The organism is Sphingopyxis terrae subsp. terrae NBRC 15098, from assembly GCF_001598815.1.
In the GTDB taxonomy this organism is placed as follows: Bacteria; Pseudomonadota; Alphaproteobacteria; order Sphingomonadales; family Sphingomonadaceae; genus Sphingopyxis; species Sphingopyxis terrae.
Genome location: NZ_BCZQ01000014.1, coordinates 1 through 114,348, shown reverse-complemented (window position 1 = coordinate 114,348; position 114,348 = coordinate 1). Strand labels below are relative to the sequence as shown.

General features: G+C 65.4%; 100 protein-coding genes, 2 tRNA genes and 1 pseudogene (1 of these 103 only partly in view). 35 read left to right on the top strand and 68 right to left on the bottom strand.

The window, feature by feature from the left end; genetic code table 11:
- Window positions 1-599, bottom strand: partial view of a GGDEF domain-containing phosphodiesterase gene (locus tag STE01S_RS09230; protein WP_062767220.1) — the 5' portion only. The gene continues 598 nt to the left of window position 1, outside the view; the window shows 599 of its 1,197 coding nt (coding positions 1-599); its start codon is at window positions 597-599; its stop codon lies beyond the left edge, outside the window.
- A gap of 60 nt (window positions 600-659) precedes the next feature.
- On the opposite strand from STE01S_RS09230, the gene moaA reads away from it, so the two are divergent.
- The 4 genes from moaA to STE01S_RS09210 all read left to right on the top strand — a co-directional run bounded on the left by moaA (window position 660) and on the right by STE01S_RS09210 (window position 3,128).
- Window positions 660-1,667: a GTP 3',8-cyclase MoaA gene (gene moaA, locus STE01S_RS09225; protein ID WP_062767218.1), complete on the top strand. Its 1,008-nt coding sequence runs from the start codon at window positions 660-662 to the stop codon at window positions 1,665-1,667.
- Window positions 1,668-1,688: 21 nt separating this feature from the next.
- Window positions 1,689-2,459 (top strand): NAD kinase, encoded by a 771-nt coding sequence (locus STE01S_RS09220; RefSeq protein ID WP_062767216.1) that lies wholly within the window; start codon window positions 1,689-1,691, stop codon window positions 2,457-2,459.
- A 60-nt stretch (window positions 2,460-2,519) separates the two neighbouring features.
- On the top strand, window positions 2,520-2,966 hold the full coding sequence (locus STE01S_RS09215) for a surface-adhesin E family protein (RefSeq protein ID WP_003039572.1): 447 nt from the start codon (window positions 2,520-2,522) through the stop codon (window positions 2,964-2,966).
- Between the two features lie 87 nt (window positions 2,967-3,053).
- Window positions 3,054-3,128, top strand: a tRNA-Asn gene (locus STE01S_RS09210).
- Window positions 3,129-3,433: 305 nt separating this feature from the next.
- Here the strand turns inward: STE01S_RS09210 and STE01S_RS20000 are convergent.
- The 4 genes from STE01S_RS20000 to STE01S_RS09190 all read right to left on the bottom strand — a co-directional run bounded on the left by STE01S_RS20000 (window position 3,434) and on the right by STE01S_RS09190 (window position 20,308).
- Window positions 3,434-17,068 (bottom strand): autotransporter-associated beta strand repeat-containing protein, encoded by a 13,635-nt coding sequence (locus STE01S_RS20000; protein WP_062767214.1) that lies wholly within the window; start codon window positions 17,066-17,068, stop codon window positions 3,434-3,436.
- Between the two features lie 480 nt (window positions 17,069-17,548).
- The gene (gene dmpG / locus STE01S_RS09200) at window positions 17,549-18,571 is read right to left on the bottom strand and encodes a 4-hydroxy-2-oxovalerate aldolase (RefSeq protein ID WP_062767212.1); all 1,023 of its coding nucleotides are present in this window, start codon (window positions 18,569-18,571) and stop codon (window positions 17,549-17,551) included.
- Entirely contained in the window at window positions 18,568-19,524 is a 957-nt protein-coding gene (locus STE01S_RS09195) for an acetaldehyde dehydrogenase (acetylating) (RefSeq protein WP_062767210.1), read from the bottom strand. Before STE01S_RS09195 ends, dmpG begins: the two co-directional genes overlap by 4 nt.
- 4 nt (window positions 19,525-19,528) lie before the next feature.
- Window positions 19,529-20,308 carry a 2-keto-4-pentenoate hydratase gene (locus STE01S_RS09190; protein WP_062767320.1) on the bottom strand — a complete coding sequence of 260 codons (780 nt, stop codon included), beginning with the start codon at window positions 20,306-20,308 and terminating at the stop codon, window positions 19,529-19,531.
- A gap of 97 nt (window positions 20,309-20,405) precedes the next feature.
- Here STE01S_RS09190 and STE01S_RS09185 point away from each other — a divergent pair, with 97 nt between their 5' ends.
- From STE01S_RS09185 to STE01S_RS20365, 3 genes are all read left to right on the top strand, one after another.
- On the top strand, window positions 20,406-21,194 hold the full coding sequence (locus STE01S_RS09185) for an IclR family transcriptional regulator (RefSeq protein ID WP_255265920.1): 789 nt from the start codon (window positions 20,406-20,408) through the stop codon (window positions 21,192-21,194).
- Between the two features lie 173 nt (window positions 21,195-21,367).
- Entirely contained in the window at window positions 21,368-22,123 is a 756-nt protein-coding gene (locus STE01S_RS09180; RefSeq protein ID WP_062767206.1) for an SDR family NAD(P)-dependent oxidoreductase, read from the top strand.
- 196 nt (window positions 22,124-22,319) lie between these two features.
- Window positions 22,320-22,823, top strand: a complete 504-nt coding sequence (locus tag STE01S_RS20365; RefSeq protein ID WP_162928246.1) for a hypothetical protein — start codon at window positions 22,320-22,322, stop codon at window positions 22,821-22,823.
- Here STE01S_RS20365 and STE01S_RS09170 read toward each other — a convergent pair.
- From STE01S_RS09170 to STE01S_RS09160, 3 genes are all read right to left on the bottom strand, one after another.
- Window positions 22,799-24,421: a flavin-containing monooxygenase gene (locus STE01S_RS09170; protein WP_062767202.1), complete on the bottom strand. Its 1,623-nt coding sequence runs from the start codon at window positions 24,419-24,421 to the stop codon at window positions 22,799-22,801. The genes STE01S_RS20365 and STE01S_RS09170 overlap by 25 nt on opposite strands.
- Window positions 24,422-24,512: 91 nt before the next feature.
- The gene (locus STE01S_RS09165) at window positions 24,513-26,108 is read right to left on the bottom strand and encodes an AMP-binding protein (protein WP_062767200.1); all 1,596 of its coding nucleotides are present in this window, start codon (window positions 26,106-26,108) and stop codon (window positions 24,513-24,515) included.
- Window positions 26,109-26,122: 14 nt separating this feature from the next.
- On the bottom strand, window positions 26,123-26,887 hold the full coding sequence (locus STE01S_RS09160) for an enoyl-CoA hydratase/isomerase family protein (RefSeq protein ID WP_062767198.1): 765 nt from the start codon (window positions 26,885-26,887) through the stop codon (window positions 26,123-26,125).
- Between the two features lie 292 nt (window positions 26,888-27,179).
- Here STE01S_RS09160 and STE01S_RS09155 point away from each other — a divergent pair, with 292 nt between their 5' ends.
- Window positions 27,180-29,357: a TonB-dependent receptor gene (locus tag STE01S_RS09155; RefSeq protein ID WP_062767196.1), complete on the top strand. Its 2,178-nt coding sequence runs from the start codon at window positions 27,180-27,182 to the stop codon at window positions 29,355-29,357.
- Between the two features lie 59 nt (window positions 29,358-29,416).
- Window positions 29,417-30,178, top strand: coding sequence for an SDR family NAD(P)-dependent oxidoreductase (locus STE01S_RS09150; RefSeq protein ID WP_062767194.1), 762 nt, complete (start codon window positions 29,417-29,419; stop codon window positions 30,176-30,178).
- Between the two features lie 4 nt (window positions 30,179-30,182).
- On the opposite strand, the gene STE01S_RS09145 is transcribed toward STE01S_RS09150, so the two are convergent.
- From STE01S_RS09145 to STE01S_RS09135, 3 genes are all read right to left on the bottom strand, one after another.
- A complete protein-coding gene (locus STE01S_RS09145) occupies window positions 30,183-31,052 on the bottom strand; it encodes an SMP-30/gluconolactonase/LRE family protein (RefSeq protein WP_062767192.1) in 870 nt (289 codons plus the stop codon).
- A gap of 94 nt (window positions 31,053-31,146) precedes the next feature.
- On the bottom strand, window positions 31,147-31,950 hold the full coding sequence (locus STE01S_RS09140) for an IclR family transcriptional regulator (protein ID WP_062767191.1): 804 nt from the start codon (window positions 31,948-31,950) through the stop codon (window positions 31,147-31,149).
- Window positions 31,951-32,110: 160 nt separating this feature from the next.
- Entirely contained in the window at window positions 32,111-32,995 is an 885-nt protein-coding gene (locus tag STE01S_RS09135) for an alpha/beta fold hydrolase (protein WP_062767189.1), read from the bottom strand.
- 186 nt (window positions 32,996-33,181) lie between these two features.
- Here STE01S_RS09135 and STE01S_RS09130 point away from each other — a divergent pair, with 186 nt between their 5' ends.
- The gene (locus STE01S_RS09130) at window positions 33,182-34,513 is read left to right on the top strand and encodes a spinster family MFS transporter (protein ID WP_062767188.1); all 1,332 of its coding nucleotides are present in this window, start codon (window positions 33,182-33,184) and stop codon (window positions 34,511-34,513) included.
- A 20-nt stretch (window positions 34,514-34,533) separates the two neighbouring features.
- Here STE01S_RS09130 and STE01S_RS09125 read toward each other — a convergent pair whose 3' ends face one another.
- Window positions 34,534-35,646 carry an acyl-CoA dehydrogenase family protein gene (locus STE01S_RS09125; protein WP_062767186.1) on the bottom strand — a complete coding sequence of 371 codons (1,113 nt, stop codon included), beginning with the start codon at window positions 35,644-35,646 and terminating at the stop codon, window positions 34,534-34,536.
- A gap of 12 nt (window positions 35,647-35,658) precedes the next feature.
- On the bottom strand, window positions 35,659-36,840 hold the full coding sequence (locus STE01S_RS09120; RefSeq protein WP_062767184.1) for an acyl-CoA dehydrogenase family protein: 1,182 nt from the start codon (window positions 36,838-36,840) through the stop codon (window positions 35,659-35,661).
- A gap of 182 nt (window positions 36,841-37,022) precedes the next feature.
- Between STE01S_RS09120 and STE01S_RS09115 the strand changes: the two genes are divergently transcribed.
- Entirely contained in the window at window positions 37,023-38,675 is a 1,653-nt protein-coding gene (locus STE01S_RS09115) for a long-chain fatty acid--CoA ligase (protein WP_062767182.1), read from the top strand.
- Here the strand turns inward: STE01S_RS09115 and STE01S_RS09110 are convergent.
- The 4 genes from STE01S_RS09110 to STE01S_RS09100 form a co-directional block, all read right to left on the bottom strand.
- Window positions 38,668-39,135, bottom strand: a complete 468-nt coding sequence (locus tag STE01S_RS09110) for a DUF3237 domain-containing protein (RefSeq protein ID WP_082813281.1) — start codon at window positions 39,133-39,135, stop codon at window positions 38,668-38,670. The two genes, STE01S_RS09115 and STE01S_RS09110, sit on opposite strands and share 8 nt — an antisense overlap.
- Window positions 39,136-39,143: 8 nt before the next feature.
- Complete coding sequence (locus STE01S_RS09105) at window positions 39,144-39,668, bottom strand: nuclear transport factor 2 family protein (protein WP_062767178.1); 525 nt, start codon at window positions 39,666-39,668, stop codon at window positions 39,144-39,146.
- A gap of 13 nt (window positions 39,669-39,681) precedes the next feature.
- Entirely contained in the window at window positions 39,682-39,852 is a 171-nt protein-coding gene (locus tag STE01S_RS20360; RefSeq protein WP_162928245.1) for a hypothetical protein, read from the bottom strand.
- Between the two features lie 386 nt (window positions 39,853-40,238).
- Window positions 40,239-41,234 carry a helix-turn-helix domain-containing protein gene (locus tag STE01S_RS09100; protein WP_218016980.1) on the bottom strand — a complete coding sequence of 332 codons (996 nt, stop codon included), beginning with the start codon at window positions 41,232-41,234 and terminating at the stop codon, window positions 40,239-40,241.
- Between the two features lie 160 nt (window positions 41,235-41,394).
- On the opposite strand from STE01S_RS09100, the gene STE01S_RS09095 reads away from it, so the two are divergent.
- From STE01S_RS09095 to STE01S_RS09080, 4 genes are read left to right on the top strand one after another with little or no spacing between them, the layout of a single operon-like run.
- Complete coding sequence (locus STE01S_RS09095; RefSeq protein ID WP_003039576.1) at window positions 41,395-41,592, top strand: hypothetical protein; 198 nt, start codon at window positions 41,395-41,397, stop codon at window positions 41,590-41,592.
- A 12-nt stretch (window positions 41,593-41,604) separates the two neighbouring features.
- Window positions 41,605-42,024 carry a DUF6326 family protein gene (locus tag STE01S_RS09090; RefSeq protein ID WP_003039578.1) on the top strand — a complete coding sequence of 140 codons (420 nt, stop codon included), beginning with the start codon at window positions 41,605-41,607 and terminating at the stop codon, window positions 42,022-42,024.
- Window positions 42,021-42,692 carry a DUF4386 domain-containing protein gene (locus STE01S_RS09085; RefSeq protein WP_003039580.1) on the top strand — a complete coding sequence of 224 codons (672 nt, stop codon included), beginning with the start codon at window positions 42,021-42,023 and terminating at the stop codon, window positions 42,690-42,692. Before STE01S_RS09090 ends, STE01S_RS09085 begins: the two co-directional genes overlap by 4 nt.
- 42 nt (window positions 42,693-42,734) lie before the next feature.
- Window positions 42,735-43,187 (top strand): response regulator transcription factor, encoded by a 453-nt coding sequence (locus STE01S_RS09080; RefSeq protein WP_003039582.1) that lies wholly within the window; start codon window positions 42,735-42,737, stop codon window positions 43,185-43,187.
- On the opposite strand, the gene STE01S_RS09075 is transcribed toward STE01S_RS09080, so the two are convergent.
- The 4 genes from STE01S_RS09075 to STE01S_RS09060 form a co-directional block, all read right to left on the bottom strand.
- The gene (locus tag STE01S_RS09075; RefSeq protein WP_003039584.1) at window positions 43,170-43,604 is read right to left on the bottom strand and encodes a hypothetical protein; all 435 of its coding nucleotides are present in this window, start codon (window positions 43,602-43,604) and stop codon (window positions 43,170-43,172) included. The genes STE01S_RS09080 and STE01S_RS09075 overlap by 18 nt on opposite strands.
- 167 nt (window positions 43,605-43,771) lie before the next feature.
- A complete protein-coding gene (locus STE01S_RS09070) occupies window positions 43,772-44,677 on the bottom strand; it encodes an alpha/beta fold hydrolase (RefSeq protein ID WP_062767174.1) in 906 nt (301 codons plus the stop codon).
- 171 nt (window positions 44,678-44,848) lie between these two features.
- A complete protein-coding gene (locus tag STE01S_RS09065) occupies window positions 44,849-46,198 on the bottom strand; it encodes a hypothetical protein (RefSeq protein WP_062767172.1) in 1,350 nt (449 codons plus the stop codon).
- A 177-nt stretch (window positions 46,199-46,375) separates the two neighbouring features.
- A complete protein-coding gene (locus tag STE01S_RS09060; protein WP_062767171.1) occupies window positions 46,376-49,096 on the bottom strand; it encodes a protein kinase domain-containing protein in 2,721 nt (906 codons plus the stop codon).
- A gap of 175 nt (window positions 49,097-49,271) precedes the next feature.
- Here STE01S_RS09060 and STE01S_RS09055 point away from each other — a divergent pair, with 175 nt between their 5' ends.
- The 5 genes from STE01S_RS09055 to STE01S_RS09035 are packed head-to-tail and all read left to right on the top strand — an operon-like array spanning window position 49,272 to window position 52,950.
- Complete coding sequence (locus tag STE01S_RS09055; protein ID WP_062767169.1) at window positions 49,272-50,024, top strand: hypothetical protein; 753 nt, start codon at window positions 49,272-49,274, stop codon at window positions 50,022-50,024.
- Window positions 50,025-50,028: 4 nt separating this feature from the next.
- The gene (locus tag STE01S_RS09050; protein WP_062767167.1) at window positions 50,029-50,946 is read left to right on the top strand and encodes a hypothetical protein; all 918 of its coding nucleotides are present in this window, start codon (window positions 50,029-50,031) and stop codon (window positions 50,944-50,946) included.
- Window positions 50,946-51,677: a hypothetical protein gene (locus tag STE01S_RS09045; protein WP_062767165.1), complete on the top strand. Its 732-nt coding sequence runs from the start codon at window positions 50,946-50,948 to the stop codon at window positions 51,675-51,677. The genes STE01S_RS09050 and STE01S_RS09045 overlap by 1 nt, the downstream gene beginning before the upstream one ends.
- Window positions 51,674-52,186: a hypothetical protein gene (locus STE01S_RS09040; protein ID WP_058811934.1), complete on the top strand. Its 513-nt coding sequence runs from the start codon at window positions 51,674-51,676 to the stop codon at window positions 52,184-52,186. The genes STE01S_RS09045 and STE01S_RS09040 overlap by 4 nt, the downstream gene beginning before the upstream one ends.
- A 5-nt stretch (window positions 52,187-52,191) precedes the next feature.
- The gene (locus STE01S_RS09035; RefSeq protein WP_162928243.1) at window positions 52,192-52,950 is read left to right on the top strand and encodes a thioredoxin domain-containing protein; all 759 of its coding nucleotides are present in this window, start codon (window positions 52,192-52,194) and stop codon (window positions 52,948-52,950) included.
- Window positions 52,951-53,022: 72 nt separating this feature from the next.
- On the opposite strand, the gene STE01S_RS09030 is transcribed toward STE01S_RS09035, so the two are convergent.
- Window positions 53,023-54,735, bottom strand: coding sequence for a YadA-like family protein (locus STE01S_RS09030; protein ID WP_062767161.1), 1,713 nt, complete (start codon window positions 54,733-54,735; stop codon window positions 53,023-53,025).
- A 245-nt stretch (window positions 54,736-54,980) separates the two neighbouring features.
- Between STE01S_RS09030 and STE01S_RS09020 the strand changes: the two genes are divergently transcribed.
- The gene (locus STE01S_RS09020) at window positions 54,981-55,547 is read left to right on the top strand and encodes an ECF-type sigma factor (RefSeq protein ID WP_003039603.1); all 567 of its coding nucleotides are present in this window, start codon (window positions 54,981-54,983) and stop codon (window positions 55,545-55,547) included.
- Here the strand turns inward: STE01S_RS09020 and STE01S_RS09015 are convergent.
- The 4 genes from STE01S_RS09015 to STE01S_RS09000 form a co-directional block, all read right to left on the bottom strand.
- Window positions 55,544-57,976 carry a serine/threonine-protein kinase gene (locus STE01S_RS09015; protein ID WP_062767157.1) on the bottom strand — a complete coding sequence of 811 codons (2,433 nt, stop codon included), beginning with the start codon at window positions 57,974-57,976 and terminating at the stop codon, window positions 55,544-55,546. The two genes, STE01S_RS09020 and STE01S_RS09015, sit on opposite strands and share 4 nt — an antisense overlap.
- Before the next feature lie 63 nt (window positions 57,977-58,039).
- The gene (locus STE01S_RS09010; protein WP_062767155.1) at window positions 58,040-58,606 is read right to left on the bottom strand and encodes a hypothetical protein; all 567 of its coding nucleotides are present in this window, start codon (window positions 58,604-58,606) and stop codon (window positions 58,040-58,042) included.
- Between the two features lie 29 nt (window positions 58,607-58,635).
- A complete protein-coding gene (locus STE01S_RS09005; protein WP_062767154.1) occupies window positions 58,636-59,490 on the bottom strand; it encodes a hypothetical protein in 855 nt (284 codons plus the stop codon).
- Entirely contained in the window at window positions 59,487-60,794 is a 1,308-nt protein-coding gene (locus STE01S_RS09000; protein ID WP_162928242.1) for a hypothetical protein, read from the bottom strand. Before STE01S_RS09000 ends, STE01S_RS09005 begins: the two co-directional genes overlap by 4 nt.
- 300 nt (window positions 60,795-61,094) lie before the next feature.
- On the opposite strand from STE01S_RS09000, the gene STE01S_RS08995 reads away from it, so the two are divergent.
- On the top strand, window positions 61,095-61,694 hold the full coding sequence (locus STE01S_RS08995) for a mechanosensitive ion channel domain-containing protein (protein WP_062767152.1): 600 nt from the start codon (window positions 61,095-61,097) through the stop codon (window positions 61,692-61,694).
- Here the strand turns inward: STE01S_RS08995 and STE01S_RS08990 are convergent.
- From STE01S_RS08990 to STE01S_RS08935, 12 genes are all read right to left on the bottom strand, one after another.
- Window positions 61,691-62,710 (bottom strand): sugar kinase, encoded by a 1,020-nt coding sequence (locus STE01S_RS08990; RefSeq protein ID WP_062767150.1) that lies wholly within the window; start codon window positions 62,708-62,710, stop codon window positions 61,691-61,693. The genes STE01S_RS08995 and STE01S_RS08990 overlap by 4 nt on opposite strands.
- Complete coding sequence (locus STE01S_RS08985) at window positions 62,710-63,492, bottom strand: hypothetical protein (RefSeq protein ID WP_062767148.1); 783 nt, start codon at window positions 63,490-63,492, stop codon at window positions 62,710-62,712. Before STE01S_RS08985 ends, STE01S_RS08990 begins: the two co-directional genes overlap by 1 nt.
- Before the next feature lie 19 nt (window positions 63,493-63,511).
- Window positions 63,512-64,258: a FadR/GntR family transcriptional regulator gene (locus STE01S_RS08980; protein ID WP_062767146.1), complete on the bottom strand. Its 747-nt coding sequence runs from the start codon at window positions 64,256-64,258 to the stop codon at window positions 63,512-63,514.
- 82 nt (window positions 64,259-64,340) lie between these two features.
- Window positions 64,341-65,207, bottom strand: coding sequence for an alpha/beta hydrolase (locus tag STE01S_RS08975; protein ID WP_162928241.1), 867 nt, complete (start codon window positions 65,205-65,207; stop codon window positions 64,341-64,343).
- A gap of 37 nt (window positions 65,208-65,244) precedes the next feature.
- Window positions 65,245-68,103, bottom strand: a complete 2,859-nt coding sequence (locus tag STE01S_RS08970) for a TonB-dependent receptor (protein WP_082813277.1) — start codon at window positions 68,101-68,103, stop codon at window positions 65,245-65,247.
- Between the two features lie 126 nt (window positions 68,104-68,229).
- A complete protein-coding gene (locus STE01S_RS08965; protein WP_062767142.1) occupies window positions 68,230-69,069 on the bottom strand; it encodes a rhamnogalacturonan acetylesterase in 840 nt (279 codons plus the stop codon).
- A gap of 30 nt (window positions 69,070-69,099) precedes the next feature.
- Window positions 69,100-69,852: an SDR family NAD(P)-dependent oxidoreductase gene (locus tag STE01S_RS08960; RefSeq protein WP_062767140.1), complete on the bottom strand. Its 753-nt coding sequence runs from the start codon at window positions 69,850-69,852 to the stop codon at window positions 69,100-69,102.
- 13 nt (window positions 69,853-69,865) lie between these two features.
- A complete protein-coding gene (locus STE01S_RS08955) occupies window positions 69,866-71,140 on the bottom strand; it encodes an MFS transporter (protein ID WP_120694169.1) in 1,275 nt (424 codons plus the stop codon).
- Window positions 71,137-73,311, bottom strand: a complete 2,175-nt coding sequence (locus STE01S_RS08950; RefSeq protein ID WP_082813276.1) for a heparinase II/III domain-containing protein — start codon at window positions 73,309-73,311, stop codon at window positions 71,137-71,139. Before STE01S_RS08950 ends, STE01S_RS08955 begins: the two co-directional genes overlap by 4 nt.
- On the bottom strand, window positions 73,308-75,521 hold the full coding sequence (locus STE01S_RS08945) for a polysaccharide lyase 6 family protein (protein ID WP_120694168.1): 2,214 nt from the start codon (window positions 75,519-75,521) through the stop codon (window positions 73,308-73,310). Before STE01S_RS08945 ends, STE01S_RS08950 begins: the two co-directional genes overlap by 4 nt.
- Before the next feature lie 44 nt (window positions 75,522-75,565).
- Complete coding sequence (locus STE01S_RS08940; protein WP_062767312.1) at window positions 75,566-78,601, bottom strand: TonB-dependent receptor; 3,036 nt, start codon at window positions 78,599-78,601, stop codon at window positions 75,566-75,568.
- 311 nt (window positions 78,602-78,912) lie between these two features.
- Window positions 78,913-79,818 carry a LysR substrate-binding domain-containing protein gene (locus tag STE01S_RS08935; protein WP_062767135.1) on the bottom strand — a complete coding sequence of 302 codons (906 nt, stop codon included), beginning with the start codon at window positions 79,816-79,818 and terminating at the stop codon, window positions 78,913-78,915.
- Between the two features lie 88 nt (window positions 79,819-79,906).
- Here STE01S_RS08935 and STE01S_RS08930 point away from each other — a divergent pair, with 88 nt between their 5' ends.
- The 5 genes and pseudogenes from STE01S_RS08930 (at window position 79,907) to STE01S_RS08910 (ending at window position 86,303) form a co-directional block, all read left to right on the top strand.
- Window positions 79,907-80,941 (top strand): aldo/keto reductase, encoded by a 1,035-nt coding sequence (locus STE01S_RS08930; RefSeq protein WP_062767132.1) that lies wholly within the window; start codon window positions 79,907-79,909, stop codon window positions 80,939-80,941.
- Window positions 80,942-80,956: 15 nt separating this feature from the next.
- Window positions 80,957-82,124: pseudogene (locus tag STE01S_RS08925) on the top strand (MFS transporter).
- Between the two features lie 179 nt (window positions 82,125-82,303).
- Window positions 82,304-84,373 carry a TonB-dependent siderophore receptor gene (locus STE01S_RS08920; RefSeq protein ID WP_062767310.1) on the top strand — a complete coding sequence of 690 codons (2,070 nt, stop codon included), beginning with the start codon at window positions 82,304-82,306 and terminating at the stop codon, window positions 84,371-84,373.
- Complete coding sequence (locus STE01S_RS08915) at window positions 84,370-84,951, top strand: hypothetical protein (protein ID WP_162928240.1); 582 nt, start codon at window positions 84,370-84,372, stop codon at window positions 84,949-84,951. Before STE01S_RS08920 ends, STE01S_RS08915 begins: the two co-directional genes overlap by 4 nt.
- Window positions 84,948-86,303 carry a PepSY-associated TM helix domain-containing protein gene (locus tag STE01S_RS08910; protein WP_062767126.1) on the top strand — a complete coding sequence of 452 codons (1,356 nt, stop codon included), beginning with the start codon at window positions 84,948-84,950 and terminating at the stop codon, window positions 86,301-86,303. Before STE01S_RS08915 ends, STE01S_RS08910 begins: the two co-directional genes overlap by 4 nt.
- Window positions 86,304-86,366: 63 nt before the next feature.
- Here the strand turns inward: STE01S_RS08910 and STE01S_RS08905 are convergent.
- From STE01S_RS08905 to STE01S_RS08890, 4 genes are all read right to left on the bottom strand, one after another.
- Window positions 86,367-86,443: transfer RNA gene (locus STE01S_RS08905), tRNA-Arg, on the bottom strand.
- Between the two features lie 48 nt (window positions 86,444-86,491).
- On the bottom strand, window positions 86,492-86,959 hold the full coding sequence (locus STE01S_RS08900) for a DUF1178 family protein (RefSeq protein ID WP_062767124.1): 468 nt from the start codon (window positions 86,957-86,959) through the stop codon (window positions 86,492-86,494).
- A gap of 3 nt (window positions 86,960-86,962) precedes the next feature.
- Window positions 86,963-87,223 (bottom strand): glutaredoxin 3, encoded by a 261-nt coding sequence (gene grxC, locus STE01S_RS08895; RefSeq protein WP_062767121.1) that lies wholly within the window; start codon window positions 87,221-87,223, stop codon window positions 86,963-86,965.
- Window positions 87,224-87,241: 18 nt separating this feature from the next.
- The gene (locus STE01S_RS08890; RefSeq protein WP_255265919.1) at window positions 87,242-88,096 is read right to left on the bottom strand and encodes a ComF family protein; all 855 of its coding nucleotides are present in this window, start codon (window positions 88,094-88,096) and stop codon (window positions 87,242-87,244) included.
- Window positions 88,097-88,139: 43 nt separating this feature from the next.
- Here STE01S_RS08890 and STE01S_RS08885 point away from each other — a divergent pair, with 43 nt between their 5' ends.
- Window positions 88,140-88,988, top strand: coding sequence for a methyltransferase domain-containing protein (locus STE01S_RS08885; RefSeq protein ID WP_058812401.1), 849 nt, complete (start codon window positions 88,140-88,142; stop codon window positions 88,986-88,988).
- A 76-nt stretch (window positions 88,989-89,064) separates the two neighbouring features.
- On the opposite strand, the gene STE01S_RS08880 is transcribed toward STE01S_RS08885, so the two are convergent.
- From STE01S_RS08880 to STE01S_RS08830, 11 genes are read right to left on the bottom strand one after another with little or no spacing between them, the layout of a single operon-like run.
- The gene (locus STE01S_RS08880; RefSeq protein ID WP_062767118.1) at window positions 89,065-89,589 is read right to left on the bottom strand and encodes a 3-hydroxyanthranilate 3,4-dioxygenase; all 525 of its coding nucleotides are present in this window, start codon (window positions 89,587-89,589) and stop codon (window positions 89,065-89,067) included.
- A 4-nt stretch (window positions 89,590-89,593) separates the two neighbouring features.
- Entirely contained in the window at window positions 89,594-90,025 is a 432-nt protein-coding gene (locus STE01S_RS08875) for a RidA family protein (protein WP_062767115.1), read from the bottom strand.
- Entirely contained in the window at window positions 90,022-90,801 is a 780-nt protein-coding gene (locus STE01S_RS08870) for a 2-keto-4-pentenoate hydratase (protein WP_062767113.1), read from the bottom strand. Before STE01S_RS08870 ends, STE01S_RS08875 begins: the two co-directional genes overlap by 4 nt.
- A gap of 9 nt (window positions 90,802-90,810) precedes the next feature.
- Window positions 90,811-92,283, bottom strand: a complete 1,473-nt coding sequence (locus tag STE01S_RS08865; protein ID WP_062767110.1) for a 2-hydroxymuconic semialdehyde dehydrogenase — start codon at window positions 92,281-92,283, stop codon at window positions 90,811-90,813.
- On the bottom strand, window positions 92,280-93,107 hold the full coding sequence (locus STE01S_RS08860; RefSeq protein ID WP_062767107.1) for an alpha/beta fold hydrolase: 828 nt from the start codon (window positions 93,105-93,107) through the stop codon (window positions 92,280-92,282). The genes STE01S_RS08865 and STE01S_RS08860 overlap by 4 nt, the downstream gene beginning before the upstream one ends.
- On the bottom strand, window positions 93,107-93,856 hold the full coding sequence (locus STE01S_RS08855; RefSeq protein WP_062767306.1) for an ABC transporter ATP-binding protein: 750 nt from the start codon (window positions 93,854-93,856) through the stop codon (window positions 93,107-93,109). Before STE01S_RS08855 ends, STE01S_RS08860 begins: the two co-directional genes overlap by 1 nt.
- The gene (locus STE01S_RS08850; protein WP_003052674.1) at window positions 93,853-94,605 is read right to left on the bottom strand and encodes an ABC transporter permease; all 753 of its coding nucleotides are present in this window, start codon (window positions 94,603-94,605) and stop codon (window positions 93,853-93,855) included. Before STE01S_RS08850 ends, STE01S_RS08855 begins: the two co-directional genes overlap by 4 nt.
- A complete protein-coding gene (locus tag STE01S_RS08845; protein WP_062767104.1) occupies window positions 94,602-95,159 on the bottom strand; it encodes a VOC family protein in 558 nt (185 codons plus the stop codon). The genes STE01S_RS08850 and STE01S_RS08845 overlap by 4 nt, the downstream gene beginning before the upstream one ends.
- Entirely contained in the window at window positions 95,156-96,208 is a 1,053-nt protein-coding gene (locus STE01S_RS08840) for an ABC transporter substrate-binding protein (protein ID WP_062767101.1), read from the bottom strand. The genes STE01S_RS08845 and STE01S_RS08840 overlap by 4 nt, the downstream gene beginning before the upstream one ends.
- Window positions 96,205-97,227 carry a fumarylacetoacetate hydrolase family protein gene (locus tag STE01S_RS08835; RefSeq protein WP_082813274.1) on the bottom strand — a complete coding sequence of 341 codons (1,023 nt, stop codon included), beginning with the start codon at window positions 97,225-97,227 and terminating at the stop codon, window positions 96,205-96,207. Before STE01S_RS08835 ends, STE01S_RS08840 begins: the two co-directional genes overlap by 4 nt.
- A 7-nt stretch (window positions 97,228-97,234) precedes the next feature.
- Window positions 97,235-98,062, bottom strand: coding sequence for a sulfite exporter TauE/SafE family protein (locus STE01S_RS08830; RefSeq protein WP_062767098.1), 828 nt, complete (start codon window positions 98,060-98,062; stop codon window positions 97,235-97,237).
- Window positions 98,063-98,246: 184 nt separating this feature from the next.
- On the opposite strand from STE01S_RS08830, the gene STE01S_RS08825 reads away from it, so the two are divergent.
- Both STE01S_RS08825 and STE01S_RS08820 read left to right on the top strand, forming a co-directional pair.
- Window positions 98,247-99,050 (top strand): aspartate dehydrogenase, encoded by an 804-nt coding sequence (locus STE01S_RS08825; protein ID WP_062767095.1) that lies wholly within the window; start codon window positions 98,247-98,249, stop codon window positions 99,048-99,050.
- 13 nt (window positions 99,051-99,063) lie between these two features.
- Window positions 99,064-99,501, top strand: coding sequence for a VOC family protein (locus STE01S_RS08820; RefSeq protein WP_058812414.1), 438 nt, complete (start codon window positions 99,064-99,066; stop codon window positions 99,499-99,501).
- Between the two features lie 52 nt (window positions 99,502-99,553).
- Here the strand turns inward: STE01S_RS08820 and STE01S_RS08815 are convergent, their stop codons facing one another.
- From STE01S_RS08815 to STE01S_RS08775, 9 genes are read right to left on the bottom strand one after another with little or no spacing between them, the layout of a single operon-like run.
- Window positions 99,554-99,865 (bottom strand): YdeI/OmpD-associated family protein, encoded by a 312-nt coding sequence (locus STE01S_RS08815; protein WP_003052655.1) that lies wholly within the window; start codon window positions 99,863-99,865, stop codon window positions 99,554-99,556.
- Between the two features lie 32 nt (window positions 99,866-99,897).
- Window positions 99,898-100,608 (bottom strand): head GIN domain-containing protein, encoded by a 711-nt coding sequence (locus STE01S_RS08810; protein WP_062767092.1) that lies wholly within the window; start codon window positions 100,606-100,608, stop codon window positions 99,898-99,900.
- 43 nt (window positions 100,609-100,651) lie between these two features.
- Window positions 100,652-101,410, bottom strand: a complete 759-nt coding sequence (locus STE01S_RS08805; protein WP_255265918.1) for a head GIN domain-containing protein — start codon at window positions 101,408-101,410, stop codon at window positions 100,652-100,654.
- 58 nt (window positions 101,411-101,468) lie between these two features.
- Complete coding sequence (locus STE01S_RS08800; protein ID WP_062767086.1) at window positions 101,469-102,119, bottom strand: NrsF family protein; 651 nt, start codon at window positions 102,117-102,119, stop codon at window positions 101,469-101,471.
- Window position 102,120: 1 nt separating this feature from the next.
- Window positions 102,121-102,642: a sigma-70 family RNA polymerase sigma factor gene (locus tag STE01S_RS08795; protein ID WP_003052645.1), complete on the bottom strand. Its 522-nt coding sequence runs from the start codon at window positions 102,640-102,642 to the stop codon at window positions 102,121-102,123.
- Window positions 102,639-103,097, bottom strand: coding sequence for a DoxX family protein (locus STE01S_RS08790; RefSeq protein ID WP_062767083.1), 459 nt, complete (start codon window positions 103,095-103,097; stop codon window positions 102,639-102,641). The genes STE01S_RS08795 and STE01S_RS08790 overlap by 4 nt, the downstream gene beginning before the upstream one ends.
- A gap of 1 nt (window position 103,098) precedes the next feature.
- Window positions 103,099-103,815: an HvfC/BufC N-terminal domain-containing protein gene (locus STE01S_RS08785; RefSeq protein WP_062767080.1), complete on the bottom strand. Its 717-nt coding sequence runs from the start codon at window positions 103,813-103,815 to the stop codon at window positions 103,099-103,101.
- On the bottom strand, window positions 103,808-104,683 hold the full coding sequence (bufB, locus tag STE01S_RS08780) for an MNIO family bufferin maturase (RefSeq protein WP_255265917.1): 876 nt from the start codon (window positions 104,681-104,683) through the stop codon (window positions 103,808-103,810). Before bufB ends, STE01S_RS08785 begins: the two co-directional genes overlap by 8 nt.
- A 9-nt stretch (window positions 104,684-104,692) precedes the next feature.
- On the bottom strand, window positions 104,693-104,989 hold the full coding sequence (locus STE01S_RS08775) for a BufA1 family periplasmic bufferin-type metallophore (RefSeq protein WP_062767077.1): 297 nt from the start codon (window positions 104,987-104,989) through the stop codon (window positions 104,693-104,695).
- Window positions 104,990-105,139: 150 nt separating this feature from the next.
- Here STE01S_RS08775 and STE01S_RS08770 point away from each other — a divergent pair, with 150 nt between their 5' ends.
- The 5 genes from STE01S_RS08770 (at window position 105,140) to STE01S_RS08750 (ending at window position 109,995) form a co-directional block, all read left to right on the top strand.
- Complete coding sequence (locus STE01S_RS08770) at window positions 105,140-105,616, top strand: GreA/GreB family elongation factor (protein WP_040590862.1); 477 nt, start codon at window positions 105,140-105,142, stop codon at window positions 105,614-105,616.
- A complete protein-coding gene (locus tag STE01S_RS08765; protein WP_003052619.1) occupies window positions 105,613-105,792 on the top strand; it encodes a hypothetical protein in 180 nt (59 codons plus the stop codon). Before STE01S_RS08770 ends, STE01S_RS08765 begins: the two co-directional genes overlap by 4 nt.
- A 10-nt stretch (window positions 105,793-105,802) precedes the next feature.
- Window positions 105,803-106,975 (top strand): BaiN/RdsA family NAD(P)/FAD-dependent oxidoreductase, encoded by a 1,173-nt coding sequence (locus STE01S_RS08760; RefSeq protein ID WP_062767074.1) that lies wholly within the window; start codon window positions 105,803-105,805, stop codon window positions 106,973-106,975.
- A 148-nt stretch (window positions 106,976-107,123) separates the two neighbouring features.
- Window positions 107,124-108,953, top strand: coding sequence for a DEAD/DEAH box helicase (locus STE01S_RS08755; protein WP_062767071.1), 1,830 nt, complete (start codon window positions 107,124-107,126; stop codon window positions 108,951-108,953).
- 64 nt (window positions 108,954-109,017) lie between these two features.
- Window positions 109,018-109,995, top strand: coding sequence for a quinone oxidoreductase family protein (locus tag STE01S_RS08750; RefSeq protein WP_062767065.1), 978 nt, complete (start codon window positions 109,018-109,020; stop codon window positions 109,993-109,995).
- Between the two features lie 31 nt (window positions 109,996-110,026).
- Here STE01S_RS08750 and fghA read toward each other — a convergent pair whose 3' ends face one another.
- From fghA to STE01S_RS08720, 6 genes are read right to left on the bottom strand one after another with little or no spacing between them, the layout of a single operon-like run.
- The gene (gene fghA, locus STE01S_RS08745; protein WP_062767062.1) at window positions 110,027-110,875 is read right to left on the bottom strand and encodes an S-formylglutathione hydrolase; all 849 of its coding nucleotides are present in this window, start codon (window positions 110,873-110,875) and stop codon (window positions 110,027-110,029) included.
- Complete coding sequence (locus STE01S_RS08740) at window positions 110,872-111,375, bottom strand: prolyl-tRNA synthetase associated domain-containing protein (RefSeq protein ID WP_062767059.1); 504 nt, start codon at window positions 111,373-111,375, stop codon at window positions 110,872-110,874. The genes fghA and STE01S_RS08740 overlap by 4 nt, the downstream gene beginning before the upstream one ends.
- A gap of 14 nt (window positions 111,376-111,389) precedes the next feature.
- A complete protein-coding gene (locus STE01S_RS08735; protein ID WP_003052600.1) occupies window positions 111,390-111,770 on the bottom strand; it encodes a VOC family protein in 381 nt (126 codons plus the stop codon).
- Window positions 111,771-111,825: 55 nt separating this feature from the next.
- Window positions 111,826-112,698 carry a formyltetrahydrofolate deformylase gene (gene purU / locus STE01S_RS08730; RefSeq protein WP_062767056.1) on the bottom strand — a complete coding sequence of 291 codons (873 nt, stop codon included), beginning with the start codon at window positions 112,696-112,698 and terminating at the stop codon, window positions 111,826-111,828.
- A 1-nt stretch (window position 112,699) separates the two neighbouring features.
- Window positions 112,700-113,086 (bottom strand): VOC family protein, encoded by a 387-nt coding sequence (locus STE01S_RS08725; protein ID WP_062767053.1) that lies wholly within the window; start codon window positions 113,084-113,086, stop codon window positions 112,700-112,702.
- A gap of 13 nt (window positions 113,087-113,099) precedes the next feature.
- Window positions 113,100-114,212 carry an S-(hydroxymethyl)glutathione dehydrogenase/class III alcohol dehydrogenase gene (locus tag STE01S_RS08720; RefSeq protein ID WP_062767051.1) on the bottom strand — a complete coding sequence of 371 codons (1,113 nt, stop codon included), beginning with the start codon at window positions 114,210-114,212 and terminating at the stop codon, window positions 113,100-113,102.
- Window positions 114,213-114,348 lie beyond the last annotated feature (136 nt).

The following is a 114,348-nucleotide window of genomic DNA, read 5'->3' as shown; positions in this document are numbered from 1 at the left end:
GGTCCGGCGCCGAGCAGGCCGAGTTCGGGATGTTGCCAGCGCAGCAGCGCCTCGACCCCGATCATCGCTTCCGTCGCCACCTCATATTGTGGCTGATAGAAAATCGCGACCTCGTCATTGGCGAGCGCCGATTTGACCATCACGCCGTCGCGCGCCGACGCGGGGCGTGCAAGCTGGTCGGCCGCGGCGCGAAGCTGCTCCTCGACGGGTTCGTCGCGCGTGATCAGCGCCGTGACGATGCGAATCGCAAGCCGGCCATTCGGATCGCCGACCATCGGTTCGGCCAGCGCGACATGCAAAGCCCGCTCCTGCGCGCGCAGCGCTCCGAGCGATAAGGGCACCGCAGGCACGATCAGGAAGCGCGGCCCCTCGAGCCGGCCGACGAACGAGCCATGACCGAATTCGTCAGCGGCAAAGGTTTCGAGCCGGCGCGCGACTTCGTCGAGCAGCGCGTTTCCGGTCTCGGTACCGGCGCTATGGTTGATTCGGGCGAGCTGGTCGACCTGGACCAGAATGACGCCCGCATCGGCGCCGTGCCGACCGTGGAGATTTTCAAGGTGCCGAACGCTTTGTGCGTTCGTGTCAACTGTGCGATTCATTGGCGCCCCCTAGCAGGCTTTGCTTGCCAATCTCTTCCCTTTTGCACCATCATTCAGGCGATGGCCGCAAATTCCGCCCCGCCTGTCGCTCCACTCACCGACGGTCACGGTCGGCGCATCACCTATTTGCGCCTGTCCGTTACCGATCGCTGCGACCTCAGATGTCGGTATTGTATGGCCGAGGAGATGCAGTTTCTGCCTCGATCCGCGGTCCTCAGTATAGAAGAAATGGGCGCACTTGCCGAACGCTTTGTTGCGCGCGGCGTCCGCCGTATCCGCCTCACCGGCGGCGAACCGCTTGTACGGCGCGGAATCGATCTGCTCGCGGCGCAACTGGGCGCGCTCATCGGCCGCGGGCTCGACGAACTGACGCTGACCACCAACGGCATGCGGCTGGCCGACCATGCTTCGATGCTTGTCGAAGCAGGGATTCGCCGCGTCAACGTCAGCCTCGACACGCTCGACCCCGACGCCTTTCGCCACATTACGCGCGTCGGCGAACTCGCTACGGCGCTGCGCGGCATCGCCGCAGCCCGGGCCGCCGGGTTGGCGGTGAAGATCAACATGGTCGCCTTGGCGGGGCTCAACGAAGATCAGCTTTTTCCGATGCTCGACTGGTGCGCGGCGAACGGCTGCGATCTGACGCTCATCGAGACCATGCCGCTGGGCGAGGTCGCCGATGACCGCAGCGATCATTATATTCCGCTCCACCATTTCATCGCGCCGCTACGCGCCGATCGCGCGATCTTTCCGGTCGATCGCTACACCGGCGGCCCGGCGCGCTATTTCGGGATCGAGGACAGCCCGGTCACACTCGGCCTCATCACCCCGCTCAGCGATAATTTCTGCACCAGTTGCAACCGCATCCGCCTGACGGTCGAGGGGCGCATCTATATGTGCCTCGGCCAGGACGACCATGTCGACCTGCGCGCCGCGCTGCGTGAAGGGGGCGATGTCGATGGCTTGATTGATGCCGCATTGGCTGGCAAACCCCGCGCGCATGACTTTCAGATCGAACGAAAGTCCACACCGGCGGTCGCGCGTCATATGAGTGCAACGGGCGGTTAGATCACGCCCCAGGGGGACCAGATGCAACGCAAGATCGCGCTCGTCGCGTCGAATGCGCCCGCGGCGATGGAGGCGGAGGCCGGGCTTCGCCCGCTCTACGATTTCGTCGAGCTTGGCGAAGCCGACATGCTCATCGTGCTCGGCGGCGACGGCTTCCTGCTGCACATGCTGCACCAGCTCCTCGATCAGCGGCGCAGTCTGCCCGTGTTTGGGATGAACCGCGGCACCATCGGCTTCCTGATGAACGAATTTCGCGTCGAAGGGCTGCTCGACCGTATCGCGAGCGCTCGCCCCTTCCTGATCCACCCACTGCAGGGCGATATCACCACGATCAGCGGCGAACGGCACATCCTGCCGGCGATCAACGAAATTTCGCTGCTGCGCGAAACGCGGCAGGCCGCGAAGCTTGAGGTGCTGATCAACGAAAAGCAGATGCTCGAGGAACTTGCCTGCGACGGCGTGCTCGTCGCGACCCCCGCGGGTTCGACCGCCTATAATCTGTCGGCGAACGGCCCTATCCTGCCGCTCGAATCCGAAATGCTCGCCCTGACCCCGATCAGCCCGTTCCGCCCGCGACGCTGGCGCGGCGCGCTGGTTCCCGAATCGACGCGCATCCGTTTCAACGTCCGCGAAGCGGCCAAGCGGCCCGTCAGTGCGGTCGCCGACCAACGCGAAATCCGCGACGTGAAGACCGTGCTCGTCACCACCGACCGAAGCCGGCCGCTCACGCTGTTCTTCGATCCCGATCAGGGACTCGACGAACGTATCGCGATGGAACAATTCATCGTTTGACCGCTTGCGTGGCCGCCGGGCGCGGCTAGCATCGCCCTTTCACATGAATGGGGGAATTTCATGCGTCTGACCATGCTTGCTCTTTTGCCATTGCTCGCGCCGCAGCCGGCCTTCGCCGAATCGTGGCGGCTTGCCGCCTATTCCAACAGCGCGCCGCAGCTTGTCTATCTCGTCGATATCGATTCGGTGCAGCGGTCGGGCACCACCGTCACCTTTCGCCAGCAGACGCTCTACGAAAGCACGACCGATACGCGCGATTTCGATCGCACGATGACCACGCGGCAGGCCGACTGTGGTTCGAACACGTCGTTCATGCGCGACAGCAGCTTTTACGTCGCCGGCAAATATCTGGATACCGAAGCGGGGCCGTCGGACACGACCACCGCGCAGTCGGGATCGGTGCTGCGGCAGTTGGTCGATACGGTCTGCGGCCGCTCGGACTATTTCTCGCCCATCCTCCCGGCGCCCGAAAGCTGGGTGCGCGAAAAATTTCGGACGGGCTTCTGAACGATCCGTAAAAATTGCCGTACAACCCCCTTGCAAAATGATCCGCATGGCGGCAAAGGGGCCGCCTTGCCCGCCTCGGCGGGCTGCTCCTCGGTAGCTCAGCGGTAGAGCAATCGACTGTTAATCGATCGGTCGTAGGTTCGAATCCTACCCGGGGAGCCACTTCTCTCCAGACATGCGAAACCCTTCGCCAAAGCACCCTAGCTTTGCGTGGTTTGCGGCTTGTCGGGCCTCAGCGCAAAGCAGCTTTCCTCACAGCTCGGCTCATGACCACCGCGGTTCGGGCATCGAAGACTTTCCGGTGCCTCGTGGCGTCCGAAACTCTCAACGATTGCGGAATGACCGCTTCACGCAGAGAATGGAGAAAAGCGGACATTCGATGTACCCAGGCGGCAGGTGGAGATCCAATCTTCAGAAATGACGTCGCGAGGAGAAAACTGCCCGCTTTCTCGAATCATTCCTCTTTCTTAGAAGCGCACTCTGAAACCGGCGGTGCCCTTCAGGCTGTAGCCCGCGCCGAAGTCGGCGATTGCTGTATTGCCCGACACCTCGGTGTAGAGGGTGAAGCGGTCTGCGCCCCAGCTATAGCTGCCTCCAAGCCCCAGCTCGCCCGTCAGGCGATGGTCGCGGTTGTAGATCGGCGTTCCCGACACGTCGACGACCGCGCTGTCCAGCCATTCGTAGCTGAGGTTCATCACCGTGTAGAGATGTGTCCGGCGCGTATCGCCGGCGCGGCCTTTCCAACTGGTCTGATGGTCGATCGCCAGACCCCAGCGGGTCAACAGGCTTTCCCCTTTTGCCACCGAAACGGCCGCATCCGAAGGGTCGAGGAAGCGATCGAAATCGACCTTTGCATAGCTCATCTGGATCTGCGGTGTGATTGACAGATTGCCGCCGATCGGCGTCCGCTTGCCGATCTCGAGGCCAAATGCATGGCCATCGCCCTTGTTGCCGCGCGCCAGCGACCCGAGAATATTCGAATCAAGATCGCTGTCGAACCAGCTGACCTTGACCTGCCCATCGACATAGAGGCCACGCGGTCCGTACCACGTCATCGTCGCGCCGACGCCATAACCCTGGGTAGCGATGGTACCGTTGCCAAAGATCGACGTCACGGCGCTGTCCGTTTCGCCATAGTGCGCGGTCACCCCTCCGACGAGCACCGCGCCGTCGCTGCGCTCTGCCAGCACGGCATCGAGCCCGAGTTGCGCCTGCCACTGGTTGAGTTTGCGGTCGGCTCCGCTCGTAGATGCCGCGGCTTCCGGGCGCTGGCGTTCGGATTCGAACCGGCCCCATAGACCCGCGCCGGCGATAGGCGAAGCAGCCCACGAACGGTTGCCAACGCGCTGTTGCAGGGTTGGCAACCGGTTCAGCGACTGCAGAGCGCCGACATAGGCTTCATAGACGGGTACCCCCGGCTGATAGAGCGGGCCTTGTGGATTCTCGCCGGGGTCGAGCAGCGCGGAGCGGAGGTACCAGTCGCCGTCCTGCGGCGTCGATATCCCATTCTTGTAGAGGCGGTAGCCATAAGCGCCCAGCACCACCGCCTGCTCGCCCTCGAACAGATAGTCGCCCTCAAGCATGAAGTTGCCGTTCGATGCGCCCGCGACATCGACGATCTTGATCCCCTCGACCGTCTGGTCCCCGACGCCGCCGCGATTGATGACCACGACCCGGGTGTTGCCCGAGGTCGCGCCATTCACGACCAGCCGGTCGGCCGCCGATGCATCACCGCCGAGTACGGCCTCGATCTCGAGCACGCCGCCGTTGCCGGAATAGTCGCCAGCCACGGTGAGCGAACCGATGCCGCTGCCCGGTGCGACGACCCCCGCATTGATCAGACTGCCGACGCGGCCAGCGCCCTCAAGACGGCCCGCCGCGCCGACGGTGACCGCACCGCCGAGGCTTCCCTGCACGGCCAGCGTGCCGCCGGTGATCATTGTATCGCCACCGAAGCTGCCGCTGTCGCCGGTGACGAGCAGGGTGCCCGCACCATCCTTGGTCAGCGCGCCCGTGCCGGAGAATAGCCCGTCGTAGGTGAAAAGCGTATCGGCCGCGGTCGCGATCGTGCCGCCGCCCGCAACCACGATGCCGCGCTCGCTGACAATGTCGGCGCTCGTTTCAAGCCTGCCGCCGTCAAGCATAAGGTCGCCGCTCGCTGCGCCGAGGTTGGCGTCATTCGAGACGCGGATCGTACCACCGATAATCTGGGTGCCGCCAGTATAGCTGTTCGTGCCGCCGAGGACGAGCGTCCCCGCGTCGGTCTTGACCAGTTGCGCCGTGCCGGTGAGCGCCGACGCGATCGTCGCGGCGGAGCTCGCGCCCGCCGTGCTGCCGTCGCCGACCCGGATCACCGCCTGCGCCCCATCGAGCGCGACCGCGTCGCCGGTGATGACATAGCCGTTCGTCGCAAACTGCATTCCGGTGACCGACACGGCGCCCGGAGCGCTGTCGACCGTGACCGTGCCCGCCGTGCCACCGAAAATTGCGAAGGCGCCATCGGCATAAGGCGCGCTGAGATTGCCCGTCGCATCGGTCCAGTTGCTGTTGCCCGCGCTGCTCTGCCACACGCCGTCGCCGCCGTTGATCACGCCGTCGGCCTTTGGTCCGGCGCCACCGTCCCAGAAGTTCAGCGTCAAACCGCCAGAATTGACCAGATTGACCTGACCCGTGACCGAGGTCTGGATGGCCGTATTTGCGCCCGCCGGCATGGTGCCGAAGGTCACGCCATTGTCCGTTAGCATGCCGCCATAGTTGAACATGCGATAGATGCCGACGTCGAACGCGCCACCCGCCGGAACGCTGACATTGAGCACACCGTCGAGGACCAGATCGCCGCCGACGTTGACCAGATCGTTGAGAGCGCCGCCGGCGACGCCCGCCTGCCCGAATTCGAAATCGAGCTGGGTTCCGGCCGCAAGCGACAAATCGCCGCCGACGGTCAGCGTGCCCGTTCCGCCCGCGCCCGGCGCCAGCGTGGCCCCGCTTGCGAAGTCGACATTGCCGCCGATCGTCCCCGTGCCACCCAGCGTCGCGCCCGCGGCGACGCTTGTCCCGCCCGTCGCCACCGAATAGTCGCCGTTGACGAACAACGTGCCCGCTTCGACCGTCGTCTCGCCGGCGAAGGAACCAGCGCCGCCGAGCACCAGTGTACCCGCGCCCGCCTTGACCAGGCCACCAGCACCGCCGACCGGGCCGGTCAGCGTCAGCGTGGTTCCGGTATCGCTGCGGAACACGCCATCGCCAATCAGCGTCAGCGTGCGGCCCGAAACAATATCGGTCGTGGTATGGAGCGTGCCGCCGCCGATCGACAACCCGCCACTCGCGTCGCCCAGATTGGCATCGCTGCCGATCCGGATCGTCCCGCCATTGATAAGCGTCCCGCCGCTATAGCTATTGGAGCCTGTCAGCACGAGCGTGCCCACGTCGGTCTTGAGCAACTGCGCGGTTCCGGCGATCCGTGCGTCGATGGTCGTGGTATAACTCGCGCCCGCGGCGCTGCTGTCGCCGACCTGGATGATCGCCTGCGCGCCGGTCAGCGTCAGCATGTCACCGGTCACGACATAACCGTCGCTCGCGAACTGCATGCCCGAGGCGAGGACATTGTTGCCGCCACTGTTGTCGATCGTGACGGTGCCGGGTGCGGCCGCGAAGACCGCGAAGCTGTCCTGCGCGTAATCGGCGTTGATCGAACCGTCCGCGTCGGTCCAGTTGTTGAGGCCACCCCCGACGCGCCACACACCGTCACCGCCGTTGAGCACACCATCATTTTTGGGTCCGGCCGCGCCATCCCAGAAGCTGAGCGCGAGGCCCTGTGCGTTGACCAGATTCACCTGGCCCGCGATCGCGGTCTGGACCGAAACCCCGGTGGCGCCGCCGGGGATTGTTCCCAGCGTCAACCCATTGTCGATGAGTGCGCCGCCATAATCGAACACGCGGTAGATGCCGGGACCAAAGGTGCCGCCCGCCGATGCCGTAACATTGATTGTTCCGTCCAGAACCAGATCGCCGCCGACCGCGACAAGATCGTTCAGAGCGCCCCCCGCGACATTCGCCTGACCGAATTCATAAGCGAGGATCGAACCGCTCGCGAGCGACAGGTCACCAATGATCGCCAGCGTGCCTGCGCTCGTGCCGGGCGCGAGCGTCGCGCCGTCGCGCATGTCGACATTGCCGCCGATGACCCCGGTACCGCCGAGCGTGGCGCCCGCGAACACCGTCGTCAGGCCCGTCGCCGCCGACTGATCGCCGTCGATGATCAGCGTTCCCGCGTTGACCAGCGTCGCGCCCGAATAGTCACTCGCCCCGGTCAGGGTCAGCGTGCCGAGGCCGTTCTTGGTCAGGCTGCCCGTCCCGACGAAGCGCGGCGAGATGCCGATGTCATGGCCGTCGGTATCGATAAGGCCGCCATTTGCGCCAAGCACGATGTCGTGCGTGTCGAAACCGACGAAGAAGGCATCATTGTCGGCCGTCGCGCGCAGCACGCCGCCGTCGAGCGAGAAACTGATCGCGCCCAGACCGCCGCCAATCTGGCTGGTTTCGAGGATGCCTGCGTCGCCGGTCGTTCCCTGCACCGTCACATTTGCGCTTGATGCCGCTGTAATACCAAGCGAGAAGCCACCTTCGGCGCGCACGCGTCCGCCGTCGTCGATCATCAGCGCCCCCGCGCCCTCGTTACCGACGGTTATCGAAAAGTCGGTCACCAGCCAGTTCGAGCCTGCGCCGGTCACCGTGACGCTGCCATCGGCGTTCGCGCCGATATAGCCCTGGTTGCTGGTGACGCTCGCGCCGTCCTCGATGCGCATCGTCCCTGTGCCGAAACTGCCAATGTTCAACTGCTGGGAGTTGACCCAGGTCGACCCGGCGCCGGAAATGACGACATTACCGTTTCCGTTCCCCCCGACGATAGCGTCGTTGCTCGAAACTGTCGCACCGTCTTCGATTCGCAGGGTGCCCGAGCCGGAGAGACCGACGTTGATCCGCCCGCCGTTTTCCCACGACGAACCGGCGCCGGTTACCAGCGCCTCGCCGACACCATTGGCGTCGAGGCCAATGGTACCCGAAGCGCTCGACACCAGGCCACCATCGGCGATGGTCAGCGTTCCGATGCCGTTGTACGCGACGACCAGCTCGGCGCCGACTGCCCAGGTCGACCGATTGCCGGCGCCGTCGCCCCCGGTGACCGTCGCCGCTGCCTGCTCGCCGTTGTCTACCCCGATCAAGCCGTTGAAGCTCTCCAGCGTGCCGCCCGCCGAAAGCCGCAATCCTCCGGCCCGGACATAGGCATCGTCGGCAACGCTGCTCGCGCCCGTAAGCACCAGCGTGCCAAGATCGGTTTTCACGAGGTCGCCCGAGGCGCGCAAAGCGGAAGCGATCGTCGTGCTATACCCCGCCCCGGCGGCCGTCCCGTCGCCGACGCGGATCACCGATTCGGGGCCGACCAGCGCGATGCCGTCGCCGTCGACGACATAACCGTCGCTCGCGAACTGCATGCCCGCGACATTGATCGCGCCAAGGCCATCATCGACCATGACCATGCCGCCCACACCCTGGAAAACGGCAAAGGCACTGTCGAGGAACGGCGCGTTCACCGAGCCGTCGGCGAGCGTCCAATTATCGTTCCCCGAAACATTCTGCCAGACGCCATCACCGCCGGTTACGACCCCGTCGTTACGGATGCCGTCCGCGCCGTCCCAGAAACGAAGCGCGAGTCCGTCGGTGTTGACCAGATTGACCTGATTCGCGACCGATGTCTGTACAAAATAGGCAGGATCGACGGACAGGCCGTTGTCGATCAGCGTCCCGGCATAATCGATGACGCGATAGATCCCCGGATCGAAGCTGCCTCCGGCCGAAACCGCGACATTGAGCATTCCGTCCAGTGTCAGATCGCCGCCCACCTCGATCAGGTCGTTGAACGGACCGCCGACGACATTCGCCTGGCCGAAGTCGACGTTGAGCGTCGCGGCCGGCGTAAGTGTCAGATTGCCGGCGATGGTGAGCCTGCCCGGCGCTCCACCGATGTCGCCCGGATCGAGATTGCCGTCCAGAATATCGACATTGCCGCCGATCGTCCCGATACCGCCCATCGTGCCGCCGGTCGCCACGCTGACGAGGCTGGTCGCATCGCCGAGGGTGCCGTCGATCAGCAAAGTACCGCCTGCTACCGTAGTCGTGCCTGCGAAGGCCGAACTGTCGCCCGTGAGACGCGTCGTACCCGCGATCTGGTTGAGCGAACCCGCGCCTGACATCGCGGCGGCGAACATGTAGTCCGCATCGATATGGTTGAAGTTGACGCGCGAGGTCGCGCTGCCGAAGGCGAGCGTCGGGGCGTCGAACACGCCAGCCGCGGCAGCGGCCGCGCCCTCGGCACCGCCGATGTTGAGGATACCCGTCGCCGCGACACCGTCGGCAAGCACGAACGTACCGCCGACATCGACCCCGCCGCCGTCGGCCAGCGTCAGCGCGCCGGTTCCGCTGCCGCTGCCGATGACGAGGTCGCCCGTCGTGAAAAAGCTGGAGCTGGCGCCCGATACGGTCAGGCTTGCGGCCTGCGGCGCGGCTCCGAATGTTGCCGAGGTAAAGCGCGCTGCGCCGCCCTGATCGACCACGAAATCGCCCGCGGTCATCAACAGCGCGTTCGTGCTCGTCCAGTTGGACCCTGCGCCGGTGATCGCAACCGCAAGGGCGTTGGTGCTGCTCGTCGCGGTGCCGATCTGGCTCGCGCCGCCGGTCAGCAATGTCCCGCCCGCACCGACGGTCAGGCTGAAGGGCGCGTTGAAGCTGGTGCTTCCCAATATCCCGCCAGCCACATCGGCCAGCGAGTTCGCGCCGGTGACGTTGATCTGAGTCGAAATGGTCGTCAGGGCGCGCAGGTTTATGTCGCCGGTCCGGAGCTCGAGCGTGCCGCCGTTGGTGACATTCACGATCGCCGAGCCGCTGAAAGCGATATTGCCGCCGATGAAGTCCGTACTGAATAGCGTATCCGCACCATCGATGCTGAGCGTCGAGCGGCCCAGGGTCGTGGCGCCGCCCGAGGTGACCTTCGCCCCCCCGACGATACGCAGCTCTCCGCCGGCGCCGTTGACAAGCGTCCCGCCGCCATAATTGCTGTTGCCGGTCCATGTCGTCACGCCGGTGCCAGCGACCGCAACGATGCCGGTGCCGGTGATCGAGCCTCCATAGGTGTAGGCATTCGAGCGATTGAAGACGAGACGGCCATTGTTGACCACGTCGCCGGCGATCGAGCCGGTCGTGCCGGTAAGGCCGCCGATCTGCAGCGTCCCGGCTTCGATCGTCGTTCCGCCGGTGTAGGTGTTTTCGCCAAAGAGCGCGAGCGAGCCGGCGCCGAGCTTGGTCAGCCCGCCACTACCCGTGAGCGCATCGCCAATGCCGTTGGAAGTCGCGGCATTGGCGATGTCGATTGCGCCGCCGTTCGCGCCCAATATATAGCTGTGCGAACTGACCGAGCTGGGTCCGGTCATCCGCAAGGTGCCGCCGTCGAGCGTGATCGCGCCAGCGGCATCGCCAAGGAAGCTATCGTCGGCGACCGAAAGCACGCCGCCTTCGATCCGCGTACCACCGGAGTAGCTGTTCGCGCCGGTCAGTACGAGCGTACCGGCGTCGGTCTTGACCAGTTGCGCCGTTCCGGTGAGGTCGGCGCCGACGGTCGCGGTGAAGCCCGCGCCCGCCGCGGTGCCGTCGCCGACGCGCACGATCGATTCGGGCCCGATCAGCGTCAGTGGCGCCCCATCAACTATATAGCCGTCCGCCGCGAACTGCATGCCCGTGGCGGTGACTGCACCGCCGCTATTGTCCACCGTCACCGTGCCCGGCGCCCCGGCGAACACCGCAAAGGTGCCGTCGGCATAGGCCGCGTTGATACTGCCGTCGGCGCCGGTCCAATTGTTGTCGGCGCCGCCAAGGCGCCAGCTGCCGTCACCGCCGTCGACGGCGTCATTGAACTTGGGACCGGCGTCACCGTCCCAGAAACTTAGAGACAGGCCGTCGCTGTTGACGAGATTGACCTGGCCGGCGACCGACGTCTGGACGGTAACGTCGCTCCCTGCAGGTAGCGACCCCAACTCGAGTTCGTTGTCGGTGAGCGTTCCGGCATAGTTGAACACACGATAGATGCCGCCGCCGAAATAGCCGCCGCTCGACCCGGTGACGTTGATCGTGCCGTCGAGCGTCAGGTCGCCGCCGACATTGACGAGATCGTTGAGCAGGCCGCCCGCGACGCCCGCTTCGCCGAATTCGAAGTTCAGGACCGAACCGCCCGCGAGCGTCAGGTTGCCGTCGATATTGAGCGTGCCGGGACTGTTGCCCGGCGCGAGGATGCCGCCATCGAGGATGTTGACCGATCCGCCGATCGTCCCGTTCCCGCCCAGCCTCGCGCCCGACGCAACGGTGACGAGGCCGGTCGCCGCCGACTGGTCGCCATTGATGCGCAGCGTCCCGGCATTGACATTGGTTGTACCGGCATAGCTGTTGTTTCCGCTGAGCACCAATACCCCTGCGCCCGACTTGGTCAGGCCGCCCACCCCTGAAACAAGGCCATCCAGCGTCAAGGTGGTTCCCGCGTCGGTCGAGATCGCGCCCGCCCCTGTCAGGCTGACATTGCGTGCGCTTCCAAAGGAGGCGGTCGTGCGCAGCGTGCCGCCCGAGAAGGTCAGACCGCCCGCGGCGGCGCCCAGATTGGCGTCGGCTGAAACCTGCAGGATGCCGCCAAGGATCGACGTACCGCCGGCATAGCTGTTGGCGCCGGTCAGCACCGTCGTGCCGCTACCGACCTGCTCTACCGAGCCGCCGCCGGAGACGATGCCGCCAAAGGTCACGAGGTCCGACCGATCAAACACGAACACACCATCGTTGGCGACATCGCCGACGATGCTGCCGCTCGTGCCGCCATCGCCCAGTTGAAGCGTACCCGCTTCGATCGTCGTGCCGCCGGTATAGCTGTTGGTACCAGTGAGGACGATCGTGCCCGTCCCCGATTGCCGCAACGATCCGGTGCCGACGATCTGTCCACCATAGGCGAGCAGGTCGCTGCGATCGAAGCCGAGCGCGCCGAAATTGTTGACGAGCGCGCTTGCGATCGAACCCGTCGTGCCGCCCCCGCCGACGAACAGCGTCCCGGCATTGATGTTGGTCGATCCGGTGTAGCTGTGATTGCCAGTCAGCACCCACGTGCCGTTGTCATTCTTTGCGAGCGTCGTGATGCCCGACCCGGCATTGCCGATCGATCCCGCCAGCGTGTTGTTGTCGGTGTTTATGCCGCCCAGCGCGATCGTGCGCGCTTGATTATTGCCCGTTAGCGTGACCGGTCCCGTATCGGTGAAGACGATCGCGCCCGTGCCCGACGATTCGATGAAGGTGACGCCCGCCGACAGGGTGAACAGGCGGTTCGTGGTATCGCCACTGCCCGTATAGCGCAACGTCGAGCCATTACCGATGACCAGGTTCGACGCTGCGGCCGAGGACGCGCCGATACTGCTCGCCACGCCGCCGTCGGCCAGTTTGTCGACGCCGAGGACGCCGCCGCCGATCGTCGTGACGCCGGTATAGGTGCTGCCCGCGTTCGTCAGCACCCAAGTGCCCGCGTCGGTCTTGGTCAGGCGGGTGATGCCCGATCCATTGTTCGTGATTTGTGCGGCGAGAATATTCTCGCCCGTGTTGGTGCCGCCAAGCGTCAGCATCTGCGCGGTGTTCGCATTGGAAAAGGTGATCGGCCCGGCGTGGGTAAAGGCAATGGAGCCGGTGCCCGACGCGTTCAGCCGGCTCGTCGTCGAGGCGCCGAGCGTGAACTGGCGGTCGGTCGCTCCGCCCGTTCCGACATATTGCAGCGTGCCGCCGTTCAGGACCAGGTTGCTCGCCGCGCTCGACGACACGCCGATCGAACTATTCGCGCCGCCGTCTTCGAGGCAGGCAACCGCCAGCGTGCCGGCGTTGATGATCGTTGCGCCGTCATAGCTGCTCGCGCAGCCAGAAAGCTCCTGATAGCTTCCGCCATTCTTGACCAGCCCGCCGCTTCCCGAGATCGCCCCGCCATAAACGGCGGAGGCGCTGCCGCCTGCATTGATCGTCAGCGTCGCTCCGCCGAGCGCAATATTGCCGCCCTGCGTGCCGCCGCCGATCAGGTAAAGGACATTATTGTCATATCCGTCGAGGTCGAGCAGGACGCCGGCCGTATTGTCGAGCGAGACCGGGCCCGCGCCCAATGCGGTGCTCGATCCGACGCGAACCGTGCCATTGACGACGCGCAGCGTACCCGTCGAGCTGTTCGTTCCCGATAGCAGCAGCGTCCCTGCGCCGTCCTTGGCGAGTTGGCGGGTGCCTGTAACAGTTCCCGAAAATTCGAGCGTTGTTCCCGCATCGACCACGTTGATCGCGCCATTGCCGGTCAGTGTGAAACCGCGATCGGTCGAAGTGCTGGCGCCGGTATAAGCCAGCGTGCCGCCTGCAAAAACAAGGTTTGACGCCGCCGCCGCCGAAGCGCCGATCGCGCTTGCCTGCCCGCCGTCGGCGATGCAGTCGACCGCGAGCCCGCTCATGATCGTAGTCACGCCGGTATAGTCGTTGTTGCAGCCGCTGATCGTCTGAGTATAGCTGCCGCCGCCGCGTGTGAAGCCGCCGGTGCCGGTGATGCGCCCGGTAAAAATTCCCGGACCGCCTGCAGTGATCAGCGTGTTTCCGCCCAGATCGACGGTACCGCCGCCGATGATCGCGGCGATGTTGATGTCATAGCCGCCAAGGTCGAGCGTCGCGCCTGCATCGACGGTCATATAGCGCCCGCCCGGGCCGAACGCCTGCGTCGATCCCGCGCGCAATGTCCCGGCGGTCACGATCGTGTCGCCGGTGTAGGTGTTGGCGCCGCTGAGGATCAGCGTGCCGACGCCGTCCTTGACCAGATTATTGCCCGAACCCGCCACGACGCCGCCGATCGTCAGTTCGGTGCCCGCCTGTGCGACGTCGATCCGGCCGTTGCCGGCGGCAAGCGTGAAACCGCGATCGGTCGCGACCGTGCCGCCGGTGTAGCGAAGCTGTCCACCGTTCATAAGAACGATGTTCGCCGACGCATTGCTTGCCGCGCCGATCCCGCGTGCCGTACCGCCATCGGTCAGCGTGCCGATGGCCAGCGTCCCGCCCGCGATCGTCGTCACGCCGACATAATCGTTCCCGGCGTTGGTCAGCGTCAGCGTACCCGCGCCGGTCTTGGTGAATCCTGCATCGTCCGGACTTGTGACAACGCCCGCAAAGGTCAGGTCGGCGCCGGTCGCAGTGACATCGATCGTTCGCGTAGTACCGCCGTTGACCAGCGTGAAGCCCCGGTCGCTGGTCGCCGTGCCGCCGGTATATTGCAGCGTCCCGCCCTCGATCACGAGGTTCGACGACGATGCCGACGATGCACCGATATTCGACGCGGCGCCGCCATTCGCGATGCTGGAAATCTGGAGCACCCCGTCAGTCAATGTCGTCGCGCCGGTGTAGCTGTTGGTGCCCGACAGCACGACGCGGCCGGTGCCGCCCTTCGCAAATGCGGTCACCCCGGTGCCGTCGACGATCGCCGAGCCGATGGTAAAAGTGCCGCCCCCATTGTGCTGAATGCCCAGCGCGCCGCCAGCGATTCCGCTGGTGAGCTGTCCGCCGCTGATCGTCTGGTTGGCCGTTCCAACGCTTGGCGCGACGATGATCGTGCCATCGACGCCCAGCGTATTCGCGGCGCCAATGGTGACCGTCGATGCCGCGGCGGCGGCATAGCGCAGGCCCGCCAGATAAACATCGCCACCAATGGTACCAAAGAAGGGCGAATTCGCCGCACCCGCTGCATCGCTGACAATATCGCCGGTCGTCCACGTCCCGGCATCGTCCTTGTCGCTATAGTCGGTCGCGTCGAACGCCACGACATTGCCGCCAACGATTTTGGCATAATCCGACCCGTTGATCGTCGCCCAGCCACCGAGGACGCCGTCGAGATTGCTCGTGGTGATCGCGCCCGCACCGGGCAGCACGAAATTGACGAGGCCGCCGGTGCGGCCGAGCGCGCCCAGGTTCAGGTTCATCGATCCGCCCGCGCCATCGACCGCGCGCAGCGTATTGCTGCCCGCGCTGACCGTCGTGCCGCCGAATGCCTGGCTGTTCGCTTCGCCCGACGCACCGAGCACGTCGAGGTTGCCGCCCGACAGGACGAACTGCGACGCCGACGAAATGATATCGGACCCCGGCCCGCCAGCGCCAGTGAAGTCGAGCGCGAGCTTGCCGCCAGAGATCGTCGTCGCGCCGGTATAGCTGTTCACGCCGGTCAACGTCAGCGTTCCCGCGCCCGCCTTCGTCAACCCGCCGCTGCCCGCAATCACCCCGCCGAAACTCTGCGCAGCCGCTGCCTTAACCGTCAGCGTCGCAGCGCCGAGCGCGACCGTTCCTCCGCTTCCCGCAAGCGATGGCGCGACGAGATCGAAGCCGCCAAGGTCGAGCGTGCCGCCGTCGATGATGAAGCCCGTCGCGTTGCCGAAGGCACCGGCAACGCCGGCGCGGAGCGTGCCGGCGTTCACGGTGACCGTTCCCCGCTGAACATTCGCGCCGCCGAGCACCCACGTGCCGGCGCCGTTGGCAACGATATTGCCATTGCCCGAAATCACGCCCGAAAAATTGTTTGTTCCGGCATAGCTGCCGCTCAGTGTCAGCGTGTCGGGATTGGGGTTTGCGGCGTTGAACGCAAGCGCACCCGACAGGTCGAGTGCGCCTGTGCCGTCGTTCTGGATCGCGTTCGCCGCGCCGTTGACCAGCCACTCGCGGTTGCTGGCGTCGCCCGCTCCGTCATAGCGTAGCGTGCCGTTGCTCAGCGCGATCGTCGTGCCCGCACCAAGCGAACTTTCGCTGCCGATGTCGGCGAGTTTGCCCAGACGAATTTCGCCCGCGAGCGTCGCCTGGCCAGAAAAGCTGTTCGCGTCGCCGAGCTCGACGGTGTGTCCGGCCGACGCGGCGAAACCATAGGCGCCGCCGCTGAGCACGCCGAGCAGGCGAATGTCCGCAGTTTCGGCGTTGAACGATCCGCCTGTCGAAATATCGACGTCACCGGTGATCTCGAGCGTGCCCGTCCCCTGGTTGCGGATCTGGGCGGCATTGCCGTTGATATCCCAATTGCGGTTCGAACTGTCGCCGTCGCCAAGATAGATAATGCTGTCGCTGTACTGGCTCTGCTGATTGAAGACGATCGTGCCGTCCGCCACCGTCACCGGCGCACCGAGCGAGCTTGCTTCGCCCAGATTTCCGATCGAGGTGAAACGCGTCGAGCACACGCCGTTGCAGCCTTGGAATATGGTACGCCCGGTATAGTCGCTGAGGTCGTTGCTCATCGTAACGCCGCTCGCGGCAAGCTGCACCGATCCGTCACCGCGAATCCGCGCCGCGCCCGCAGCCGCGCCTTCGAGGATCAGATTACCGCCAGTGCCGATCGTGACGGTGCGCGCGGTGCTAGCACCGCCGATCGACAGCCGGACGTTCGAGGCGGCGGCTGTAAAAATATTGTTGCCTGCCGCGCCCAGCGCGCTGTCGGCGGCGGCATAAAGGCTGCCCGCATTGATATTGATGTCGCCGGCAAAGCTGTTGACGCCGTTCAGGACCAATGCGCCATTTCCTGCCTTGATAAGGCCGTTCGATCCCGCGAGGGCCGAATTGATCGTGCTGGTTCCGCTTGCGGTGGTGATGGTCGCATTGGCCCCGCCCAGCGCGATCGTGCTGCCGTTCAGCGCATAACCCGCCGAACTGAAGGTGATGTTGCCGATGGTAACCGGTTGACCGACCGTCACCGTCCCCGCGGTGCCGCCGAAAATCGCATTGTCGAGATCGCCGTTGTTCCACGGCTCGACGAAAGGGCCGCTCACGCCATCGCCATTGGGGCTCCAGTTGAGGTTGACGAGATCCCACGTTCCCGTTCCGCCCGAACCGACAGCGGTGCCATTGGCGTCCCAGTAGCGATCCTCGGCGTGCGCGGCGAGCGGCACGGCGGCGAGGACTGCCGCGAGCGATGCGCCACAAAGAAGCCGCCGCGACCGGGCTCGCGCATTGCTGACGTTTCCACGGTTCATGCTGTTATCGGTCATGAGCTTTCCTTGAACGCAAATGGCTCGCCGGGCAGGCGGGCTGGGGAGGTTGGCGGCAGTCGTTTAACTTTGGGGAGAAGGCGCAACGGGTGCGCAAGTGCGTGAGTGAGCCCGAAGGCGGCGGACAGAATCCCGCGGTCGCAGATCATTTGCCCCCCTATTTGTTCAGGTCGCGGGGCACTCCATATGGCGAGCTTCCGCACTCCTTGAACCTTGCAGGTTTGCTGACGATTGCACGCAACTGCGGATCAATCCCCTGCGGAACCCCGGTGTGGCCGATCTCACGGAAATCCCGGACCGCTGCCGAAACCCTGATATAAATTAAATTATTATCAGAAGGTTACCGAACTGCAGTGAATTGGGAGTGTGTTACCGTATCGATATGAGAGATTGAGGCCGGGTAACATCGTGCTACGCGATGACCTCCATCGCCGCGGCGTCGTGCGCCCCTTGCGCAAAGCCGCGCATGAAATGCACGACTTATTGCTTCGCCATGTCGAGCGCGACATCGACGATCATGTCTTCCTGTCCGCCGACCATCTTGCGGCGGCCGAGTTCGACGAGGATCGCGCGCGTATCGAGGCCGTGCTCGGCCGCCGCTTTTTCGGCATGTCGGAGGAAGCTGGAGTAAACCCCCGCATAGCCGAGCGTCAGTGTCTCGCGATCGACGCGCACCGGGCGGTCCTGCAGCGGGCGCACCAGTTCCTCGGCCGCATCCATCAGTGCGAACAGGTCGCAGCCATGGTTCCAGCCGTAGACGTCGGCAGCGGCGACGAACACTTCAAGCGGGGCGTTGCCCGCACCGGCGCCCATGCCGGCAAGGCTGGCATCGACACGGATGGCACCATTCTGCACCGCGACGATGCTGTTCGCGACCCCGAGGCTGAGATTGTGGTGCGCATGGACGCCGCGCTGCGTTTCCGGCTTGAGGACGCGGTCATAGGCGGCGAGGCGCGCCGCATAGCCATCCATCGTCAGCGCGCCGCCGCTGTCGGTGACATAGACGCAGTGCGCGCCATAGTCCTCCATCAGCTTCGCCTGGCTCGCGAGCGCGTCGGGCTCGGACATGTGGCTCATCATCAGGAAACCGGCGACGTCCATGCCCAGCCCGCGCGCCGCCTCGATATGCTGTTTCGCGACATCGGCCTCGGTGCAGTGAGTCGCGATCCGCACCGAGCGCACCCCCATTTCGTAAGCATGCTTGAGGTCGTGAACCGTCCCGATGCCCGGCAGCAGCAGCGTCGTCAGCACGCTATGCTCGAGCACCTCGGCAACCGCGCCGATCCAGTCCCAGTCGGTGTGGGCGCCGAAGCCGTAGTTGAAGCTCGATCCCTGCAGCCCGTCGCCGTGCGACACCTCGATCGCATCGACCTTTGCGGCATCGAGCGCCTTGGCGATCGCGCGGACATGATCGAGGCCATATTGGTGGCGGATCGCGTGCATTCCGTCGCGGAGGGTGACGTCCTGGATATAGAGTTTGGTCGTGGTCGGGTCGAAGCTCATGCGGCCACTCCTTCGTTCATGCGGAGCGCGATCTTCTCGGCGGTCTTGAGTGCCGCCGAGGTCATGATGTCGAGATTGCCCGCATAGGCCGGCAGATAATGCGCCGCGCCCTCAACCTCGAGGAAGACGCTGACCTTCAGACCCGTAAAGCTGCCGCCCATTTCGGGGATGCGCAGCGGAGCGTTGCCGCCGATGCTTTCGAACTGGACCGCCTGTTTGAGGCGATAGCCGGGGACATAGGTCTGTACTTCGGCGACCATGTCCTCGACCGACTGGCGGATCGCCGCACGGTCGGCGTCGTCGCACAGGCAATAGACGGTGTCGCGCATGATCAGCGGCGGTTCGGCGGGGTTGAGGACGATGATCGCCTTTCCGCGCGTCGCACCGCCAACCTTTACGATCGCTTCGCTCGTCGTTTCGGTGAACTCGTCGATATTGGCGCGCGTGCCGGGGCCGGCGCTTTTCGACGAGATCGAGGCGACAATCTCGCCATAATGTACCTTGGCGACGCGGTTCACGGCCGCGACGATCGGGATCGTCGCCTGCCCGCCGCAGGTCACCATGTTGACGTTATCGGCATCGAGGTGCGCGTCGCCGTTGACCGGCGGGATCGTGCAGGGACCGATCGCCGCCGGGGTCAGGTCGACGACGCGCTTGCCGTGCGCGATCAGCACGTCGCTGTGCCGCTGGTGCGCCCCCGCCGAGGTCGCGTCGAAGACGATGCCGATGTCGGCGAAGCCGGGCATGGCGATCAGCCCATCGAGACCGTCGGCGGTGATCGGAACGCCGAGCCGCGCGGCGCGCTTCAGCCCGTCGCTCTCGGGATCGATGCCGACGAAGGCACCCATTTCGAGCGTGTCGGACAGGCGCATGATCTTGATCATCAGGTCGGTGCCGATATTGCCCGACCCGATGATCGCGACCTTGGTCTTGCCATTGGCGGTCTTCGTCATTTTGCTATGCCTTGTATTTAAAGCTGCAGGTACCGATGCCGGCGATGCGTGCCTCGACATGGTCGCCGGGGGTCAGCGTGACCATCGGCCCGAGCGCACCCGCGAGCAGGATATCGCCCGCCTTCAGCGGCTCGCCGCGACCCGCGAGAATCCGCGCCAGCCACGCGGCGGCATTGAGCGGGTTGCCAAGCGCGGCGGCACCGACGCCGGTCGAAGCGACCGCGCCATTGACGGTCATCTCCATCGCGGCGCCTTCGAGGTCGAGCCCGGCGAGCGATAACCCGTCATCCGCCAGCACGAAGAAGGCCGAGGAGCCATTGTCGGCAACGGTATCGGCGAACGTGATCTTCCAGTCGGCGATGCGACTGTCGACGATCTCGATCGCGGCGTGGACGCTCGCGACCGCCGCCGCGACCTGTTCGGTGGTCGTATCGGGATCGGACAGGTCGGCGCCAACAATGAAGGCGATCTCGGCCTCGGCCTTCGGCTGGATCGTCCGTGCCGGGTCGAGGCGTCCGCGATCGGCGACGCGCATGTCGTCGAACAGGACGCCGAAGTCGGGCTGGTCGACGCCGAGTTGCGCCTGCACCGCCTTCGCGGTCAGCCCCGCCTTGCGCCCGACAATCCGCCGGCCCTGCGCTTCCCAGAAGCGCGTGTTGATCGTCTGCACCGCATAAGCGCCCGAGGCATCGGTCGGATCCAGCGCATCGCGCAGCGGCGGGACAACACCGCCCGCATAGGCATCGCGCAGGCGGCGGGCGACGGCTTCGAATGTGATCGACATCATCCTCTCCTCGGTCGCTGGGTAACAGCTATTCGGGTTGCCGGCACGCCATCGCCAATGCTATTTCTCGATAATCGAGAAATTGAAGGTTTGTAGGATGCCTGCCACCCCGCCCCATTGCCATGCCGCCCCCCCCGCCGCGGCCCGTCCAGCCTATGCATCGGGCACGCTGGCGAAGGGGTTGCAGCTGCTTGATGCCGTGCTGGCGGACGGAGGCCGATCGGGGCTCTCCGCTATCGCGCGGCAATTGGAGATGCCGGTCGCAACCGCCCACCGGCTCGCGCGCACGCTCGAGAGCGCCGGCTATATCGACCGGGCGGCCAAGGGCATATATGTGTCCGGACAACGTCTTGCCGCATTCGGCCGCCCGGATCGGCGCGACCGGCTGGCCGCCGTGTTGCGGCATCCCTTGGCCCGTCTCGCGCGCCGCTTTGGCGCCTATGCCCACGCGGGCGTTCTCGAAGACAATATGGTCACCTATATCGTCCGGGAACGCGGCGGGGCTGAAGACCTGTTCACGGTCGAGCATATGCAGCTCGAAGCCTATTGCTCGGCGATCGGCAAGGTTCTGCTCGCTGCACTGCCCGATGCCGAACTCGACGCCTATCTCGATCAGGGGCCCTTCATCGCGCTGACGCCCAACACGATCACCGATCCGGATCGATTACGGGCCACATTGCTCGGCGTGCGCGGCGAGGGCGCAGCCTACGACCGGCATGAGGTACGAAGCGACCTCTATTGCATGGCAGTCCCCGTGCATGCCGCAAACGGGGCGGTGCGCGGCGCCATATCCTTGTCATTCCTGGGTGACACGCCCACCCCGGGGACCGAGCGATCGGCCTTGCGCAGTCTCAAAAGCCTCGCCGGTCGCGCCCGCGCCGACTGAACCGCCAGCCGTGCCAATGCCACGGATCCGATTGACCGGAAATCCGGACGGAGCAGCATCGATTGCGCGGGCGATGCGAGCCGGTTGCGAATGATATTCGGGCCGCAAACGCGTTACGCATCGCCACGAAAATCGGCGCGCGCCCGCGGGGCCGCGACATTCGGGAGGGAAGAATGGCGCCAGGAAAAGGAATAGTCTCGGGCAAGAAAGCAATCGTCACGGGCGCAGCGAGCGGAATCGGCAGGGCGATATCCGAGGCGCTCGCTGCCGAGGGCGCGACGGTACTGGGGGTCGATCTGCCCTCCGCCGAATGGTCGACCAGCGAAACGCTGGAAGGGCCGATCGCGCGGCTGGCGATCGACATTACCGACCCCGCCGCACCGGGAACGATCGTCGACACGGCGTCCGCCCTGCTCGGCGGGATCGACATATTGGTCAACAACGCCGGGATCATAACGGCCGGCGACGCAGAGACGACGTCCGACGATCAATGGAACCGCGTCATGGCGGTCAATGTGCATGCGGTATTCCGCCTGACCCGCGAAGCCATTCCCTTGCTTCGCAAGAGCGCGGGCGCGAGCATCATCAACACCGGATCGATCGTGTCGGAACTCGCAGGCCCCGGCATCATCGCCTATATCACATCGAAACATGCGGTTGCAGGCATGACCAAGGCGATGGCGGTGAACCTTGGCAAATACGGCATTCGTGCCAATTTCCTCCAGCCGGGCAGCATCGTGACGCCATTGGCTCAGTCGGTGTCGAACGACCCCGAATTCATTGCCTATTGGGAACGGAAAATCACTTTGGGCCGGCTCGGCCAGCCCGGCGACATCGCGCCTGTCGCCGTGTTCCTGGCATCCGACGCAGCGCGCTATATCTCCGGCGAAGGGGTACGCATCGATGGCGGGGCGACGGTCAACGCATAAACGAAGCGCTGCGTCCCGACATCGAGGTGCCGATTTTTCCTCCATTTTTCAATGGAAAAGCACGACAACAGAAGAATGTCGGACCCGGCCGGATGCGGGCACCGGATCGATAAGCAGAGCCAAAACGAGCGGAATGCGAGGTTTCTTTTCGAACGCTCGGTTTTATCAGGCGGTCAAATTTCAAACAAACAGAAGAATGGCGTCGAACGCCATGACCATGGGGAGAGCGGTAATGAAGGGCCTGAATTCGAAACTTCTGCAATCGGCTGCCGTGGGGGCCCTGGCGATCACCGCCATGCCGGCGCAAGCGCAGATCGAAGAAATTGTCGTCACGGCAGAGAAGCGCGAACAGTCGGTGCAGGACGTTCCGATCTCGATCCAGGTCGTGCCGGGCGAGGATCTGCAGGAACGCCAGATTTCCAGCGCCGAGGATTTTGCGGGCTCGCTGCCGAACGTCCTGATTTCCAAGGATTCGGTGTCGAAGCCCCCGGCCGCGCGCATCTCCAGCCAATTGCGCTCGGCATCCGACAGGGTGCCGTCGGGGTGGCTCTGCCGGTTGGTAAGCGGCGCAAGCATCAGCCGATTCTTCATCGGCTTGCCGCGGGCGAGAGGCAGTGGCTCGAACAGCCTATCGGACGACATATCGCTCACTCCCGATCAGAACGCGCGCCGGACCTATCGTAGCGTGAAGCCGCGATAGCCATCCGCCGCTGCGTCGGAACAGATTTCGCGATAGCGGCCAAGTCCGCCGATGTAGACCGGAAATGTCCGCGGCTTGCCCGGCACATTGGCGCCGGTATACCAGGTGTTCGCGGTCGGATAGAGCGACAGCGAGCCCAGCGTCGTCACCTTCTCCATCCAGCGATCCTCGGCGTCCGCATTCGCCTCGATCGAGCGCAGGCCGGTACTGCGCATATGCTCAATACAGTCGCAGACCCAATCGACATTCTGCTCGTTCAGCAAGATGAAATTGGCGAGCGCCGACGGGCCGTTCGGGCCCGCGATGACGAACAGGTTCGGGAAACCCTCGATCATCAGGCCGAGGTGCGAGCGGCCGCCATCGGCCCATTTGTCCTTGAGCTTGCGCCCGTCGCGGCCCTCGATATCGATCGACAGCATCGCGCCGGTCAGCGCGTCATAACCGATCGCGGCGATGATGATATCGACCTCGACCTCGCCCTCGGCGGTGCGGATCCCCTTTTCGGTGATCTCGACGATCGGATGCTCGAGGCAATCCTTCAGCGTCACATTGTCCCGGTTATAGGCTTCATAATAGCCGGTATCGAGGCACGGACGGCGCGCAAAGATCGGATAGCCGCGCGGGGTCAGCCGGCGCGCGGTGTCGGGATCCTTCACCACCTCGGCAATCTTGCCGCGCACGAACTCCGCGACGACCTCGTTCGCATCGCGATTGGTGAGGAGGTCGGAGAAAAGGCCGAGGAAGGACAGGCCGCTGTGCGCCCAGGCGTCTTCCATCAGCTTCTCGCACTCTGCGGGCGTCACGCTGAACACTGGGCGGTGGGTGATCGGTCGCACGCCGCCGGTCAGCGAATGGCGCGCCGCCGCACGCAGCGAGGGATAATGGGCCTTGATGTGCGCGACATATTCTTCGTCGAGCTTGCGGTTGCGCATCGGGAGCGTGAAGCTCGGCGTCCGCTGATAGACGTAAAGATGTTCGGCCTGCTCGGCGACGACGGGCACGATCTGAATGCCCGACGACCCGGTGCCGATCACCGCGACGCGCTTGCCCTTGAGATCGACGTCATGGTGCGGCCATTTGCCCGAGAGATAGAGCTCGCCCTTGAACTTGTCGGCACCCGGGATATAGAGCTGCTTCGGCACCGACAGTGGTCCGGTCGCCATCAGGCAATAGCGCGCCTCATAGACCTCGCCGCGATCGGTCTCGATCCGCCACAGCGCCGCCTCTTCGTCATAATGGACCGTGGTCGCGCGCGTTTCGAAGCTGATGTCGCGTTTCAGGTCGAGCTTGTCGGCGACGAAGCGCGCATAGGACAGGATTTCGGGTTGCGCCGCAAATTGCTCGCTCCACGTCCACTCCTGCTGGATCTCGTCGGAGAAGGAATAGCTGTAATCGATGCTCATCACATCGCAGCGCGCGCCGGGATAGCGGTTCCAGTACCAGGTGCCGCCGACATCGTCGCCCGCCTCGATCAGATGGGCGTCGAGCCCCATGCCGCGTGTGCGGTGCAAGGCATACATGCCGCCGAAGCCGGCGCCGATAATCAGCGCGTCGAGGCGGCGGGGAGACGTGTCGCGGGTGGGATTGGCCTGTTGCATCGGAAGTCCTTGGGAGAAGCGGTAAGTCGGTCGTCGGGCGGTGAAGTCTCCGGCCCGCACGTCCGCCCCGGACGCAGCAGGCCGGAAACGATCAGCCAGTGGACATCCGGGCTGAGATTTCGGCGCGCGCGAGATCCATCCCGCTGCGATAGTCGCTCTTGCCGCTCGCATGGCGCGGCAGGACCGCAACGCGGATGATCGTGCGCGGCTGCTTGTAGGCGGCAAGGTCGCGCGAGAGCGCCGCGCGAAGCGCCTGATCGTCGGGACTGTCGCCTGCCTCGATCAGCGCGGTGACGGCGCTGCCCCACTTGGGATCGGGCAGGCCGAACACCATCGCATCGGCGACGCCGTCGATGCGCTTCAGCGCCTCCTCGACCTCTTCGACGAAGACCTTTTCGCCGCCGGTGTTGATGCACATGCTGCCACGGCCAAGCAGGCGGAAGCGCCCGTCGGGCAGGCGCTCGGCCATGTCGCCCGGAACCGCATAGGCCTGCCCCTCGATGGTGCGATAGACGCTTGCGGTCTTTTCAGGATCGCCGTGATAGCCCGCGCCGAACGGCGGTCGGCGTGCGAGCCAACCCGAACCGACTTCGTCGTCGGCGAGCACGCGGCCCGTCTCCTGATCGATGATCACCGTCTGCCGACCCGGTTCGAACAGCCCGGTTGGCGTGGCGCGATCCTTGTTGGTAATCGCATAGCCGAAGCCCGAGGCTTCGGACGCGCCCAGAATGTCGAGCAGCGTGAGTTGGGGCAGCGCCTCAAGCAGCGCCGCTTTGACCTGTTCGGACCACATCAGCCCCGCCGACGAGATCAGCCGCAGCACGCTCAGATCCCAGCGCCCCGGATTGGCGAGCAGCGTATCCGCCATCGGGCGCGCAAAGGCGTCGCCGACGATCAGGATGCGGGTGACGCCCTGCCGCTCGGCCTCGCTCCACAATTCCTCTGCGCTGAAGCGGTCCGACGGCAGCAGCACCGCGGTACCGCCGACGAGCAATTCGGCGAGCGAACTGTTGAGCCCGGCGCCGTGCATCAGCGGACAGGCCGGCATGACGCGGCCGACTGCGCCTTTCAGCACCTGCGCGATATGGTCGTCCATACTCGCCGGCGTCGATACCGCGACGGGGGATTCGAGCTGCGAGCGCCGCGCGTCAGCCGAACGCCACATCACGCCTTTCGGACGTCCGGTGGTGCCGCCGGTATAGAGGAGGTACCCATCGTCGGGCGACCGCACGATCCCCAGCGGCGACGCATCACCCTCCGACACGATCCCATCATAAGCACCGTCACCGCCGATCTGCACGGCATAGGTCAGATGGTCGATCGCACTGCCGATCAGCGGCGCGACGACCGGACCGAACTCGTCCTGATAGAAAAGCCCTGCCGCCTGACAGTCGCGCAGCACATATTCGATCTCGGACGTCGTGTAGCGGTAGTTCAGATTGACGTGCGTCAGTCGCGCCTTGAACGCGGCGGCAGCAATTTCGATGAATTCGGGGATGTTGCGCGCGAGGATCGCGATGCGCGCGCCGACGGGTAGCCCCGCCGCCAGCATCGCGCGCGCCAACCGGTTCGAGCGTGCGTCGAAATCGGCCCAGTAAGTGACCTGGTCGCCGCGAATGATTGCGGGCCGATCGCCCGGCACATGCGCCGCGGTCGCGTCCAGCAGGTCGCCGAAATTCCAGTCCATGACGCCCGCTCCGGTCAGCAGCCGCGGAACACGGGAGCGCGCTTTTCGACAAAGGCCGCCACCGCTTCCTGCGCATCATGAGACGTCGACAGCTTTGCGGTGTTACCCTGTTCGTAGATATAGCCGTCGCGCAGCGTCATATTTTCGATCGTGCGCATGCTGTCCTTGGCATAGCGCGTCGCGAGCGGGCTCTTCGACGCGATCACCGCCGCCATCTCCAGGCAATAGGGCAGAAGTTCGTCGGCTGGCAGGCAGGCCTCGATGATGCCGCGGCGGTACATTTCGGACGCGGGCGCGCGATAGCCGGTGAGCATCATCCGCCGCGTCAGCGAGTGCGGGACGATGCGCGACGTATGCTTGCCGCCGCCCATCAGGCCGACGTCGATTTCGGGCAGGCCGAAGACGGCGTTTTCGGACGCCACGATGATGTCGCAGCTCGCGGCAAGGCCGAAGCCGGCGCCAAGTGCGGGGCCATTGACGGCGGCGATGACGGGCTTGGCGCAATCGGCGATCGAATAGGCAACTTCACGGACGACGCGGTTGCGGTTCCAGCGCGTTCCGGGGATCGAGAGGTCAGGCCGATTTTTCAGATCGGCGCCGGCGCTGAAGCATTTGCCTGCTCCGGTGAGCACGGCGACGCGGACATCGTCGCGGTCGTTGAAGCTGTCGAAGACGTCGGTGAGTTCCTGGAGCATGTCCAGCGCGGCGGCGTTGACCGGCGCGTTATCAAGCGTAACGAGCGCGACATGGTTTTCGATTTCGGTGCGAATGCTACCCATTGATTTGTCTCCCATTTGCCGGGAGTCTTTGCATCGCGGCGGCGGGATAGCGGTGCGAAAGCCGCGAGACATGCCGAAAATCTCATTCTGGATTGATCGCCCCTGCACGGAATCGCGCTTGTGATTATCGGCGCCCAACCCGCCGCGCACATTGCCCTTGCCGCCGCAAAGAAAGAACGGGGGCCGACCGCTCTTCAAGGGGCGGCGATATGATTTAAAGCCAGCGCACCCCCTTCGAGGCGAACCGCCACCGAAAGGAAGAACGGAAGCGCGATTCACCAGGGAGTGGACAATGAACACACACAGCAAGCGTCTTTTGACGGGGGTCGGCTTCGCCGCCATGATGATCGCTGCGCCCGCATTCGCGCAGGATGAAACCGCGCGGGACGACAGCGCGCAGGAAGAAGCGCAGTCCGGCAGCAGCGGCCTTGGCGACATTGTCGTGACCGCGACCAAGCGCGGATCGGCCCAGAACGTCCAGGACGTGCCGATCGCGATCACCGCTTTCGGTTCGAACGAACTCGACAGCATCCACGCGCGCTCTATCTCGAGCGTCAGCTATGCGGTTCCGAACGCTTCGCTCGAAAGCGTTGGCACGACGCCCGGCTATGCGAACTTCTCGATCCGCGGCCTCGGGATCAACAGCTCGATCCCCTCGATCGACCCCACCGTCGGCGTGTTCGTCGACGGCGTCTATCTGGGCGTCAGCGCGGGCGTTCTGTTCGACACCTTCGACCTTGAAGGCGTCGAAATCCTCCGCGGCCCGCAGGGGCTGCTGTTTGGTCGCAACGTCACCGGCGGCGCTGTGCTGTTGCGCACCACCACCCCGTCGAACCGCTTCCGCCTTGACGCGAAGGCGGGACTATCGACCGGCCTTGAAAAGCGGGCGAGCATCTCGGTGTCGGGTCCGATCGCCGGCGATGTGCTGAGCGGCAAGGTGGCGGTCTATTACAACGACGACGATGGCTGGTTCAAAAACGACTTCGACGGCAAGAAGATCGGCGGCAGCAAAACCCTGATCATGCGCTCGGCGTTGCGCCTGCAGCCCAACGACAGCTTCGATCTCGTCCTGCGCTACGAACATGGCCGGATTCGCGGCGACGGCCCGGCGGTGACCAATCATGGACTTTATCCGCGCGACAGCTTCCGCGTGAACCAGAATTATGCCGGTTTCGTGAAAACCGACTGGGATCAGGGCATCGCCGAGCTGAACATCGACACAGCCTTTGGGGACGGCAAGATCACCAACATCGCCGCCGTGCGCGCGCTGTCCAACGACTCGGGCGCCGATATCGACGGCTCGCCGGCGACGAACCTGCACTCGCGCAACAACATCCACCAGTGGCAGTTCAGCAACGAGCTGCGCTACGCGGGCACCTTCGGGGCCTTCGATGTCACGACCGGCCTCTTCTACTTCAATCAGGACATCAACTATGCCGAACAGCGCCTGCTGTCGGGCGGCGCGCTGACCGTTTCCGGGGGCGGACGCCAGAAGCAGCGCACCGGCGGCATCTTCGCCACCGTCGACTGGCGCGTCACTGAACAGCTGACTTTCAGCGTCGGCGCACGCTATTCGGCCGAGGAAAAGGACGTCCAGGTTCGCTCGATCGGCGTCGGGGGCTGCAACCTCGACGTTCTGCGGTGCAGCTATGACTTCACCGACAAGGACAATTGGGACGGCTTTACGCCGCGCATCGGCGTCCAGTTCAAGCCGACCGAGGACACGTTGCTCTATGCCTCGTTCGCCAAGGGCTTCCGCAGCGGCGGCTACAACTTCCGCAATCTCAATCCCAATGTCGCGCCGGGTCCGTTCGACCAGGAAAAGCAGGACGCCTATGAAATCGGCCTCAAGCAGGACATTGGCGGTTTCGCACGCGCCAACCTCGCCGGCTTCTACAGTCGCATCAACGGCACCCAGCGCGAATTCCAGGCGCCGTTCGCACCTTTCGGCAATTTCCAGATCATCACCAACGCGGCCGACGTGTCGATCAAGGGGATCGAAGGCGAACTGCTCGTCAAGCCCGTCGCCGGCCTGACGATTGCCGGCCAGTTCGGCTACACCAAGGGCAAATATGAAAATATTCTGTTCGATCTCAACGCCGACGGCGTCATCAACGATGCCGATTATGCGCTGAAGCTGCCGCGCCTGTCGCCGTGGAGCTATGGCGGATCGATCACCTACGCCACCAGCCTTGGCGGCGATTTCGACGCGGAGGCCCGCGTCGGCGCGAACCACCGCGATGCCGCCTTCTATAATGACCAGAACACAGGCCTGCTGCGCGCGGCCACGATGGTCGATGCCAGCCTCGCGATCACGCACGGCCGGGTGAAGGTGTCAGTCTATGGCAATAATCTGCTCAACGAGGCGACCTTCGGTACCGAGGCGCCGCTGCCATTCTTCGCCGGATCAACCTTCTCGCCCCTCAACAAGGGCCGCGTCTACGGCGTTGAAGTCGGATATAAATTCTAACCTCTCTCTCCCACTGGAGCCCGCCGAAAGCGGGCTCCATTTTTATGGGCTCTCTCAAAATGACAAAATCACTCGCAGGGCGCGTCGCGCTCGTCACCGGCGCGTCGCGCGGCCTCGGCCGCGACATCGCGCTCAAGCTCATCGCCAACGGTGCGTCGGTCGCATTGCTCGACCGCAAGGCGCATTGGGCCGAAGACCTTGTCCAGCAGATCGCGGCCAACGGCGGCAAGGCGATCGTGCTCGGCTGCGACGTGTCCGACGGCCCCGCGCTGCATGAAGCGTTCGATATTGCCGCGGCCGAACTCGGCGGCATCGACATCGTCGTCAACAATGCGATGTGGACCAAATACTCGCCGATCGAGGGCATCGACGCCGAAAGCCTCGACAAAATGCTCGGCGTCGGCATCGCAGGCATCATCTGGGGCACGCAGGCCGCGGCGAAACATATGCGCGCGCGCGGCAGCGGGTCGATCATCAACATCGCTTCGGTGTCCGCGCACCTGGGCCTCCCCAACGCGATGGCCTATTGCGGGGTCAAGGCAGCGGTCGAGGGCATGACGCGCTCATCGGCGATCGAACTCGCGCCATCGGCCATTCGCGTCAACGCCGTCGCACCATCGACGGTCGCGACCGAGGGCGTCCGCGCCATGCTCGACGATGCGACTTTCGAAGCACGCGTCGCGAGCACTCCGCTCGGCCGGCTCGGAGAAACGTCGGATATCGCCGAGGCGGTCCTGTTCTTCGCCGACAGCGTCCGTTCGGGCTTCGTCACCGGTCAGTCACTGCTGGTCGACGGCGGCATTTCGATAGCGCTTCGCTGATCCTTTAAAGATAGATGCCTTCCGCGATTCCGGGGGCGCCAAGTCCCCGGATCGCGGTAATCCGTCCGGCGTCGGGATGATCGGCGATCAACCGGTGCCCCGAATTGGCGATGCTCGTCAGATATAGCGTATCGAGATTTGGCCCGCCGAATGCCGGGCAGGACGGGTAAGGCAGCGGCACCGGAATCGATCGTAGCAGCGTGCCGTCGGGCGCGTAGCAGCCGACCGCCTGCGCCAACACCAAAGCCACCCATATCCGCCCCTCGGCATCGACGGTCGCGCCGTCGGCGCCCGATCCCCCATAGGCTTGGCAATCGGCGAGGTCGCGGCGCTTGCCAATCTTGCCGGTGGCTTGGTCATAGTCGTAACGACGCAGCTTCCCGTCGAGGCTGTCGGCGAAATAGAGGGCATCGCCGGCAGGCGAGAAACAGATCGCGTTGCCAATACCGATCCCGCTTTCAATCTGCTCGATCGCGCCGTCAGCATCGAGCCGAAACAGCGCCCCGGCCCCCACCGCATCGCCGGTTCGCATCGACGCCGCGAGAAAGCGTCCGGCGCGATCGGCCTTCCCATCGTTTAGCCGCGTTTCAGGTGCCATGCCGGGCCGCACAATCAGGGTGATGGAGCCTGTCGAGGCATCGAACCGATAAAATCCGTCGGCGAGCGCGATGATGAGGCCACCCGTCGCCAGGCCGATGCTGCCGATCGGCCGGCCCAGATCCCAGCTCACCTGATCCTGACCCTCGGCACCGCTCGCGTACAGGCGGCCCGCACTCGAATCCACCCACCAGAGCCGCGCGCTGCGATGATCCCACAGCGGGCTTTCGCCAAGGCCCGCAACGCCGGCATCCAGCAGATCGACTTCGATGGGCATGAAACACTCTCCTCTTTCGACCGAGGATAGGCGTCCGCGCGTCCGCACGCGCGGCCCACCGCGCAGGGCCGCCCCATTATTCCAAATGAAATGCTTATTCGGCGGCGATTTCCAGATCGTCCTCGTCACCCGGCACGTGCTGATCCTGCGGGAAGCGGCCGCGAAATTCCGCAATCGTGTCGCGCATGATTTCGACAAATTCGGCGCGGCGCGGCGACAGGCGCGCGGTCGTGCCGCCAATCCCGATGACAAGCGGAATGCCGTGGATACTCTCGCCGAGCGGCATCGCGATGGAGGCGATCCCGGGTACCGGATGCTCGGGCCAATAGACATAGCCGGTGTGACGTATCCAGCGGATCCGGCTCATCACATCCTCCAGCGTGATCCGCCGGTCGGGGTTAAGTTCGTAATAGTTGGAATAGCGGTAGATCTTGTCGATCTCGCGGTCGCGCATCCGGCTCATCAACGCCATGCCTGATGTCGCGTCGAGCATCAGCCGCATCTCGCCCGGATTGGGCGGGCGCTTATGCGGATGATCGGGCACCCGCATCATCACATATTGGATGAACAGGTCGTTTTGCGTGACGAGAACGATCGTCTCGTCGGTCTTGCGATAAAGCTCGTCGATGAGCCAGCTGTAGCCGCTGCCGAAGGCGACATGGCCATAGAGCCAGCTGCCGAGCGAGGCGACCTGAAGCGTGGGCAAATAGGTGCGTGTGTTGCGATTGTAATTGAGGTAGCCCTCGATCACCATGCTCTTGAGCAGGTTCGTCGTACTCGACTGCGGATAGCCGAGCGCCGAGTAGATTTCGTTGAGGCGCAGCGGCGCGCGGCGGTCGCGGAACAGTTCGAGCACCTCGAAGGTGCGTGAGGCCGATTTGACGGGCTTTCTCTTCATCTCTCCATCCCAACACCAGCGGGCAAACACGCCTGAGCCGTCGGTTCGATCGCCGTCCTCAGACGGTCTCTGATGAAGATATGATAACTTCAAAGGCCGCCAAGCGGCCAAAACCGCGGGTTTCGCGAATTATATCACATATGTGATTTCCGGGCGAGCCTCAGATCGATGTCCGAACAGCAGCGAAATGCCGTGCAATCCGCTCACCCCAGAGCCGCCGAAGCCGCGGCGGGCCGTCGTGCCCCATCGTCTCGTCGACTTCGATCAGAGCGCCCGGAATCGTTTCCGCCGTCTCGATCGCGCGTTCCAGCGGGATCACCTTGTCTTGGCGACCATGAAGGATCAGCGTCGGCACGCGCACCGCGCCGAGCGACGGGCGAAGATCGGGCACGGCAAGGCTTGCCGCGAAATGCCGTGCCGTGCCGCCGCGGTGGATTCCATGACGCCAGGCCGTACGAGCCTCCTCCGCGACACGTCCGGCGTCGAAATCCCCCGCCACCCCATTCACCTGCGCCACGCCAAGTTGGCGCACGACATAGGCGTCCTCATCGGGAATATCTTCGGCCATCAACCGGTCGAGCGCAGCATCGGGCACCGCATCGGCCATCGACCGGCTCATCGCCATGACGAGCGCCAGACCGAGAACGCAGCCCGGATTCCGGATAGCAATCTGCTGCGCCACCAGTCCGCCGATCGACCGACCGACGAAATGCGCCGCCGCGATGCCCTCGGCGTCCAGCACCGCCAGCACGTCTGCCGCCATATCCGCGATTCCATAGGGCGGCGGGGTATTGCCCCGCCCCAGCGCAGCCGCCTTGATCGCATGCAGGTCGGGATGCGTATCGATCAGCGCCGTCGAACGCCCCGTATCGCGGCTGTCGATGCGGATCGGCACGAAACCCTCCGCGACGATCGGCGCGCAAAAGCCATAATCGAAATCGGTCGAGGGCCGCCCCGCACCCGCAAGCAGGATGACGGGCGGCCCGTCGCCCGCGGCCATACGCTCGTAGTGGATGCAGACCGAACCGTTCTTCGCAAACGCCATGAAGCGCCTCCTCGATCCAACCCTGTGCCTTTCCGGCAAACCATGCGCGAGGGCGGCCCGGGACGGGCGTGACAAATCAGCATGGGGATAATGGCGCATCGCGCCACCTCCCGCCCCGCCTGTTCGCGCCCAGTCCCTAATGTGCGGCGATGAACGACGGGCCCGACGCCCGCCATGGAGAGGCCTATGACCATCGAAACCGCGACCCAATCGAGCGCCGAACCAGCGACGGCGCGCATGCCCTATGGCGCGCTCTTCCTGCTGATGATCGTCTACGCCTTCAACATGCTCGACCGGCAGATCGTGACGATCCTCGTCGAGCCGATGAAGGCCGACCTGCACCTTGCCGACTGGCAGATCGGGATGATCAGCGGCCTCGCCTTCGCGCTCTTCTATACGCTGCTCGGCATCCCGCTCGCGCGGGTCGCCGACCGCGGCAACCGCGTCGGGATGATCGCGATTGCGCTGTTCGTGTGGAGCGGCTTCACCGCCCTGTGCGGGCTCGCGCGCAACTTCACCGAACTGCTGCTGGCCCGCATTGGCGTCGGTGTCGGCGAGGCCGGCTGCACCCCCGCTGCGCACAGCCTGATCACCGATTATGTCACGCGCGAACAACGCGGCCGCGCGCTCGCGCTCTACTCGCTCGGGGTGCCGGTGGGTTCGCTCGCAGGCCTCGTCCTCGGCGGCATATTGCTTGCAACGCTGGGCTGGCGCGCCGCTTTCCTGATCGCCGGCATTCCCGGCATCCTGCTCGCCTCGATCGTCTGGTTCGCGCTCGACGAACCGCGCACGCGGGCCATTGCGACACAGGCCACAGTTCCACATATGCCGCTGGGGCAGGTACTGGCGACGCTGCGCCGCCTGCCGAGTTTTTGGTTGATATCCTTCGGAACCGCGATGGGGGCGTTCGGCTATTATGGGCAAGCCTCCTTCTTCGGCTCGCTCTACATGCGCACCCATGTCGAGGGGATCGGCGCAATGGCATCGAGTTGGGGCGTGCCGCCAACGGTCTTCCTCGGCCTCAGCCTCGGCCTGATCGTCGGGCTCGTCGGCATGGTCGGCACCTTCGTCGGCGGCCAACTCGCGGACCGCGCGGCGCGGCGCGGGATCAAGGGCTATACGCTGGTCCCATCGACCTCGCTCGTGATCGCGGCACCGCTGTTCGCGGGCGCTGCGCTCGCGCCGACGGTCACGCTGTCCTTCGCCTTCCTCGCCTGCGCGATCTTCGTCCACGCACTCAACTACGGTTCGGTCTTCGCCTCGGTGCAGACGCTCGTCCCGGCACGGGTGCGCGCGATGGCGGCGGCGGTGCAACTGTTCGTGACCAATGCGATCGGCCTCGCCTTGGGGCCGCTGTTCGTCGGCATCGCGAGCGACCTGCTCGCGCCATCGCTCGGCAGCGAGCAGGGCTTGCGCGCCGCGATGGCGCTCGTCGCGCTGCCGCTCGCGGCCGGATCGTTGCTGTTCTGGCTGGCGGGGCGGCGGATCGAGGCAGACGAGGCGAAACAGGGCGCCTGAGGCGCCCTGCAAAACGCATCCTATCGGGTCAATTCGGCGAACCGCGCCTTGTGATGATCGCGATCACCATGCGCGAGATCGAGCATCATCTGTCGGCGGAGGTGATGACTGACGATCAGTTCCTCACTGGTGCCGACCCCGCCGTGGAGTTGCACCGCCTGCTGTGCCACCGCAATGCCGCATTGCGCGACGCGGACCTTCGCCGCGGCGATCAGCGACGACGCATCGCCACCGCTGGCGAGCTGCGAGGCGGCGACCATCATCAACGCGCGGGCTTCCTCGCAGGCGACGCTCATGTCGACGACCTTGTGCTGAACGACCTGGAAGCTACCGATCGGGGCGCCGAACTGCTGGCGCGTGCGGACATAGTCGAGCGTCGCGGCGACTGCCGCTTCCATCGAGCCCACGGCTTCGGCCATATGCGCGACAATCGCGCGATCAAGCGCGGCCTCGATGCGGTCCGCGACTTCGCCGATCACACCGACCGGAATGGCGTCCACATCGACGAGGTCGAGGCTGCAATGGCGATGGCTGTCGACCGCGCGGAAACGCTGGATCGCCAGTCCCTCGGCGCCGCTCGGAACAAGGAACAGGCTGATGCCCGCTCGTTCGCCCGGAGCACCCCCAGTGCGCGCGGAGACGAGATACCAGTCGGCATCGGCGCCATCCTCGACATGGGTCTTGGTGCCCGTCAGTTTGAACCTGTCATCAATGGCGGAAGCGCGCGCCGAAATCGCAGCGACGTCAAAATCGTCATCCTCGATGAGCGCCGCCGCAATGCGCACTTGCCCCGCGCCGACCTGTTCGAGCAGCGCAGCGCAATGATCGCCTCCGCCCGTCATCAATGCGGGCGCCAGCACGCAATGGCTGACATAGGCTTCGGTCATCAGATGACGCCCGACACCTTCCATGATTGCCATGATTTCGACCGGTCCGCCGCCAAGGCCACCCTCTTCTTCGGCGATCGGCAGCATCAGCCAGCCGAGTTCAGCCATCTGCGCCCAGCGGCGCGCCGTCCCTTCGCGCCCTTCGGCGAGACGCTTCAGCCGGTCGGCGGCGCTCCATTCATCCTCGCCGAAGCGCTCCACGCTGTCACGCAGCATCTGCTGCTCATCGTTAAAGGCGAACTGCATGGGTCTTCTCCCTCAAAGGCCGAGCGCGCGGCGCGCGATAATGTTGCGCTGGATCTCGCTCGACCCGCCATAGATGGTGGTGACGCGTGCATAGAGCGCGCCCTTGAGCGCGAAGGGCATGTCATCCGGCAATTCGCTTTCGTCGCCCAGCGCGGCGAAATGCTGCGCCTTCGGCCCGAGCGCCTCGACCCACAAGGCCGTTGCCTGCTGCGTCAGTTCGGACCAGCGGAGCTTGACCATCGACCCGCGCGGGCCGGAATCGGCGCCCGCCGCGGCATCGGCCATCAGCCGCAGCACCATTGCCTGCACCGCCACCGCCTCGATCTCGACCTGCGCCAGCTTCGCCCTGAATTCGGGCTTGTCGATCAGGAGGCCGTAAGCGGTCCGCCGCCGTGTCGCCGCCTCGCGCACCGCGCGCAGCGTCTGGGGCAGGAACATCGCGGTCGCCGCGGCGACCATCCGCTCGCGGTCGAGCAGCACCTTGCCGTAGTTCCAGCCCATCCCTTCCTCGCCGACGATGTTGGTCGCGGGAACCCGAACATCGTCGAGAAACACCTCGTTCGTGTGATGCTTTTCGTCGAGCGTATGAATCGGACTGATCCGGATGCCCGGCGTGTCCATATCGACGAGGATCAGCGAAATACCCTGCTGGCGTCGCCCCTCGTTCGAGGTCCGCGCGAGGATGAACATGCGGTCGGCGACATGGGCGTAGCTCGTCCACATCTTGTGGCCGTTGATGACATAATCGTCTCCGTCGCGGTCGGCCCGGGTGCGTAACGCTGCAAGATCGGACCCCGCGCCGGGCTCCGAATAGCCCTGGCACCACCAATCCTCGCCGCTGATGATGCGCGGCAGATAATAATCCTTCTGCGCCTGACTGCCATAGGTGAAGATGATCGGACCGATCAGTTCGAGCCCCTGATGGAATTGCGCGGGCGCGTCGGCGGCCGAGGCTTCGGACCAGAAGATGTGAAGCTGCTGCGGCGTCCAGCCAGTGCCACCATATTCCTTGGGCCATGTCGGCGCCCCCCATCCGCGATCGGCGAGCCGTCGCTGATAGGCGACGAGATTTTCGGGCGACAGGCGCAGGCCGGCCCGGACGGTCTTTTTCCAGTCCTCGGGAATGGAGTTCGCGAAAAAGTCGCGGACGTCCTGCTGAAACTCCCGGTCTTCGGGCGCCAGGTCCAAATTCATGATCGCATCTCCCATAAATTGGGGCTGGCTTAGCCGCGGCACCGGCCTGGTGGCTCGCGGACGGATGGCGAACGCCTCAATTTCGCAAATGTGATTGTCGTCGCGCGCGCTGGGCGACGCTTCGCCCCCGCGCGCGGCTGGGCAATCGTCGCAACCAATCAAGTCCTTAAAGGAGAGGTTTCATGTACGGCCTGATGCAGGCACAGCCCCTGACGACCGCAATGCTGATACGGCACGCGGCGACCAATCATCCGCGCCGCGAGATCGTGTCGCGCCGCGCCGACGGCTCGCTCGAACGATCGGATTGGCAGACGGTGGAGCGCCACGCACGGCACATTGCGGCGGGACTCGCTGACCTGGGCCTGAAGCCCGGCGACCGCGTCGCCACGCTGGCATGGAACCGCCTTCCCCATCTCGAGCTATATTATGGCGTCAGCGGCGCGGGGATGGTGCTGCACACCGTCAACCCGCGCCTGTTTCCCGAACAGATCCGCTACATTATCGATCATGGCGGGGCACGGGTGCTGTGCATCGATCCCGATCTTCTGGCGACCATCGAGCCATTGCTCGCTGACCTGCCAAAGGTCGAGCGCGTCATCATCCTCGCCGATCAGGCGGACATGCCCGAAACCGCGATCGCCGACCCGATTTCGTATCAGAGCCTGACCGACGGCCCGCGGGCAATCGCCCGCTGGCCCGACCTCGACGAAAACAGCGCGAGCGCACTCTGTTACACCAGCGGTACGACAGGCAATCCGAAGGGCGTTCTCTACAGTCACCGCTCGTCCGTGCTGCACGCGATGAGCGCCCTCGCTAACGACAGCATGTCGCTCGGCGCTGCGGACTCGATCCTTGTCGTCACGCCGCTCTTCCACGTCAACGCGTGGGGCATCCCCTATTCGGCGGCGATGGCGGGATCGAAGCTGGTGCTGCCGGGGGCTGCGCTCGACCCGGAATCGCTTTATGAACTGATGCGCGATGAGGCGATCACCTTCTCGCTCGGCGTGCCGACGATCTGGTTCGCTTTCCTCGACCATCTCGAACGCGAGCGCCCGACCGAGGATCGCGAGGCGCTGAAGCTCGATCGTATCTTCACGGGCGGCGCCGCGACCCCGCGCTCGCTGATCGAGCGCTTCCGCAACCTTCTGGGCGTCGAAACGATGCAGGCGTGGGGAATGACCGAAACCAGCCCCGTCGCCACCGTCTGCCGCCCGCTCGCGCATCACGCCGACTTCGACGAGAAGGCGCAGATCGACCTCCGCGCGATGCAGGGCCGCTCGGTTTTCGGCATCGAACTGCGCATCGAGGATCAAGACGGCAAGGAACTGCCGCGCGACGGCGAAGCTGCCGGACTGCTCAAGGTGCGCGGGCCGTGGGTTCTAAGCGCCTATCACGGTCAGTCGGCAGGCAGCGCGCTCGACCCGGATGGCTGGTTCGATACCGGCGACGTCGCGAAAATCGACCCCGATGGCTTCCTCCAGATCACCGACCGGGCGAAAGACGTCATCAAGTCAGGCGGCGAGTGGATTTCGTCGATCGATCTTGAAAATGCCGCCGTCGCGCACCCGAAGGTCGCCGAGGCAGCCGTGATCGGCGTCGCGCATCCCAAATGGCAGGAGCGCCCCCTCCTCCTCCTCCAACTCCACGCCGACGAGACCTGCACAAAGGCTGAAATCATGGATCATCTCGCCGACAAGGTCGCGCGCTGGTGGCTGCCCGACGATGTGATCGTTGTCGAGGAACTGCCGCACACCGCGACCGGCAAGCTGCTCAAGACCGAATTGCGCAAGCGCCACGGCGATCATTTCGCCGCGGCCGCGGACACGGTCACCTGATCGCGAAGACGTGATACATCGGGCCGTCGTTGGTGCGCATGCCGTTGGCGACGGCGATGATGCGGTTGAGCCAGTCATAATCAGGGTGACCGGTGGCGAAGCGCGGTGTGGTGCGGAGATAGAGATCCTCGTACGGCCCCGGCTCGCGCCGCTTGAACCGCTCGGCAGCCTCGGGCGACGTCGGCACGGTCAGGCCGGTGTAGTGCATCGCGATCCGCGCCCCGTCGTCGGTTTCGAGCGCGGTACGGACATCGATGATCATCGACCCGTCGCTGCGCCAGGTCACCCAGTCGGCACCATCGGGCATCACCCGCCCCTTGAGCCGCGGCCCTTCGAACGTCCCGCCATGCACCGGGTAAATGCCCAGCCGGCTTTCGCCGCCGATCGGCTGTGCCCGGTCATAGGCGACGTCGAGCCGCATAACGAATAGTGGCTCCCAAGCCAGCGTCTCGATTCCCATCAGCCTTCTCACTGCCGCCCGGCCCCGAAGACTCTATAAACCGGATCATCGGGCCAGGGGCGCCCGACCGATTTGCGATGCGCGAAGCGCTCGGCTTCGCTCTCATCGGGCGCAGGGCGTTGCTCGACCCAATCGAAAACGACGAGCCGGTCGGCGACCCGCCATTCGTCGCCGCGCTTTTCGAACCGGTCGACATAGCGCCCGTGCATCACGAGTTCGACCAGCCCGCCTTCGCCGCCGGGTTGACGCTGCAAGGCGGTGAAATAGCTCTCGACCGCCGCCTCGTCGCCGCGCAGTTCGATCAGGATATTGTGAAGCTGGTGGATGCCGCGCTCGATCTGCGGCAGCGTCTGCATCGCCCAATCGATGAAGCCGTCGGTCGTTCCCTTATAGGCTCCATGATCGTCGGTTCCGCCCGGCCAGCACGCAGAGCGCAACATCGCCTCGTCCGCGCGGTCGATGCCGCGGCAATATCGAAACAGGCAATCGCGGATATTTTCGCGGTCCCACAAAAGACTGACGTCCCGATCCATGTTGCACGCTCCCTCAATCCGTTCGGAGATTGCCGCAACTTTGGGCTTCGTCGAAATCGCGCCGTAGCCAGATCATCATTATTCCATGGGTGATGCAACGCAGCCGGATCACGACAGAGAAACCAAGAGCTTTGGGATCGCCCAGGACCACGAAGGTTTCAGCAAGCGCCAGCACGTTCGCCAACTCGGCTTTTCGCAGCCTGTCTAATCGCTCCGTCGCAACGTGATGCTATTTGAAACTCACCGATCATTCCATCCCGACTCGGAAAGGATATCCTTTTGCTTGTCGCCACTTGGCTGTTAGCGGACTGGCCGCTTCGAGGCGCGAGACTGAGATGGCCGAGGACCTGTCGCTACCTGTCGATTGAGGTTTAAACGCAAGCCGAGCCGGGCGAAGCATCAACTGTCAACACGCAGCGAATGGCTCGTGCGTGCCGCGCGACGAAGATAACGAGGAGCTATTGGCGCGGTACGCCGATAGCTTCCAAGTCTTTCGCGCGAACCATCCCCATATTTCGGACAAATTCCAGAGCCCTCTGGCGAAATTACACTTGACTTTGTACGCCAAGCCTATCGAATCTGCCGCCGATACTCCTGCGGCGTCATGCCAGCGTCGGCCTTGAAGGCTCGATTGAACGGGCCGATCGATCCGAATCCGCAATCCAGTGCAATCGTCAGGATCGGCAAGTGGGCGAGCGCCGGATCGACCAAGCGGCGCTTTGCCTCTTCGATGCGGTAGCCGTTCACCATCTGATTGAAATTGGGGTAGCCAAGCGCGCCGGTAATGCACTGGGTCACCTTATATTCGGGTTCACCGGTGAGCCGTGCGAGATCGGCAACGCGCAGATCGGCCTCCGCGTAGAGCCCCTTGTCGCGCATGAGCATGATCAGCTGCGCTTCGAGCCGGGGGTCCGACGCAACGGGTTTCCGCGAAGCGCGCGCCTTCGGATCGACGAGCGGATACCGTTTCCGATGGCCGAGGGCCAACCCATAGCCGAATACCGCCGCGATCGCGCAAACGACCTTGACCGGAATGCTTAGTTGGGATGCGGTCGACCCGTCGGGCGCCCCGTCGACAGCCAGGACCGCCACCGCCAATATGGCTGCGTAGATGCCTGAATACAGGATGCGGAAGCGCCGTTCGGATTTGTCGCTTTGTTCGCGCAGATCAAGCAACGGCGCGGCCACCGCCATAAGCAGCATGGCGGAACTGCCTAATCTGGCAAGATTATCCAGGACCCTGAGGGGCATGCCGTCTGCCGGCACTAGCGATGTCACAGCGGATGCGATCATCACCATCAGCACCGCGGCGATCGGCCACCAGTCGCCTCGGGACGGAGATTCACGCCGGAAAAGCGATCGGGTTGCCAGCCACGACCATCCGCATGTCGCATTGCCAAGGATCGCAACAGCATCGACGGCCATACCCAGCCGCGATGCCAGCACGGACTTGAGGCAGAATGCGAGCGACGCACAACAAAAAGCCGCGCCGTAGAGAAGCGAAATGTCGATCCTCATCGGGTCCGGTCGCTGCGAACGAATGCCAGGCTGCAAAATCGACGCCATCAACGCAGAACCCTTAAAGACTCCGAACAGAAACCACGACGCTCACCGGGTCGGTTGGCCTCGCATGCCCCCCATCGGCAATCGCACCCTGCAACAAATAAACCGCGGGGGGCGATCGGCAAGCATATTCCGCGACCCGCTAGCCTGTGCGGCGGATCCGATGCCGAAATTCCATCGGCAATGTGAGGCAATCGACGCAAAAAACATCGCCGAATTCCAAACCGGCAAGACGAGCAGCGCCAAAATGACCGATCCGGCGGGTGGCCCGAGCGGAAACTGGGACGAAGGAGGGATGGCCGACCGGCCCGCCTCTTTGCAACGACCCGACGATCCGTGGCCGCACATATTTTGGACATAACAAGGTCATGCGATGAAAAGCCTCACCGACGCCCCGGTCCCTACCCGCCTCAAGCTGTCGACGCTCTGGACAGCAACAATGTTCTGCTATGTCTATGGCGACTATTTCGGCCTCTACGCCGAAAACAAGCTGGCATCGATGGCGCAGGGAAACATCGGGCCGCTTGGACCCGCAACCCCTGAAACGCTGGTTGCCGTTTCGCTGATGATGGCGATTCCCGCGCTGCTGATCGCGGCGACGCTCTATCTCCCGGCGGCGATTTGCCGCTGGAGCAATATCGCCTTCGGCCTTTTGTATACCGCTATCATGGCGATGACGCTGCCGGGTGCCGCGCCATTCTACATCACTCTGGCGGTCATCGAAATGGCGCTCACCGCCGCGATCGTCATCGCCGCCTGGACGTGGGCCACCGCCGAGGGAGGATCGGAATGAGCGCGGACTCTTCGCACGCCCGCCTCGCCGGATTCCTGTATCTGGGAACGATAGGCTTTGGCGTCTACGCAGAAGTCGTCGCCCGCGGCGCCTTGATCGTGCGCGGCGATCCTGCCGCAACGGCACAAGCCATCTTTGCATCGGGATCGACGTTCCGGATCGGGATGATCGCCGATCTCGCGATGCTGGGTTGCTATATCGGCGTCACCATCCTTCTGCATGGCATCTTCCGCAAAAGAGCGCCCTTGGCCTCGGCAACAGCCGCTTCTTTCAGCCTGATCGGCATCGCGATGCTCGCATGCGATACGCTGCTGTCGGCAATGATATTGCGGCTGCCGGATTTGGGGCAGCCGTCGTCATCGCTCGCCGATTGGGTCTATCTGCTGCTGCGCGTGCATGGCGACGGCTACAAGGTCAGCCTGGTCTTCTTCGGGGCCTATTGCCTGCTGCTGGGTTGGCTCATCTGGTGCGGACGCGCGATGCCAAGAGTTGTCGGCCTGCTCGTCGCTGCGGCGGGTGCATGCAACCTCGTCAACAGCCTCGCCTGGCTCGGAGCGCCGCTCTGGGCGGCGCAGCTTCCGCAATATTTCACCCTCCCGACCCTGCTCGGCGAACTGGCGCTGGCACTGTGGTTGCTGGCGTTCGGCATTCGCGAGCGCGAGGCGTAGCATGCGAGTACAGAGCCACGCCGTTATGCCCGAGCAAGGCCGATGAGCGCGCTCGACAAGCGAGGCGAATTCGTGCGCGACCGAAATACGCCTTTCGAAAGCCCGCACGCGGCGTCGCTCCGCGACGCGCTCCGCGCCAAGGAGAATTCCAAACTGCTCATTGTGGTCGCCGACGACGGGCAGGCGATCGCGCAGATTCGGGCGCTGGCGTCAGCCTGCGTCGAAATCGACGACCATGCCGATGCCGACGCCTATTCCGCAAACTGGTCAGGCGAACCGGACATGAAAGGACTGCGGGACGGTCTAACGCAAAGGCAATTCGAAATTGCCCTGGGCGTCATGCGCGGCCTGTCGAACAAAGGCATCGGCCGCGAACTCGGCATTTCGCATTTTACCGTCCGCAACCATTTGTCGCGGATGTTGCTGCTCCTCGGCCTTTCGTCCCGTCAGGAGCTTGGCGACTATCTGCGCGCGCGATTATTTCGGCCGACGTAGCGGCTCCATGGGCTGGATCACGTAGCGCGCCCAGACATAGCGCCACGGCATGAAGATATAGGCGAGCACGATCCCGATACAGTCCTGGAAAAGCGCTTCGATATCTTGCGTCCATTTGCCCGCCAGCCAAGCCCGAAAGGCGATCAGCAGAAGCCAGATCGTCTTCCACGCAACCTCATAGATCATCAAAGGCAGCATCTGGATCGGATATCGCACGCCGAGCAGGCTAAGGAGCGCGAGCGCCCCCAACATCGATCGGGCCAGACCCTGCTGAACCGGAATGTCCGCGGATTCGAAGATGAGCCGGTACCAGACGAAGCTGCCCATGAAGCCCGCCATCAACAGGAATACGAGGCGAATGACATTGATCCGCCACGTGGCGATCAGCGGGAAAGATGGCTGTTGTCCGTTTTGCATATTGGATTGGCCCCTCCTGTCTTCGACCAGCGAAGTGCTGGGAAGAACGGCATTGTTGACGTCGCTGCCCGAACGGACAGACCCCAGATATGAAGCAGCGTCCTCCGAAGGCGTCTCGCCGGTTTGGAAAACGGCGATGCTTTTCCGGTTCCACCGCTACCGGGACGCTAATCCGCCGAAGTATCGGCTACGAAAGCCCTGATTTCGGCATATATGCGTTCGACATCTTCAAGCTCGGGGAAGTGACCAAGATCCTCATATTCAGCGATGCGGCTAGCTGGATGGTCGCATAGCCAGAGGCTCGATTGCCGATCGGTTGCGCGGTGCGAGCCGTCGCTGTTGCCCCAAATGGCGAGCGCGGGCTGGCTCACCCGTTTCATTGCGGGCTCCTTGTCAGGCAAATAGTTCTGAAAGGCCGTCGCCATCGCCCAGGCCCCGCCGTGATGCAGCGCATCTGTCGCGCATCCACAGAGACCGGTCAGAGCCTCCTGCTGGCCCACGGCGAGCTTCAGCCAAAGCGGCGCGCGCGCAAGCGCCAGTTTCCGCATCGCGATCTGGCCGAGAAATGGCTTTGCCAAGATATTCTTCGGATCGCGCGCCATCTTCCAGCGTATCGCTTCGGGCCAACTCGGGGTCTGTATCTGGATGAGGTGCGAGACGCGGGACGGGTATCGGCCCGCAATATCGAGCGCGCCCAAGCCGGAAACGCACGAAAAGGCAAGTATCGCCGGTTCCTCTGCGATCAGCCGGATGAACTCCGCGATCGTATCATTCGCCTGAAAGAAACGGAAATCCTGCCAGAACCCGGGGACCGAAAAGCCCATTGCGGGCAGTTCGAACACGATCGCCCGGAAGTCCGCGCTGTATATTTCCAAAAGCCGATCATAGGCCTCGAGCGTCACCGGCGGATCGGCGGCAAATATGATGGGGCGCCCATACCCTGCCGCGCGGTACCGGAAGGTGACACCGCCCGCCTCGACAAAGGCAATGTCTTCCCGCGTTCGGGAAGGCCAACCTTCACGGAAGGCCTGGGCCCGCTTGCCGGAACCAATCGTGTCGAGCCTTGCGGCCATCCATTTCAACATATGTCGCCTCGTCCGTGCGCTGCCGTGCCGACCCGCTGGTCGATACGCGCTACGCCCCGACGCGCGGATTAGAGGCGACTGCTCTGCGAGACGAATCCGATGATGTACTAGTTTGCATGGGCTGCGCCGCCCGACGTTTCGCAGATCGACGGAAGCCGCCTATTTCCCTGCCCGGTAAAATTTTGCCTTGGCCGGTAAGCGATTGGCAGAGCAGAAGGTCCACGCGTCCCCGAAGCCGACAAGCTCGAACGATTGCGGTCCGGTGATCCTGTAATCCTGCGTGGCGGGCATCGGACGTCCATCGATGTCGGGGCAACTCTCGGTTTGCCGAAAGGCGTTTGTGCTAGTCATCTTCAGGCTGGTGAACTTGCAGCTGCTCCCACGCTGGACGATCCGGTCCTCGGCCAGATAGATAGCGATGTCGGCGAAGGGCTTTTCGCAGGTCGACATGCGCGCATCGACATAATAGCCGACCGGCAGCGGCAGAATGCGCGACTGGCCCGGACCCGCCGGTCCCTCCGCATTGGCCGCAGCGCCGCGCGGACATTGTTTCTCGAGCGATCGGATCGCCGCCGTCGATCCGGCAAGCGAAAGCGCCGTCAATTCGGTCCATTCATCGCCGCCGTCATAGCTTGCATATAGGGAAAGGTCGCTGTCGGCGCCCATCAGCAGGCCACGCGCCACGGGATCGAGCGCGCCGCTGAAATCGGGCTTTCCGGCTTCGGGGTTCAGGCTTTGCGTCGCCTCGCTGCCTTCGCCGGCGCTTCGAAAGCCGATCAGCAGGGGCTTGCCCGGCGGGGGCAGGCGCAGCCCCTTGGCCGGCGCGATCGTCATCGCCATGCCGCCGCCCGGTTGGCAACGAAGCCCCACCGCGGTGAATTCGGGATGTCCCGTTACCGCGGCGACGGTGCCGGCACCGCTTCCCGCGACTTGCCAGCGCGCGCTGTGAAGGGCGGGCGGCGGCCCGGCGTCTTCGCCGGTTGACGCCGACAGGTCGGCATCGGTGCCGCGGCGCCGTTCGACCACCGCCCATTTGCGTCCATCCCACCGGAGGACTTCCAGGCACATATCCGCCCCGACGCTTCCGCACACCGTCCCGTGAACCGAAAGGCCCAGCCCGGTGCGCCCCTTTCCGTCGAGCTTCACCGCCTGCCAGTCCCGGACATTGTCGTTGAAGATTTCGCGATAGCCGTTGCGATCGGACCCGAAGATGGCAATCATGCACCCGGCAGTGCCGCAATAGGCCGAATAGCCCGCGTTGGAGCATCGCGCACTGCTGTAATCGACCACCCAGTCGGGCTTGCCGTCGCCCGTCACCTCGGTCTCGACCGCGAAATGCGCGCGATCGGGAATGAATTTGCCGCCATCGGCCCGGCATTCCTGTTTCAGGCTGTCATAGAGGGCCTGCACCTCGCGCGGCCAGACCTTTGGCGGCGCCGCCGGTTGCGACTGGACCAGCGCGAGCAGCGGCAGCAGCATCGATGATGCCGTCATCAACGGGCGGATCATGGGCGCCCCTCCGCCGTCATAACGCACCGATGGCCTGACTGTGCCCGCATGATCGCTCCCTCTCTACCGATCCGGCCCGTCCGCCGGGTTTAATCGGAGAGCTAGCGAGCGCGATGCCGCAAAGTCTTCACGCCGTTCTAAAGATTATCTCAAGCCCGGACCGCCTGCGCTTCCGCCTTACCCGCGCAATTGGGCGCGCAGCCGCTGCAACCGCTGTTTGAGTTCGGCATCCTCCGAAGCTTTTGCTGCAGCCTCCGCCGTATCGAGCAGCGTGCCGGCCTTGGCGCGGTCGCCCAGCCCCAGCATCGTCTCGGCCCGTGCCGCGGCCAGTGTCGCGGCGAAATCGGCCCGCCCGGTCAATTCGGCAACCTTGGTCGCATCGACAAGCGAAAAGCTGCGCTGCGCTTCGGCGAACCGGTGGTTCGCAAGCTCGCACTCGCCCAGATAGAATTGAATCGTATGGGTCAGGCCGTAATCGGCGCCGAACGCCTGGCGGGCCTTTGCCGCCGCATCCGCCAGGATGGGTAAGGCATCGCGGCGTCGGTTCGTCTGGCAGAGCGCCGACGCATAATCATTCTGGCCGACAAGCGCCTGATGCGACAGCGATCCGGCCTGCGTGGCCGCCCCCTCCCAAACGCGCTTCGCTTCCACCGCGGCCTCGTCATAGCGTCCGAGGGCGGCAAGGCTTTCGAACCGCGTCGAATGCATCGCCAGCGTGAAGCGATGATCGGGACCGAAGCGCCGTTCGAGCGCGGCGAGCAGCGGACCGCTTTCGCGCAGCGCGCGTTCATGTTCGCCGAGCATCGACAGCGCCGTCACCCAGTGTTGCCGCGTCACCAGCGTATCCGGATTATCCGCCCCCCGTATCCGGGTCGAGTCGGCGACGATGGCACGCGCCACGGGTTCCGCCTCTTTCACCTTGCCCTCGCGCAGCATCACCAGCGCCAGCGAAGACCGCGCTTTCAGCAATTGCGTCGGCGAAACGCGCGACCCCGGCGCCGAACCGATCGCCACCGCGCGGCGGATCGCGCGCTCGGCCCGCTCGATGTCGGCGGTGTAGGCATAAGCCCCCTCCGACTGCGCCAGCGCGAAGCCGATACGCCCGCTTTTCGCCCGGTCGCCGAGCGCCTTTTGCTCTTTGGCGATGGCGGCGCCCGCCGCCTCCAACCGCCCCGGCTGGCCCGAGGTTGCGTCCATATGGATGCTGCCGAGCCGGCCCAGGACGGCATCCTCGCTGTCGGCTTCCCCGGCCTTGCCGAACAGCGTGGCGGCGCGCGCATATTCGGCGCGGGCGGTGTCGAAATCGCTGCGCTGATAAAAGGCGCGGGCGACCGCGAGATGGAGCCGCGCGGCGGTGCCCGGCGAGCGGGCATAACGCGCGTCGATATTCGCGCTCGCGCGCTTCATTGCCTCGATGACCGTTTCGTCGGTGCTCGACTTCGCCGGATCGGGGCTGGACAGCACATCTTCGGCGATGAAGGCATAGCTGGTCTCGGCCTGATCGCGTGCTTCCAGTGCCGCACCGCGCTGATGCCAGGCATAGGCAGCGAGCGCGCTCGACGCGATAAAGCCGCCCGCGAGGCTCGCGATGGCGGCGCGGATCCACGGACGGCGCGCGGCCTGTTTTTCCTCGGCCCGTCGCGCTTCTTCGGCGGCGGCCGCCCGCCGCGCCGCCGCCGATGCGTCGGCTCGCCGACGGTCGATCGTCTCGAGCCGGTCGGCGAGATCGGCGGCGCTGGCCAAGCGGAGCGCCGGATCGCCCTCGGCCGCGGCCAAAATGTCCGAGCGCAGGACGGGATCGGCGATCCGGCCTTCCCAACCGGGCGCCAGTGAAGCCGAAAAATCGCCGGCCACGAGCTGATAGAGGATCATCCCCAGCGCATAGATATCGCTTTTCGCCGTCGGCATCGCATCGCCGGTCAGCTCGGGCGCACGATAGGCAAGCGTTCCCGAACGCGGCTCGTCGCGCGCGAGATCGGGGTCGAGCGATCCCGGATCGGTAATCTGAAAACTGGCGAGCACACTATCGTCGAGAAGGCGCCCGCTGCCGAAATCGGCCAGCCGGATCGTTTCGCCGCCGTCCTCGGTCGCGATCAGGATATTCGCGGGCTTCAGGTCCTTATGGAGGACGCCCAGATCGTGCATCCGCGCAACCGCGCGCGCGATCATCGCCGCGACCGCGATACGCGTCTCGACCGCAATCTCCGCCAGCCCGCCCCGCTCGGACGCCCACGCCGTCAGGTCGCGGCCGCCATAGCTATATTCGAGGAAGAAGGGCGACGCCTCGAAATTCCATTCGAGCAGCGCGGGAAGCGGAGCCGATTTGCCGAGTCCGGCAAAGAGCAGGCGGGTCAGCGCCGCTTCGCGTTTCAGGCTGCGCAGCCGGTCGGGCGCGTCGGCGAATTTGAATACGCGCGTCTCGCCGGTCTTGTCATGGCGCGCCAGCCAGACGTCTTCGGCGCCGCTGTCGCCGAGCGCTTCGACCAGCCGCCATTGCCGGCGGCCGGGCACCGCGTCGCCGGCCGCAAAAGCAAAGCGCGGCGCCAGCGGAGACTCGACGCTTTCGATCGCAACCGGCGCGGCGAGCTTGTATCCGACCCGCGGCACCGTCTCGACAATCTGCTCGTGCGTTTCGCCGAGCGCCTTGCGCAATTTCGATATGGCCGTGGTCAGCGACCCCTCGACCACGGTGACGCCCGGCCACACCGCATCGAAGATTTCATCCTTCGTCACGACCTCGCCCGCGCGCAGAAGCAGCTCGTGCAGCACTTCGAGCGGCTTGCCCTCAAGCGTTACGGCATGACCATCGACGCGCAGCGTCCAGCTGGCTTCGTCGAACTCCGCCCCCGCGAACTTCCAGAGCCTGCGCCTCCGTCGGGAAGAGCTTGATTGCGTCATGGCGACCCCCTGTCCGGCCGACTTTAGAAATTCTTTAGAGCGGCTTCAAGACTTTGAGGATGCACCGGAATAGCCGTTCCATTACGCGAGGCATCCTTCGCAGGTGCTTCCGCTTTTCAAGCGTCCGGTGCGCGGTCCCACGGGATTGTCCGCCGGCCTTTTTCGGGGGCGGTATATGAAGGGAAAGATACTCGGGTTCGATGAGGCGACCGGCAAGGGCGCGATATCGGCGGACGATGGCACGCGCCACAAATTCGATCGCGCCGATTGGCGCGGCGGCGACAAGGCGCCGGCGCCCGGGCTCGTTGTCGACTTCGAAAGCGAAAACGGCGGCGCGCGCGAAATCTATCCCGTCGGCGGCTCAGCCATAGCCGCCCTCGGTACGATCGGGGCCGACCTGGGCGCACTGACCGAGTCCGAACAAGGCGCGCGGATCGCCGCGTTGATGACCCGCTCGCTTGCGGTTCCGCTGGCGCTTCTCGTCCTCCTTGCCTGCTTCCTCTCCGCGCTCACCTCACCGGTCCAGAGCGCGACGCTGATCGGCCTTGGCAATGCGATGGACGATCTGGGCCGCGTTGCGGCGGCGCAGGAAATGCTCGGCGGCGGCAAATCGGGCTTCGATACCGTCCAGACGCTGCTCATCCTGCGCTTCGCCGCACCGCTCACCGCGCTGTGGCTGATCTGGGCCGCATGGTCCGGCAAGTCCGAACGGCTGCCCATGCTGGTCACCGGCGCCGCATCGATCGTCGCGGCCCTGATGGTCGTCATGCTCCGTTCGGCGATTCTGTCGATGGTCCCCGATTTCGTCCGCGACCGGATGGCCGACGGGATCAGCCTTGGCATCGGCACATGGCTGCTGCTGCTCGCCGGCGCGGCGCTGATTGCCGCCGGACTCGGAAAATTGCGCAACCCGCTCGCAAAGGACTGACACGATGCCCCATGCCACGAAATTTCTGGTTGCCGCCGCCGCTTTGTCGCTCGCTGGCTGCGGGGGCGGCGATCCCAAGCCGTCTGAAACGCGCGACCTGGCCGCGGGCGAAGGTCCGTCGGGTGCGATGACCTATTATGGCAAGAAGATCGAGGTCGATTGCGGCGGCACCATGATACCGCCGCGCCCCGAAGGAAGCGCGGTCGATGACCTGCGCGGCCTCCGGCTCGGGGTCCCGCTCGATACCGCAGTCCGCTTCGTCCAATGCCCGGACGGCAAGGAAGCGGACAGCATCCTCCTCGAAGGGGACGGTCCGCAACTGTCGCGCGATCAGGCCGGCCTCAAGATCCGCAGCTTCGTGCGCGTCGCCACGGGCCGGCACAAGGCGCGGTGGAACTCGACCGACGTGCTGAACTATGACCCACGCAACCGGCTGGAACAGGTCGATGCCGAATGGAGCCTCTATGCCGACGGTATGCCGGGGCAGGAGAAGCTTTATGCATTGTGGCTGACCCAGCCCTTCCAAAAGGGCGGCGAGCCGACGATCGCTTCGCAGCAGGCGGCGCTTGAACAGAAATATGGCAAACCATCGCTCACCGGCGATCGCGGCGAGATGTTCTGGCTGCGCGGCCCCGATGGCAAGCCGCTACCCGAATTCGACCGCGAAAAGCTGCGCGAATGCAGTGCCGGCATATCGATCTACGGGACGCAGATGAACTGGCGCCCCGACTGCGGGCTGACCATCGTCGCGATGATCGAGCCGGCCTATGGCAATCCGCAACTGGCGCAGGGTGTTCGTGTCGCGATGATCGATGCCGCCGCCTATTATGATTATGAGGTCAACCGCTTCCCGCAAGAGCGCGATGCCTATCGCGCGTCGCAAGCCGCCGATGCCGGCGCCAACCAGGGAGGCAAATTCTGATGCGCCGGATATTTCTGACATCGGCCGCGGCGCTTTGCATCACGCTCACCACAAGCGGGTGCGGCGACAAGCAGGCCGCGGGCGGCACGGACGCAGGCACCGCGACTTCGGCTTCCAGCCAGCCGGTGACCACTGCTGCCCAGCCCGCCCAACCTGCCGCCGCACCGCCGGCAAAATGCGACAGCTACACCGACGACCTTACCGATCGTGACTGGGCGATCATCTATTATGCGATGACCGGCCTTGCCCCGCCGCGCGAAAAATGGGCGGACGAGGCATTGTCCGGCCTCGACCGGGGCCTCGGTGCCGAGGAAGCATGGAAGCGCGCGAACGCGCAGGTCGATACGCAGTGGAATGCGATCAAGGACGTCCGCTGCGTCACCCTGCGCACCCGCGCCGATCCGAAAGACTATGACCCCGGCCTCGGCGGCATCCCGCTAGGTGCCTTCGCGCCCGACGCCTTCTATCCCTTCCGCGACGGCGCGATGCAGATCGCGCTCAAGTTCCGCAACGCGGACAAGGCGCGCGTATGGAAAATGTCCGCCGACAAGGCTGCGGCGCTCAAGGCCGACAGCTGGCTCGGCAATCTCGGCCTCGTCATCCGGGCCCGCCTCGTCGCTTCGCGACCCAGCGGCAACGGCGGCACGATCGAGGCCGAGGTTGTCGGGTTCGATCTGGAGCCTTCCGAATATAGCCGGATCGCCCGCGAAACCGTGACGGTGCAGCCATGAGCCGCGGCCTTTGCATCGCCTTCGGCGCGCTGCTGCTTATGGTTGCGGAACCGGCATCGGCGCAGCAATCGGGCGTTGCGGCGACGCTCGAAAGCGGCGGCCAGACGAGCGGCTGTGTCGAATGGAGTCACCAGACGATCGCCAAGCCGGGGCACAAGAGCCCCGACCAGAAACTCGTCTACTTCCGGTTCGTCAACAAATGCGGACGCGAAGTCAGCGTCGTGCTGGTCAGCCAGACCGATGGTTATGCGGGGCGCGTCAGCGATCACGGCAGTATCACGCTGGCGCCGGGGCAGTCCTATGGCGACGCAAAGACGATCCGTAACTATCTGTTTTTCAATCCGCCGAGCGATCATTTCCTCAACTTCTGGGTGTTCCAGTCGGACGGCCGCTACAACGCCGCTCTCATGCCGAACATGAGCCGCTGCATCCCCGGCTTCCAGCCCGTGCGCAACAGCAAGCGCCAATATCCCGCCTGCCCTCCCCATTTCCGCTATTCGCAGGGATGATCCTTATGCGCCAAATTGCCGTCCTGACCCTCGCCGGCCTTTGCGCCATGCTGACCGCGACCGCGCCGGCGGCCGCGGAAACTGCATCGCCCGCCGCGACGCAGCGCGCCGACATCGAAACGCTGCAGCGTCTCTATAATGAACGCTTTGTCGCGACACCCTTTGCGGGATTATATCAGATCGATCGCCCCATCCCCTATTCGCCGCGCGAAACCGCGCCGATACTGGTGACGCGCGATGGCGAATACAGCTTCAACAACGGCAAGCTCGGCGCGCAGCACGGCGACACGGGGGCGCCGCTTTCGGGGTCCGAATGGGGCGCACTGGTGCTGCGCTGGCGCGACCAGATCCGCTATTCGGATCTGATCCAGCAGGGCGGAAACGGCCCGCTCCGCATGCTGCTTCTGTCCGCCTATGACTGCCCCTTTTCGAAGAAGCTGGAGGCCGCCCTTGCCGCCGCCGGGACGCGCTATGCCATCATACCCAGCACGATCGGAACCGCGAACAAACCCTTCCTGCCCGACATCTGGTGCAGTCCCGATCGCGCCGCGACCTGGCGGCGCGCCATCGGCACCGGCGCCCTCCCGCCGCGGGCCTCGCGAAGCTGTCGCTACGACCGTCGCTATTTCGAGACGTTGAGCGGCATGTTCGGGGGATCCAAGCCGACGGCGCTGTTCGCCGACGGCACGATCGTCGCGTCGCCCAACCCCGCCTTCGTGAAGCAAAAGCTGGCAACGCTGTCCCGCCAGGGCATCGCCTTTTAGGGTCGGGGCCCAGCGCAGACGAGGCGGCAGGAGGGTGCGCGCTTCGGACCGCCCCCTCCCGCCCGTGCCAAGCTAGAATTCGCCGGCGATGCCGACACGGGCCGCCGTATTGCGGCTGCCTGCATAGGACACGCCTGCCGTGAAGGCGAAGGGGTTGTCGGTACCGAACCGGTGCGCGATTGACGCGCCCACCGCCTGTTCGCCGCGGAAGGTGGCGAGGTTGAAGGTGTAGCTTGTCTTGCCCGGTTCCGACGGCATCGGCGCGGGGACAAGCGCAACCGCGGCGGCGGTTCCGCGCTGTGCGTCGCGGCGGTCGCGATCGGTGATCGCATAAAGATCGCTGATCTGCGCACTGTGCGTCGCGGCCAGCGACTGGAGCGCGGGAAGCGCGGTTCCGGCCATGCTTTCCAGCGACATCAGCCGATTGTCCTGCACATTGTTCACCGTCTGAATCGCCGCAATCTGGCTGTCCTGCACCATATTCTGCGACACGGCGGCATCGGCGGTGGTCTGCGCCGCCGCAGCGGCGGTCGCGACCGTCTGGACCTGACCGACGTTCGCCGCATCGGTCGCCGCGGTGCCCGCCGCGACGTTCACGATACGCCGCTGAAAGCCCGCCGAGCCGACCGACACGGTGTTGGCTTCATCGGCGACCGAACTGGAGCCGATCGCAACCGAGTCCGCCCCCGAGGCTTTCGCGTTCACGCCCAGTGCCGTCGCCCCGAGGGCGGTGGTCTGACTGTTCACGCCCAAGGCGACCGAATAGCCGCCATTGGCGAAAGCCCCGGACCCCGTCGCCGTGTCACCCTCCTTGATTGCGCGCGCGCCATAGCCCGTGGCAGTCGAGAAATCGCCCCCGGCAGCCGCGCCCTGGCCGAAAGCGGCGCTTGCAAGGCCGCTGGCAAGGCTGTCGCGACCGACTGCGGTCGCATTTTGCCCGCCTGCCGCGGCGTTGGCGCCGATCGCCACCGATGCCGGCGACGCGATCGTGTCACGACCAATGGCGATGCTGCCATCGGCCAGCGCATTCGCATTGTTGCCGATGGCGATGGCCGACAAGCCAAAGGCGTTGGAGGCGTTGCCCAAGGCGACAGCGCCGTCGCCGATCGCCTGATTGTCGGCGCCGATCGCTACAGCGCCGGTCCCGGTCGCGACATTCGGATCGCCGATCGCGACGGCGCCGTTGCCGGTGGCAGTCTGTCCCTGTCCCAGCGCGACGGCGCCATTGCCGCTTGCGGTGCTGCCGTCGCTTTGCAGGCTGCTATCGCCGCTGGTGCCGCTGCGCACCGCCGAGTTGGCGATCGCGGTCAGCGCCGCGGCACCCATGGCGGTGTTCAATTGCCCCACATTGACGGCGTCGGACACCAGCGTCCCCGCCGCGACATTGGTGATCTGGCGCTGGAGGCCGGCGTTGCCGACCGATACGGTCGCGCCGCGGTCCGCGACCGATCCCCAGCCCAGCGCAACCGACTGGTCCGCGGTCGCGCTGCTGCCCGTGCCGACGGCGGTCGAGCGCGTTTCTTCGGCAGCGGCGATGAAGCCGACCGCCATGGCTTCGTTGGCCGTCGCCTTGGCCCCGCTTCCATAAGCGGTGGCGCCCGGCGCCGAAGCTTCGGCGCCAAGCCCGCACTCCAGCGTATTTTCGGGGTCGTCGGGCGTGCCGAGAATGCCATCGGCGCCAGCGTTCTGAACGCACGGGACGGTCGCCTGTGCATAAGCGTTCGGCGCGGCGCCGACGCCAGCAAGGATCGCAAGGGGCGCGGTCGCGCCAATGAGGGTGATCATGCGTTTCATATCGATCTTTCCTTATGGATCGGCGCAATGCCGATCGGTTTCCGGGCGACCCCTCGCGACGACCTTTGGTGGCGCCTTGTTTGCGGTCACCTCGTCGACGCCGCCGAACGCGGCGCCGCGGGTGCAGCATTTGGAAAGACGGGAATGGTCGCCCGATCCGGACAGGCTTCGCCTCCGAAAAAGCGGAAATTATCTCGCCGACCGCAAATAAATCAGGCATCTAGGGTGCGTGCCACATGGCGCGTCATGCGGGGAGATGGGCGATCAACGAGGAACCGGGTCGTGCGGGCAGCATCGACGGCGACGCCGACGCGCTCATCGCCACGCTGTATGACGAACTCAAGATCATCGCGCGCCGCGAACATTATCGCGCGGGCGGCGGACAGACACTGCAAACGACGGCGCTGGTTTCGGAAGCCTATCTGAAACTGAGCAAACGCAACGACTGGGAAAGCGAACGCCACTTCCTCGGCTGCGCGGCGACCGCCATCCGCCACATCTTGATCGACGCCGCGCGCGCCCGCATGACGGCGAAGCGTGGCGCGGGCGACTATGCCTTTACCGAAAGCCTCGATTCGCTCGCCGCGGCGGCGCCCGAGGACGAGGATGTCGTGCGGCTGGGTGAGGCGTTGCAACGGCTAGCGCGCCTCGACCCCAATCTCGCGCAACTGATCGACTGCCGCTTCTTCGCCGGGATGACCGAGGAGGAGACGGCAAAAGTCCTGGGCGTCAGCGACCGGACGGTGCGCCGCTGGTGGCTCCAGGCGCGGGCCTGGGTGCACAAGGAAATGGACGCGGGCTAGCTGGTCAAGCGCCGGCGCAACGCGGCGAAGGATTTGAGGTAGGATTCGCCCGGCGCACCGAGCGTCCGGAATATCTGTTCCGATGCGTCGGCCTCGCGCCGCGCCTCGGCGATCCGCCCCTGTTTCAGACGGATGATCGCCCGCGTCCGCGCCGCAATGCCCTGCGGCAGGCCGACCGGCCCCATGGCGGCGATCCGCGGCGCGGCTTCGCCAATCAGCGCTTCGGCCCGTTCGGTGTCGCCCGCCTCGGCCAGAGCTTCGGCAAGCCCCAGCGTGATGACGAGCGTCGGCACCGCATCGGGGCCAAGATTGTCGACCGCCATCGGCCGCGCTTCGCCAAGAACGTCGCGAGCCGCGGCGAATTTCCCCAGCGCCAGTTCGGCGCGCCCCAGTTGCAACAGATCGACCGCCAACGCCGCCGATTTGCCGAACACCGCGCGGCGCCGGTCGGCGACGCCGCGGAACAGGCGCTCGGCCTCGGCCAGCCGGTCGAGCTTCATCAGCCGCACGCCCTTCAATTGCTCGATCGCCAGCCCCTGTGCACTGCCCTGTTGCCCCGTCCGCGCCAGCGCCGCGTCGGCGGCGGCAAAGACCGCGGGCATCGCATCGAGCCGGTTCGCCTCGACCATATAGACGAGCAGGTTGTTGTAGCGCGTCAGCAGTTCGCGATGATCCTCGGCATAAACGCGGTCGGCGTCGGGCAGGCTCGATTGCAACAGCCGGATCGCGGTGTCGTAATCGCCCTTGCGCCGGGCGAGCTGCGCCCGGCCGCTCATGCTTTCAAGGCGTTCCTTGCGGAAACGCGCCGGGTCTGCGGCAAAGACGGCATCGGCCGAATCGAGTAGCGGCGCCATGTCGTCAGTCCGCCCCATTGCGGCAGCGGTCGAGGCGAGGCGAAGCTTGATTTCCGCAGTCGCCACCGGATCGCCCGCGCCGATCCCGCGCGCAAGCGCCTGACTGAGCAGCGCGTCGGCGCCCGCCGCGTCCTCCAGATTGACGTACAGATCGGCGAGCGTCGTAATCAGCGTTGCCGATTTGGCGCTCCTGTCGACCGATGCGACAAGCTGCGCCGCCGTCTGATCGAGCATCTGTTTGACCGTTGCCTCTTCGCCCACCGCGCTGCTGGCGGTGTCGCGGAACATGACGGTCAGCATGCGGTTGATCGATTCCGATCGCCGCGCTTCCGCCAAGGCGACGTCGCGCTCAATCGCCGTCTGGCGGGCCTGCCACGCCGCCGCACCGCCGCCTGCCACAATGGCAAGGAGCGCGGCGGCTGCCGCCGCCGTCGCGACGCGGTGCCGGCGCAGGTAGCGCCCGACCGTATAGCCCGCCGAACCCGAGCGCGCCGCGACGGGGCGCAGCGCCATATGGCTCCGGACATCGTCGACCAGATCGCCGACGCCGCGATAGCGATCCTGCGGCGCGCGGCGCATCGCCTTGAGCACGATCGCGTCGAGATCGCCCGCCACCTCGCGCCGCCCGAAGGGATAGCCGGGCGGCACGAGCGCGCTGGGCAGGGGCGGGTCTTCGTTCAGGATACGCCGGATCACCGACGGCAGCGCCGACCCCGGCTCGCGCCACGGGCTGCGACCGGTAAGCAACTCGAACAACAATACGCCCAGCGCATAGACGTCGGTGGCAACGGTCGGGGCGGCATTTCCGAGCTGTTCGGGCGCCGCATAATCGGGGGTCATCAGCGCGATCGTGGTTTGCGCCTCGCTCTCGCCTTCGATCTCCACAAAGCGCGCGATGCCGAAATCGAGCAGCCGCACGCGGCCGTCGCCGTCGACCAATATGTTCGACGGCTTGAGGTCACGGTGGACGATCAGGTGGCCGTGCGCATAGGCCACCGCCTCGCAGACGTCGCAGAACAGCCGCAATCGCGTCGCCAGATCGGCGTCATGGGTCCGGCACCACGCGTCGATCGGCTCGCCGGTCACATATTCCATCGCCATATAGGGCCGCCCGTCGGGGGCGACACCGCCGTCGATCAGCCGCGCAATCCCCGGATGCTCAAGCCCGGCGAGCAGGCGGCGTTCGCGGTCGAACAACTCGCTGTGCGCAACCGATTCGGGGCGCAGCAGTTTGATCGCCACCTGCTGGTCGAACATCCTGTCGCTGCGATGCGCGGCATAGACCTCGCCCATCCCGCCGCGCCCGATCAGGCGGTCGATGGTGAAGCCGCCGATGACGGCGCCTTCGGAAAGCGAGCTGTACGCGCGGCGCGGTGCGGTTTCGAACGACGACGGCGCCGCGCCGTCCAATATCCCCGAATGGCGCGACGCGGCGAGCAACGCCCGCAACTGCCCGCCAATGAAGTCGTCCTCCGCCGCCAGCCGGTGCTCCTGCGCCGCGGGGTCGAGATCGATCAATTCGGCGAACAGCGCCTGAATATGGCTCCATTCGGACCGGCTCGGCTGCCGCACCATATCGCCCCTCCCCCGACGCATCATCACGCTTCGGTACGAAGCAGCACCGCCGCGCGGTGGTCGTCAAGCACCAAGTTTGCGTGCGAGCGCCACGGCCTGTTCCCTGGACGCTTCGCTGGCCGGTACCGTGATGATCGCGAATTTATCCTCGCCGATGAAGACATTGAGCGATTTGGTCATCCCAGCCCAAAAGGCCGCCTTGCCGAGCCCGTCGATCGTCTCGACATGACCGCCGAAACCCTTGAGCGTCTGCTCCAGGCCATTTCGGGTTAGGTTGATCGATCCTTCGCTATTGTCGCCGATCGGCAACCAGCGCAGCATCAGGGTGGCCGAACCGCCATCGGCAAGCTGATAGCTGCATTCGGAGGTGACCGCGGTCGCGCCGTCGCTTTGGCTGACATTGCCGAGCCGCGTTTCGGTGACCGCCTGTCCAAGGATCGCCGACATCGCCGCCTTGTCGACCACGGCGCAGGCGTCGGCGGCATTCCAGTCGCGCGGCGGGGCCGTCCCGCTCTTCGCCGCAGCCGACGAAGCCGTACCCGCGCCATTGCCCTTGTCCGCCGCTTCGTCGCCACATCCTGCAAGCGTCAGCGACGCCGCGACGACAGCCAGCATGATCGATCTGCTCATCCCCAAAATCCTTTCGTTCGCAAATGATGTCAGCGGCACGCGCCGGGGCGGTTCGCCCGCCGGTCCGCGCTCATATAGGTCGCATAGCCAAGGCGGTCGGCCTCGGTGAGGCCGCGCGCGAAGCCGATCAGCTTGCCGCCGTCAGGCGTCAGCCCGAAATAACCGCGCAACCGCCGCGGCGCGCCGTCGGGGCCCGTCTCCACCATGTCGAGCGTCAACACCCGGCCGTCGATGTGGCCGGTAACGCGTCCCGCCTGATATTCGTAACAGCCGGTTACCGTATCGCCGCTCTGCGTAAGGTTGAGCGTGCCCCAGCCGCTCCATCCTTCATAGCGTCCGGTGACATCGGGCAGCGTCGCGGTGGCGGTGAGCCGGCGGCCATAGCCGTGAAAGCCGGTGAGGCCGGTATAATCGTCGCCATAATTGCTCGCGATCGTCAGCCGCACCCAGCGACCGACCGGGCGATGCTCAGGGTCGAAGCCGAAGCTCTGACCATCCTTCTTCATCTTCAGATCGGCCGCCAGGATAGGCACGAAACCACTGCGCGCCGACGTGTCGGACAGTTCGACGCGGATCGCGCGCGGTGACTTTTCGTCGCGATTGAGGAAGGCGGTGTCAAAGGCGACGCGCGACAATTCGGTTCGCTCCGCCAGTTCGAGCACGAACACGGCGGGCCGCCCCGCTTCGCCCGTCCAGTCGGTCGTCGCCGATCCGTCGATCAGGTTGAACGGGCTGCTGTCCATCGCCGTAAATTCGGCGTCGTCCGGAACCTGCACCAACCGCGCCCCTTGCGAAAAGGCGAACAGGTCGGTCGCGGGACCGGTTTGCGCCGCCGCCGGTGCGGCGAGCGCGAGCGCGACAATCATCGTTCCGAGATATTTCATTTCTTCTGCTTCCTTTTCTTTGCGGTTTCGACGACCGCGCGCAGCAGCGGCGAAACGCCGCCGGCGACGGGCGCCTCGATGCCCACGGCGCCGGTCAGCGGGTCGACCCGGTCGCCGATCCGGCGCAGGCCTTCCTCCGCATCGACCGCTTCCGCGTCGCGTTTCTCACCCAGCAAATCACGCCCCGCCGCAGCCGCGCCCAGATCGCCGAAGCGCCGCCGCGCCGCCGCCCGGCCAACCGGGTCGCTACCCGCCGACCAGCCTTCTTCTTCGGGCCGATCGGGGGCGCCGGCCTTGGGCGCGCCATCCGAATTGCCTTCGGGGGGCGCGTCCCGGTTGCTCCGATCCGACCCGCCATTGTCGTTGGCATTGCTGTCGTTGCGCGCCGAACGATCTTCGCCATCGGCTCCCGACTTGTCCTTCTGGCTGTTCGGGGCTTCGCGTCCTGAGTTGTTTGCGGGCGTCTCATTCTGGTTTCGATCGCCCGACCTGTCCGATCCCGATCCCGCCGAGTTTCCGCGCGCAGGCAGGTTTCTTGCCGATCCGCCGGCGCTGTCGCGGCCGCCGCCTGCATTTCCGTTTTCGGCGGGACCGCCGTTCGAGCGCCGGTTGCCGTTGCCATTGGCGTTTTCGGACCGACCGCCGCTTGCGCCGCCGAAGGAGTTGAGTGCGCCTTCGATCCCGGTGCTGCCCGAATTGGTGCCGCCCTGCGCCGAGTTGCCGCCGCTGCCGCCGTTGCTGTTGCCGCCCAGCCCGGCCACCGAATTCAGCAGACCAGCGCTGGCCCCCAAATTGCCGTCGCCGGCAGAATTGAGGCCGGAACCGCCGGCAGGGCCGCCATTGCCATTATCGGGCATGACGACCGCACGGTCATAGCCACGCTCGACGTCGGCGGCCGACGCCGCGCCGGTGCCGCCAAGACGGGATTGGGAGGCGCCCGCGGCCCCGCTGCGCTGTCCGCCGACGCCCCGCAAAGCCCGACCCGACCCGTTGCCCAAGGCTGCGGCATCCCGATTGCCATCGCGTGCGTCCAAATCTGCGGAAAGCTCCGGCGTCTGCCCGCTCCCCGCGCGCGCAGCACGATCGGAGCCTTGCAATATCGTAGTCGGCGGTGCCGCGACGGTGGGGACGCCGCTTGCCCGGCGCGGCGCCACCACCGGCCCGTTCGGAGAGCTCGCCTGCGCCGATTCATCTTCGGGTGGCTCGCTCGCTGCGGCGAATTGTGCGCGGCATTCGGGCGCCGAACCAAGCGCGGCAACCAATGCCAATGCGGTCCAATAACCCGGCCTTACCCAGTTCTGCATCGTCTTCCTCCCATCCCGTCCTCTTGTCGGACCGGCGGCAAAGGGCATGCGCAGCGATCCGACAATCCGTTAGACGAGACGGCGATGCAAAAGCGGACACAGGCTGGCGAGATCGATGCCCGGCCCGCGCGCCCTTCCGCTGCCACGGGACGTTTCATCATCGGAAGCCCACGGGTTAGGCCCTTGCCGACGCGGCGATAAGGCGTAGGATTTGTCCGGTGGGTCAGGCTTGTCGACCTGCGGGGAGGATAGAATGACGACAGACAGCGGCATGGCCGCAATTCGCCGTGGCGCGCGAGCATGGGCGGGCTCGTGACGGCCGCGATCGGACCGCTTCTGCGCCTGTTCGACCCGGCCACGCTGTCGGGCGCGCTGATCCTCGGCGTGATTTTCCTCTTTGCAGGGCTGATCGGCTCGGGGCTCGTGCGCCGCCTGCTCCGGGATGCGCTGGTTCACGACAAGTCCGAGCGTATCGACGAGATCACGCTGCAATTCCTCAGTCGGCTCGCAATCCTCGCGATATGGCTGATCCTCGCGACGCTTTTTGCGCATATCATCCCCGCCCTCAATCGCCTGAGTTCGGCGCTGCTGGCGGGCGTCGGGCTGATGTCGGTAATCATCGGCTTCGCTGCGCAGCAGACGCTGGGCAATCTTGTCGCCGGGGTCAGCCTGGTCCTCTACAAACCGTTCCGGCGCGGCGACCGGTTGCAAGTCGCGGCACCGACGAAGGATGAGTGCGACATCGGGACGGTCGAAGATATCTCGCTCGGCTTCACTCTGCTGAAGACCGACGACGGCCGCGAAATCATCATCGCCAACAGCACCATGGCGCAGCAGACGATGATCAAGCTGCCGCCGCGCCCCGCAGCCGATGCGACGACGCGCAGCCGGCGGCTTTAGCGCACGACGTCGGACACCTCGAAAAGCGTCGCGTCCGTCACCGCGCGGGGAAAAGGCGCAAAATCGCCTCGCACGCCATGTTTCAGCGCCGATAGGATGAGGCCCGACCGCGCCGCGCCTTTTGCCCCGCCGCCTTGCCAGATCGCATCGAGAACGCCCGCGGCAAACGCATCGCCCGTGCCGACGCGGTCCCGGATGGGTTCGATCCGGATTTCAGGGGTCGCTGCGAAACAGTCGCGGGCGTCCACCCGGGCCGCGATGCGGTGATCGGTCGCGCCGACGATACGCCGCGCCGTCGAAGCGACATAGCGAAGCGACGGATATTCTTCGAGAAGCGCCAGTGCGGCAGCCCGGCGGCGACTTTCTCCGTCGCCCGAAAACTCGCGGCCCAGAAGCAGGGATGCGTCGCGATGGTTGCCGAACAGGATGCTCGCCCTGCCCACAATCCGGCGGAGGATCGCGCCCGGATCGTCGCTCCATTTCTCCCACAGGCGGCCGCGCCAATTGCCGTCGAAAGAGACGCCGATGCCCGCCGCACTCGCCGCCTCCACCGCCGCCAGGGCGGCCTCCGCCGATTGCGGGCCCAGCGCGGGGGTCACGCCGGAAAGGTGCAGCCAGTCGGCGCCGGCGAGCAGTTCGGCCCAATTCCAGTCGCTTGCCGCCATCGCCGCGAAGGCAGAATCGGCCCGGTCATACAGCACCTCTGCCGGCCGTACGGGTCCGCCGGGGATATGATAATAAAGGCCCATCCGTCCCTCGCGCCGTTCGACGCGGGTCGTGTCGACCCCGTGCGCGCGAACCGCGTGGATTGCCGCGTCGCCGATGGGGCCCCGGGGCAAGGCGCTGATCATGCGGACTGCCAAGCCGTGCGATGCAAGCGCCACGGCGACATTGGCCTCGGCCCCGCCGACAAAAGCGTCGAAGCGCGGCGATTGCAAGGGCATTTCACCATCCGGCACCGACACGCGCATCACGATTTCGCCGAAGCAGGCGACGGTAAAGGGTTTTGCTGTCATTATTCCAGTCCGGTTTCGGCTATCGCGGTGCAGCCAATGGCGATCGCCGAGCCGAAGGTCGCATGTGCGGTTTCGCCGACGCGGATCGGGTGTACGCCCGTTATCGCGCCCGCCGACAGCCATTGCCCCGGCTCGAGGGCGATACGCCCCTTCAGATGCTGCTCGATCAGGAAGCGCACCGATCCCAGCGGCCCGTCGAGGACATCGCGCGCGCGCCCGCGGCCGACCACCGTTCCTGCGACCATCGTTTCGACGTCGAGCTGGTCGAATATGCCCCGGTCGAGCAATGGCCCCAGCAACAGTCCATTGTTGATGCCGAGGTCAGCGACGATCGACCAAGGCGCATGATCATGCACGTCGGGCGCGGGCGAACTGGCCACTTCGAACCCTGCGCGAATCTCGCCGATATAGTCGAGCACGCGATCGGCGGGCGGTATATGGTCGGGCACCGCGTCGAGCCGCAACATCACCTCGGCTTCGATCGCCCCCGCACCGCCGCGAAAGACCCGGGCCTCCCCCGGCGATACCGTGAGCGTAGTGCAGCGCAGAACCGGCCCAGCGAGACGCTCGGCGCCCAGCGTGGCTACCATAGGCGCAGGGATACGGCCGACTTTCCAGCCCAGCGCCGGCATGTCCAAGGACATCAGAATCCGGTTCTGCATGGCATAGGCTTCGTCGAGTGACGCGGGGAGCGGCTGCGGAAAAGCCGGCAGCGCCGTCCCGCGCCGGCGGGCATTTGCAAGGGAAGCCGTCCCATCGTCGGCGCGAAGTTCAACGGTCATCCGGGCGGGCGTCCCATCGTCAGGCGAGCTTCGCGCTCAGCAGATAACGCTCGCGGCTTTCGGCTGCCCGGCGGCGCAGTTCGTCGAGCGCGCGCTCTTCGGTTTCGTCGAGCATCGATTCGAGCAGGCGATTGAAGTGCCGGCGCATCGCGAGCCGTGCGCCCGCAGCGTCACGGCGGCGCAAGGCCTCGACCACATCGGCATGTTCGGCCTGCCGCGCGCTGCCATCCTTGCGGCAGACGAGCGAGTGACTCTGTTTGACCTCGGGCAGTTCCAGACGCATCCGCCACAGTCGTTCAATGACGTGGATAATTGCCTTGTTGTTCGACGCCGCGGCAATCGTCATGTGAAATTCGCGGTCGATCGCGCTTACTTCCTCTTCGCTCTTGCCATCGTCGGCCATTGCCGCGAGCAGTTCGTCGAGCTTCGCCAGCGTTTCGGCCGAGATCGTCGGGGCGGCCAGCGCCGCCGCCTCCGCTTCGAACAGCGAGCGCGCTTCGGTCAGTTCGAACGCGCTGACCTTGGGCAGGATCGAATTGTCGTCGGGAAGCGGCGTCGCGACATAGGCACCCGCGCCCGTCCGGATGTGAATCCACCCGGTTGCCTGCAGCGCAATCTCGGCTTCGCGGATCGTCACGCGGCTGACCTCGAACTGTTCGGACAATTCGCGTTCGCCGGGGAGGCGGGTTCCCGGCGGATAGGTTCCGTCGTGAATGAGGCGGCGGATCGTATCGGCAATCTCTTCGAAAAGGCGGCGTTCGGCCATCGTCAATATACTCCCCGCTCCAATGTCAGGAAGTCTATACAATCAGGTAGGACAAGTTTGAAGCCCATCACCGTCCGCCGTTTCAGTTTTTCTCGGCGCACGCGCGCGGGTCGGGAATGCGGCGGCCGCAGAGGAAGGCCAAAGCACGCGCCGTCATCATCCGCTGGCTGTCCGCATCGAATTTCCCGTGCCCCCCGCCGGGTACGATGAAGAGGTCGGCCGGAACCGCGAGTTCATCGAGCCGCCGCTTGAGGTCGATCGACTGGGCCACCGGAACCACAGGGTCGGCATCGCCATGGCCGATAAAGACCGGCGGAACATCGCTGCGAAGCCAGGCAATCGGCGACATGCGGCGCGCCATCCTATCGGCCCCATCCCCCTCCCCGATCCAGTTTGCAACCGTAGCGTGGCGCGCGCCCGAAGCGTCCTTCGTCGCTGTCAGATCGGTCGGACCATAAAGATCAACGACCGCCGCAGCGCGGCCCGCGCCGCGACATTCGGCAGGATCGATGGCATTTTCGTCAGGCAGCAGCCCGACCATCAAAGCCAGATGCGCACCCGCCGACGTGCCCGAGACGACGATCCGGGCGCGGTCGAAGCCATAGCGCTCGGCGTTGGCGTCGACCCAGTGGAGCGCGCAGCGCGCGTCCTCGACCGCCGCCGGTGCCCGCGCCGCGCCGGCGAGGCGATATTCGACCGTAACCACCGAAAAGCCGGCGGCGACATAGGGGCGGAAGCCGGTCCAGCTTTCGGGGCGCGCGCCGCGGGCCCAGCCGCCACCGTGGAAATGGATGAGGACCGGGCCCGGCTTCTTGCGGACGGCTGGATGAACATAGAGGTCGAGACGCAGCGGCCTGCCACCCACCGTGCGGTAAACAGCGTCCTTGACGACGCGACCGGGCGCGATTTCATCCGTGGCCGACGCTCCCGGTGCCAGGAGCGCCGCCATCGCGGCGATGCCGGAGAGGACAAGCCGGCGGGACAAGCTAGATCCGCGCCCGGATGCCGATGAAATATTTCGACCCGTAATAATGATATTGGCGGCTGCTGCCATAGACCGGCATGTAGGTCGCCTTCGGTTCGTTGAAGATATTGATCGCCTCGAAGCGCAGCGAAACCCCCCGCATCAGCGCCAGCGAGGCGCGGAAATCGACGGTTTCGCTGGGCCCGACGTAGCGCAGCTGGCTGTTGCCGCCGACGAAGTCCTGATAATATTTCGACCGGTAATTATAGATTGCCTGCAGCGATACGGGGCCGATTTCATAATAGGCCTGCGCCGAAAGGACGTGCTTCGAATAGCCTGACAGACCGGCCGGCGCGATCAACCCCGGCGACACCGTTTCGGTTTCGGGATCATAGACGTCGCCGAGGCGAACATCCTGATTTTCGAAATTGGCGTCGGCATAATTATAGCTGACCTTTGCCCCCAGACCGTCGAGCGGCTTGGGCAGGAAGCTGAAGCGCGTCGCAGCGGTCAGTTCGATGCCGTAGATGCGCGACTTGTCGGGGCTGTTGCGCGTCTGGATCACCGGAACGGTCACGTCCTGCCCGTCGACGGTGAAGCTTTCGTCATAGACCACCGGCTGAAAGCCGCCGGTGAACTTCTTGTAATAGACGGTCGCCGACAACAGGCTATCCTTGTTCGGATACCATTCGATCGCCGCATCGGCATTCCAGGACATCAGCGGCTTGAGGCGCGGGCTACCGTTTGCGCGCGCATTTTCGATCGCATCCTGGACCGAGGTAAAGCTACCGCCATCCTCGAGCGTGAAGGTCCGCCCGGCACCAAGCGCGCTGGGTGCCGGGCGCGACATCGCGCGGTAGCCGGCGAGACGCAGCAGCATGTTTGGCGCGACCTCGAAAATCGCGTTGACGCTGGGCAGGATGCGCGTCGTCCCGCTCTTGATCGTGACCGTGTCGAACTCGCCGCTGTCGTCGAGGCGAATGGTGCCGTCGCCATTGTCGACGATAACCAGGTCGCTGCGCAGCCCGTTCGAGGTCACATCGGTTTTGACCACGCGAACGCCGAAATTGCCCCGAACCGGAAGATTGCCGAGGTCGCCTTCATATTCGGCCATCACATAGCCCGCGAGCGTGCGTTCGGTGACGTCGCGGTTCGCGACCGAACGGATATCGTCGGGAAGCCCGGGATCTTCGGTGCCGAGATATTCGCGGAACAGGCAGTCGACGTCGAAGGTCGCCCAGCTATGAATGTCATTGCCGTCGGCGGCGGTGAGATAATCGCGCTGCGGAAAGGCCTGACGGCAGAGATTGTTGATCCGCTGATCCTCGGTCCGGGCCGGATTCTGGTTGAAGTCGCCGTTGCGGACATCATAGTCGCGGTAGGTCAGCCGCGCCCAGCGCGCACCCGCCGAAATGCTCCGCAAAAAGCCGTCCATTTCATAAATCGCGTCGACGCGCCCGGCGACAATCTCGTTGCGGCGCTTGGCCTCGTCGCGGCGGAAGCGGGCATCGTCCCAGAAGAGGTCGTGGTTGTCGAGATCGAAGCGCGGATCGATCGTGATCGTCGGGACGAAGCTGCCCGGCGCAAGGTCATACGTGTAGGGAATGCGCATATTGTTGAAGACGGTACGCACGCCGTTGACGTCGGTCGGATCGGTGCGGAGGCGGAAGTTGCGCTCGATTTCCTTGCGGATCGTCCGCGAATAGCTGCCGTCGGCAGTCAACGTCAGCCGGTCGTTCGGCTTCCACTCGACCGACAGGCCGCCACCCAGATATTCTTCCGACCGCGAAAGTTCGGACCCATTGGATTCGAGAGAACTCTGGCCCTCCAGGTGGCGAACGATACCGTTGGCGTCATATTCGACGTTGACGAGACTGCGCCGCGCTTCGGACAGCGTCAGATCGCGCCGGCTCTCGACATATGTGCGGTCCGAATATTGGACGTCGAGATTGACGTTGATCCGGTCCGACGGGCGCCACTGGATAGCACCGAAAGCGGCATCGCGCTGGTCGGTCTCGCTGATCTGGCGGAAAATATAGCTGTTCGGGACCAGATAATAGGGAATGTCGCTGCCATAATCCTCGCGAGCGAGTTCGGTGCAATTATTGTTCGTCACCACGATGTCGGCGCGGCATGCGCTCCACGTCGTGCTCGCTGCATAGGTTTCTTCGGGGTTGTTCGTGTCGTTGCGCTGAAAGCCGATCGAGATGCCGATCGTGTCGTTCGCGAACTGATCGACATAGCTCAGCGTGCCGCGCCAGCCGGTGCCACCCGATCCGACGATCCGGTTGCCATAGGGATTATATTGCCCCTTGATTTCCCCCTGGATGCGACGCTTGCCGAAATCGAGCGGACGCAGCGTACCGATCTCGATCGTGCCCGCAACGCCGCCTTCGACCAGATTGGCCTGCTGGGTCTTGTAGATCTTGATATTGTTGACGAGTTCCGACGGAAACTGATTGAAGTTCACCGAACGGTCACCGCTGCCATTGGTCGCATCGCGGCCGTTGAAGGTTGCGTTGGACAGGAAAGGGCCAAGGCCGCGAAGCGCGATTTCGGAGGCATCGCCCTTTTCGCGGTGCGTCGTCGCACCGGTGATCGTCTGGATCGCCTGCCCCACCGACAGCGCCGGCAAGTCGCCGATATCGTCCGCCGACAGCGCGTCGACGATCGCCGTCTCGCGGCGCTTTACGCTGATCGAATTCTGGATCGTCTCGCGGATGCCGGTGACGACGATCGCATCATCATCGGTCGCCGCGCCTTCAGCAGAACCGGTCGCATCCTGCGCCGCCGCCGGGGCGGCAAGCAGCAGCAGCGGCCCGACCCCCGCCAGCAAAGCCGCGCGAAGCGCACGATTATCGACCTGCTGCTGAACCTTCACGCCGTCTCTCCCTCGAATATCATGATTCTGTTCTGACCAATATGGTCGAACATTGCATATATTTTGTCAACCATTGTGTAAGCTAAATTGGTATGACCAATTTTATACCCCGCAATCGAACCGCTGTCAGGGGACGAGCTGGCTCGCCAGCCCCGGCACCGCGACAGCGAGGGCCTGCGTCACAAGGCGCGCCGTGACTTCAGCGCCAACGTCGCCCAGATGCGTATAATCGAACTTGCGTGTCACCTGCCCCCGCGCGCCCTTGCCGGTAATCGGCGGCGGTGGTGGTGGCGCGGGACGCGCCGCGAGCGTGGTTCCCGCTCTGGCTGCGGCAAGCTCCTCGTCGCTCGGCGCCTCTTGCGCAAGTTGCGTCGCCGTCTCGGCGCCCATCTTCTGCACCTGCGCCGCGCTCAACGCGTTGAGGTCGACCAGCGGCACGTCCATCGCCTTGGCGACGTTGCGGACCTGATCCGACCAGCTTGCAAGCGTGTTGCGAAGCTCGCCATCGCGAAACTCGCGGCGCGTCAGCGGCGTCACGAGCACCGGGACCGCCCCCGCCGCGCGCACCTCCTCGACGAAGCGCCGCAAATTTGCAGGAAATTCCGACGTCTCGTCGGTCCAGCGTTCGGCCTTGCTCGACTGATCATTGTGCGCAAACTGGATGAGCACATAGGTCGCGCGATAGCCCGGCACCTTCGCTTCGCCGAGCGCGATGTCCCAGCTCCCCTCCTGGCGGTAGCTGCGCGTGCTGCGACCGCCGCGCCCGGCGTTGACGCACGCCACCGACGATTTGACATGGCCGGCACAGAAGGCGCCGCCCCAGCCGCTGTGCGGCGCCATCGTCGAATCGCCGACGAGGATGATCTTGTAGGGCGAAAGCGGCTCGGCATCGGTCCGCTCGCGCTCCTTGGCCTGCGCGCCGCCGGCAAGCGCGGCGGCGAACAGCGGAATGGCTAACCAGCGCATATCCTGTCCCTTCTGCTATGGATTACATCGTCACGAAAAATAGAGCCCGCCGTTGACGTCGAGGCAGACGCCGGCAAGAAAGCTCGCCGCAGGCGATGCAAGATAGGCGATGGTATCGGCGACCTCGTCGGGATGACCTTCCCGGCGCAGCGGCGTGTTTCCGGCGGTCGCTGCACGGCCCTCCGGCTTCGAGAAAATATCGTGAAAGCTCGTTCCGATCAGTCCGGGGCAAACCGCATTGACGCGGATTCCCTGCGGTCCCAATTCCTTTGCCATCGACCGCGTATAGGTCATCAAAGCGCCCTTCGCGGTGGCGTAAACCGAGGCGCCGGGGCCGCCGCCGTCGCGTCCGGCCTGGCTGGAGACATTCACGACCGCCGATCCCTCGCCGAGGAAAGGCAGGGCAGCCTGGAGGACGAGGAAAGCCGATTTGAGGTTGAGCGTGATGACATGGTCGAAGAAGGCTTCGTCCATCTCGCCCAGCGTCTTGCGCGCGACCATTCCGCCAGCAAGGTTGACAAGAATGTCGAGCCGACCGCTGAACGCGACCCCGACCTCGTCGAGCATCGCGCGCACTGCGCCGCTGTCGGTCACGTCGGCCTGGACCAGAAAGGCGTCGCCCCCCGCATCGCGGATCGTCTGCAGCGTTGCTTCGGCGGCTTCGCGGCCGCTGTTGTAATTGATCGCGACGCGCGCTCCGGCGCGCGCGAGCGCGATCGATACCGACCGGCCGATATCGCGGCCGCCGCCGGTGACGAGCGCAGTTTTTCCTTGGAGATTCATCGAATTCTTTTCCTTATTCTTGGGTGTTGCGGGGCGCTGTCGCGACGGGTTCGACGCGGCCGCCGATCAGTCGAAATGCGAGGAAGGAGAGCGGAACGATCGCCGCCGACAGCGCGAAGATCGGCGCATAGCCATTCTTTGTGAGGACCGGCACGAGCCAGGTGGTGATCAGCGTCCCGGCGACCGCGGCGGTGCCGCTTATCCCGGCAAGGCTACCGACCGCCCCGCCGCCGAAATAATCGCTCGGCAGCGTCTGGATATTGCCGATCGCCATCTGGAAACCGAACAATATCCCCGCGATCAGCAGGACGGCGCTGAGCGGATCGTCGGCACCGATCGTCGCAAGCAGCGTGGGGAGCATGATCGCGCAGCCAATGCCGATCGTCAGCGTGCGCGCCTTGTGGACGCTTCCGCCGGCGGCGATGATCCGCCCCGCCAGCCAACCGCCGAACAGGCTGCCCAGCATGGCGCCGACGAAGGGCACCCAGGCGAACAGCCCGATCTGCTTCACGTCGAAGCCGAAGGTCTCCGCAAGGTAGATCGGCAGCCACGATACGAACAACCACCACACCGGATCGAGGAAGAAGCGTGACAGGATGACGCCCCAGCTCTGCCGATGGCGGAGAAGTTCGCCGAGCGGCACGCGGCGATCATCGCCCGGTCCGGCCTCGGCACGGCCGGTCAGAATATGCTGACGCTCCGCTTCGCTGAGCCAGGGATGGTTTTCAGGATCGCCCTTGTAGAACCATAGCCACGGAACCAGCCAGATGAAGCCCAAGATACCGACGATCAGGAAGGTGCCGTGCCAGCCGAATTGGACGAAAAGCAATGCGACGAGAGGGGCCGAGACGATCCCGCCCAGCGACGCCCCGGCGTTGAATATGCCCTGGGCGAGCGCGCGTTCGCGCGAAGGGAACCAGAGCGCATTGGCCTTGGCCGCGCCCGGCCAGTTCCCCGCTTCGCTGACCCCCAAAGTCGCGCGCAGCACGCCGAGCAGCGGCATCGATCGGACAAGCGCGTGCGCCGCGATCGACAGCGACCAGAAGAGGATCGAGATGGTGAAGCCCATCCGTGTCCCGATCGCGTCGAACACCCGCCCGAACAGCGACTGACCGAAGGCATAGGCGACCATGAAGATCGTCACGAGCAGCGCATAATCTTCCTTGGTGGCGCCGATGTCTTTCGACACTTCGGGCCACATCACCGCGAGCGCGTTGCGGTCGATATAGTTGATGACGGTGGCGAGGCCGATGAGGCCGATCACGCACCAGCGCAGGCCGCCCTTCATTTTGCGCCTCCCTTGGCAAGATCGAAGCGGCCGACGGGGCCGGTCCATGAATGCGCGGCACCGTCGATCGTGACGCTGTGCGGCGCGTCCGCGGCGACATTGTCGGCCACCGCGATCGCCAGACGGCGGCCGCCGGCCAGCGTGATGACCACGAGGTCGGCGTCGCCGAGGCGGCGGTGGTCGAGCCCCACAACCCGCGCGCGGCTGCCGACGACTGTCTCGGCCGATGCGTCATAGGACCCATGCGGTTCGAGCAGGCTGACGAAGGTCGCGCTGTCGGCGCCGTCGATACGCTGGATCAGCACGGGCTGCCGGCGCAGGTTGAACTCGGGGTCGTTTGCGCCGCTTTCCGCGAGGATGAAGCGGGCGCCCGCGGGCGGCGCCATATGGTAGCTGTAGAAGCGGTTGCCCTGCATGAAGGTGAGCCGCGCCGCCGTGCTTGCCGCCTTGTCCGCCGCGCTGCCCACGCCATCGACCCACAGATGCTGGTAGCCGTTTGCGGTGCCCAGCACCGGCCGCTCGGCCAGCTTGCGATCGAAAACGATATCGCTGTCGATAATCTGTCCGGAAAAGTGCAGCGGCAGGTCATAGCGATGCCTGCCGCCGCCAGTTCCACGGAGGATATCGAGAATAAGGGGATTGCCGAGCCCGTCGATGTCGAGCAGCAACAGCGCGCGGCGGATCGCGACGCCCTTGTAAGCACCGTAGATCGCCGCGATCGAATAGCGCGTCGGACCGTCGAGGCTGCTCGCGAGTTGCTGGGTGGGAACTTTCTCTCCGGCCTTCCAGTCGCCCGCAAAATGGCTTTGTTCGTCGACGACGAGCGTATTGTGCGCCACCGTCGCACTCGCCCAGCTGTCGTTTTCGGGCAGATAACGTCCGCCGCGCTTGGCCTCGACATTCAGGAAGCGCGCCGCGCCATAATCGGTGACGACCGCGCCGGTCTCGTCATAATAGAGCCAGTTCAGGCGGTCGAAATGTCCGTGCCCCATGCCCTGCACGGTATTTTTGACAACGAGCAGCGGACCGGTCGCCGTCGGGCGATCGCGCAGCAGGACAAGTGCCCCGCCCTTGCCATCAGGCCCGTCCGACAGCAGCCGCGAGGCAAAGGGCCACGGCCTGGCCTTGCCTGCCGCAACGTCCGCCGCCAGCGCTTCTCCCGCGGGTGTCAGCACCGTATGTCCCTGCCGCTCGGCGATCGACAGAAAGACGGGATCGCGCGTCGCGGCATAGGCTATTGCAACCGCCTGATAGAGCTCATCGGTGCGCAAGCTCTTGTCGGGCATCGCATCGTTGATCGGAAGGAAATAGCCGTCGTGGGTGACGTCGATGGCGGTTCGCACGGCTTTCAGGACGATGCCGCCGCGATAGTCGAAGATCTTGCGCTGCGGTTCGTTGGCGTCGATCGCGGCAGCGAAGACCACGAAGGGCATCAAGGCATAGCGCTGATAATAGGGGCCTTCGGCGTAATAGCCGTCCGGCGAGAAGAGCAGGTCGAGCTGGCGCAGGAAGCCCGTCTTGCCGCTCTTGTCGAGCCCCAGCAAAGCCTTGTCGACCAGATCACGGTCGCCCAGCAAATAGCCCGCGAGCCCGACGCCGGCGCAGGCCCAGGTCGCATGATTATGGATCCGGCCGATCACCTCCGGTGACCCGTCTGACAGGAATTTCGCCATCGGACGGATCGCGCCATCGTCGATGCGCGCGCGCTCGGCGGGGGTCAGCGCATCGCGGATCTGCGCATAGCCCTGCACCGCATTGACGAGGAAGACGCTGTCGTTGAGGCTCTGCCAGAACAGCCGGCCGGCCGCCTGGTTCGCAGCCGCCGGGTGCGGCCCGAGCGTCGGATAAAGCTTGGCATAGGCGAGCAGCAGGTCGCGGACATGGTCGCGGTAGCGGACGTCGCCCGTAAGCCGGTAGAGCTGACCGCCCTCGAAGATGATCCGGTAATTGCGCTTATGCTGTTCGTGGGTGAAGCCGCCGCCCGGATCCTTCGGCACGGGCACATTGATCCCCGCCCGGATCGAGGCCTCGACATCGCGTTTCGCCGCTTCGACTTCGGCCGCGAACAACGGCGCATAGGATCGGGTGTGCTCTGCGGAAGGCGGCGGCGCGGCGACGGCAGCCGTGGCTGGGACGGCAGCGGCGAGCAGAAGCGCAAGGGATCGCATCATGGCCGCGCCTCCATGGCATTGTTCGACAGATCTGCGCGCAGCGGGCCTTTATAGACCAGTTCTTCGACCCGCGGCGCCGGGGTGGCGGCAAAGCTGTTGCCGCTGATCCGTGTGTCGGGCGCGCCCACCGAATGAATGATCGCAATCGCGCCCGATTTCGCGAACGCATTGGCCGTAATACGGACATGCTGCGCACCCGAAATGCGCAGCGCCACGCCGTCAGTGCCGCTGTCGACCACATTCGACCCGGTCATCGCAAACCACGGACCGAAGGTGCTCTCGTCCGTCCCCTTGCGCAGCAGATCGGCAATCATGCCGACGCCGGCAAAGCTGCTGTCCGCGATCGTCAGCCGCTCCATCGGATACCAGCCTTTCGGCTCCTGTTCGCCGGTCCCGTCGATAACGACACCCATGTCGGCGAAGCTGCTGTTCGCAATGATGATGTCGTCGGCGAAGGTTCCCGGCGCCATCGCGACCCCGGTGAGGCGTCCCTTGGCCGGTCCCCGCACTGACACGCCGTCGAGGGCGATCGCATAATTGGGGGCAGCGCCAGCTTCGATCGCGATCAACGGCCCGGCGCCTCCGGCGGCGTGCGCGTCGATCGCCAGATTTTCTACCCGCAAACCACCGCCGCCGACGATCCGCGCAAGCTGCGAGACGATGTGGAGCACGGGCTTTGCGTCTTTGGCGCCGGCGATGGTCAGCCGGTGGCGCACCGTCAGCGGCGCTGGAATATCATAGGTGCCAGTCGCAAGTGTCAGCGTGTCGCCGGGCTGCGCGCCTGCGACCGCCGCGGCGAGCGACGCGCCCGCGGCAACTCGGCGCGTGACGCCAGCGCCGAACGCCGCTTCGGGCGCTGTGCTTCGATACCAGCTGGCACCCACTTCGTCGCGCGTCACCGGACGAAGATCGCGCGGTGCGCCAATGGCGGCGAGCGCCGGGTCGGTCGGATACAGCAGGCCGTTCGCGCCGCGTTCGAGCGTGACCTCGCGCTGCTCGACCCCTGCGCCAAGCAGCGGCGTCGCCACGCGCGCCTCGACATTGTCGGCGAACGCAATGCCGCCGATTGCGCCTTCCGCCCGGAAGGAATCCTGTCCCTTAGCCCCGACGATCAGGTTGCGATCGAAGCGGCTGTCGACGGGCGGGGCCGAGCGTTCGGCATCGGCCCCGGCGGCGAAGGTGATGCGCGCGGCGTCGATGATGCTATTGCCCTCGATCCGCGCATTGGCGACCTGATGATAGCGATTGATCACCGAATTGGGGACGCCGTTCATCACACTGATCGCGCTCTTGAACGAGGTGCCGGCAAGCCCCTCCAGATAATTGTCGCGCACGATCTGATCGCGATTGATCACGCGCACGCCGCCGGTGTCAGGAACCCCCTGGCCGAAGAAGATATTGCGTTCGACGATATTGCCGTTGCCGTGCCGCAGCACGAAAGCGCCCTGCGAGGCGAGCACCAGATTCTCGCGGATGATATTGCCGCCCGATTTGACCGAAACGATCTCGACTTCGCCGCTGCAGCGATCGAAGATGTTGCGCTCGACGAGCGTGTGACTGTCCGACAGCGATTCCTCGCTCGTCCCGATGCGGATCGTCTCGCCTCCATTCGATCCGAGCGGCGGGCGCGGTCCGAAATAATTATGATCGATGCGGTGCCGGTTATCGAGCGGATCGCCCGCCTTGCGGATCACCGCGAGGGTAACGCCGCTGTTTGTCTTGCCCTCGAAATGCGAATGATCGACGCGGTTCCCGGTCCCGTAGAGCGCGACCCAAATATCTTCTGCGCGGCGGTCGGCCTTGCTGAAGCCGTCGATCACCACCTCGGTGACACGCGAATCGCGCGCCAGGTCGGACGAATTGCGCCGGAAGGAGATGACCTCGGCGGTCGGGCTGGCGCCATCCTTGAAGACGAGGCCCGACACGATCAGGTGGCGCCCCGCCAGTCGCAGGTTCGACTGACCGGTGAGAACGACCTTGCCCTTGGTTTGCGCCGCGAGGGTGATCGGCTTCGTCGCGGTGCCGGTGCCGACGAACAGCGCCTGGAAATCGCGCCATTCGCCGTCGGCAAGCAGGATGGCGTCGCCGGGTTTCGCCGCCTTGACCGCCGCGCGGAACTGCGCGGGATCGGACACGAGCAGGTCGCGCGCGTTCGCCGGCGCCGCGGCGGACGCGAGAAGCGCGAGGATCAGAACCGAACCGATTTTCAATGCCTCATCCTTTTATCTTGCCCTGCGCCGTCACCCCGAGCGCCCTAGAAACGCACCGACGCGCCAAAGGTGATCCGGCGATCGGGCAGCCCCTCGAAGCACAGCAGTGCCCCGTCATTGACGCAATATTGCGAGATTTTCGACTTGGAGAGGTTGACCCCTTCGACCCCGACACTGAGGAAGCTGTTGATGTCGTACGAAATGCTCGCATTGAGCTGTCCCCGCGCCGCGGTCACGACCGGAAAGCCGAAGGTGCTCGCAAGCGTTGCGCCGCCGACCGTGTCCAGCGTCCGGAACGCGCTCCGCCATGTGTAGCGCGCACGGGCCGACAGCCCGTATTTTTCGTAATAGAGCGTCAGATTATAGGCGTGCTTGGAAAAGTCGAGCAGCCCCTGCTTCGCGGTTACCGGCACGAAATCGGCATCATCGTAGATGCCGTTGATCGCATTGAAGATATCCGTGCCGCGCGTCGCCGAGCTGTTGACCGCCTGGCCGCCGCCGAATTTCTGATAGGTGTAGTTGGCGACGATCCCGAAGCCCGATGCGAAGCCCAAGGTATCCTCGAACTGCGACAGATCATATTGCAGCGCGACTTCGACGCCGGTCTGCGTCGTACTGCCGCTGTCGTTGATCGTCGTCAGGATCGGGACGCACATGCCCGATCCGCCGATCGGCGATAGCTGGTTGCGAAACGCGATCGGGTTATAAATGCCGCCGCCCTCGCACGGCGCGGTGATGTCGCGATAGCCATTGGCATCGAGCGGCGCATCTTCGAGCTGGGTGACGAACAGATCGGTGCGCTTCTTGTGGAACACCCCGACGCTGAGCACCGACGAAGGCGCGAAGTACCAGTCGATCGAGGCGTCATAGGAGGTGACGGTTTCGGGGCGCAGATTCGGATTGCCGATCGAGACCGCAGCGTTTTCGCTCGTCACGAACGATACCGAGGTCGACAACAGGTCGAAATCGGGGCGGTTGATGTCGCGGCCCCAGCTGGCGCGCAGCAGGATATTGTCCGCAACATCGGCGACGAGGTTGAGCCGCGGCAACAGCTTGCTGTAGCCGCCTCGGGTGACGACCTGCGTCACATTGGCGCCGGTGATCGAATTGCCGATCGAATCGAGGCTGGTGTCGAGCCAGCGAAGACCGAAATTGCCGCGTACCGGGCCGATCTCGAAATTGGCCTGACCATAGACCGCGTTGGTCGTCTCGTTGATCGAGAAATAGCCCGCCGAATTGGCCGATGCGTCGTTGAGTGCGCGCTGGCCGGGCGCCGCCAGCAAGGCGGCGCGCAGGATGTCGAGCGTGCCCTCGCGATCGCTGAACGCGCGGTTGGGGTCTACGAGCAGAAAGTCCTTGAAGAATAGCGTCCGGCCGTCGGCGTCGCCGAAATTGTTCGGACCGCGAACCAGCAGATCGGCAAACAAGGTGCCGCGCGGACTGTCGTTGAGGCTGCTGAGCGTGAGCGTCGAGCCGACGTCGTTGAAGGTGCTGGACGACCGGTTGAAGCGATAGCCGACGTCGAATGAGGTGAAGAAGGGCGTCAGGTCCGCGACATCGAGCGACAGATCGATGCGCGCCGCGTCTTCCTTGTTGCGCGTGCTGTCATTGCCGATCGACACCTGCTGCAACACGACATTGGCGGGGTCGAGCAATTGTTCGACCGTCGGCGCAAAGGGCGAGTCAAAATTGATCCCGAAGGCAAGCGATCCGCCCGACAGGTCGTAGATGAAGGGAACCGCATTGTCGTTCCCGGTAAAGACCGGAGCATTAGGGTTGAGGAAATTCAGCGTCGTGCTGAGATCGGGATTTCGTGTATTCGAAATCGAACGCGACGCCTCGACGCGTCCGGTCAGCCGCCCGGCGTCGAACTCGGTGCCGAGCCGGTAGATTTCGCTCTTGGTCAAGCGGGCCCCGACGTCGCTCGAGAAGCGCAGATTGGGGTCGTCGCGATCGACCGCGATATTGGGCTCGATCGTGCCCGTTTCGGCGACCCGGATACTGCCGAGCTTCACGCCGTCGAGCGAGCCGAAATCCACGGTCTGGAAGGATGTCGGAACGCTGTAGTCGAGCAGGGCATTGACCCCCGACCCCTGAACGCGCGAGCTGTCCTGCCGCCGCTGCTGGTCGTTATAGATGGTATCGAAATAGAATTTCACATGATCGCTCGGCGCCCATTCGAGCGTCCCCGCGAAATTCTTCGTCTCATATTCGAAATTTTCGAGCTCCTGGTTGAGGAACTGGATGCCGACGAAGTCGAAGTCCTGGGCGGCCGGGCGGCGCGTCGGCTGATTTTCGGTTACACCGCTGCGGACCACGGTCGCGTTGACATTTTCGACAAGCCCGCCGTCGCGATCGACGCGCGGACGGAAGGATGTCGCCTCCTGCTGGGTGTAGCTGCCGCTTACCACCAGCCCGATCTCGCCGATACCCGTCGACCATTTGTCGCCGAACGTCGCCGAGATACGCGGCCGGACGCTCTTCGACAGCTCGCTATGCTCGCCCTGAACGCGCGCCGCGAGCAGCATTTCCTTCAGGTCGAGCGGGCGAATGGTGCGCAGGTTGATGGTGCCGCCCACCGACCCCTCGATCGTCTTTGCCTCGGGCGCCTTGGTCACTTCGACCGACGCGATGATCGACGCGCTGACATCTTCGAAGCTGATGCCGCCGCGCCCCGAACCGGAGCCGACCGTCGAAACACCGTTTATCTCGACGCGATTATCGTTGGTGCCGCGGATCTGCACGCCTGTACCGACCCCGGCTTCGCGCGTAATCTGTACCCCGGTGATGTTCTCGAGCACCTCGGCGAGATTCTGGTCAGGCAATTTCCCGATGTCTTCAGCCTGGATGACTTCGATCAGATTGTCGGCGTTGCGTTTTTCCGTGAGCGCACTCTGCAGCGAACTACGGATGCCGGTCACGACGATCGCATTGTCGTCCGCAGCATCGTCCGACTGCACCTGCTCCTGAGCCAGGGCGCTGGCGGGCGCGAGCAGCGCGCAGAGCGCGACCCCGGAAACCCATGCCGTCACCAGCCGCGACGCCCGCGCCTTGCGGCGCAGCCCAACATAATCCCGCATCATGCCTCTCCCCAATTGGCTTGGTATTTCGGCTAGGCATAATCTTCATACCTGTATTGTCAACAAGGCAGCGAAAATTTCCATCTTTTGTCATACCACTTTGTTGACGAATTATGATGCCATCCATCCCGCCGCCGCGTCATGCTGCGCCCGATTTGCATCGCCCTTCCCAGCGCGGCGATATGGCGCGGGCCCTCTCTCGATTTTGGCAGACCGGCCATCGCCGACACGGCGAGCGTTCGGTGGCCCAGATCGGCTCGTCGAAAACAGCCCCGGGCTTTTACTTCGCCAATGATGACCGCTCGCGCGGATTAACGCATGTTCTCGATCAGAAAGTCGATAAACACGCGCACTCGCGCCGGCAGGTTGGCGCCGCCGACGAACACCGCATTGATCTGTTCAACGTCGCCGGGATTATAGTCCTCCAGCAGCGGCACGAGCGCGCCGCTGGCGATTTCGTTGGCGACGCTGAACGCGCCGACACGCGCTATGCCGACGCCCTGCGCGGCGAACTGGCCCAGCGTTTCGCCATTGTTCGCCTCGATGCTTCCCTTCATCGCCAGACAGAACTCCTTGCCGTCGCGCATGAAGGGCCAGATCGGCTCGCTCCGGCGGAAATTGAAGTTCAGGCAATTGTGATGGTGCAAATCCTCCGGGACGCGCGGTGTCCCAGCGCGCATAAGATAGTCCGGCGAGGCGACGATGACGCGGCGGGTTTCGCCCAGTTTGCGCGCTGTCAGGCCGCTGTCGGCAAGCGGACCGAAGCGGATCGCGACATCGGCCTGCCCCGCCGCCACATCGACCAGCGCATCGGTCAGCGCGATGTCGATCAGAATATGCGGATAGGCCTGCGCAAAACGACCGAGCAACGGCACCACGCATAACCGCCCGTGAGACAGCGCCGCGCTGATCCGGAGACGCCCGCGCGGCATGCCCCGGTCGGCGATCTGCTGCTCGCTATCGTCGAGATCGGCAAGGATGCGCCGTGCAGCCTGGAGATAGGCGAGGCCCTCCGCCGTCGGAGTGAGCGCCCGCGTCGAGCGAAGCAACAGCCGGACTCCCAGTCGCGCCTCAATCCTGTCGACCGCCCGGCTTACCGCTGAAGGCGTCAATCCAACCGTGCGGCCGGCGGCGGAAAAGCTGCCCCGATCAATGGCCGCGACGAATATTTCCATGGCGCGCGCGCGATCGCCACCCTCCATTACTTTTGCATTCATCGCAAAGATCCTTGGCTCGAGCATCCACTACATCGGTCGCTCGTCGCGGTCCATCTATGCGTACGAATCGCAATCGAAAGGATCAACCATGGATTATCGGCAACTTGGGCATTCGGGTTTGCGCGTCCCTGCCCTGAGTTTCGGCGCGGGGACGTTCGGGGGCAAGGGACCGTTGTTCAGCGCTTGGGGACAGAGCGACGCGGCCGAGGCACGGCGGCTGGTCGATATCTGTCTCGATGCGGGCGTGACCCTGTTCGATACCGCCGACGTCTATTCGAATGGCGCGTCGGAGGAGGTGCTGGGTGCAGCGATCAAGGGCCGGCGCGACACGGTGCTGATCTCGACCAAGACCGGCCTGCCCATGGGCGATGGCCCGCAGGACTGGGGCGCTTCGCGTGCACGGCTGATCCGGGCGGTGGAGGACGCATTGCGCCGCCTGGGCACAGATCATATCGACCTCTTGCAACTCCATGCCTTCGACGCGCACACGCCGGTGGAAGAGGTGATGGGCACGCTCGATATGCTGATCGCGGCGGGCAAGCTACGCTATGCAGGCGTATCCAACTATCCCGGCTGGCAGGTGATGAAGGCGCAGGCATCGGCAGACCGCCATGGCTGGCCGCGCCTGGTCGCGCATCAGGTTTATTATTCGCTTATCGGGCGTGCCTATGAGTGGGATCTGATGCCGCTTGCGGCCGATCAAGGCATCGGGGCGCTGGTATGGAGCCCGCTCGGCTGGGGGCGACTGACAGGCAAGATCGGACGAGGGCGGCCGGTCCCGCCGGGCAGTCGCCTGCACGAGACCGAGCAATTCGCGCCGCCTGTCGCAGAAGATCATCTCTACCGCGTCATCGACGCGCTGGAGGCGGTCGCCGCAGAAACCGGCCGGTCGGTGCCGCAGATCGCAATCAATTGGCTGCTGGGGCGACCGACCGTTTCCTCCGTCATCATCGGCGCGCGTAACGAGGCGCAGTTGCGCAACAATCTGGGCGCCGTCGGCTGGGCCCTGACCCCCGAACAGGTTGCCGCGCTCGACGCGGCCAGCGCAGTGATGCCGCCTTATCCGCACACCCCCTATCGCCAGCAGGACGGCTTCGCCCTGCTCAATCCCGCTATAGTTTGAGCTGGAGTACCTAGCATGAAAGCGAATCCCGGCCTGATTGCCCTGTCGATCGGCGCGTTCGGCATCGGCGTTACCGAATTCGCGCCGATGGGACTGCTACCGGTCATCGCCGGCGATCTTGGCGTGTCGATTCCGACCGCTGGCCTCCTCATCAGCGCCTACGCGCTCGGCGTGATGCTCGGCGCGCCGTTGATGACTTTGACCACCGGTCGCGTACCCCGCCGAACGCTGCTCATCGCGCTCGCCGGCGTCTTCACACTTGGCAACCTGCTCGCTGCGATCTCGACCGGATACGGGATGCTGCTGGCCGCCCGGCTCATCACGTCGCTCAACCATGGCGCGTTTTTCGGCGTAGGGTCGATCGTGGCCGCCAGTCTGGTCCCGCCGGAGCGCAAGGCGGGTGCGGTCGCCGCGATGTTCATGGGGCTGACCATTGCCAACGTGGTCGGCGTGCCGCTCGCGACCTGGGCGGGCGAGCATCTGGGGTGGCGTATGTCCTTCTGGGGTATCTCCGGACTGGGCGTTGCGACGATGGCCGCGCTGCGGCTGACACTTCCGGCGATGCCCGCCCCCAAGGGCGGCAATGCCATCGCCGAAATGCGCGTGCTCAAACGCGGTTCGGTGCTTGGCGCTCTGGCGCTCACCGTGATCGGATCGAGCGCAATGTTCACCGTGTTTACCTATATCGCTCCGATCCTGCGCGCAGAAACGCATGCCTCGCTTGGCTTTGTAACGGCGATGCTCGTTACCTATGGTGTGGGGTTGACGGTGGGCAACTGGCTGCGACCGTTCGGTCGACCGCACCTTGATGGTGACGCTCGCCGGATTGGCGCTGGTGCTGGCTGCGTTCGCCGCCCTGATGCCGTTCGCCGCGCCCACCGCGATCCTGATTTTTCTGTGGGGCGTCGCCAGCTTCGCGCTGGTCCCGGCGCTTCAGGTCCGCGTGATGACCGCTGCGAGCGACGCACCCAACCTGGCTTCGGCCGTCAATATCGGCGCGTTCAACTTGGGGAACGCGATTGGCGCCGCGATCGGTGGCGGGGTGATCGCCGCAGGATTTGGCTATCGCGCCGTCGCGGTAGCGGGGGCGATCGCCGCGATCGTGGGCTTGGCGGCCGTCATGGCAGCGGTCTGGACATCCCGATCGTTGCAACACCAGGAACGGAAGCTCTGCGATGCTTGAAGGGCTCGGTCGAGAGATTCGCGCGCAACTAACCCTGACATAACCGACCTTCACGACGCCCTCACGACTCTCGGCCAAGGCGCCGGAGGATGAACAACTGGCGAACGCACGAAAATTGAATCATTGATAATGCAACTGAGTCGCATTAGTAGACACGACACTTGTTGCATTATCAGGGGATGAATGAAGTGAAATCTGCGCGTATCGCCATGCTCGCCTGCACCGCCTTGGCCAGCGGCACCGCCTTTGCCGCCGAGGCTGCGTCGGCCGAAATCGACGACCAGAACCAGATCGTCGTCACCGGCTACGCGGGGACCAAGACCGAAACCGCGCTGGTCGAACTGCCCCAGCCGGTGAAGGTCATCACCGCCGATCAATATGAGGCGCAGGGCGCGATCAATATCAGCGATACGGTGAAATATGCCGCAGGCGTGCTCGCCAATCCCTATGGCCGCGATACGCGCGTCGACGGCTTCAACGTCCGCGGAATCGACGCGCTGCAATTCCGCGACGGGATGCGCGACATATTTTCCTATTACGCCAGCATCACGTCGGACCCCTATAATTTCGAGCGCGTCGAAATCGTCCGCGGTCCCGCCTCGGTGCTGTTCGGCCAGGGGTCGATCGGCGGCCTCGTCAACCTCGTTTCCAAAGCACCGGGTTTCGAAACGCAGGGCGAGATCAATCTCGTCTATGGCAGCTACGGCCGCAAGGAAGCGCTCGCCGACGTCAACCTCGCGTTGTCCGACAGCTTCGCGCTCCGCGCCGTCGGCCGCGCGCGCGATGCGGGAACCTATGTCGACCATGTTCCCGACGACCGGGTAATGTTCGCGCCATCGCTCCGCTGGCAGCCGACCCCGGCCACCGACATCACCCTCACCGGCCTCTATCAGGAGGACGACACCGGCTCGACGTCGCAGTTCCTCCCCATCATCGGTACCTTCCGCCCCAACCCGGGCGCGCCGGGGCCGCTCGACCGCTACACCTTCGTCGGCAAGCCCGGCTGGGACCGCTATGCCGGCCGCTCACTGCAGGGCATGGCCAGCGTCACCCACGATTTTTCGGACGCAGTGCGGCTCAGCGTCAAGGCGCGCTATATCGACAGCGATCTTGAATATTTCACCCATTATGCCGACAGCTATTCGAACCCGACCGATCCCTTTTCGGTTTATGGCACCGACCGCCGCACGATCGGCCTCTACGCCGATGCGAGCGACGCGCGAATGAAGGTCTTTTCGACCGACAATAATCTCCAGCTCAACTTCAACACGGGCGCCAACATCGAACACAAGCTGCTCGTCGGCGTCGATTACAGCTGGAACAAGGTCGGCAAGCGCGGCGTGTTCGGGTTCGAAACGATCGACCTCTACGACATCGATTATGACGCACTGCTGACCTACGACCCGACCGGCCCCTTCGCCTATGACTCGCAGAAGCAACTCGGCGTCTATGTCCAGGACCAGATCCGCTTCTTCGATCGTGTGTCGGTTGTCCTCGGCGCACGGCGTGATCGCGTGACGTCATCGGCGGGGAACAAGGACAATGCGACGACCTTCCGCGCCGGGGTTATCGGCGACATCGGTGCGGGCTTCTCTCCCTTCCTGAGCTATACCGAAAGTTTCCTGCCGATCGCCGGGCGCAACGAAAATGCCGACGGCAGCGTCGGCGATCCGTTCCGGCCGCAGACCGGCGAGCAATGGGAGGCGGGGATCAAATGGAACCCGCGTCCCGGCACGCTTGTCACGATCACCGGCTTTCGCAGCAAGGAACGCAACCGCGTGCTCTATCTGGCGGGCGGCGGCACCGCCCAGTCAGGCGAACTCACGACCAAGGGCATCGAATTCGAGGCCAGCCACAGCCTGCCCGGCAATTTCGACCTTCTCGTCAACTATGGCTATAACAAGCTGAAGTCGGAGGTGAACACCGACCTCGACTATCTGCCGCGCCACATCGCCTCGATCTGGTCGACCAAGACCTTCGGGCTACCCGACGAGGCGCAACTCCGGCTCGGCGCCGGGGTCGTCTACACCGGCAAGCGCCGCTCGACGGGGCCGGCCTGGTCGCTCGTCACGCCCAGCAACACGACCGTCGATGCGCTTGCCGAGGTTAGCTGGAACAACTGGCGCTTCGCGGTGAACGCGACGAATTTGCTCAACAACAAATTCTTCGCCTCCTGTCTCGCGCGCGGCGACTGTTTCGTTGGCGCGCCGCGCAACGTGATGGCGACCGTCGGCTACCGCTTCCGGTGAGCGAGACAGCGTCCCTTGTGTGGATCGGCGCGGCGGGAATGGTCGCCGCGGTGCTGCAACTGCGCCGCGCATGGGGCCTGCCGCGCCGCTCGGCGATGCAGAACGGCATCGGTTGGACGCTGATGCTGGCGGGCGCCGCGCTCGCGCTTGCGGGCGACGGCGCGTGGGGCCTCGCGGTGGCGTCGCTGTTCGGCATGGCGAGCGCTGCGATGCTCCTCGCCCACGCTGGCTGGACCGCTCCCGCCAGCAAGGCGCGCGCGTCGGACCGCAAAGCGCATATGCTCCCCCAACCGGGCGAGCCGCTTGCACTGGGCCGCCGCCTGCTCACCTTCCTCCTCACCGTTCCGCTCGCCTGCGCCGCAGCGCTGCTCGCCTCGCTCGGCGCGCGTGCGGCCGCGGGCATGGCCGGATGGAGCGACGCCGACGGCAACGCGATGGCACTGCTGCTGCTGCCACTGCTCTGGGGCATCCTCGCTTTCTGGCTGCTCATGCTACCGCGCCGCCGCACCCAATGGGTCTGTCTCGCGGTACCCGCAGTCGCCGGGCTCGGCCTGGTCTTCATCGGAGGCGCCGTATGACGCTCACCATTTCCAAGGACGCCGTCCAGCGCGCGCTGTCGGGACACGCCGCGATCGGGCTGCTCGCCTCGGCCCTGCTCTACATCATTTGCCTTACCGGCACCGTCATCGTTTTCTATCAGGAATGGCAGCGCATCGAACAGCCGGGCGCCCCCGAAATGGCCGCCATCGTGCCCGATGCGGTGCAGCGCGGCGTCGCCGCAGTGCTCAGGGCCGAAAAAGGCAGGCCCGCCACTACCCACCTCTATGTCCATATGCCGGTCGACGGCCTCCCGCGCACGACGATCACGACCGACCATCAGGCCTTCCATATCGACGCCGACGGCACCATCGCCATGCCCGAGGAGAACGCCTGGTCAGAATTTCTGCTGGGCGCGCATTATGCGCTCAACATCCCAGGGTTTGTCGGCATGACGATCGTCGGCATCTTCGGCGTGATGATCCTCGCGCTGTCGCTGTCGGGCATCGTCGCGCACCCGCGCATCTTTCGCGATGCCTTTCGCCTCCGCGCGCGTGATAATCACGGCGTCGGGCTTGCGGATTGGCACAACCGGCTCAGCGTCTGGACGCTACCTTTTTCGCTCGCGATCGCGCTCACCGGATCGATGATCGGCCTCGGCGTTGTCGGTGCCTATGGCCTCGCCGCCGCTTTCTACAAGAATGACGTCGAAGCCGCCTACGCGCCGATCTTCGGCGAAGAGGCTACGCCAGACGCAACCCCCGCGCCGCTCGCTAATGTCGCCGCGCCGCTTGTATGGATGGCAAAGAACCACCCCGATCTGCGCCCGACCTATGTGATCCTTCACGACCCCGGCACGCGCGGCCAGCACGTCCAACTCATCGCCGAGCACCCGCGGCGCCTGATCTATGGCGAAACCTATCAGTTCGGCCCGGACGGCACCTATCATGGCAAGGTCGGCCTGTCCGACGGACATCTGGGGCAGCAACTCGCGGCGTCGACCTATAATCTTCATTTCGGCAATTACGGCGGCCTGCCGGTCAAGCTCGCTTATGTCGTCTTCGGCCTTGCGCTGACCGTCGTCGTCGCCACAGGAACCTCGATCTGGCTCAGCAAACGCCAACGGCGCGGGCTCCGCGAACCGCGGCTACGCGCGGGCTGGGATGGCGTGATCTGGGGCGTGCCAATCGCCCTGGCGCTGACCTTCCTTACGCGCCTCCTGATCGGCAACGAGGCCCCGCTGATCGCGGTCTTCTGGGTGCTCACCATCGGCATCCCGATGCTCGCGGTGGCCATTCGTCCCGAACCGCGCCCGAAACGGCTGCTACAGCGCTTGCTCGTCGCTTCAGCCACGGCCGGCCTCGCCATCGTGGTAGGCAGAATTGTGCTCTAGAACATACGGATTCCGGCAGCGGAAGATTAGTTTTATCAAACAATATCAATGTTTGGATAGGTATGGTGCGCCCGACAGGATTCGAACCTGTGGCCCCCAGATTAGGAATCTGATGCTCTATCCTGCTGAGCTACGGGCGCGTCGGCGCTCGTTTAGCGGGGCAAGGCGCGCAGCGTCAATCGGCGCGGTCAGTTGATTGCGTCGGGCGGCGCGATCGGGACGAGGAGTGGCATGGCGGCGATCCCGTCGTCGTGCAGCGCCTGCGCCTCTTCGGGCGAGGTCTGCCCGTGGATCAGGTCTTCGGGCGCGCGGCCTTCGTGCATCGCACGCGCAGCATCGGCAAAATCGCGTCCGACCCAGCGCGACTGCGGCAACATCTCGGCCTGCTTCGCGGCAATCGCCGCCAGGACGGTGCGGACCATTTCGGCGGACGGCGGCGCATCGGGTGCCGGTGCGGGTGTCGGCGCTGCGACCGCCTGCTGGTTCGACTTGGCGCCGATGCGCGGCGCCATCACCGCCTTCTTCACCCGGCTGTTGCCGCACACCGGACAGGCGATCAGGCCGCGCGCCTGCTGGTCGGCGAAGCTGTCGCTGCTCGCGAACCAGGCCTCGAACCGGTGATCCCCGGCGTCGCAGCAGAGATCGAAGACAATCAAGGGTCAGCCCGCGCCGAGCAGCGGGTCGAGCCCGCCCCGTGCATCGAGCGCCGCCAGATCGTCGCTGCCGCCGATATGCTGGCCATCGATGAACACCTGCGGCACCGTGCGGCGACCGCCAGCCCGTGCGACCATCGCGTCGAAACCGGCGCGGTCCATCGTCACGTCGATCTCCTCGAACGCGGCGCCCTTGTTCTCGAGCAGCGCCTTCGCCCGCGTGCAATAGGGGCAGAGGAATTTGGTATAGACTTCGATCCTGGCCATGGGACTGATTTCATCCTTTCACCGCTGCATATCGGAATCGAGCGCCGCAAAGTCAAATGGCGCGGCATTGTCCGGCACGTCGTGGACGACGCGCGCCCAGCAGAGCGCCGACACGCGCGCGGCACCGCTGCGGCGCAGCACCCGCGCCGCAGCGCGCAGCGTCGCCCCGCTCGCATGCACATCATCGATGAGGACGAGATGCCGGCCCGCGGCGCGCGTCTTGGCATCGGGCGCCAGCGCAAAGGCCCCCGCGACGATCTTCTCACGCTCGCGGCGCCCCTTGCCGCGCAGTGCCGCGGTCGCCTTGCGCCGGACAAGCAGATGCGGATCATGCGCCGCGCCGGTCAGCCGCGCCAGCTCGTCAGCGATCAGCGCCGCCTGATTGAAGCCGCGCGACCAGAGCCGCCAGCGGTGCAACGGAACGGGCACGAGCAGCAGTTCGGCTTCGCCCGCCAGCGCCTCGAAAGGCCGCGCCATCAGGCGCGCCATCAGCCGGGCATGGCCAAGGCGCCGCCCATATTTGAGCCGTAGCGCCACCGTCCGTGCGACGGGCCCATAGGCCAAAGCTGCGGGCGCGCCGTCGAACGGGGGCGGATCGGCCAGGCACGCGCCGCATTCGCTCGCGACGCCGGGGAGCGCCGTCGGCAGCGGAACCGAACAGCGGGCGCATGCCGGGCCATCCAGAAAATGCAGCGAATTCCAGCAATCGAGGCAGAATTGCCCGACCTCGCCCACTACCAAGCCGCACCCCGGACAACGCGGCGGCAGCGCATAATCGAGCAGCGCCGTGCCCAGTCGTCGAATGCCGCGCGACAGGACGGGCGCCGCCGCCGCCGGCGCATCATCCTCGCTGTCTTCGGCCATCGTCGCCATCGGCCTCTTGTGAAACATCGCGCCCGGCGGCACAAGCGCGCCCATGTCGCAGCCGCCGCCGCTCTTTTCCGCCGCCCGCCACCGCGCCCAACGCGACCGGCTGGCGCGCCTGCCCGCCGACGCCAATTTCCTGGCGCCGATCCTGGCCGAAACGCTGCTCGACCGGCTGGAAATGGTCACGCGCGACTTCGATCGCATCTTGCTGATCGGCGCCCACGATGCCGCGCTTGCCGACGCGTTGCGCGCACGCGGACGGGCGCTCGACCTCTTCGAGGCCGGACCGCGGCTCGCCGCGGCGACGGGAGCGATCGTCGGTGAAGTCGATGCAATCGACCTGCCGCTCGGCCAATATGATCTGATCGTCTGGCCCGGCGGTCTCGACGCCGTGAACGACGTTCCCGGTGCGCTTGTACGGCTGCGCGCGCTGCTGGCGCCCGACGGCCTGCTGCTCGGCGCCTTTGTCGGCGACGGCAGCCTGCCGCGCCTGCGCCGTGCGACGATGGCAGAGGGGGTGCGCACCATCGCGCGGATGCACCCGCAGATCGACCTCGCCGCGATGGGCAATCTGCTCCAGCGCACCGGCTTTGCGTTGCCCGTCGTCGATGTCGAGGCGCTGACCGTGCGCTATGCGGCGCTGCCGGGGCTCGTGCGCGATCTGCGCGCGGCGGGCCTCACGAGCCGCCTCACGCCGACGCCGCTGCCGCTGACACGCGCCGAAGCCGCGCGCATCGCGGTCGCCTTTGCCGAAGGCGCCGACCCCGACGGGCGCATTGCCGAGCAATTCCGTATCATCCATTTCAGCGGCTGGGCGCCGCACCCCGACCAGCCCCGCCCCGCCCGCCGCGGCAGCGGCACGGCGTCGCTGATCGACGCGCTGTCTCCCCGCCCCTAGGTCGGCTGCGCAGTCCGGCGACCGGCGCCCGCATAGGCATCGCGCAGGCGACGGGCGACGGCTTCGTGGGTTGCCGTCATCGCGCTTTGCCCGGATGGACGGCGCCGCAGTGGCCGCAGGTGCGCAGCGCCTCGCTCGCGTAAAAGGCTTCGAACAAGGGCGGCAGGTCGCGGACGATGCTCTGGAGCTGGACCTCGACGCGGTGGACGATGTGGCCGCAATCGTCGCAATACCACTGGAAGGCATCGATCAGCCCGTCGGGGCGCTTGCGTTCGATGACAAGGCCGACGCTGCCCGCGACGGGGCGCTGCGGCGAGTGCGGGACGTTCGGCGGCAACAGGAAAATGTCGCCTTCGCGGATCGGCATGTCCTTCGGGCCGTCATCGGTCCACAGGCGCAGGTTCATGTCGCCCTCGATCTGGTAGAAAAACTCCTCGAGCGGATCGACATGATAGTCAGTGCGCTGGTTCGGACCGCCGACGACGGTGACGATGAAGTCGGCATCTTCCCAGATCTGCGCATTGCCGACCGGGGGTTGCAGCACGTCGCGATGATCTTCGATCCATTCGCGGAAGTTGAAGGGCAGTCCATAGGTCAGCATGGCGTCATCCTTTGGGCGCGCGCGGGATGAAGGCAGTCGCCTTGATCTCGATCAGCAGATGCGGGTGGGGAAGCTGGTGGACCGCGACGGTCGTCCGCGCGGGACCGGCTTCGTCGAAATATTCGGCATAGACAGCGTTATAGCCGCCGAAATCGTTCATGCTGACGAGGAAACTCGTTACGTCGACGACGTCGGCGAGCGAGCCGCCCGCGTCGATGAGGATCGCGCCGATATTCTCGATCACCGCGCGCGTCTGTTCAGCGATGTCGAGGCTGACGGTACCATATTCGTCGGCCGAAGCGCCCGCGAAACTGTTGTCGGCGCGGCGCGAGCTGGTGCCCGAGACGAAAACGAAATCGCCGGCGCGGCGATAATGCGGAAAGCGGCCGCGCGGACGCGCCTTGCCGGGGATCACCCTGCCCTCATGCTCGCTCATGCTGCCCCTCCTGCGATCGTGAAGCCGACGCGGCCGAGGTGGCCCGCGTCGAGCGACACGCTGCGCGCATCGCCGATTGCCGCCGCCGCGGTCGCGCCGCCGAGCATCACCGTCCAGCCCGGCTGGAGTACCAGTCCCGCCGCCCCCGCAAGCCGCGCCGCGGCGAGGAGCGAGCGGATCGGGTCGCCGAGGATCGCGGCGCTCGTCCCGGTCTCGGCCACCTCGCCGTCGACACGCATTACCATCGCGACATCGGCGATATCAGTGTCGGCGGCAAGCCACGGCCCGGTGACGAAGGCAGATGAGGAGGCATTGTCGGCGACGACATCGCCGAGCGCGAAGCGGAAATTCTCGTAGCGGCTGTCGATGATCTCGAGCGCCGCGGCGACCGCATCGATGGCCGCGAGCGCCTCCTCGCGCGTCACTTCGCCCGCCAGCGGCGCTTTCAGCCGCACCGCGACCTCGGGCTCGACGCGCGGGTGGATGAAGCGCGTGCGGTCGATCGCGGCACCGTTGGTGACGACCATGTCGGACGTCAGCCGGCCCCAGATCTGGTCCTTGAGCCCCATCTGCGCCATCTTGGCTTCGCTGGTGAAGCCCATCTTCACGCCGACGAGCGTCGCGCCGCGCGCGAGGCGCCGGTCGATCGCGGCGCGCTGGATTTCATAAGCGTCTGCGAGCGACAGGTCTCCGGCTTCCCCTGTGATCTGCGGGATCGCCCTGGCCTCGCTGGCGGCGGTGTCGAGCCTTGCGGCGATAGCGGCAATGTCGGCCATGATGTCCTCTTACAGTTTCACGCAGATATTGGTCGGTTCGGAATAGAAATTCAGCGAATGCTCGCCGCCCTCGCGCCCGATGCCCGACAGCTTCATGCCGCCGAACGGGGTGCGCAGGTCGCGCAGAAACCATTCGTTGACCCAGACGATGCCCACCTCCATCTGCGTCGCGACGCGGTGCGCGCGGCCGACGTCGCGCGTCCAGATCGCAGCGGCAAGGCCATAGTCGGTGTCGTTGGCAAGCTCGACCGCTTCCGCCTCGCTGTCGAAGGGCGCGATGTGGCAGACGGGGCCGAAAATCTCCTCGCGCACGCAGCGGGCATCGGGCCGGAGCCCGGTGAGGATCGTTGGCTCGACAAAGGCGCCGCCCGCGAGCGCGCCTTCGAGTTCGGGAACGCCCCCGCCCGACACCACTGTCGCGCCTTCCTCGCGCGCGAGCGCGTAATAGGAAAGCACCTTCTCGCGGTGCCCGTGCGAGATCAGCGGCCCCATGTCGGCGCCCGACCAGGGATCGCCGACGGTGAGCGCCTTTGCCCTTTCGGCGAGCGCGGCGACGAAGCGGTCGAAGATCGGCCGCTCGACATAGACGCGCTCGGTGCAGAGGCACACCTGTCCGCAGTTCGAGAAGACCGAGCGCACCGTCCCCGCGACCGCCTCGTCGAAATCGCAGTCGACGAAGACGAGCGCGGCATTCTTGCCGCCGAGTTCGAACGAGACGGGTTTCACCCCCGCCGCCGCGACGCGCATGATCGCGCCGCCGGTCGCGGACTCGCCGGTGAAGGTGATCGCGTCGATATCGGGATTGGCGGTCAGCCATTCGCCCGTCGATTCCGCGCCAAAGCCGTGGACGAGGTTGAACACCCCCGGCGGCACCCCCGCCGCATCCATCACTTCGGCGAGCAGGGTCGCGGTCGAGGGCGTCTCCTCGCTCGGCTTGACGACGACGACATTGCCGCAGGCGAGCGCGGGCGCGACCTTCCACGTCATCAGCAGCAGCGGCAGGTTCCACGGCGAGACGATCGCGACGACACCCAAGGGCCGCGCGATCGCATAGTTGATCGCGCTGCGTCCGCCCGGCAGATCGGTGCGAAAACTCGGCATCGCGCGCGCCTCGGCGAGTGCGGCGAAGGCGCGGAAATTGGCGGCGCCGCGCGGAATGTCGATCGTCCGCGCCTGATGCAGCGACTTGCCGGTGTCGGCGATCTCGGCGGCGGCGAATTCGTCGAAGCGTGCTTCGATCCCCTCGGCGATACGGACGAGCAGCTTGCAGCGTTCGGCCTGCGACATCTTGCCCCACGGTCCCTTGAGCGCGGCGCGCCCGGCTGCGACGGCGCGGTCGATGAGGTCGCGGCTCGCCTGCGACACGCGCCCGGCGACGCTGCCGTCGACCGGGTTCACATTGTCGAACCAGACATCGCCCTCCACGAAGGTGCCGTCTACATAGTTGAGCACCGGGCGGTCGGCGAAAGGATAGCCGGTCACGCCGCACCCCCGACCGCAACATAGCCCGCCGCATTGCTGTGCGCGGCACCGGCCTTGCCGACATGGCCTGCCATCTGGAGCAGCGACAGTATCGTGTCGTTGAACTGTGTGGGTGCTTCGAGAAAGGCCGAATGGCCCGCGTCGTTGATCTCGACGAGGAAGGAACCCGCAACCTCGGCCTGCGCGACGCGCACCGCCTCGATCGGGAAAAGCCGATCCTCGACCCCGCAAAGGAAGAGAATCGGGAACCCCTTACCGCCGAGATCGACCGCGGGGCACGCGTCGAAGCGGCCCGCCAGATTGTGGCGATCGGCGATGTTGAAGCTTGCGATCTGGCAATAGAGCGCCGCCAGCTCGCGCGGTGCATTGGCGCCAAGCACGCGCTCGATCTGCGCGAGGTCGGCGGTGTTCGCGCGCGCGGCGTCCATGATCGTCTTGATCTCGGCGCTTTCGGCAATCCCGTGCAGGCTGTCGCAGATGGCGAGCGCCGCGACGCGTTCGGGCGCGCCGTGCGCGAAGCCGATGCAGGTGCCCGCACCCATCGACTGACCGACGAGCGCGACCCTGGATTCGCCGAGATGGTCGAGCAGCGCCGTCAGGTCTTCGACGAAGGCGTCGCGCCCGCGCCCGTCGAGGTCGCGCGACAGGCCGAAGCCGCGATGGTCGAAGGTGATGACGCGGTTCGAGCGCGAGAGCGCATCGATCTGGCGATACCAGATCGCATGGTTGCCGCCGACGCCGTGCGCAAGCACGACCGCGGGGCCCTCCCCAAGCGCCTGCCAGTATATTTCGGCACCCGCCGTCGCCAGCATACCGCTGTCCATCACGATACTCCCATCAATTTGCTGAGCCGCACGACATAATCGCCGAACGCCGGATCCTCGCGCGTCATGCTCGGATCGCGCGGGCGCGGCAGGTCGATGCGGACATCCTCGATAATCGTCCCCGGCCGCTCCGACATCACCAGCACGCGGTCGGAGAGCAGTACGGCTTCCGAAATGCTGTGAGTGACGAGCAGCACCGTCTTGCGGTCGCGCTGCCAGATGCGCAGCAGCTCCATATTGAGCCGGTCGCGCGTCAACGCGTCGAGCGCCCCGAAGGGCTCGTCCATCAGCAGCACCTGCGGTCCGCGGGCGAGCGCCTGACCGATCGCGACGCGGTGGCGCATACCGCCCGAAAGCTGGTGCGGATGGCTGTCCTCGAAACCTGTCAGCCCCAGCGTCTCCACCAGTTTGGCCAGCGCCGCCGCGTCGGGACGTTTCGCCGCCGGGTCGAGATCAACCCCGAGCAGCAGATTGTCGCGGACATTGAGCCAGGGCAGCAGGTTCGAGGTCTGGAAGACGAAGCCCATGTCGGGCGACGGGGCCTGCACCACCGCGCCGTTGAACAATATGCCGCCGTCGTCGAAGGGCTCGAGTCCGGCGATCAGGCGGAGCAGCGTGCTCTTGCCGCAGCCCGAAGGCCCGAGCACCGAGACGAATTCGGCCGCGCCGATTTCGGCGCTGACGTTGGTCAGCACCTTGCGGCCATCGAATGCCTTGCCGGCACCGGCCATGGAGATCACCGCGCTCATGCCGCGCGCCACCAGATGAAGCGTTCCCAATAGGCGACGCCGTAGAAAAGAAGGAGCGACAGCAAGGTCACCGCGATCAACGCTGCAAAGGTCAGCGTCGTATGGCCCGAACCGGAGGCCGTGAGGATAAGATTGCCGAGCCCGTCGTTAGAGCCGACGAATTCGCCGACGACCGCGCCGATCACCCCGAGCGGCATCGCGACCTTGCAACCGTCGAGGAAGCTCGGCAGCGCGGCGGGCACACGCAGCCGCCAGAAGCTTTGCATCGGCGAGGCACGGAGTGCGCGGAAATGCTCTTCGAGATGCGCGGGCGTGCTCGCCAGTCCACCGAGCGTCGCGATGATGATCGGGAAGAAGGCGAAGAGGAACGCCATGATCAGCTTCGACGCGAGGCCGTAGCCGAACCAGACGACGATCAGCGGCGCGAGTCCGATCTTGGGGACGCTCTGCAACGCGACGAACAGCGGATAGACCGTGCTTTTCGCGGTGCGCGAGAAATAGATTAGCGCCGCGATTGGGACGCCGAGCGCGACCGCGATGATGAAGCCCCAGAACACCTCGGTCAGCGTGACGAGGCTCTGCGACAGGATCGGCCCGCGCGACTGCCAAAGCTCGCCGAGGATCGCGCTCGGCGGCGGCAGCAGGTAGGACTGTACCCCCGACCAGCGGACGCCATATTCCCATGCGAGGCCGAGCGCCGCAAAGAAGGCGATGCTGATCGCGGCGTCGCGATTGAACCACCTGCTCACGCGTCGCCGTCCTTGCCCAGCAAGGCGACGATGCGCGCCGGTGGCGGTACGAGGAAGCGATCAAGGTGCCAGCGGTCGAAGGTTTCGAGGTCCTTGCCGTCCCAAACCGAAGGTTCATAGGGGCTGCCGGCGGTGATCTGCGTCATGTCGGTGTAGAATTCGACATTGTTGCCGTCGGGGTCGCGGAAGACGAGGAAGGTGTTCGCCCCCGGGCCATGCTTGCCGATGCCGCGGTCGATCGGGATGGCGCGCGCGACGAGCATCTCGGCGACCTTCTCCATCTCCTCGATCGTTTCGAGGCGGTAGGAGAAATGCTCGACCGCGGGATAATGGCCTTCGGGAATATCGGTATGACCCGGCGGCAGCTGGAGCAGCGCGAGGTCGTGATGATCCTCGCCCGCGCGCAGGAAGACCATATGATGGTCGATCCAGTCGGACACGGTCAACCCGACGACCTCGGTATAGAAAGCGAGGCTCCGGTCGATGTCGCGCACCTTGAGCACGAGGTGGCCGAGCCGCGTCGGGCGCGGGCGGTAGGAAGCGGGATCGGTCATGGCTGATTCCCCATCGGAACGAAGGCGTTGGTGAAGAGCTGCGGCGTCTGGTCAAAGCCCCGAAGCTGGCCGCTCGCCTGTAGATAGGTGACTGTGCGCGCGACCTTTTCGGGCGTCAGGCGATGCGAACCGCCCTCGGCCGCCATCAGATCGGCGGTCTCGCGAATCTGGCGTTCGGTCACCGCCTCGTCGAGCAAAGGATAGGCCTTGCGGATGATAGCGAGCGCACCCTTCGGATCGCGCGCCGCGTCGGCATAGCCGCGATAAGCGGCCTTCAGGAAAGCGCGCACGAGGTCGGGCTGCTTTTCGATCAGCGCGTCCTGCGTCGCGAAACCGCTGCCGTAAACGTCGAGCCCGAAGTCGGCATAGGCGATGCGCCCGATCGTCACCGCCTTCGCCTTCGCCGCCTTGTCGAACAGTGCCATCGAATTGCCGAGCCAGCATTCGGCGGCATCGATCCGCCCTTCGACGAGCGAGGAGACGACGATCGCCGGGTCGAGCTGGATCTGCTCGACGCGCGCCGGGTTGACGCCGTTGTCCTTGAGCCACGCCGGGAGCAGCGCCTGGATCATCGAGCTTTGCCCGGCGCCGAAGCGCAGTCCGGCAAGGTCGGCGGGGGCAGAGATGCGATGTCGCTCCTTGACGAAGCAGGCGCCGGCGGGAAGCCGCATGTTGATGCCGCCGATCATCCGGACCTTGCCGCCCTTGGCGCGGCTGAGCGCGACCGACAGCGGGTCGATATAGGCGAATTCGAACATGCCCTGGTCGAGTTCGTTCGCGGTTCGCATGCCGCCGAAGCCGCGCACCGCTTCGACGTTGAGTCCGGCATCGGCGAAATAGCCTTTGTCGATCGCGACGAAAATGCCCGCCATGCTACCCTGCGGCAGCCACGCCATGTTGAAGCGCACGGTTCGCGCTCCCTCCGCCTGCTTCGCGGCCTGCGGCGCGTTGCCGCCGAAGGCGCTCCACAGCGTCAGCACGGCGATCGCCGCAACGACCAGCAGCGGCGCGATCAGCGCGTGGCGCGAAAAGGCGGCCCGAGGCGTCATGCGCGCGGCAGGTGTGGCGCGGAAACGGGGTTGCGAAGCTCGCCGATCCCTTCGACCCAGGCATCCATGACGTCGCCGTCCTTCAGGAAGACGCCGCGCCCCATGCCGACCCCGGCGGGGGTGCCCGAGGCGATCAGGTCGCCCGACCGGAGTTCGAGGATCGTCGAGAGATAGGCGATCTGTTCGTAGATGTTGAAGATCATCTCGGACGTGTTGCCGTCCTGCATCGCCTCGCCATTGACCTTGAGCCCCAAGCGGATGGCGTGCGGATCGCCGAGGCAGTCGCGCGGGACGAATACGGGGCCGAGCGGCGTGAAGCTGTCGAAGCTCTTGCCGCGGAACCAGTCGTGCGAGAAGGGAAAGTCGCTGCGCCGGGTGCGGTCGCGCGCCGAGACGTCGTTGACGATCGTATAGCCAGCGATCAGGTCATGCGCGTCGGCCGCCGCGACATTCTTGCCCGCGCGGCCGAGGACGACGCCGAGTTCTACCTCCCAGTCGGGGCGCGACACCTGCGACGGGACGACGACCGTTTCGTTCGGGCCGACGACGCTCTCGACGGTCTTGAGGAAGATATACGGCTCGCTCTCGGCCTTGGCGGCGAGCTTGGTCTGCATTTCCTCGGCATGTTCGATGAAGTTCGACGCGGCGGCGAAGATGCGCCGCGGCTCGAACGGCGCCGCAAGCGTGGGCGCGTCGATTCCGCCCGCCGCGCCTTCCAGCACATGGGCGAGCGCGAACAGCCCTTCGCGGCGGGCATCCCAGTCGCGTATGATCGTGGTGACATCGTCCGCCACCGCGGTAAAGCCGTGCGTTGCCGCCGCATCGTGCAAATCATGAAAAGCGTCGCCGACCCGGATCATCGGGCGCGCACCGTCCGGTGTGAGGCGGGTGGCAAGGGCAAAGCGGGTCATGCGTAGATCATCCTTCTGAAAATTGCGTGCGAAGCCGGGCGCGGCGCAGCCGAGAGCAAGGCCGGCGCCGATCGCGGCCAGTGCCGCACGGCGGTCGAATGTCGCCACCCCCCGCTCACCCGAAGGCCCGGATCAGCATCCGCACCGCGACGACGGTGAGAAAGAGGCCGAACAGGATGCTGAGCTGGCGTTTGGAGAGCGCATGCGCGATGCGGGCGCCCCACGGCGCGGTGACGAAGGTTGCGGGGCCGATGACGGCAAGGCCGATCAGATTGACATAGCCAAGGCTGCCCGGCGGCAGGCCTTCGACGTGCCAGCCGGTAACGACGAAGGCGACCGCGGCGGGCGCGCTGATCAGCAGCCCGAATAGCGCCGCGGTGCCCACCGCGCGATGGATGGGCACGTTGAACAAGGTCATCACGGGCACGCTGAGCGTCCCGCCGCCGATCCCCATCATGCTCGAAATGCCGCCGATCGCGAAGGGGATCGCCTGCCCGGCCACGCCCTCCGGCATCGTCTCGGCGATATGCTTGCCCTCCAGCGGCAGCAGCATCTTCACCGCGACGAGCAAAGCGACGATGCCGAACACCGCCGACAGCACGTCGCCGCTGACGCGGCTCGCGAGCAGCACGCCCGCGATCGCTCCGAGGAAGATCGCGACGCCCCAGCGCCTGAGCTGGTCATGATCGACCGCGCCTTTCGCTTCGTGCGCGCGCGATGAGGAGATAGCGGTGGGGATGATCGTCGCAAGCGAGGTCGCAACGGCGACGTGCATGCGCACGGAGGAATCGATGCCCAGTGCCGCGAGCACGAGGTCGAGCACCGGGACGATCACGATCCCGCCGCCGACGCCCAGCATCCCCGCGATCACGCCGCCGACCGCGCCGGTCAACAGCATCATCGCCGCGAGCATCACCATATCCGGATTCAAAAGCGCCTGCATGGCCTCCCCCGACAGTTCGATCCTGCTTGTGCGGGGCAGACGATATGCAGTCAAAGATAGAATATGCGCCTATCTATAATCAAAAATAGATAGCGGTGGCCCAAGCGCCTTTATAGCCGTTCGCAGATAGCGAAACGGACAATCGATATTATCGCATATAGCAATGCCCCCTTAGCGCGGGGCCATGAAACGCATTGGCATTGCCGGGTTCGGCACCATCGGCCGCGTCGTCGCGCGCCATATCGAGAATAGCGATCTGCCGCTGGCGCTTGCCGCCGTCTCGGCGGGTGATCGCACCCGCGCCGAAGCCGCCATGGCGCAGCTTGCACGGCCGGTTCCGATCGTCGACACCGCCGAACTCGTCGCCTTGTCCGATGTCATCGTAGACAGCGCGCCGACCGCAGCGTTTCGCGACATCGCCGAAGCGACATTATGCGCCGGCAAGACGCTGGTTACGGTCAGCGGCGCCGCGTTGATGCAATGGCCCGGGGCGGCCGGGTTCGCGCGTGACCATGGCGGCCGCATCATCCTGGCCACCGGCGCGCTGCTCGGTCTCGATGCGGTGCGCGCGGCGGCGGTCGGCTCGATCCATTCGGTGACGATGGTGACGCGCAAACCCGTCAAATCGCTCGTCAAGGCCGAACACGTCGTGCGCAACGGCATCGACCTTACGGAAATCGACGAACCGCTGAAGATATTCGAAGGCAGCGCGCGCGAAGGTGCCATCGCCTTTCCGGCCAATGTCAATGTTGCCGCTGCATTGGGCCTGGCCGGAACAGGCCCCGACCAGACGCGGCTCGAAATCTGGGCCGACCCGGCCCTTACGCGCAACACGCACCGCATCATCGTCGATTCGGACAGCGCGCGCTTCGAACTCGCGATCGAGAATATCCCCACCGACGAAAATCCCGGCACCGGCCGCATCACCGCACAAAGCATCGTCGCGGCGCTGCACGATCTCGTCAGCCCCATTCGTATCGGAACATAGAAAGGTTTCCCCGATGACCACCCGCCTCCGCCATGTGGCAATCGCGTCCGCCGACCCCGACAATTCGGTCGGCTTCTTCACCGAAGTCCTCGGCTGGACCGTCGCGGGCAAGATCGATAGCCGCAACGCGCACGGCTATTATGTCACCGACGGCCACATCAACATCGCGCTGCTGTGTTTCAAGAACCGCCCCGCCGCGGGAATGGAATTTCCCGAAGGCTATACCGGGCTGCACCACATCGGTTTCCAGTGCGACGATATCGCCGAAGTGGTCGAACGCTTCGAAAATTCGGGCTACGCGCCGCGCCACGACGTCAATCTGGCGCAAGGCCTCGGCAAAAACCCAGCCAAGGACAATGCCGAGTACAAGATGACGGGGCCGGAAAATGTGATGGTGGACGTGTCCGAACGCGGCTGGGCCGGCACCGAAAGCTTCAAAAGCGCCAGCTAGGGAACTCGGCGGCGGGCTAGTGGCGGCGCAATGTGCGTCGTCCCGGCTCCGCCTAGCGCGCCTTCGCCTTGCCGTCGATCAGCACCGCCTGTTGCCACCGGCTTGGCGCCTTGTCGGTGCGGTGGATGCAGCCCGCCCAGCAGCAGGGGCGCTTCTTGCCTTCCTGCAACTCCTCGACGGTGCGGCCGATGCGCCGGGCGCGCGTCGCCGCCTGTTTCGCATCCTCCACCCAGCAGATGAATTCATTGCGCCCGAGCGGCGTCAGCCCTTGCCACAGCGCGAAGACCGCCGGATCGGCGCATATCGCGGTCTGCATATCGTCGCCCGCCTGATGCACGGTGCCCTGAAGAAAATCATCGCTCACGCCAGCGTCCCTTCCGTGTCCCGCCGCGCGCCCTAGCGCGCCCTGCCGCACGCCACCGTGCCGGTGCCGACGTTGCGCACGGTGCAGACGGGGCGCCCCAGCACCACGGTCTTGCCGCTGCCGCGCGTGGTGATCGCGGCCGATTTGACCGCGTTGAAGATATGGTCGCCCGTCCCTTCGCTGTCCGAAATCAGTCCGTCGACCGCCAGCTTGCCGGCATCGACGACTCCCGAACCCGACAGCGTCATCTGCGCCTGCTTCGCCTTGCCGGCGAGCGTCAGCGTGCCGTTGCCGATCATCGCGACCGCCAACCGGTCGGTATCGACCGCGTCGACGCTCAGCTTGCCCGGACCGCGCAGGCCGAGTGCGACGCGCTGGCCCTTCATCCCGTCGATGTGAAGCGACCCCGCGCCGACCAGCGTTGCCGATTGCAGCGTCGCGGCGTTGATGCGGAGCAGCACCGCGCCCGGCGAACTGCCGCGGCGGTCGTCACCCGCGAACTGGCGCATCCCGATCACCAGCCGTCCGTCGCGATTTTCGACGGTCAGCCGGTCGAGCGCATCCTGCGATCCCGTTGCCACCGCGCTCACCGGCGCGCGTGTCACCACCTCGACATCGACATCGGCGCCGACTTCGATCGCCGCGAAACTGGTGAGGCCGAAGCGCTTTTCGGCGGCATGCGCCGACGCAGCGGACAAGAGGGCGGTCGCCGCGATTGCAGCCCATCGCATGATGCTGGTCATGCCGCCGCCTTAACCGGTTCGCGGCGGCGGCACCAGCGCGCGATCATTTGCAGGTTGCGGTTCCCGATCCCATCTCGCGCGAGGTGCAGGTCGCACCGCCGGTCAGCGTCACATCGCCCGACCCCAGGATATTGATCGCCGCGGTACCGCTCGCCTGTCCTTCGACATTGCCCGATCCCGCGACCGACACGTCGAGCGTCTGCGCCGCAAGCCCCTTGGCATCGACATCGCCCGATCCGGTCACGCTGATCGCGCCCGAATTGATCGTACCGCCGCCGATATCGACGTCGCCCGATCCCGAAATCGCGATTTTCGCGCTCTGCCCGGTCATCTTCGCGACCTTGAGGTCGCCCGATCCGGTCACCGTCGCCTCCAGCGCGTCGCCATCGACACTGTCGGCGTCGATCGAACCCGATCCGGTCAGACGCAGCATCGACAGTTTCGGCATGGTGATACTGATTTCGACGCCCTCATGGTCGCGCCCGCCGAAGCTGAAACCGTCGCGCTTGCGGCCGATCGACAGCGTCGAACCGTCGGTGACGATCTCGAGCTGGTCGAGCTCGCCTTGCGGCCCCTTGGCCGTGATGGCGAAGGCGTCGCCCTGGCGAATCGTGACGTCGTCGGGGCCGGTGACCTTGACGCCGGTGAAGCCGTTCAGCGCGAAGCCGCGGGTGGTAACCGGTCCCGCATCGCGGGCACCCGACTTGCTGTCCTTGTCGCTGTCGATCGTGAAAGATCCGCCACAGGCCGCGGTCGCCATCACAAGCGCCAGCGGCAAAACGCCAATCAACCGGTTTCGCATCATCAATCTCCTCTGTATTAGTCGCCTAACACAGAGGAGGCATACTGTCCAGTCCGTCCTACCAGCGCGGCAGCGGCGGCAGGATCAGGCGCCCGGCAATCGCCGACAGGATGACGACAAGCCCGTGCCACAGCGCGATATGGACCATATTGTCCGACGAACAATGAAGCGCGAGCACCGCCGCACCCGCCGCACCTGCCGCGACCCCGACAACCCAGCCGGCGCGTTCGAGCGAGGTCGGGGCACCGCCCTTCAACCACGCGAACAGCGCGGCTCCGACCCCGAGCCCGGCAACCAATCCGTCGAGCGTGCAGCGCATCCCGCCGTGCGGGTCCATCCCGTGCATCGCCGCATGGGTATCGCCCAGCCCGACGACGAGCGCAGTCAGCGGCAGCGCGAGCGCCGCGAGCCCGGCCCAGCGCCACCCGCTATAGTCGCGCCCGACTCCGGGCAGCCCCATGCGCAAGGCGCTCCAGGTTGCGGCCAGTCCCAGCGCGACGATCAGCCAGAAGGCGAACATCGGCATCGGCGCCATAGAGGCACCATGAGCCAGATCGTGCCGCATCCCCAGCAGCCACAGCAGGGTGCCGCCGCCGATCAGCCACGCCGCCGCGGTCCAGGCCCCGCCGCGCAGCAGCCGGCGCGGCCGGATCGGCTTCAGATCATCGGCCAGGCCGTCGATCAGATCGTCGATCGATACGTCCGTCATGTCATTCGCTTTCAATATATTGGCTGAGCTTTTTCAAGCCGCGATGAATATTCACCTTCACCAGCGATTCGCTCTGCCCGCAAATCCGCGATGCCTCGGCGATCGACGCGCCCTCGATCTTGACCAGCGTGATCGCCTGCGCCTGTTTCGGCGGCAACAGCGCGAGCAGATGATCGAGGCTGAGCCGTGCATGGACCGCTTCGTCCTCGGCGCCCACGGCGGCGTCATTGTCGCCGAGCTCGGCCTCGTCACGCTGGCGGCGCAGCATGTCGATCCAGCGATAGCGCGCGATGGCGGCGAGCCACGGCAGAAAGGCGCGATCGCTGTCCCAGGTCGCCAGCTTGCGATGCATCGACACCAAAGTTTCCTGAATCAGATCGTCGACCTGATGCGGCGCGATCCGCCGCGCGAAATAGCGCGCGAGCCATGTCCGGCAATCGCCGAGCAGCGCGCGATAGGCCGCACGATCCCCCCGCTGCGAAGCGGCCATCAGGCGCGCGAGCGAAGGTTCGTCGAGGCTCATTTCCCGCGCATCCTAACAAGCAAGGCGTCGAGGGAAAACAGGCCGCCGCCGCGCACGATCAGGATCGCGGCCATCGCGGTCCACAGCGAATGGACCGGCCACCACGCGTCTGGAAAGACGAATATCTGGATGACGAGCGTCATCACCAGCAGCGCGCCCGCCGAAAAGCGGGTGGCAAGGCCGATGATCAACAGCGCAGGGAAGATATGCTCGGCCCAGGTCGTCAGCGGCACCGCGATCGAGGCGTCGAGCGGCAGGCCGGAAAATTCGTTGCGGAACAGATCATAAGTGTTGGGATCGATGGTAAGGAAGCTCCCTTCGACCACCTTCGTCTGCCCCGATCGCCAGAAGACGCCGCCCAGCGCGACGCGCAGCAGCAGCAGGGCGACGCTTTCGACGAACCGGCCCGAAACGATCGCCACGCCGCGATCGTAAAATGCGACAATCTGCTTCATGCTATCCTTCTTCCTGCGCTGTTTCGAGCGCCCCGGTGGCGATCAGCGACGCGATCGCCGCGCCGCCGCCCGGATGCTTTTCGGCAAGAAGCGCGATCAGGTTACGCAGCGGGCCGAAATCATCGGCCAGCGCCAGCGCCGCGGCTTCGGCAGGGGCAAGCGCGTGAACGCGCACCTCCGCATCGGGCCGGGCGAGGAGCACGAGCCGTGCCGCCGCGAGCGCGGGGTCGAGCGCCGCCGCTGCATCGCTCGACAGGCGGACGATCCGCGCGGCGGGATGCCGCCGGACCGCCAGCGACAGCAGCGCCGCCTCGCTCTGCCCCGCCAGTTCGGCCAAGGTCAGCGCGGGCGCGTCCGCGGCGTGATAACATTCGAGCCACGCCCATTCGATCCGGGCGAGGTCCTGCGCGGGCGGCGGTGCTTTTCCGCGCAGCCAGTCGGCAAAGCCGGCGCCGATATCGGCCAACGCCCGACGCCGCGCGCCGTTTGTTTCGACATAATGCCGCGACAGCCGGTTGAATGTTTCGACGCCCAGCAGATCGCGGCATAGCGGAAACGTCTCCTCCAGCGCGACGAGCCGCGCGTGCGAGATCGTATTGGCATGGACGCGCAGCCCGCGCAGGATCTGCGCCGGATCGCCCGCGAACAGCCAGTCGGGCAAATGGTCGGGCCCGCCGTTGATCGCCGCGGTGATGGCGGCCTGATCGCGCTCAAGCATCGGCGGTGACGGATGAACAGGCCGCGATGAGCGTGTCGGCGCGCACGGCTTCGGCGTGTAGCACCGCATAATCCGGAACGTCGCTGTCCCATTCGACGAGCACCGGCGTCGGCCCTGCCCGGTGCAGAAAGCGGTCGAGCAAAGTCCAGCAGGCCGCGCCGACCGGCGATCCATGATCGTCGATGGCGATCGTGCCGCCGTCGCCATCGGGCTTTACCGCATGGCCCGCCACATGAATTTCGCCGACCAGCCGCGGGTCGAAGGCGTCAAGCCAGGCTTCGGGGTCGCGATCCAGATTATGGGCGGAAACGAGAATGTTATTGATGTCGAGCAACAGGCCGCAGCCGGTCCGGCGACACAATTCGTGCAGGAAATCGACCTCGCACCAATTGCTTGCCGCAAAGGCAAGATAGCGCGACGGATTTTCGATGAGGATCGTGCGGCCGAGCCGGTCCTGCACGCGCCCCACTTCGCCCGCAAAATGCACGAGCGCGGCGCTGGTATAGGGCATCGACAACAGGTCGGGAAATTTGTCACCGGGGCCGTTGCTCCAGCTCAGATGGTCCGACACCATGGCAGGCACATAGCGCGCGCACAGCGCCGCCAGCGCATCGAGCTCGCCGCGATCGACGCCGCCCGACGACCCCAGCGACAGGCCGACCGAATGAAAGCTGAGCGGCATATGCTCGGCGACCGCGGTCAGCCAGCGATGCGGGGGCCCGCCCGGGCCGAAATAATTCTGGGGGTGGATTTCGGCCCAGGCGGGTGCCGTGCCCGCCTCCACCGCGGCAAGAAGCGCGGCATAATGCTGAGATTTCAGTCCTATGCCGGCGCGTCGGGGCAGCCGGGGGGTAGTGGAGGCGGACACGGCGGGGGCTCAGCTCTTCTTTTGCGGCACCGGCTTGGCATTGCCCTCATGCGCGGTCAGCGTGCCGCCCATCTTGACACAGGTGCCCGCCGGAACCGACTTCCAGGCATTGCCCTGATAATTGACCGTCGAGGTGCCCGCGCAGCTCGTGCCCGGACCGGCGGCGCAATCATTCTTGCCCTTCAGCGCGACGCCGAAGCATTTTTCGGTCTTTCCGGCTGCAGCAGCGGTTCCCGGCGCCATCGCGCCGGCGGCCATGGCCAGAACGGCCGAGGCGGCCAGCGACAGTTTCACGGCATTGCTCATTCTTCACTCCATTCACAACAAAGGGGGATGCGGGGGGATGGCATCGAAGGGAAATTCGCCGCGCCGCCCGGCAAGGTTACAGCGCGCCATCTTGTCGCCACCTTCGCGCGGCAAAGGAGCCTTTCCCCTCCCCGATATCGAGAGAGAAACGTGAGCGTAGCGTTCCGCCGCGAAAGCGATGACGAACATATGGAACCGGTCTTCGAATGGCCGATCCCGCCGGGCGCCAATCTGGTGACCCCGCGCGGACATCGTCTGCTCGGCGAAGAACTCGCGCAGATCGAAGCCGCCATCGCGGCGGCGGAAACCGACGATGCGCGCAAGAAATTGCAACGCCGCCAGCGCTATGTCGCCACGCGCCACGCGACCGCGGAGGTGCAGGTCGCGCCCGCGGACGGGATCGTCGGGGTCGGCAGCGCGGTACGCTATCGGCTCGCGGGTACCGAGCGCGCCGTGACGATCGTCGGGCATGACGAAGCCGATCCGGCGGCAGGGCGGATCGCCTTCACCGCGCCGCTCGGCCGCGCCCTGATGGGCGCCGAGGTCGGCGAGAACGTCGAATTCCAGAGCCGCGAGGATGCCATCACCGTCCTTGCCGCCGCGCCCGATGCGGAGGAAATGGCATGAAGGACAAGTTCGAACGCCACAAGCAGCCGTGGACCGCCGCCGAAATCGACAAGCTCCACACGCTGGCAAAAAAGGGCATGGCGCTCAAGGCCATCGCCAAGGCCCTGACGCGCAGCGAAGAGTCGGTTAAGATCCGCGCCAAGGCCGACGGCCTGTCGATCGCAAAGCTGCGCTGACGTCCCTCGCATGACCGCCCCCGATTATGATGCCATCGTGCTGGGTGCCGGCGCGGCCGGGCTGATGTGCGCCGCGGTCGCGGGGCAAAGGGGTCGCCGCGTCCTGCTGCTCGACCATGCCGAGCAGGTGGGCAAGAAAATCCTGATCTCGGGCGGCGGCCGCTGCAATTTCACCAATATCCACACCGCGCCCGACCGCTATATTTCGGCGAATCCGCATTTCGCCAAATCGGCGCTCGCGCGCTACACGCCCGCCGATTTTATCGCGCTGGTCGATGCCTATGGCATTGCACATCACGAAAAGACGCTCGGCCAGCTGTTCTGCGATGGGTCGGCGAAACAGATCGTGGCGATGCTGCTCGAGGAATGTGCAAAGGGCGGAGTTGAAGTCCGCTGCGGCCAGCCGGTGCGCGCGGTCACGCATGCGGATGGCATCTTCTCCGTCGCCTTCGGCGACCGGCCTGTCCGCGCGTCCAACCTCGTCATCGCTACCGGCGGCCCATCGATCCCGAAGATGGGTGCGACCGGCTTTGCTTACGATCTGGCGCGCCAGTTCGGCCTGAAAATCGTCGAGCCGCGCCCCGCGCTCGTCCCGCTGACGCTCGGCGGTGACGATGTGTTGTTCCGCGACCTGTCGGGGGTCGCAACCCCGGTCGAAGCACACGCCGGCAAGGCGGCGTTCCGCGAAGCGGCGCTGTTCACCCACAAGGGGCTGTCGGGTCCGGCGATCCTCCAGATCAGTAGCTATTGGCGTCCCGGCGATCCGGTAACGATCGATTTCCTGCCCGCCGCCGCACCCGGCTGGCTGATCGACGCAAAGCGCGCGCGTCCACGCGCCACGCTCGCCGCAACGCTGCCCTTGCCCGATCGGCTGGCGCAGACACTCGCCGAGCGGCTGGCGCTGCCCGGCGAGCTCGGCGCGCAGACCGACCGCAGGCTCGCCGATGCCGAGGCGCGGCTGGCGCGCTGGACCTTCCGTCCGAACGGCACCGAAGGCTTCGCCAAGGCCGAAGTGACGGTGGGCGGCATTTCGACCGCAAATCTCTCATCGCAAACAATGATGGCCAAAAGCGTGCCGGGACTGTATGCGGTCGGCGAAGCCGTGGACGTCACCGGGTGGCTGGGCGGCTATAATTTTCAATGGGCCTGGGCCAGCGGATACGCGGCGGGTCAGGCTCTTTAGGAAAAAACCCAGATATTTCTTCGTCATGCCGAACGGGTTTCGGCATCCATGACCAGTGTTTCGATCGCGGGCGACAGACCCCGGGACGCAGACTGGGCAGCGAGGACCAAACAGCGGCGCCTTTGCTGCACAGGATAAGAAGAATAAAATGCCTTTTGAAAATCTCTCGCCCGTCCTTGCGGACGCCCTTGCCGCGCGCGGCTATGAAGGACTCACCCCCGTCCAGACCCACGTCGTCGAAGCCGAAGCTGTAGGCCGCGACCTGCTCGTCTCGGCACAGACCGGATCGGGCAAGACCGTTGCCTTTGGTCTCGCCATGGCCGGCGAATTGCTCGAGGATGGGCGCCTGCCCTTCGCGGCGGCGCCACTGGCGCTGATCATCGCACCGACGCGCGAACTCGCGTTGCAGGTCAGCCGCGAACTGAGCTGGCTCTACGCGAAGGCCGGCGCGCGCATCGCGACCTGCGTCGGCGGCATGGATGCAAGCCGCGAGCGCCGGATGCTCAGCCAGGGCGTGCACATCGTCGTCGGTACCCCCGGCCGCCTGCGCGACCATCTCGAACGCGGCGCTCTCGACCTGGAATCGCTGCGCGTCGCCGTGCTCGACGAGGCCGACGAAATGCTCGACATGGGCTTTCGCGAAGACCTTGAGGAAATCCTCGACGCGACCCCCGAAACGCGCCGCACTTTGCTCTTTTCGGCGACGATCCCCAAGCCGATCGCCCAGCTTGCCAAACATTATCAACGCGACGCGCTGCGCATCTCGACCGTCGGCGAAGATCGCGGCCATGGCGACATCGCCTATCAGGTCGTCACCGTCGCCCCCGCCGATATCGAGGGCGCGGTCGTCAATTTGCTGCGGTTGCACGAGGCCGACACGGCAATGCTGTTCTGCGCCACCCGCGACAATGTCCGCCGCCTCCATGCCAGTCTCCTCGAGCGCGGCTTCGCGGCGGTGGCGCTGTCGGGCGAGCACAGCCAATCCGAACGCAACCACGCGCTGCAGGCGCTACGCGACCGCCGCGCACGCGTCTGCGTCGCGACCGACGTCGCCGCGCGCGGTATCGACCTGCCGAGCCTCAGCCTCGTCATTCACGTTGAAATCCCGCGCGATGCCGAAACGCTTCAGCACCGCTCGGGCCGCACCGGTCGCGCGGGGAAAAAGGGCACCGCCGTGCTCATCGTCCCCTATCCGCGCCGCCGCCGCGTCGACGGTATGCTGCGCGGTGCGAAGATCGACGCGCAGTGGATGAACGCGCCGACGGCGACCGACGTGCGCGCGCGCGACAAGGAACGGCTGATCGAGGCGCTGCTCGCGCCGGTCGAACATGAGGCTGATGACATCGAACTCGGCCAGCGCCTGCTCGCGGAGCGCAGCGCAGAAGACATCGCCGCCGCGCTCGTCCGCTCGCACCGCGCGACGATGCCGCCGCCCGAGGATCTGATCGATAACGGCCCGCGCCCGCGCGGCGAGCGCCCCGAACGCGGTGAGCGTCTCGAGCGCGCCGATCGTGGGGCGGACCGCGAACAGTTCGACGACAGCGTCTGGTTCCGGCTCAACATCGGCCGCCGCCAGAACGCCGATCCGCGCTGGATCCTGCCGCTGCTCTGTCGCCGCGGCCATGTGACCAAGCACGAAATCGGCGCGATCCGCATCGGCCCCAACGAAACGCTGTTCAATATCCCGCTCGCGATCGCCGATCGCTTCGCCGAAGCCGTGTCGCGCACCGCGAACAAGGATGGCGAAGACGATAGCGGCGTCGCCATCACCCCGGCGCCCGAAGGCAGCACCTATCCGCCGCGCCGCGACACGCGCCCCCATAAGGGCGGGCGCCGCGACACTGGCCCGCGCCACGACGGCCCTCGCGGCGACGGTCCGCGCAAACCGCGCGGCCCCGGCGCCCCCGGCGGCGGCGCCGACCGTTACAAGCCCAAACCGTACGGCCAGCGCAACCCGCGCAAGACCGGGAAATATTAAGGCGTAGAGCCCTTGCGCCCTCTCCGCCGCCGCCCCAAATCGGGCGAACGGCAGGAGAGGACGCATGGAAGCGGTTGAAGCCTTTATCGAGAAGCAGGGCGGTCCCGACGTCATCCAGTGGCGCCGCGTCACGCTCGGCGCGCCCGGCCCGGGCGAGGTGCTGGTCCGCCAGACCGCGGTCGGGCTCAATTATATCGACGCCTATCATCGCGACGGCACCTACCCGGTCGACCTTCCTGGCGGTCTGGGGCTCGAGGCGGCGGGCGAGATCGTGGCGATCGGTGCCGACGTCCACGGGCTGAAGCCCGGCGACCGCGTCGCGACTTTCGGCCCCCGCCGCACGGCCTATGCGACCGCGCGGCTCGTCCCCGCAGCCGCGCTGTTCAAACTGCCTGCGGCGATCGACGGCGAGACCGCCGCCGCCGCGCTGCTCAAGGCCTGCACGGTCGAAGCGCTCGTCGAACGCTGCGCCAAGGTCGAGGCGGGCTGGCCGGTGCTCGTCCACGCCGCCGCCGGCGGGGTCGGTCTGATCCTCGTCCAATGGCTGAAAGCCGTCGGCGCCACCGTGATCGGCACCGTCAGCACCGCAGCCAAGGAACAGGCCGCGCGCGACGCCGGCGCCGACCATGTCATCCGCTACCGGGACGAAGATGTCGCCGCGCACGTCCGCGAAATCACCGACGGCCAAGGCGTTCCCGTCACTTTCGACGGCATCGGCATGGCGACCTGGGCGACCTCGCTCAAGGCCACCGCGCGCCGCGGGCTGATCGTCAGCTACGGCAATGCCGGCGGGCCGGTGACCGGCGTCAATCTCGGCATTCTTGCGCAGCACGGATCGCAGTTCGTCACGCGCCCGACCTTGTTCGACTATTATCTCGATCCCGGCGAACGCGCCGCCGGCGCCGCGCGCGTGTTCGAGATGCTCGAAAGCGGCGCGGTCGCGATCACCATCGGTCAGCGCTACCCGCTCCGCGACGCGGCTCGCGCACACGAAGATCTGGAAGCGGGCCGGACCACGGGGTCGACGCTGTTGATGCCCTGATCTTTACCGCTTGCGGGCGGGAGGGGAGCGACTAAGCCTTCAACCGTTCGGCGTGCCAGCCGATATGCTCGGCCATGAAGGTCGAGATGAAATAATAGCTGTGGTCATAGCCCGGCTGCATGCGGATTTCGGCTTTCTGCCCCGCCTTCTCGCACGCCTCGACCAGCAGATGCGTCTTGAGCTGATCTTCGAGGAAGCTGTCCGCCTCTCCCTGATCGACGAGCAGGTCGGCAACGCGCGCGCCGCCTTCGATCAGCGCGCAGGCGTCATAGTGACTCCACGGCTCGCGGTCGGCACCGAGATAGTTCGACAGCGCCTTTTCGCCCCACGGGCATTGCAGCGGCGCGACGATCGGCGAAAAGGCCGAGACCGAGCGGAAGCGGTCGGGCGTGCGCAGCGCCACCGTCAGCGCGCCATGGCCACCCATCGAATGACCGCTGATCCCCTGCCGCGTCATGTCGGCCATCGGGAAATTGCGCAGCACCACCGACGGGAGCTCATCCCCGATATAGGAGCGCATGCGGTAATTCTTTTCCCATGGCGCCTCGGTCGCATCCACATAGAAGCCGGCGCCGAGTCCGAAATCCCATGCGCCCTCCGGATCGTCGGGCACGCCCTCACCGCGCGGGCTCGTGTCGGGAGCGATGAATATGATGCCGTGCTGCGCGCAGGCGGCGCGATATTCGCCCTTTTCCATCACATTGGCATGGGTGCAGGTCAGCCCCGACAGATACCACAGCACCGGCAGCTTCGCGCCCGGCGCATGATCGGGAACGAACACCGCAAAGGTCATGTCGGTGCCGGTGGTGTCGCTGGCATGGCGATAGACGCCCTGCGTGCCGCCATGGCTGCGGTTGGTCGATAGCGTTTCGAGGGTCATGGATTGTCCTGCACGGGTATGGAAGCGATCAACGGCTCATGCCCCCAATGACGCAAGAGGTCGAGGATCGTTGCGCCCGCAAGGCCGATGGTTCCGGTGTTGCGCAGCGGATGGAGGTTGACGCGCTCCGCAGCCGCAAGCCCGGCATCGAGCACCACCGTGATGCTTCCCGGTGCGGCGTTGATCGCGGCAAGCGGCGTCACCGATCCCGGGGCGATGCCGAGCAGCCGCTGCATGTCGTCGGCCTTGCCGAAGCTCACGCGCTTGCATCCGATCGCGGCGGGCAGCGCTTTCAGGTCGACGCGCGCTTCGCCCGGCACGGTGACGAGCCAGAAGGCCCCGCCCGCGTCCTTCAGGAACAGATTTTTGGTGTGCGCGCCGGGAATCGCGGCATTCACCGTGTCGCTTTCGGCGACGGTGAACACCGCGACATGCTCGTGCGCGGCGAAGGGGATGGCGAGCGCATCCAGATCCGCCAGCAATCCCGCCTCACCGCGCATAAGCCCTCAGAAAGTCAGACGACGCGGTGCAGCGCACACAGCTTGTTGCCCGACGGATCGCGGAGATAAGCGAGGTACAGGCTGCCGAAGCCGCCTTCGCGCACGCCCGGCGGATCTTCGATCGAAGTGCCGCCCGCGGCGACGCCGGCGTCATGCCACGCCTTCGCTTGCTCGGGCCCTTCCATTGCGAAACCGATGGTGCAGCCATTGCCCGCAGTCGCTGGCTGGCCGTCGATCGGGGCCGTCACGAGGAACAGCCCGCCATTGTGCATATAGATGAGGCGTCCCTTGTCGTCGACGATGCCCGGCTTGCCGCCGATCGCCTGAAAGGTCGCGTCATAGAATTTCTTCGATGCGTCGAGGTCGTTCGATCCGACCATATTGTGACTGTACATCGCCCTTGGCTCCTCCTGATTTGGTTGCGAATCGGGACTTATCCTGTTCGCGTGACTAACGGAAGACCACCGTCTTGCGTCCGTCGATCAACACCCGCTGTTCGGCGACCCAGCGCACCGCGCGCGCGAGCACCTGCGCCTCGACATCGCGGCCGATACGGATCAGGTCTTCGATCCCGTCGCGGTGGTCGACGCGCTCGACCGCCTGCTCGATGATCGGGCCTTCGTCGAGGTCGCTCGTCACGAAATGCGCCGTCGCGCCGATCAGCTTCACCCCGCGTTCGTGCGCGCGATGATAGGGCTTGGCGCCCTTGAAGCCGGGCAGGAAGCTATGATGGATGTTGATGCAGCGCCCCGCGAGCTTCGCCGACAGATCGGCCGAAAGCACCTGCATATAGCGCGCGAGCACCAGATAATCGGCGCCGCCGCGTGCCATGACGTCCAGCATCGCGGCTTCCTGTTCGGCGCGGTTCGCGTCGCTGACGGGCAGATAGTGGAAGGGCACGCCGTGCCATTCGGTCAGGCGGCGCAAATGGTCGTGGTTGGACACCACGCCGACGATGTCGATCGCCAGATTGCCCGTCGACCAGCGGTGGAGCAGGTCGTTGAGGCAATGGCTACCCTGCGACACGGCGATCACGAAGCGCGGCTTGGCCCCGGCATCGCTGATTCGCGCTTCCATAGCGAACCGCGCGACGATCGGCGCGAACGCCGCGCGCACCGCGTCCAGCGTCTGCGGAAAGCGCGGCCCCGCGCCGCGAAATTCGACGCGCATGAAAAAGCGCCCCGAATCGAGGTCGGCATATTGCTGGCTGTCGAGGATGAAGCCGTCGGTTTCGGCAAGCAGCCCCGTCACCGCCGCGACGATGCCCACCGCATCGACGCAGCTGAAGGTCAGGACGAAAGCGGCCGGACGTTCGGTCGTCATGTCAGCCCGAAATCTTGTGGAATGCGCACAGCTTGTTGCCCGCCGGATCGCGCAGATAGGCCAGATACAGCACCCGGCCTTCGGTCGCGTTGCGAATGCCCGGCGGATCCTCGGCGCTCGTCCCGCCATTGGCAAGGCCCGCGGCGTGCCACGCATCGACCGCCTCGGGCGAGGCCGCGAGCAGGCCGAGCGTATGGCCGTTTCCGCACGCCGCCGCTTCGCCATTCACCGGCTTGGTGATGACGAGCCGTCCGCCGTCATGCGCATAGATCAACCGGCCACGCTCATCGACGCGGCCGACGGGGATGCCGAGCGCACCAAGCGCCGCATCGTAAAAGCGCTTGGTCGTCGCGATGTCGTTGGCGCCGAGCGTCACATGGCTGAACATGCCGCCTCGCCCCTTAGTAAACGACGACGCTGCGGATGCTCTCGCCCGCATGCATCAAATCGAAGCCCTTGTTGATGTCCTCAAGCCCCATGACGTGGGTGATCATCGGGTCGATCTCGATCTTGCCGGTCATATACATATCGACGATCTTCGGCACGTCGGTGCGGCCCTTGGCGCCGCCGAAGGCGGTGCCGCGCCAGTTGCGCCCGGTGACGAGCTGGAACGGACGCGTCGCGATTTCCTTGCCCGCCTCGGCCACGCCGATGATGATCGAGGTGCCCCAGCCGCGGTGGCACGCTTCGAGCGCGGTCCGCATCACTTCGGTATTGCCGGTCGCGTCAAAGGTGTAATCGGCGCCGCCGTCGGTCAGCTGGACGATCGCGGTCACGGTGTCCTCGCGGCTCATGCCCTTGGTGTTGAGGAAGTCGGTCATGCCGAACTTGCGGCCCCATTCCTCGCGGTCGGGGTTGATATCGACGCCGATGATCTTGTTCGCGCCCGCGAGGCGCGCGCCCTGGATCACGTTCAATCCGATGCCGCCCAAACCGAAGACGACGACATTGTCGCCGACCTGCACCTTCGCGGTGTTGATCACCGCGCCGACCCCCGTGGTCACGCCGCAGCCGATGTAGCAGCTCGACTGGAACGGCGCGTCCTCGCGGATTTTCGCGACCGCGATCTCGGGCAGCACGGTGAAATTCGAGAAGGTCGAGCAGCCCATATAATGGAAGATCGGCTGGCCCTTGTAGGAAAAGCGCGTCGTGCCGTCGGGCATCAGCCCCTTGCCCTGCGTGGCGCGGATCGCGGTGCAGAGGTTGGTCTTGCCGCTGAGGCAGCTTTTGCACTGGCGGCATTCGGGGGTGTAGAGCGGGATCACATGGTCGCCGGGCTTCACGCTGGTGACGCCCGCGCCGACCTCGCGCACCACGCCCGCGCCCTCATGCCCCAGCACGCTCGGGAAGATGCCCTCGCTGTCGAAGCCGTCGAGCGTATAGGCGTCGGTGTGGCAGATCCCCGTCGCCATGATCTCGACCAGCACCTCGCCCGCCTTCGGGCCTTCGAGGTCGAGTTCGACGATTTCGAGCGGCTTCTTCGCTTCGAACGCAACGGCGGCGCGGGTCTTCATGGGCGGTCTCCTTTTCGGCGCTCCCAATCAGGCAAATGGGGTCGCAATGCAAGATACTCCCGATCCTCCCTGCGGCGAGGCCGTGGGGAGGGGGACCGCCCGAAGGGTGGTGGAGGGGCCGCGACGTCGCGCCATT

What these genes read in the sequence shown, in the direction of transcription:
- moaA (WP_062767218.1), top strand. Translation starts at nt 660, where the DNA reads ATGGCCGCAAATTCCGCCCCGCCTGTCGCTCCACTCACCGACGGTCAC.
- STE01S_RS09220 (WP_062767216.1), top strand. Translation starts at nt 1,689, where the DNA reads ATGCAACGCAAGATCGCGCTCGTCGCGTCGAATGCGCCCGCGGCGATG.
- STE01S_RS09215 (WP_003039572.1), top strand. Translation starts at nt 2,520, where the DNA reads ATGCGTCTGACCATGCTTGCTCTTTTGCCATTGCTCGCGCCGCAGCCG.
- STE01S_RS20000 (WP_062767214.1), bottom strand. Translation starts at nt 17,068, where the DNA reads ATGACCGATAACAGCATGAACCGTGGAAACGTCAGCAATGCGCGAGCC.
- dmpG (WP_062767212.1), bottom strand. Translation starts at nt 18,571, where the DNA reads ATGAGCTTCGACCCGACCACGACCAAACTCTATATCCAGGACGTCACC.
- STE01S_RS09195 (WP_062767210.1), bottom strand. Translation starts at nt 19,524, where the DNA reads ATGACGAAGACCGCCAATGGCAAGACCAAGGTCGCGATCATCGGGTCG.
- STE01S_RS09190 (WP_062767320.1), bottom strand. Translation starts at nt 20,308, where the DNA reads ATGTCGATCACATTCGAAGCCGTCGCCCGCCGCCTGCGCGATGCCTAT.
- STE01S_RS09185 (WP_255265920.1), top strand. Translation starts at nt 20,406, where the DNA reads ATGCCTGCCACCCCGCCCCATTGCCATGCCGCCCCCCCCGCCGCGGCC.
- STE01S_RS09180 (WP_062767206.1), top strand. Translation starts at nt 21,368, where the DNA reads ATGGCGCCAGGAAAAGGAATAGTCTCGGGCAAGAAAGCAATCGTCACG.
- STE01S_RS20365 (WP_162928246.1), top strand. Translation starts at nt 22,320, where the DNA reads ATGGCGTCGAACGCCATGACCATGGGGAGAGCGGTAATGAAGGGCCTG.
- STE01S_RS09170 (WP_062767202.1), bottom strand. Translation starts at nt 24,421, where the DNA reads ATGCAACAGGCCAATCCCACCCGCGACACGTCTCCCCGCCGCCTCGAC.
- STE01S_RS09165 (WP_062767200.1), bottom strand. Translation starts at nt 26,108, where the DNA reads ATGGACTGGAATTTCGGCGACCTGCTGGACGCGACCGCGGCGCATGTG.
- STE01S_RS09160 (WP_062767198.1), bottom strand. Translation starts at nt 26,887, where the DNA reads ATGGGTAGCATTCGCACCGAAATCGAAAACCATGTCGCGCTCGTTACG.
- STE01S_RS09155 (WP_062767196.1), top strand. Translation starts at nt 27,180, where the DNA reads ATGAACACACACAGCAAGCGTCTTTTGACGGGGGTCGGCTTCGCCGCC.
- STE01S_RS09150 (WP_062767194.1), top strand. Translation starts at nt 29,417, where the DNA reads ATGACAAAATCACTCGCAGGGCGCGTCGCGCTCGTCACCGGCGCGTCG.
- STE01S_RS09145 (WP_062767192.1), bottom strand. Translation starts at nt 31,052, where the DNA reads ATGCCCATCGAAGTCGATCTGCTGGATGCCGGCGTTGCGGGCCTTGGC.
- STE01S_RS09140 (WP_062767191.1), bottom strand. Translation starts at nt 31,950, where the DNA reads ATGAAGAGAAAGCCCGTCAAATCGGCCTCACGCACCTTCGAGGTGCTC.
- STE01S_RS09135 (WP_062767189.1), bottom strand. Translation starts at nt 32,995, where the DNA reads ATGGCGTTTGCGAAGAACGGTTCGGTCTGCATCCACTACGAGCGTATG.
- STE01S_RS09130 (WP_062767188.1), top strand. Translation starts at nt 33,182, where the DNA reads ATGACCATCGAAACCGCGACCCAATCGAGCGCCGAACCAGCGACGGCG.
- STE01S_RS09125 (WP_062767186.1), bottom strand. Translation starts at nt 35,646, where the DNA reads ATGCAGTTCGCCTTTAACGATGAGCAGCAGATGCTGCGTGACAGCGTG.
- STE01S_RS09120 (WP_062767184.1), bottom strand. Translation starts at nt 36,840, where the DNA reads ATGAATTTGGACCTGGCGCCCGAAGACCGGGAGTTTCAGCAGGACGTC.
- STE01S_RS09115 (WP_062767182.1), top strand. Translation starts at nt 37,023, where the DNA reads ATGTACGGCCTGATGCAGGCACAGCCCCTGACGACCGCAATGCTGATA.
- STE01S_RS09110 (WP_082813281.1), bottom strand. Translation starts at nt 39,135, where the DNA reads ATGGGAATCGAGACGCTGGCTTGGGAGCCACTATTCGTTATGCGGCTC.
- STE01S_RS09105 (WP_062767178.1), bottom strand. Translation starts at nt 39,668, where the DNA reads ATGGATCGGGACGTCAGTCTTTTGTGGGACCGCGAAAATATCCGCGAT.
- STE01S_RS09100 (WP_218016980.1), bottom strand. Translation starts at nt 41,234, where the DNA reads ATGGCGTCGATTTTGCAGCCTGGCATTCGTTCGCAGCGACCGGACCCG.
- STE01S_RS09095 (WP_003039576.1), top strand. Translation starts at nt 41,395, where the DNA reads ATGCCGAAATTCCATCGGCAATGTGAGGCAATCGACGCAAAAAACATC.
- STE01S_RS09090 (WP_003039578.1), top strand. Translation starts at nt 41,605, where the DNA reads ATGAAAAGCCTCACCGACGCCCCGGTCCCTACCCGCCTCAAGCTGTCG.
- STE01S_RS09085 (WP_003039580.1), top strand. Translation starts at nt 42,021, where the DNA reads ATGAGCGCGGACTCTTCGCACGCCCGCCTCGCCGGATTCCTGTATCTG.
- STE01S_RS09080 (WP_003039582.1), top strand. Translation starts at nt 42,735, where the DNA reads ATGAGCGCGCTCGACAAGCGAGGCGAATTCGTGCGCGACCGAAATACG.
- STE01S_RS09075 (WP_003039584.1), bottom strand. Translation starts at nt 43,604, where the DNA reads ATGCAAAACGGACAACAGCCATCTTTCCCGCTGATCGCCACGTGGCGG.
- STE01S_RS09070 (WP_062767174.1), bottom strand. Translation starts at nt 44,677, where the DNA reads ATGGCCGCAAGGCTCGACACGATTGGTTCCGGCAAGCGGGCCCAGGCC.
- STE01S_RS09065 (WP_062767172.1), bottom strand. Translation starts at nt 46,198, where the DNA reads ATGATCCGCCCGTTGATGACGGCATCATCGATGCTGCTGCCGCTGCTC.
- STE01S_RS09060 (WP_062767171.1), bottom strand. Translation starts at nt 49,096, where the DNA reads ATGACGCAATCAAGCTCTTCCCGACGGAGGCGCAGGCTCTGGAAGTTC.
- STE01S_RS09055 (WP_062767169.1), top strand. Translation starts at nt 49,272, where the DNA reads ATGAAGGGAAAGATACTCGGGTTCGATGAGGCGACCGGCAAGGGCGCG.
- STE01S_RS09050 (WP_062767167.1), top strand. Translation starts at nt 50,029, where the DNA reads ATGCCCCATGCCACGAAATTTCTGGTTGCCGCCGCCGCTTTGTCGCTC.
- STE01S_RS09045 (WP_062767165.1), top strand. Translation starts at nt 50,946, where the DNA reads ATGCGCCGGATATTTCTGACATCGGCCGCGGCGCTTTGCATCACGCTC.
- STE01S_RS09040 (WP_058811934.1), top strand. Translation starts at nt 51,674, where the DNA reads ATGAGCCGCGGCCTTTGCATCGCCTTCGGCGCGCTGCTGCTTATGGTT.
- STE01S_RS09035 (WP_162928243.1), top strand. Translation starts at nt 52,192, where the DNA reads ATGCGCCAAATTGCCGTCCTGACCCTCGCCGGCCTTTGCGCCATGCTG.
- STE01S_RS09030 (WP_062767161.1), bottom strand. Translation starts at nt 54,735, where the DNA reads ATGATCACCCTCATTGGCGCGACCGCGCCCCTTGCGATCCTTGCTGGC.
- STE01S_RS09020 (WP_003039603.1), top strand. Translation starts at nt 54,981, where the DNA reads ATGGCGCGTCATGCGGGGAGATGGGCGATCAACGAGGAACCGGGTCGT.
- STE01S_RS09015 (WP_062767157.1), bottom strand. Translation starts at nt 57,976, where the DNA reads ATGGTGCGGCAGCCGAGCCGGTCCGAATGGAGCCATATTCAGGCGCTG.
- STE01S_RS09010 (WP_062767155.1), bottom strand. Translation starts at nt 58,606, where the DNA reads ATGAGCAGATCGATCATGCTGGCTGTCGTCGCGGCGTCGCTGACGCTT.
- STE01S_RS09005 (WP_062767154.1), bottom strand. Translation starts at nt 59,490, where the DNA reads ATGAAATATCTCGGAACGATGATTGTCGCGCTCGCGCTCGCCGCACCG.
- STE01S_RS09000 (WP_162928242.1), bottom strand. Translation starts at nt 60,794, where the DNA reads ATGCAGAACTGGGTAAGGCCGGGTTATTGGACCGCATTGGCATTGGTT.
- STE01S_RS08995 (WP_062767152.1), top strand. Translation starts at nt 61,095, where the DNA reads ATGGGCGGGCTCGTGACGGCCGCGATCGGACCGCTTCTGCGCCTGTTC.
- STE01S_RS08990 (WP_062767150.1), bottom strand. Translation starts at nt 62,710, where the DNA reads ATGACAGCAAAACCCTTTACCGTCGCCTGCTTCGGCGAAATCGTGATG.
- STE01S_RS08985 (WP_062767148.1), bottom strand. Translation starts at nt 63,492, where the DNA reads ATGACCGTTGAACTTCGCGCCGACGATGGGACGGCTTCCCTTGCAAAT.
- STE01S_RS08980 (WP_062767146.1), bottom strand. Translation starts at nt 64,258, where the DNA reads ATGGCCGAACGCCGCCTTTTCGAAGAGATTGCCGATACGATCCGCCGC.
- STE01S_RS08975 (WP_162928241.1), bottom strand. Translation starts at nt 65,207, where the DNA reads ATGGCGGCGCTCCTGGCACCGGGAGCGTCGGCCACGGATGAAATCGCG.
- STE01S_RS08965 (WP_062767142.1), bottom strand. Translation starts at nt 69,069, where the DNA reads ATGCGCTGGTTAGCCATTCCGCTGTTCGCCGCCGCGCTTGCCGGCGGC.
- STE01S_RS08960 (WP_062767140.1), bottom strand. Translation starts at nt 69,852, where the DNA reads ATGAATCTCCAAGGAAAAACTGCGCTCGTCACCGGCGGCGGCCGCGAT.
- STE01S_RS08955 (WP_120694169.1), bottom strand. Translation starts at nt 71,140, where the DNA reads ATGAAGGGCGGCCTGCGCTGGTGCGTGATCGGCCTCATCGGCCTCGCC.
- STE01S_RS08950 (WP_082813276.1), bottom strand. Translation starts at nt 73,311, where the DNA reads ATGATGCGATCCCTTGCGCTTCTGCTCGCCGCTGCCGTCCCAGCCACG.
- STE01S_RS08940 (WP_062767312.1), bottom strand. Translation starts at nt 78,601, where the DNA reads ATGCGGGATTATGTTGGGCTGCGCCGCAAGGCGCGGGCGTCGCGGCTG.
- STE01S_RS08935 (WP_062767135.1), bottom strand. Translation starts at nt 79,818, where the DNA reads ATGAATGCAAAAGTAATGGAGGGTGGCGATCGCGCGCGCGCCATGGAA.
- STE01S_RS08930 (WP_062767132.1), top strand. Translation starts at nt 79,907, where the DNA reads ATGGATTATCGGCAACTTGGGCATTCGGGTTTGCGCGTCCCTGCCCTG.
- STE01S_RS08920 (WP_062767310.1), top strand. Translation starts at nt 82,304, where the DNA reads ATGAATGAAGTGAAATCTGCGCGTATCGCCATGCTCGCCTGCACCGCC.
- STE01S_RS08910 (WP_062767126.1), top strand. Translation starts at nt 84,948, where the DNA reads ATGACGCTCACCATTTCCAAGGACGCCGTCCAGCGCGCGCTGTCGGGA.
- grxC (WP_062767121.1), bottom strand. Translation starts at nt 87,223, where the DNA reads ATGGCCAGGATCGAAGTCTATACCAAATTCCTCTGCCCCTATTGCACG.
- STE01S_RS08890 (WP_255265919.1), bottom strand. Translation starts at nt 88,096, where the DNA reads ATGGCGACGATGGCCGAAGACAGCGAGGATGATGCGCCGGCGGCGGCG.
- STE01S_RS08885 (WP_058812401.1), top strand. Translation starts at nt 88,140, where the DNA reads ATGTCGCAGCCGCCGCCGCTCTTTTCCGCCGCCCGCCACCGCGCCCAA.
- STE01S_RS08880 (WP_062767118.1), bottom strand. Translation starts at nt 89,589, where the DNA reads ATGCTGACCTATGGACTGCCCTTCAACTTCCGCGAATGGATCGAAGAT.
- STE01S_RS08875 (WP_062767115.1), bottom strand. Translation starts at nt 90,025, where the DNA reads ATGAGCGAGCATGAGGGCAGGGTGATCCCCGGCAAGGCGCGTCCGCGC.
- STE01S_RS08870 (WP_062767113.1), bottom strand. Translation starts at nt 90,801, where the DNA reads ATGGCCGACATTGCCGCTATCGCCGCAAGGCTCGACACCGCCGCCAGC.
- STE01S_RS08860 (WP_062767107.1), bottom strand. Translation starts at nt 93,107, where the DNA reads ATGGACAGCGGTATGCTGGCGACGGCGGGTGCCGAAATATACTGGCAG.
- STE01S_RS08855 (WP_062767306.1), bottom strand. Translation starts at nt 93,856, where the DNA reads ATGAGCGCGGTGATCTCCATGGCCGGTGCCGGCAAGGCATTCGATGGC.
- STE01S_RS08845 (WP_062767104.1), bottom strand. Translation starts at nt 95,159, where the DNA reads ATGACCGATCCCGCTTCCTACCGCCCGCGCCCGACGCGGCTCGGCCAC.
- STE01S_RS08840 (WP_062767101.1), bottom strand. Translation starts at nt 96,208, where the DNA reads ATGACGCCTCGGGCCGCCTTTTCGCGCCACGCGCTGATCGCGCCGCTG.
- STE01S_RS08830 (WP_062767098.1), bottom strand. Translation starts at nt 98,062, where the DNA reads ATGCAGGCGCTTTTGAATCCGGATATGGTGATGCTCGCGGCGATGATG.
- STE01S_RS08825 (WP_062767095.1), top strand. Translation starts at nt 98,247, where the DNA reads ATGAAACGCATTGGCATTGCCGGGTTCGGCACCATCGGCCGCGTCGTC.
- STE01S_RS08820 (WP_058812414.1), top strand. Translation starts at nt 99,064, where the DNA reads ATGACCACCCGCCTCCGCCATGTGGCAATCGCGTCCGCCGACCCCGAC.
- STE01S_RS08810 (WP_062767092.1), bottom strand. Translation starts at nt 100,608, where the DNA reads ATGACCAGCATCATGCGATGGGCTGCAATCGCGGCGACCGCCCTCTTG.
- STE01S_RS08805 (WP_255265918.1), bottom strand. Translation starts at nt 101,410, where the DNA reads ATGCGAAACCGGTTGATTGGCGTTTTGCCGCTGGCGCTTGTGATGGCG.
- STE01S_RS08800 (WP_062767086.1), bottom strand. Translation starts at nt 102,119, where the DNA reads ATGACGGACGTATCGATCGACGATCTGATCGACGGCCTGGCCGATGAT.
- STE01S_RS08795 (WP_003052645.1), bottom strand. Translation starts at nt 102,642, where the DNA reads ATGAGCCTCGACGAACCTTCGCTCGCGCGCCTGATGGCCGCTTCGCAG.
- STE01S_RS08790 (WP_062767083.1), bottom strand. Translation starts at nt 103,097, where the DNA reads ATGAAGCAGATTGTCGCATTTTACGATCGCGGCGTGGCGATCGTTTCG.
- STE01S_RS08785 (WP_062767080.1), bottom strand. Translation starts at nt 103,815, where the DNA reads ATGCTTGAGCGCGATCAGGCCGCCATCACCGCGGCGATCAACGGCGGG.
- STE01S_RS08775 (WP_062767077.1), bottom strand. Translation starts at nt 104,989, where the DNA reads ATGAGCAATGCCGTGAAACTGTCGCTGGCCGCCTCGGCCGTTCTGGCC.
- STE01S_RS08765 (WP_003052619.1), top strand. Translation starts at nt 105,613, where the DNA reads ATGAAGGACAAGTTCGAACGCCACAAGCAGCCGTGGACCGCCGCCGAA.
- STE01S_RS08760 (WP_062767074.1), top strand. Translation starts at nt 105,803, where the DNA reads ATGACCGCCCCCGATTATGATGCCATCGTGCTGGGTGCCGGCGCGGCC.
- STE01S_RS08755 (WP_062767071.1), top strand. Translation starts at nt 107,124, where the DNA reads ATGCCTTTTGAAAATCTCTCGCCCGTCCTTGCGGACGCCCTTGCCGCG.
- STE01S_RS08750 (WP_062767065.1), top strand. Translation starts at nt 109,018, where the DNA reads ATGGAAGCGGTTGAAGCCTTTATCGAGAAGCAGGGCGGTCCCGACGTC.
- fghA (WP_062767062.1), bottom strand. Translation starts at nt 110,875, where the DNA reads ATGACCCTCGAAACGCTATCGACCAACCGCAGCCATGGCGGCACGCAG.
- STE01S_RS08740 (WP_062767059.1), bottom strand. Translation starts at nt 111,375, where the DNA reads ATGCGCGGTGAGGCGGGATTGCTGGCGGATCTGGATGCGCTCGCCATC.
- STE01S_RS08735 (WP_003052600.1), bottom strand. Translation starts at nt 111,770, where the DNA reads ATGTACAGTCACAATATGGTCGGATCGAACGACCTCGACGCATCGAAG.
- purU (WP_062767056.1), bottom strand. Translation starts at nt 112,698, where the DNA reads ATGACGACCGAACGTCCGGCCGCTTTCGTCCTGACCTTCAGCTGCGTC.
- STE01S_RS08725 (WP_062767053.1), bottom strand. Translation starts at nt 113,086, where the DNA reads ATGTTCAGCCATGTGACGCTCGGCGCCAACGACATCGCGACGACCAAG.
- STE01S_RS08720 (WP_062767051.1), bottom strand. Translation starts at nt 114,212, where the DNA reads ATGAAGACCCGCGCCGCCGTTGCGTTCGAAGCGAAGAAGCCGCTCGAA.